At 53.3% G+C, this 115,343-nt stretch carries 86 protein-coding genes and 2 pseudogenes (1 of these 88 running past the window's edge); 34 read left to right on the top strand and 54 right to left on the bottom strand.

The window, feature by feature from the left end:
- Both ABV298_RS27095 and ABV298_RS27090 read right to left on the bottom strand, forming a co-directional pair.
- Positions 1–709 carry the 5' portion of a RagB/SusD family nutrient uptake outer membrane protein gene (locus ABV298_RS27095; RefSeq protein WP_353719265.1) on the bottom strand. 962 nt of this gene lie to the left of the window's left edge, so 709 of the gene's 1,671 nt are visible here — the first part of the coding sequence; it begins with the start codon at positions 707–709; the stop codon falls past the left edge of the window.
- 24 nt (positions 710–733) lie between these two features.
- Entirely contained in the window at positions 734–3,793 is a 3,060-nt protein-coding gene (locus ABV298_RS27090; protein WP_353719264.1) for a TonB-dependent receptor, read from the bottom strand.
- A gap of 183 nt (positions 3,794–3,976) precedes the next feature.
- On the opposite strand from ABV298_RS27090, the gene ABV298_RS27085 reads away from it, so the two are divergent.
- On the top strand, positions 3,977–5,314 hold the full coding sequence (locus ABV298_RS27085; RefSeq protein WP_353719263.1) for a hypothetical protein: 1,338 nt from the start codon (positions 3,977–3,979) through the stop codon (positions 5,312–5,314).
- Here the strand turns inward: ABV298_RS27085 and ABV298_RS27080 are convergent.
- On the bottom strand, positions 5,311–6,150 hold the full coding sequence (locus ABV298_RS27080; RefSeq protein ID WP_353719262.1) for a hypothetical protein: 840 nt from the start codon (positions 6,148–6,150) through the stop codon (positions 5,311–5,313). The genes ABV298_RS27085 and ABV298_RS27080 overlap by 4 nt on opposite strands.
- On the bottom strand, positions 6,147–6,518 hold the full coding sequence (locus tag ABV298_RS27075) for a DUF4349 domain-containing protein (protein ID WP_353719261.1): 372 nt from the start codon (positions 6,516–6,518) through the stop codon (positions 6,147–6,149). Before ABV298_RS27075 ends, ABV298_RS27080 begins: the two co-directional genes overlap by 4 nt.
- 277 nt (positions 6,519–6,795) lie before the next feature.
- On the opposite strand from ABV298_RS27075, the gene rsgA reads away from it, so the two are divergent.
- Positions 6,796–7,860 (top strand): ribosome small subunit-dependent GTPase A, encoded by a 1,065-nt coding sequence (rsgA, locus tag ABV298_RS27070; protein WP_353719260.1) that lies wholly within the window; start codon positions 6,796–6,798, stop codon positions 7,858–7,860.
- A gap of 244 nt (positions 7,861–8,104) precedes the next feature.
- Here rsgA and ABV298_RS27065 read toward each other — a convergent pair whose 3' ends face one another.
- From ABV298_RS27065 to ABV298_RS27050, 4 genes are all read right to left on the bottom strand, one after another.
- Positions 8,105–9,889: a RagB/SusD family nutrient uptake outer membrane protein gene (locus ABV298_RS27065; protein ID WP_353719259.1), complete on the bottom strand. Its 1,785-nt coding sequence runs from the start codon at positions 9,887–9,889 to the stop codon at positions 8,105–8,107.
- 14 nt (positions 9,890–9,903) lie between these two features.
- The gene (locus tag ABV298_RS27060; RefSeq protein WP_353719258.1) at positions 9,904–13,386 is read right to left on the bottom strand and encodes a TonB-dependent receptor; all 3,483 of its coding nucleotides are present in this window, start codon (positions 13,384–13,386) and stop codon (positions 9,904–9,906) included.
- A 372-nt stretch (positions 13,387–13,758) separates the two neighbouring features.
- Positions 13,759–14,637 (bottom strand): FecR domain-containing protein, encoded by an 879-nt coding sequence (locus ABV298_RS27055; RefSeq protein ID WP_353719257.1) that lies wholly within the window; start codon positions 14,635–14,637, stop codon positions 13,759–13,761.
- Between the two features lie 209 nt (positions 14,638–14,846).
- On the bottom strand, positions 14,847–15,455 hold the full coding sequence (locus ABV298_RS27050; protein WP_353719256.1) for a sigma-70 family RNA polymerase sigma factor: 609 nt from the start codon (positions 15,453–15,455) through the stop codon (positions 14,847–14,849).
- Positions 15,456–15,649: 194 nt separating this feature from the next.
- On the opposite strand from ABV298_RS27050, the gene ABV298_RS27045 reads away from it, so the two are divergent.
- Positions 15,650–16,171, top strand: coding sequence for a DinB family protein (locus ABV298_RS27045; RefSeq protein ID WP_353719255.1), 522 nt, complete (start codon positions 15,650–15,652; stop codon positions 16,169–16,171).
- Between the two features lie 87 nt (positions 16,172–16,258).
- On the opposite strand, the gene ABV298_RS27040 is transcribed toward ABV298_RS27045, so the two are convergent.
- From ABV298_RS27040 to ABV298_RS27020, 5 genes and pseudogenes are all read right to left on the bottom strand, one after another.
- Positions 16,259–17,182 (bottom strand): helix-turn-helix transcriptional regulator, encoded by a 924-nt coding sequence (locus tag ABV298_RS27040; RefSeq protein ID WP_353719254.1) that lies wholly within the window; start codon positions 17,180–17,182, stop codon positions 16,259–16,261.
- 74 nt (positions 17,183–17,256) lie between these two features.
- Positions 17,257–18,483, bottom strand: coding sequence for a DUF4374 domain-containing protein (locus ABV298_RS27035; protein ID WP_353719253.1), 1,227 nt, complete (start codon positions 18,481–18,483; stop codon positions 17,257–17,259).
- Between the two features lie 36 nt (positions 18,484–18,519).
- Positions 18,520–20,412 (bottom strand): annotated as a pseudogene (locus ABV298_RS27030) (TonB-dependent receptor); the annotation flags it as partial.
- Positions 20,327–20,896, bottom strand: coding sequence for a carboxypeptidase-like regulatory domain-containing protein (locus ABV298_RS27025; RefSeq protein ID WP_353719252.1), 570 nt, complete (start codon positions 20,894–20,896; stop codon positions 20,327–20,329). The pseudogene ABV298_RS27030 and the gene ABV298_RS27025, both read right to left, overlap by 86 nt.
- A 473-nt stretch (positions 20,897–21,369) precedes the next feature.
- Positions 21,370–22,224, bottom strand: a complete 855-nt coding sequence (locus tag ABV298_RS27020) for a sugar phosphate isomerase/epimerase (protein WP_353719251.1) — start codon at positions 22,222–22,224, stop codon at positions 21,370–21,372.
- 229 nt (positions 22,225–22,453) lie between these two features.
- Here ABV298_RS27020 and ABV298_RS27015 point away from each other — a divergent pair, with 229 nt between their 5' ends.
- Together ABV298_RS27015 and ABV298_RS27010 are read left to right on the top strand one after the other, a co-directional pair.
- Positions 22,454–22,945 (top strand): hypothetical protein, encoded by a 492-nt coding sequence (locus ABV298_RS27015; RefSeq protein ID WP_353719250.1) that lies wholly within the window; start codon positions 22,454–22,456, stop codon positions 22,943–22,945.
- A 171-nt stretch (positions 22,946–23,116) separates the two neighbouring features.
- Entirely contained in the window at positions 23,117–24,898 is a 1,782-nt protein-coding gene (locus tag ABV298_RS27010; protein WP_353719249.1) for a hypothetical protein, read from the top strand.
- An 86-nt stretch (positions 24,899–24,984) separates the two neighbouring features.
- Here ABV298_RS27010 and ABV298_RS27005 read toward each other — a convergent pair whose 3' ends face one another.
- The 6 genes from ABV298_RS27005 to ABV298_RS26980 all read right to left on the bottom strand — a co-directional run bounded on the left by ABV298_RS27005 (position 24,985) and on the right by ABV298_RS26980 (position 36,875).
- Entirely contained in the window at positions 24,985–27,222 is a 2,238-nt protein-coding gene (locus tag ABV298_RS27005) for a xanthine dehydrogenase family protein molybdopterin-binding subunit (protein ID WP_353719248.1), read from the bottom strand.
- 2 nt (positions 27,223–27,224) lie between these two features.
- Positions 27,225–28,232 (bottom strand): xanthine dehydrogenase family protein subunit M, encoded by a 1,008-nt coding sequence (locus ABV298_RS27000; protein ID WP_353719247.1) that lies wholly within the window; start codon positions 28,230–28,232, stop codon positions 27,225–27,227.
- Positions 28,229–28,858 carry a (2Fe-2S)-binding protein gene (locus ABV298_RS26995; RefSeq protein WP_353723257.1) on the bottom strand — a complete coding sequence of 210 codons (630 nt, stop codon included), beginning with the start codon at positions 28,856–28,858 and terminating at the stop codon, positions 28,229–28,231. The genes ABV298_RS27000 and ABV298_RS26995 overlap by 4 nt, the downstream gene beginning before the upstream one ends.
- Before the next feature lie 444 nt (positions 28,859–29,302).
- Positions 29,303–31,669 (bottom strand): glycoside hydrolase family 95 protein, encoded by a 2,367-nt coding sequence (locus ABV298_RS26990; protein WP_353719246.1) that lies wholly within the window; start codon positions 31,667–31,669, stop codon positions 29,303–29,305.
- A 113-nt stretch (positions 31,670–31,782) separates the two neighbouring features.
- Positions 31,783–33,576, bottom strand: a complete 1,794-nt coding sequence (locus ABV298_RS26985; protein WP_353719245.1) for a RagB/SusD family nutrient uptake outer membrane protein — start codon at positions 33,574–33,576, stop codon at positions 31,783–31,785.
- Positions 33,577–33,596: 20 nt separating this feature from the next.
- Complete coding sequence (locus ABV298_RS26980) at positions 33,597–36,875, bottom strand: TonB-dependent receptor (RefSeq protein WP_353719244.1); 3,279 nt, start codon at positions 36,873–36,875, stop codon at positions 33,597–33,599.
- Positions 36,876–37,095: 220 nt separating this feature from the next.
- Here ABV298_RS26980 and ABV298_RS26975 point away from each other — a divergent pair, with 220 nt between their 5' ends.
- A complete protein-coding gene (locus ABV298_RS26975) occupies positions 37,096–37,713 on the top strand; it encodes a TetR/AcrR family transcriptional regulator C-terminal domain-containing protein (protein WP_353719243.1) in 618 nt (205 codons plus the stop codon).
- Here ABV298_RS26975 and ABV298_RS26970 read toward each other — a convergent pair.
- The gene (locus ABV298_RS26970; RefSeq protein ID WP_353719242.1) at positions 37,696–37,959 is read right to left on the bottom strand and encodes a hypothetical protein; all 264 of its coding nucleotides are present in this window, start codon (positions 37,957–37,959) and stop codon (positions 37,696–37,698) included. The genes ABV298_RS26975 and ABV298_RS26970 overlap by 18 nt on opposite strands.
- A 323-nt stretch (positions 37,960–38,282) precedes the next feature.
- Between ABV298_RS26970 and ABV298_RS26965 the strand changes: the two genes are divergently transcribed.
- From ABV298_RS26965 to ABV298_RS26925, 9 genes are all read left to right on the top strand, one after another.
- Complete coding sequence (locus ABV298_RS26965) at positions 38,283–40,613, top strand: DPP IV N-terminal domain-containing protein (RefSeq protein ID WP_353719241.1); 2,331 nt, start codon at positions 38,283–38,285, stop codon at positions 40,611–40,613.
- A 187-nt stretch (positions 40,614–40,800) separates the two neighbouring features.
- The gene (locus ABV298_RS26960) at positions 40,801–43,722 is read left to right on the top strand and encodes a PVC-type heme-binding CxxCH protein (protein ID WP_353719240.1); all 2,922 of its coding nucleotides are present in this window, start codon (positions 40,801–40,803) and stop codon (positions 43,720–43,722) included.
- Positions 43,722–44,327, top strand: a complete 606-nt coding sequence (locus ABV298_RS26955; RefSeq protein WP_353719239.1) for a plastocyanin/azurin family copper-binding protein — start codon at positions 43,722–43,724, stop codon at positions 44,325–44,327. Before ABV298_RS26960 ends, ABV298_RS26955 begins: the two co-directional genes overlap by 1 nt.
- A gap of 38 nt (positions 44,328–44,365) precedes the next feature.
- Positions 44,366–47,365, top strand: coding sequence for a SusC/RagA family TonB-linked outer membrane protein (locus ABV298_RS26950; RefSeq protein ID WP_353719238.1), 3,000 nt, complete (start codon positions 44,366–44,368; stop codon positions 47,363–47,365).
- Positions 47,366–47,382: 17 nt separating this feature from the next.
- Positions 47,383–48,966: a RagB/SusD family nutrient uptake outer membrane protein gene (locus ABV298_RS26945; protein ID WP_353719237.1), complete on the top strand. Its 1,584-nt coding sequence runs from the start codon at positions 47,383–47,385 to the stop codon at positions 48,964–48,966.
- A gap of 107 nt (positions 48,967–49,073) precedes the next feature.
- Complete coding sequence (locus ABV298_RS26940) at positions 49,074–49,913, top strand: aminopeptidase P N-terminal domain-containing protein (protein ID WP_353719236.1); 840 nt, start codon at positions 49,074–49,076, stop codon at positions 49,911–49,913.
- Positions 49,906–50,469 carry a M24 family metallopeptidase gene (locus ABV298_RS26935; protein WP_353719235.1) on the top strand — a complete coding sequence of 188 codons (564 nt, stop codon included), beginning with the start codon at positions 49,906–49,908 and terminating at the stop codon, positions 50,467–50,469. Before ABV298_RS26940 ends, ABV298_RS26935 begins: the two co-directional genes overlap by 8 nt.
- Positions 50,470–50,504: 35 nt before the next feature.
- Positions 50,505–50,975 carry a hypothetical protein gene (locus ABV298_RS26930; protein ID WP_353719234.1) on the top strand — a complete coding sequence of 157 codons (471 nt, stop codon included), beginning with the start codon at positions 50,505–50,507 and terminating at the stop codon, positions 50,973–50,975.
- Complete coding sequence (locus tag ABV298_RS26925) at positions 50,962–51,249, top strand: hypothetical protein (protein WP_353719233.1); 288 nt, start codon at positions 50,962–50,964, stop codon at positions 51,247–51,249. The genes ABV298_RS26930 and ABV298_RS26925 overlap by 14 nt, the downstream gene beginning before the upstream one ends.
- On the opposite strand, the gene ABV298_RS26920 is transcribed toward ABV298_RS26925, so the two are convergent.
- The 3 genes from ABV298_RS26920 to ABV298_RS26910 all read right to left on the bottom strand — a co-directional run bounded on the left by ABV298_RS26920 (position 51,242) and on the right by ABV298_RS26910 (position 53,760).
- The gene (locus tag ABV298_RS26920; protein WP_353719232.1) at positions 51,242–52,111 is read right to left on the bottom strand and encodes a DUF885 family protein; all 870 of its coding nucleotides are present in this window, start codon (positions 52,109–52,111) and stop codon (positions 51,242–51,244) included. The two genes, ABV298_RS26925 and ABV298_RS26920, sit on opposite strands and share 8 nt — an antisense overlap.
- Positions 52,095–53,087 (bottom strand): hypothetical protein, encoded by a 993-nt coding sequence (locus ABV298_RS26915; protein WP_353719231.1) that lies wholly within the window; start codon positions 53,085–53,087, stop codon positions 52,095–52,097. Before ABV298_RS26915 ends, ABV298_RS26920 begins: the two co-directional genes overlap by 17 nt.
- Positions 53,088–53,172: 85 nt before the next feature.
- Positions 53,173–53,760 carry a hypothetical protein gene (locus ABV298_RS26910; protein ID WP_353719230.1) on the bottom strand — a complete coding sequence of 196 codons (588 nt, stop codon included), beginning with the start codon at positions 53,758–53,760 and terminating at the stop codon, positions 53,173–53,175.
- Between the two features lie 125 nt (positions 53,761–53,885).
- Between ABV298_RS26910 and ABV298_RS26905 the strand changes: the two genes are divergently transcribed.
- From ABV298_RS26905 to ABV298_RS26895, 3 genes are all read left to right on the top strand, one after another.
- On the top strand, positions 53,886–54,245 hold the full coding sequence (locus ABV298_RS26905) for a helix-turn-helix domain-containing protein (protein ID WP_353719229.1): 360 nt from the start codon (positions 53,886–53,888) through the stop codon (positions 54,243–54,245).
- 132 nt (positions 54,246–54,377) lie between these two features.
- On the top strand, positions 54,378–55,208 hold the full coding sequence (locus ABV298_RS26900; RefSeq protein WP_353719228.1) for an SDR family oxidoreductase: 831 nt from the start codon (positions 54,378–54,380) through the stop codon (positions 55,206–55,208).
- Positions 55,209–55,278: 70 nt separating this feature from the next.
- The gene (locus tag ABV298_RS26895; RefSeq protein WP_353719227.1) at positions 55,279–56,070 is read left to right on the top strand and encodes an AraC family transcriptional regulator; all 792 of its coding nucleotides are present in this window, start codon (positions 55,279–55,281) and stop codon (positions 56,068–56,070) included.
- A gap of 2 nt (positions 56,071–56,072) precedes the next feature.
- Here ABV298_RS26895 and ABV298_RS26890 read toward each other — a convergent pair whose 3' ends face one another.
- The 7 genes and pseudogenes from ABV298_RS26890 to ABV298_RS26860 all read right to left on the bottom strand — a co-directional run bounded on the left by ABV298_RS26890 (position 56,073) and on the right by ABV298_RS26860 (position 63,725).
- Positions 56,073–56,810 carry an AraC family transcriptional regulator gene (locus ABV298_RS26890; RefSeq protein WP_353719226.1) on the bottom strand — a complete coding sequence of 246 codons (738 nt, stop codon included), beginning with the start codon at positions 56,808–56,810 and terminating at the stop codon, positions 56,073–56,075.
- Between the two features lie 231 nt (positions 56,811–57,041).
- Positions 57,042–57,809 carry a LytTR family DNA-binding domain-containing protein gene (locus tag ABV298_RS26885; protein ID WP_353719225.1) on the bottom strand — a complete coding sequence of 256 codons (768 nt, stop codon included), beginning with the start codon at positions 57,807–57,809 and terminating at the stop codon, positions 57,042–57,044.
- A complete protein-coding gene (locus ABV298_RS26880) occupies positions 57,806–58,906 on the bottom strand; it encodes a histidine kinase (RefSeq protein WP_353719224.1) in 1,101 nt (366 codons plus the stop codon). The genes ABV298_RS26885 and ABV298_RS26880 overlap by 4 nt, the downstream gene beginning before the upstream one ends.
- 160 nt (positions 58,907–59,066) lie before the next feature.
- On the bottom strand, positions 59,067–59,489 hold the full coding sequence (locus ABV298_RS26875; protein WP_353719223.1) for an SRPBCC family protein: 423 nt from the start codon (positions 59,487–59,489) through the stop codon (positions 59,067–59,069).
- Between the two features lie 122 nt (positions 59,490–59,611).
- Complete coding sequence (locus tag ABV298_RS26870) at positions 59,612–60,649, bottom strand: LLM class flavin-dependent oxidoreductase (RefSeq protein ID WP_353719222.1); 1,038 nt, start codon at positions 60,647–60,649, stop codon at positions 59,612–59,614.
- Positions 60,650–60,774: 125 nt separating this feature from the next.
- The gene (locus ABV298_RS26865; RefSeq protein WP_353719221.1) at positions 60,775–63,384 is read right to left on the bottom strand and encodes an ABC transporter permease; all 2,610 of its coding nucleotides are present in this window, start codon (positions 63,382–63,384) and stop codon (positions 60,775–60,777) included.
- A 1-nt stretch (position 63,385) separates the two neighbouring features.
- Positions 63,386–63,725 (bottom strand): annotated as a pseudogene (locus tag ABV298_RS26860) (helix-turn-helix transcriptional regulator).
- Positions 63,726–63,928: 203 nt separating this feature from the next.
- On the opposite strand from ABV298_RS26860, the gene ABV298_RS26855 reads away from it, so the two are divergent.
- Both ABV298_RS26855 and ABV298_RS26850 read left to right on the top strand, forming a co-directional pair.
- The gene (locus ABV298_RS26855; protein ID WP_353719220.1) at positions 63,929–64,999 is read left to right on the top strand and encodes a helix-turn-helix domain-containing protein; all 1,071 of its coding nucleotides are present in this window, start codon (positions 63,929–63,931) and stop codon (positions 64,997–64,999) included.
- A 100-nt stretch (positions 65,000–65,099) separates the two neighbouring features.
- Entirely contained in the window at positions 65,100–67,481 is a 2,382-nt protein-coding gene (locus ABV298_RS26850; RefSeq protein WP_353719219.1) for an outer membrane beta-barrel family protein, read from the top strand.
- A 157-nt stretch (positions 67,482–67,638) separates the two neighbouring features.
- Here the strand turns inward: ABV298_RS26850 and ABV298_RS26845 are convergent, their stop codons facing one another.
- From ABV298_RS26845 to ABV298_RS26835, 3 genes are all read right to left on the bottom strand, one after another.
- Positions 67,639–68,544 carry a TIM barrel protein gene (locus ABV298_RS26845; protein WP_353719218.1) on the bottom strand — a complete coding sequence of 302 codons (906 nt, stop codon included), beginning with the start codon at positions 68,542–68,544 and terminating at the stop codon, positions 67,639–67,641.
- Between the two features lie 224 nt (positions 68,545–68,768).
- Positions 68,769–69,239 (bottom strand): hypothetical protein, encoded by a 471-nt coding sequence (locus tag ABV298_RS26840; protein ID WP_353719217.1) that lies wholly within the window; start codon positions 69,237–69,239, stop codon positions 68,769–68,771.
- A gap of 38 nt (positions 69,240–69,277) precedes the next feature.
- A complete protein-coding gene (locus tag ABV298_RS26835) occupies positions 69,278–71,791 on the bottom strand; it encodes a phosphocholine-specific phospholipase C (protein WP_353719216.1) in 2,514 nt (837 codons plus the stop codon).
- Positions 71,792–72,099: 308 nt separating this feature from the next.
- Here ABV298_RS26835 and ABV298_RS26830 point away from each other — a divergent pair, with 308 nt between their 5' ends.
- On the top strand, positions 72,100–74,319 hold the full coding sequence (locus ABV298_RS26830; protein ID WP_353719215.1) for a S41 family peptidase: 2,220 nt from the start codon (positions 72,100–72,102) through the stop codon (positions 74,317–74,319).
- 3 nt (positions 74,320–74,322) lie between these two features.
- On the opposite strand, the gene ABV298_RS26825 is transcribed toward ABV298_RS26830, so the two are convergent.
- The 3 genes from ABV298_RS26825 to ABV298_RS26815 all read right to left on the bottom strand — a co-directional run bounded on the left by ABV298_RS26825 (position 74,323) and on the right by ABV298_RS26815 (position 78,359).
- Positions 74,323–76,776: a TonB-dependent receptor gene (locus tag ABV298_RS26825; protein ID WP_353719214.1), complete on the bottom strand. Its 2,454-nt coding sequence runs from the start codon at positions 76,774–76,776 to the stop codon at positions 74,323–74,325.
- Between the two features lie 98 nt (positions 76,777–76,874).
- Positions 76,875–77,693: a helix-turn-helix transcriptional regulator gene (locus ABV298_RS26820; RefSeq protein ID WP_353719213.1), complete on the bottom strand. Its 819-nt coding sequence runs from the start codon at positions 77,691–77,693 to the stop codon at positions 76,875–76,877.
- A gap of 132 nt (positions 77,694–77,825) precedes the next feature.
- Positions 77,826–78,359 carry a YceI family protein gene (locus ABV298_RS26815; RefSeq protein WP_353719212.1) on the bottom strand — a complete coding sequence of 178 codons (534 nt, stop codon included), beginning with the start codon at positions 78,357–78,359 and terminating at the stop codon, positions 77,826–77,828.
- A gap of 526 nt (positions 78,360–78,885) precedes the next feature.
- Between ABV298_RS26815 and ABV298_RS26810 the strand changes: the two genes are divergently transcribed.
- Positions 78,886–83,031, top strand: a complete 4,146-nt coding sequence (locus tag ABV298_RS26810) for a T9SS type A sorting domain-containing protein (RefSeq protein WP_353719211.1) — start codon at positions 78,886–78,888, stop codon at positions 83,029–83,031.
- Between the two features lie 166 nt (positions 83,032–83,197).
- Here ABV298_RS26810 and ABV298_RS26805 read toward each other — a convergent pair whose 3' ends face one another.
- The 13 genes from ABV298_RS26805 to ABV298_RS26745 form a co-directional block, all read right to left on the bottom strand.
- The gene (locus ABV298_RS26805; protein ID WP_353719210.1) at positions 83,198–84,718 is read right to left on the bottom strand and encodes an FG-GAP-like repeat-containing protein; all 1,521 of its coding nucleotides are present in this window, start codon (positions 84,716–84,718) and stop codon (positions 83,198–83,200) included.
- Between the two features lie 92 nt (positions 84,719–84,810).
- The gene (locus tag ABV298_RS26800) at positions 84,811–86,589 is read right to left on the bottom strand and encodes a RagB/SusD family nutrient uptake outer membrane protein (protein ID WP_353719209.1); all 1,779 of its coding nucleotides are present in this window, start codon (positions 86,587–86,589) and stop codon (positions 84,811–84,813) included.
- A gap of 26 nt (positions 86,590–86,615) precedes the next feature.
- A complete protein-coding gene (locus ABV298_RS26795; protein WP_353719208.1) occupies positions 86,616–90,185 on the bottom strand; it encodes a TonB-dependent receptor in 3,570 nt (1,189 codons plus the stop codon).
- 212 nt (positions 90,186–90,397) lie between these two features.
- On the bottom strand, positions 90,398–91,498 hold the full coding sequence (locus ABV298_RS26790; RefSeq protein ID WP_353719207.1) for a FecR family protein: 1,101 nt from the start codon (positions 91,496–91,498) through the stop codon (positions 90,398–90,400).
- 85 nt (positions 91,499–91,583) lie between these two features.
- The gene (locus tag ABV298_RS26785; RefSeq protein WP_353719206.1) at positions 91,584–92,177 is read right to left on the bottom strand and encodes a sigma-70 family RNA polymerase sigma factor; all 594 of its coding nucleotides are present in this window, start codon (positions 92,175–92,177) and stop codon (positions 91,584–91,586) included.
- Between the two features lie 141 nt (positions 92,178–92,318).
- Positions 92,319–95,672 carry an ATP-binding protein gene (locus ABV298_RS26780; RefSeq protein WP_353719205.1) on the bottom strand — a complete coding sequence of 1,118 codons (3,354 nt, stop codon included), beginning with the start codon at positions 95,670–95,672 and terminating at the stop codon, positions 92,319–92,321.
- On the bottom strand, positions 95,669–96,073 hold the full coding sequence (locus tag ABV298_RS26775; protein WP_353719204.1) for a response regulator: 405 nt from the start codon (positions 96,071–96,073) through the stop codon (positions 95,669–95,671). The genes ABV298_RS26780 and ABV298_RS26775 overlap by 4 nt, the downstream gene beginning before the upstream one ends.
- 200 nt (positions 96,074–96,273) lie before the next feature.
- On the bottom strand, positions 96,274–96,399 hold the full coding sequence (locus ABV298_RS26770; RefSeq protein WP_353719203.1) for a T9SS type A sorting domain-containing protein: 126 nt from the start codon (positions 96,397–96,399) through the stop codon (positions 96,274–96,276).
- The gene (locus ABV298_RS26765) at positions 96,368–97,123 is read right to left on the bottom strand and encodes a hypothetical protein (protein WP_353719202.1); all 756 of its coding nucleotides are present in this window, start codon (positions 97,121–97,123) and stop codon (positions 96,368–96,370) included. The genes ABV298_RS26770 and ABV298_RS26765 overlap by 32 nt, the downstream gene beginning before the upstream one ends.
- Positions 97,124–97,197: 74 nt before the next feature.
- Complete coding sequence (locus tag ABV298_RS26760; RefSeq protein WP_353719201.1) at positions 97,198–98,175, bottom strand: hypothetical protein; 978 nt, start codon at positions 98,173–98,175, stop codon at positions 97,198–97,200.
- 28 nt (positions 98,176–98,203) lie between these two features.
- Positions 98,204–98,662, bottom strand: a complete 459-nt coding sequence (locus ABV298_RS26755; protein ID WP_353719200.1) for a T9SS type A sorting domain-containing protein — start codon at positions 98,660–98,662, stop codon at positions 98,204–98,206.
- Positions 98,663–98,687: 25 nt separating this feature from the next.
- The gene (locus tag ABV298_RS26750; protein ID WP_353719199.1) at positions 98,688–100,088 is read right to left on the bottom strand and encodes a hypothetical protein; all 1,401 of its coding nucleotides are present in this window, start codon (positions 100,086–100,088) and stop codon (positions 98,688–98,690) included.
- Positions 100,085–101,269, bottom strand: a complete 1,185-nt coding sequence (locus ABV298_RS26745) for a hypothetical protein (protein WP_353719198.1) — start codon at positions 101,267–101,269, stop codon at positions 100,085–100,087. Before ABV298_RS26745 ends, ABV298_RS26750 begins: the two co-directional genes overlap by 4 nt.
- Before the next feature lie 159 nt (positions 101,270–101,428).
- On the opposite strand from ABV298_RS26745, the gene ABV298_RS26740 reads away from it, so the two are divergent.
- From ABV298_RS26740 to ABV298_RS26715, 6 genes are all read left to right on the top strand, one after another.
- The gene (locus tag ABV298_RS26740) at positions 101,429–102,016 is read left to right on the top strand and encodes a hypothetical protein (RefSeq protein ID WP_353719197.1); all 588 of its coding nucleotides are present in this window, start codon (positions 101,429–101,431) and stop codon (positions 102,014–102,016) included.
- 84 nt (positions 102,017–102,100) lie between these two features.
- Entirely contained in the window at positions 102,101–102,325 is a 225-nt protein-coding gene (locus ABV298_RS26735) for a hypothetical protein (protein WP_353719196.1), read from the top strand.
- Between the two features lie 167 nt (positions 102,326–102,492).
- Positions 102,493–104,898, top strand: a complete 2,406-nt coding sequence (locus tag ABV298_RS26730; protein ID WP_353719195.1) for a TonB-dependent receptor — start codon at positions 102,493–102,495, stop codon at positions 104,896–104,898.
- A gap of 134 nt (positions 104,899–105,032) precedes the next feature.
- A complete protein-coding gene (locus ABV298_RS26725; protein ID WP_353719194.1) occupies positions 105,033–105,365 on the top strand; it encodes a metalloregulator ArsR/SmtB family transcription factor in 333 nt (110 codons plus the stop codon).
- A 26-nt stretch (positions 105,366–105,391) separates the two neighbouring features.
- Positions 105,392–105,922, top strand: coding sequence for an SRPBCC family protein (locus ABV298_RS26720; RefSeq protein WP_353719193.1), 531 nt, complete (start codon positions 105,392–105,394; stop codon positions 105,920–105,922).
- 32 nt (positions 105,923–105,954) lie between these two features.
- Complete coding sequence (locus ABV298_RS26715) at positions 105,955–106,386, top strand: SRPBCC domain-containing protein (RefSeq protein ID WP_353719192.1); 432 nt, start codon at positions 105,955–105,957, stop codon at positions 106,384–106,386.
- Here ABV298_RS26715 and ABV298_RS26710 read toward each other — a convergent pair.
- Genes ABV298_RS26710 through ABV298_RS26700 form a run of 3 tightly spaced genes read right to left on the bottom strand, consistent with a single transcriptional unit; the run spans position 106,383 to position 108,363 of the window.
- The gene (locus ABV298_RS26710) at positions 106,383–107,429 is read right to left on the bottom strand and encodes an SDR family oxidoreductase (RefSeq protein ID WP_353719191.1); all 1,047 of its coding nucleotides are present in this window, start codon (positions 107,427–107,429) and stop codon (positions 106,383–106,385) included. The two genes, ABV298_RS26715 and ABV298_RS26710, sit on opposite strands and share 4 nt — an antisense overlap.
- Position 107,430: 1 nt before the next feature.
- Positions 107,431–107,727: a putative quinol monooxygenase gene (locus ABV298_RS26705; RefSeq protein WP_353719190.1), complete on the bottom strand. Its 297-nt coding sequence runs from the start codon at positions 107,725–107,727 to the stop codon at positions 107,431–107,433.
- 12 nt (positions 107,728–107,739) lie between these two features.
- Positions 107,740–108,363: an NAD(P)H-dependent oxidoreductase gene (locus tag ABV298_RS26700; RefSeq protein WP_353719189.1), complete on the bottom strand. Its 624-nt coding sequence runs from the start codon at positions 108,361–108,363 to the stop codon at positions 107,740–107,742.
- Between the two features lie 98 nt (positions 108,364–108,461).
- Here ABV298_RS26700 and ABV298_RS26695 point away from each other — a divergent pair, with 98 nt between their 5' ends.
- Entirely contained in the window at positions 108,462–109,430 is a 969-nt protein-coding gene (locus ABV298_RS26695; protein ID WP_353719188.1) for a LysR family transcriptional regulator, read from the top strand.
- A 77-nt stretch (positions 109,431–109,507) separates the two neighbouring features.
- Here the strand turns inward: ABV298_RS26695 and ABV298_RS26690 are convergent, their stop codons facing one another.
- Positions 109,508–109,960 (bottom strand): organic hydroperoxide resistance protein, encoded by a 453-nt coding sequence (locus ABV298_RS26690; protein ID WP_353719187.1) that lies wholly within the window; start codon positions 109,958–109,960, stop codon positions 109,508–109,510.
- Between the two features lie 323 nt (positions 109,961–110,283).
- Between ABV298_RS26690 and ABV298_RS26685 the strand changes: the two genes are divergently transcribed.
- From ABV298_RS26685 to ABV298_RS26665, 5 genes are all read left to right on the top strand, one after another.
- Positions 110,284–111,228, top strand: coding sequence for a heme-binding domain-containing protein (locus ABV298_RS26685; RefSeq protein WP_353719186.1), 945 nt, complete (start codon positions 110,284–110,286; stop codon positions 111,226–111,228).
- A gap of 65 nt (positions 111,229–111,293) precedes the next feature.
- Positions 111,294–112,064 carry a DUF1223 domain-containing protein gene (locus ABV298_RS26680; RefSeq protein WP_353719185.1) on the top strand — a complete coding sequence of 257 codons (771 nt, stop codon included), beginning with the start codon at positions 111,294–111,296 and terminating at the stop codon, positions 112,062–112,064.
- Between the two features lie 8 nt (positions 112,065–112,072).
- The gene (locus ABV298_RS26675) at positions 112,073–112,528 is read left to right on the top strand and encodes a hypothetical protein (RefSeq protein WP_353719184.1); all 456 of its coding nucleotides are present in this window, start codon (positions 112,073–112,075) and stop codon (positions 112,526–112,528) included.
- A gap of 13 nt (positions 112,529–112,541) precedes the next feature.
- Positions 112,542–113,561: a histidine kinase gene (locus ABV298_RS26670; RefSeq protein WP_353719183.1), complete on the top strand. Its 1,020-nt coding sequence runs from the start codon at positions 112,542–112,544 to the stop codon at positions 113,559–113,561.
- Positions 113,542–114,309, top strand: coding sequence for a LytTR family DNA-binding domain-containing protein (locus ABV298_RS26665; protein WP_353719182.1), 768 nt, complete (start codon positions 113,542–113,544; stop codon positions 114,307–114,309). Before ABV298_RS26670 ends, ABV298_RS26665 begins: the two co-directional genes overlap by 20 nt.
- Before the next feature lie 161 nt (positions 114,310–114,470).
- Here the strand turns inward: ABV298_RS26665 and ABV298_RS26660 are convergent, their stop codons facing one another.
- Positions 114,471–115,151: a metal-dependent hydrolase gene (locus ABV298_RS26660; protein WP_353719181.1), complete on the bottom strand. Its 681-nt coding sequence runs from the start codon at positions 115,149–115,151 to the stop codon at positions 114,471–114,473.
- Positions 115,152–115,343 lie beyond the last annotated feature (192 nt).

Below are 115,343 nucleotides of genomic sequence, written 5' to 3'. Positions count from 1 at the left end.
GCTGGGAATAGCTGGAATGCAACGCATAGGTACCCGATTCCATGATGGCCGCGGAGGCATCGCGTGCGATTTCCCACTTGCCGGCGTACAATGCGGTGCGCCCCTTGATCGCCAGTGCGGCACCTCTCGTCAGCCTTCTTGTTTCGGAGGCGCCATAGGAAACCGGCAGGTTAGCCGCAGCGAAATCGAGCTCATCGAACACAAATTGCAGGATTTCACCCTGGTTCTTCCGCGCTATTCCGTAGGATTCTTCCAATGCGACCGGCTCGGTGAGTAGTGGAACATCGCCGAAATGCGTGATCAGCCGGGAGTACTGGTATGCCCTGATCAGCCGCATTTCCGCTTCGAGCCTGAGCATTACGGCTGCCGGCGTATTCGCGGCGGCGCGGTTTTTATTCGCCAGAAAGGAGTTGACCCGGGCGATGGCTTTGTAAGAATTAAGCCAGAAGGTCTGCACGCCGGCGTCGTCGGCATTCATGGTCCCTCCGATGACGGCGTTGGTCAGTTGCCCGCGATGCCATTCGTTATCACTGAACAACTCGTTATCGTTGCCCCAGAAAGCAAGGCGGTACAAGTCGTTGACGGCCAGCTCGAGCTCGGTCTGGTTGGAATAAAATGTGCCGGTAGATGCCTCCGAAAGCGGATTCAGGTCGAGGGTGTGGCAGCCCGTCGCACCGGCGAGGAGTATGACAAACAGGGTCTTTTTCATGTGTTACAAGTCAAAAAAGGGTTTCTAAAACCGGATGGTAGCGCCGGCCATGAATGTAGCCACGATCGGGTACGAGTAACTGCCGGATTCCGGGTCGAGGTATTTGGGGAATTTGCTGAGCGAGAAAACGTCGTTGGCCGACAGGTAAAACCGCAGCGACTGCACGCCCGTCTTTTTCAGTTGATCCTGTGTCAGGGTATATCCCAGGGTGATGTTTTTGAGGCGGAAATAAGCGCCGCTCATCAGCCAGTAATCGGAAAGCGCATAATTGGCGCCGCTGGAAGTCCGCGACAGCCTTGGGTAGGCCGCTTTCAGGTTTTGCTGAGGCGTATTATTATTACTCCAGAACTTCCCGACCATTTCCGCAGGCATATTGCCGAATGCCTCGGCAAAAGGCTGCGTTACTTCCGGGCTCAGGCGCGACAGCTTTTTTGCCACGCCCTGGAATGTCAGGCCGGCATCGAAGCCCTCGTAATCGGCGCGCAGGTTGCCGCCATACAGGTACCGCGGCAATGCGCCGCCCAAAAGCACCTTGTCGTCGGTCGTGATTTTGCCATCCTTATTCACATCCACGTACCGGACATCTCCGGGCTTTGTAGTGACATTCAGCACCGGTGCTCCCTTGATTTCGTCCACTGTTTGAAATAACCCGTTTGAAATATATCCGAACCATTCGTTGTACTGGCTCCCGTTGCGGACAATCTGGTCGCCGCGGAATTCGGTACCTTTCAAATCCCCGACAGTGGATTTGGCATCGGAAAGATTGGCGGAAACGGAATAACTCAGCTTGCTGATGCGGTCGCGCCAGCCGAGTTCGAGCTCCCAGCCCTTTACGTGAAGTGTCCCGGCATTCTGGTTAGGTTTGTCGTAGCCCAGGTAAAGCGGGATATCAAGTGGAAGAAGGATGTTAGTGGTGGTCTTTTTGTAATAGTCCGCCGCCAATGTAAGGCGGTCGTTCAGGAACGAGGCATCGACTCCGATATCGGCCGTCCGGCTGGTCTCCCAGCTGATGTTTTCAACCGCGTACACCTGCTGCGCGCCGCCTGTGAGCGGTACCACACCGCCATTCTGGTAAAACAACGCCGTAGAGAAGTCGATCGTGGCCATGTAGGGATAATAAGCCGGATTGCCATCCTTGTCGAGCAGGCGCTCGTTCCCTGCCTCGCCCCATGAGCCGCGGAGTTTCAGGAACGACAGCCATGGGCTGGTTTTGAGAAACTGCTCCTCCGAAATAGTCCACCCGGCTGAAACGGAGGGATAGAGGGCCCTTCGGTAGCGGGCCGCGAACCGCGACGACAAATCGGAACGCAGGTTCCCCTGAATGAAATACCTGCTTTTGAAATTATATTGCAACCGCCCGAAAAACGAATGCAGGCCCGATTCATTGGCGCTGCCGCTATTGTCGCGCAGTTCGGTGGAGCCCGAGTTGAGGTAAGGAAAGCCTGTCAGCGCAAACCCGCTGCGGGACGCCCCGAGCGATTCGAGCGAACGATAATTTTCCTCAAAACCCGCCAGGATATCGATCGAATGCACCGAATTGAATTCCTTCACATAATTAGCCAACAACTGGCCATTAATCGTCACGCCTTCCGACCGCCCCTCGTTCAAAACGGTGCGGGCCTGGTTTACAACCGTACCCACTGTACCGTCCGGATTCCTGAAACGGATTTGTTTCGAGAAATATTTAGTCTTGTCGAAATCGAATACCGGCGCCACCAACGCGGAAAGCGTAAGACCATTCACCGGCTTGTAGTTGAACTGCATCCGCCCGCCTAGCTGGTTGTACAATGCCTTCGAAAAGCCTCCTTCGCGAAGTTGCGCAAGCGGGTTACGGCCGTCCTTCCCTACTGCGAGTTTACCGTTTTCGTATACGTCGTCATAAATCGGCGGCATCACGCGCGCCTCATAAATGGGGTTGTAAGTACTATTGGGCAGTTCGTTGGCATTGCCTTTATTGGTAGTTCTCTTATAAAAAACGTCGAGATTAACGCTGATTTTGTCATTGACCTGCAAATCGTTATTGACGCGGAAAAGGTAGCGGTCGTAAGAACGGTTATCATAGAACGCACCCGAGCTAGCGTATCCCAGCGATGCCTTCGTCCTGATTTTTCCGGTACCCATCGTAAACACGACGTCGTGGCGCTGCCGCGGTGCGCTTTTGCGCGTCAGAATGGCTTTCTGCCAATCGGTATTCGGGAAGCGGTCGGGATTCACACGGTTGCTATCGAGGTAGGACGCGATGTATTGATCTGAAAAGGGCCCGGCGCTGGCGCCGTCGTTGACGGCCTGCTCGTTGAAATACCGCATATAGTCCTGTACGCCTACATATTCGGGTGTGGCGGTGGCACGCTGCACACCATATTCATAGGTGTATTCGAGGCTTCCCTGCCCGCTTTTAGCGCGTTTGGTGGTGACGAGTATGACGCCCGCCGCTCCCCGTGAGCCGTAAATCGCCGCAGAGGCCGCATCTTTCAGCACCGTGATGTTTTCGACGTCGCCGGGGTTCACATTATCGATACTCGCCACCGGCACGCCGTCGACAATTACGAGCGGGCTATTGGTGCCGATGGTGGTAATGCCGCGGATGAGAATGCTCGACCCCGAGCCCGGGGCCCCGCTGCTACGGGTTACCGAGACGCCCGCCACGCTGCCCTGCAGAGCGTCGGATACCTGCAGCGTCTGCCGTCCGCCAACGTCACGCGCGCCTATCGACGAGATCGCGCCGGTAAGGTCTTTCTTTCTTTGGGTGCCGTAGCCTACCACCACCACTTCGGAAAGCGCATTGTCGCTTTGTTTGAGGGTGACGTTCAGTTGGGTTTGCGCACCGGGAACAACGTCCTGGCTTTGGTAACCTACAAACGAGAATGTGAGGGTAACGGCCTCGCCATCGGGCAATGCAAGCGTATAGTCGCCGCTGGCGTCCGTAACTGTACCGCGCTGGGTACCCTTGATGACGATGCTCACGCCGGGCAGGTCTTTTGCGGCCTCGTCGGTCACCTTGCCTGTTAGCTGCCGTACTTGCGCCAGCAGCGGTCCCATGGAGACAAACAGGAAAGCGCAGCCAAGTAGAATTTTTTGTCGCATATTTTTTTCCAATATTTAGGGTTTCATGCCGCCGGAGCGCCCCGGCGGCGCAAGTCAGAAATTTGAGTGAGCAAATATAAAATTGGACAATCCGGTGATTTCAAAATGCGCTTAGCCAGTTCGCTATCCAAAATTATGGACAACCTAAGAAGCTGACATACAGAAGTTTATTGTATGAGTATTATGGAGAATGGACAAGATAAGGCGAGCACTTTAGACCTCCTCGACCACTGTTGCCAGCTCGTGGCCAACACCTACGGCAAGCCTGATAGTACCGGATGGACGAACAGCGATTTTATCAGGCTCAGCCATATCCTTTACAAGAAGACGCAGGTGCAGATCAGCCCGAATACTTTAAAAAGGATTTTCGGAAAAATTAAGACCGACGCGCGCTATTATCCGCAAAAGGCGACGCGCGACGCTTTGGCGCAATATGTCGGGTTTGCGGATTGGGACAGGTTCTCGGATGCGCAGTCAAGGCAGACCGCGAGTGTGCCTCCAAGGCTTGATATTCAACTAGCAACCACATCCCGGCCGGAAGTGCCGTCAATTATTGGCCAGGCACCCAACCGAAAATCGTTGGGGCGAGCGGCATTGCTTGCTTCCTTTACATTGACTCTACTGAGCTTCACTATCTGGCGAGGCTTGGTGCTCTGGCGCAAACAGCAGACGGACGTAACCCTGTTTTGTAAAAATCCCGAGGGAGAAAACCCGCATTCGGCCGTTTTTGTACTGCGAAATTTCAGCCAGATTTCTGAGCTCACCAGCGAGTATACCATTGAATATGGCGACAGCAAAAAAACGCATCTGAACGGGAAGGACAGTGTTTACTCGCATTACTACGAAGTGCCGGGCCGCTACTTTGCGGTATTAAAAAGGGCCGGCGTTCCAATGGATACCGTGCCCGTTTTCCTCCGCACCAGCGGCTGGACGGCCACCGCGAACATGATGTACGACACCACGCGCGTGTACCCCATCGAGACGCCCGGGCTGTTCACCAACGGATATAACAGCATCAGCGCCAAAGAAATAGCCCGCGCGGGCGTTGATACCAACCGGACATTTTTTGTGAATTTCGTCAATACACACCTTACCGGTATCGACGGCGACAATTTCGAACTGTTGGTGGATGTAAAAGCCTCACCTCCTCGCCCCGGCGTGCGCTGCTCGCAGGTACGCCTGACCGTATACGGGGATTCGTCCAATCACATGGTCGATATTATGAAACCGGGTTGTGTGCATTGGAGCAAACTGCAATTTTCGGAACTGCGCAAAGACGGCCGCAACGACGGCCCCGATTTTCTGGGTGCCGACCTTACGGCCGGCGGAACCATCGGTGTGAAAGTCGTGAACCTCCGGGCTACATTGCTCGTCAACGGCAGGGAAGTTTACAAGAACACCTACAAAAAAGCCCTGAGACACATTTACGGGCTGGATATCATGTTCGCCGGCATTGGCACCGTGCGATCTGTGCAGTTGAGGGATTTAAAGACGGGCAAGCGGTTTGCCGGGAATTTTTAGCGCAAATACGCGCTGAATGTGCCATATTGCTCCCCTGTTACCTGCTCCATGAAATTGCTGTTATACAAGCCGATCCCGAGCTGTTTTTTGGATTGCTCGAAATGCTTTTTGCAAATTTCGGACACTTGTTTGAAACTGCCATCCCAGCTGAAAAGCAGGTTGATGGAATAGCCGTCCGGCTCCCAGAACGACTTCGCCAGGTGCGTCTGGCTGTTTTCAGGAAGGTGTCGATAAGGATGCAAGGGAACCGTCGCCGGTTTGAGTCCGGTTTTCGTTAAATCGTCGATTAATGCTTTCGCAAACAGCTCATTCTCTTTGCCGTAATAGCGGATCGAGCCGTAAACAATGTTTTTGGGGATCGCGTAAACGAATGGTATGCTGTTTGTGAAATAAGGGTTAACCGGGACTTTCAATTCGTACTGGTTCTGTCCTACGATCAGATCGGACGTTACCACATTATCACCCGTTTGCAGCCTGAACTGGTATGTTCCCTTCGAAAGCTCATTTTCACGAATGTAAATATCTCCCCGCGATTGACATTCATCTCCCTGCGGCATCGGATATACCGGACATTTCCCTTTGTCGATTTTTTCGACCAGCCGCACATCGATCACCTGTCCCTGAATGTTGTATTCAAACTTATATTCTGCCCTGTTTGTAGAGCGGTGGCTGTTGGTAAAGCTCATGAGCAGGTACCTCCCTCTATCGACATCGGCTACATGGTGCCAGTAGAGATTGAGCCCCTCTTTGTCCAGAATATTCAGCTCGTCATGGTTTTTGCAATGGGTACAAAAGGCTATTAATACGATCAGCAGGATGTGATAAAGTCGTTTCATAGTTCAAGAAATTGAGTCCTGTCATCGGGAGACAGTGCAACGTCCCAATTGGTTGCATTCAGAAATTCGATCTTAAGATAACTCAACCGCTTCCTGTTCCGCCCGCCTTTTCTTTTCTTTTTCCACCGACGAAGCGCCACCGCCACTCCGATAACGAGCAACCCGAACGGCCAAACCGCCACCAGCACCACCGCAAATGCACGCAGATTCCCTACTCCACCTTTGAATGCATCGGCGGGTTCGGTGAGAAATGGGTTGGATGTGTCAATGGGTTTGAAGAAGACAATATGCAGCGTTGAATATTTGATGTCGCCGTTCAGCTGCCGAAACTGTGCCTCTGTCGCCTCGATGGCCGTTCGGGTTTCCACTATACTTCGCACCTTGGCCCCGACTGGACTCTATTTCTATAAACAGGGGGCCGCGCTGCGGCTAACCGTTCTCAGGAATAAATCCCTTACCTTTGCACTCAATTATGTCAAGGTCTGAAACTACATATCGCCCCTCTGCCGACATTGCAGCCTGACGCCGGTCCTCCGAATCTACTTCTCTTCGGGACCCGCGACACTCCCCTGCTTTGATCCGTTTTTTTCCACGCTATGCGCGCGGACAGGCGATGTGCTGCCCATAGCTCAGACTTTTATAACCATGATATCTTTGACTTCATACGGGTGGAATACCCATTTCGAACAACATTTCCATACTTACCAAACACAAGGCCTCGAAGCGGCGCGCGTTGCTGCCATTGAAGGATTCAGACATAAACTGTTGACGGCCAGCGGGCATGTCGATGCGACGCTTTCGGGGGCACTAATGAATAGCGCCGAGAACCGGGACCTGCCCAAAGTAGGCGACTGGGTGGCATTCAAAGCCTATGACAATGAAGGTATCGTCATTGCCGTGTTGCCGCGAATCAACGAGCTCAGCCGCAAAATGCCCGGCCGTAGCACAGAAAAACAGGTAATTGCCGTCAATATCGATACCGCATTCATCGTGCAGGGCCTCGACCGTGACTTTAATCCCATGCGCTTGCAGCGCTACATCGTGCAGATCATGCAATGCGGCATCACGCCCGTCGTGCTCCTGAATAAGCAGGACCTCGTGGCCGACCCGGAAAGTTACCGGCGGCAAGTGATGGCGTTGGGATACGATTGCCCGGTGCTGCTGCTGAGCGCCACGGGTCGTGAAGGACTCGAAAAATGGGTAGCAGAACACCTGTTGCACGAGAAAACGTATGTCCTCATCGGCTCCTCAGGTGTGGGTAAAAGCACGCTCGTGAATGCATTGCTGGGTTACCGGTTGCAGGAAGAAGGCACGGTGAGCAGTTTAAATCATAAAGGAAAGCATACGACGGTATCGCGGAACCTGGTAATGCTGCCCTCCGGCGCAATGCTCATCGACTCGCCGGGGATGCGGGAGTTTGGGGTAACGCTCGACGCGGACGAGCAGGGAATGCATTACCACCCCTTGCTGACAGCGCTGGCCGACGAATGCCGGTTCCACGATTGCACGCACCGGCACGAACCCGGGTGTGCCGTGACAGCCGCAGTGCAGACCGGCGATCTCCCGCGCGAGGTTTATGACAGTTATCTCAAAATCAGCAAGGAGCAGGCGCATTACCAGGGTGATTCGGTGGAAAAGAGGCGCGTTGAACGGCAATTCGGGAAGATAGCCAAACAGGTGGCCCGGTACCGGAAACAGCGTAAATACTAATGCAGACGGGGCGTTCCGGCACGGGACGCTCCTTCTTTTTAATCTACCCAAAGAAAAAGAGGAACATACCGCCCCTCTCTTTACCCAAACTACAATGAAATCATGTCCGGAGACTCCACTAAAAGGTTTCCGACGTGGTTCTCTAATGACTTTTGTCCCGATCACCGATTAAACGGTATGCACAAAAAACCGTGCAAACAGTAAAAACCCCGGCACCGGAAAGCGTCGGGGTTGAACTGCCGGTTTAATAACCGGGATTTTGAATGATCTTTTTATTCTGATCCACAACCGGTTGCGGTACGGGGTTCATGTACATCTTTTTGTGAAATACGTGCGGGTGGTTCAGTCCGATGACCTCGTACACCCATTTACCTTTATTATCGTCCGGCGAGGTGTTGGTGATTTTCATACCGTGAAAATCCTTGTTCATCACGTCTTCGGCGATTACCCAGCGGATAATGTCGTAAAACCGCTTTGCTTCGAAACAAAGCTCTACCCGTCGCTCGCGGCGGATCGCCTGGCGCATGGTTTCTTTCGTCAGGCCGGCCGGAAGTTCAGGCAGATTGGAGCGTTTGCGGATCGCGTTGACAGCCGAATACACCGATGCATCGGGACCCGCCGCTTCGTTCTGCGCCTCGGCGTAGTTTAGCAAAACTTCCGCATAGCGGTAATACACATAGTTTTGCCCACTGGCGGCGCCCCCGCGCGGCTTCAACGGGTTGATCTTCTTTTTGAAATAATAACCCGTATTACCGACATCGTCCGTACCGAAATCGATCTGGTTTTTCGAAGGTCTTACTTTATCGATGCGGGTATAAATTGTGTCGGTTTTGGCCATCCAGTCCTGTTTGTAAGGGGCGCCGTCGTAAACGATGAAGTCATAGAAGCGCTTCTCCCGGTTAACATACGGGTTTTGCGGATCGTAACCCGAGGTCGGATCGGTGATTACCTTGCCGTTCGCCATCGCAAACTGGTCGACCAGCTCCTGTGTCGGGCAGTAGTTCCCCCAGGTATAATACACGCCATCGATCCACACCGGCCCGCCATATTGCTCGTAGTTCGAGCCCATGATCACAGCTACCACCTGCCGGTCCCAGATAACCTCCGAATTGTACTCGTTTTTCTCCCACCAGAATGCATTGATGTCCGGAAACAGCGCATAGGTGCCGCCATAGGTGTCGATAAACTGCTTGTTTGTGGCGGCGGCCGTAGCCCAGCGTTTGGGGTCGTAGTTGCCGAAGCCCACCAGCTTGTTCGGGTCGGGACCGGCGGCAGGAGTTGCCGCGTTGAATGCCGGGCTTGCCACGTACAGTTCCAGCCAGCCTTTCAGCGCCAGCGCCGCACCCAACGTAGCCCGACCGGCGTCGGCATCGCCATTGTTGTATTTAACGGGCAGCGCCTTGTTGGCTACGATTTCACCCAATTCTTTGGTAATGAAGTCAAATGTCTCTTCAAATGTCGCGCGCGGGCGGTATAGCTCCTCCTCGCCCATCGTGTTGCGATCGAGCACTTCGGTGATGATCGGCAGCCCGCCCAGGTGCATGAACATTTCGCTGTAATAGTAAGCGCGCAAAAATCTGACTTCGTCGATACGCTTTTTACGGTAGGCCTCCGAGAAGTTCGCCGCATTTTCGGTCACTTTCTGGATAAACAGATTGCATTTACGGATTTTCAGAAACCCTGCCGCCCACGACGCATAGTCGGTCGCATTGCCGTTGGCGTGGTCCATGGGCGTGCCGTTATTCACCGCCGGGTCCACGATCCCCTGCCGCCACGAATACGACTTCCAGTAGAAGCCCGCGTCGTTGTCGTCGGTGAAGTTGTCGAGATTGTCGGGCGAGTTCCATTTGTTGGATAATGCGGCGTAAATGTCGTTCAGAAAAAGGTCCGCATTGCCTTCCGAGGCCCATTGCATATCGTCGGTCAAACGGCTCTTGATATCGTTTTCAAGAAAATCCTCATTGCAGGAAGTCGCGCACAGGGTCAGGGCCAGCAATGCGAGCGAAATGGTATATTTTATTCTTTTCATTAGTTTAAATGTTTTCAGAATGTCACATTAAGCCCAAACACATACACTTTCTGGTTCGGATAGGCGGTTTCGCGGTCGGTGTAGCCTACTTCCGGGTCCATGAATTTCAGCTTGCTGAATGTCAGCAGGTTCTGGCCCGATGCGTAAACCCTGATGTTCTGAATGCCAATAGATCGCGTAAGGCTTTTCGGAAGCGTATAGCCGATGATCGCGTTTTTGAGGCGCAAATGGGCGGTGCTGGTCATCCAGAAATCCGAAAGTTGCGTGTTGTTCGCGTAAGGCGCCTGTGTGGCGCGCGGGTAACGGGCGTCCTGCGTCCGGGGCGTCCAGCGGTTGTCGTAGTACTCGTAACTCGAATTGCTGTTATTGTTATTGAACGGGATAGTCTGGAACTGGCGGATATCCAGACTTGCAAGCGACGATCCCTGGAAGAACAGGTTGAGGTCGAAGCCTTTCCAGTCGGCTGTGGCATTCAATCCGTAAGTCAGCAACGGGTACACCGGCTTGCCGATCACCACTTCGTCGTTCGAATCGATTTTTCCGTCGGGTACGCCCTGCGGACCACTGACGTCCACATAGCGGATATCCCCCGGGCGCAACGCCCCGAACTGGGCTACATTATAACCGTCCGCCGAATTGATCAGGCCGTCGTCGTTCTTGTCGTCGTCGGTCGTAAAAAGGCCGTCCGTCTTATAGCCGAATTGTGTGCCCAACGCACGACCTGTGCGGCTTCGGTTCGGGTTGTTGCGTGTTGCCGCGGTTTCGAACACCTTGATCATCTTATTTTTGGCATAACTCACATTGCCGTTAATGCCCAGCCGGAGGTCGTTCTGGAACCGGTAGTTGGTACCTAGGCTCAACTCGACGCCATTGTTTTCCATAATCCCGCCATTCTCATCGGCCAATGCGAGGCCATACTCCACCGGCACGCTTACAGCCGGCGGCAAAAGCATCCCGGTGCGCTTTTCGTGGAAATAGTCAGCTTCGATCGTCAGCAAGCCACGCCATAGCGACGCTTCCAGCCCGATGTCCGTTTTGGTGGAAATCTCCCAGGTAATGTTTTTATTGGGTTCGTTGGGTACCACCGCGCCCTGCACCATCGAACCCGGGCCGAACGCGTATGCATTGCCATTGAGGTTATAGCCTGTCATATATTGGAAAGCCGTACCAGCCAGGTTCCCCGATTTGCCCCACGAGCCACGGATTTTCAGGTTATCGACCCAGTTGAAGCCATTTTTAAGAAAATTTTCCTCCGAAATCACCCAGCCGGCCGAAAATGCCGGGAAATACCCCCAGCGCTTGCCCGGCGCGAAGTAATAATGCCCGTCGTAGCGTCCCGACGCTTCGAGCAGGTACTTGCCCGCGTACGCGTAGCCCACGCGGTACACATAGCCGATCTGGCTCCCGGTCGACGAGGTGCCGCCGTTGTCGAAGTCGTTTTTATTGGAACTGCCCATATTCAGCTCGTCCACATCCACCGCGAAATTGTTGCGGCGTGCCGAAAACAGCTCATAGGTGTTGTTCCGTGCTTCCGCCACGATCAGGCCGGTAAAATCATGCTTTCCGAATGTATTGTGGTAATTGAGGTAACCCTGGTAAGTAAATGTCTGCGTTTTGATAAACTGCTGCGCGAGCCAGGAGAATGCGGCGGCACCGCCTTCCGCCGTGGAGATTTCGCGTTTGTAGGTATAGGGTGTGGTCGTCAGGTCCTGGGTGTAATAGTAGAACGGTTTGTGATAACCTTTCTTCGTCCGCTGGCTCGGGTCGTAGCTGAATGTGCCTTTAATACTTAACCCTTTGATGAACGGCAATTTTTGTTCGATGGCGATCGTGGTCAGCAGCGTGTTATTGGAGTTTTTGGTATAACCCGCTTTCAATACGCCGACCGGCGAGTTACCCGCAAATTCTCCCCATAAACCATTGCTGTAATACAATGCGCGTATCGGAATGTATTTGAAGCCGTTACGAAACAAATTCCCCGCCGAAACCGCCGTATCGACCGACGAGATCCGTTCCACCGAACCGATCAGCGAAAGCGAGACCGTCGTGGTTTTGGTGGCTTCGGCCGTCAGGTTCATGTTATAGCTGTAACGCATATATTTCACCGGGTCGAACATGCCGTTTTGTTTCAGGAAGCCGAAGCCGGTCTGGTATTTGATCCTTTCCGATCCGCCGCTCAGTTGCAAGGTATAATTCTGCATAGGGGCATGCATGTTTACCAGGTCCTTTGTGTCGCTGATCGGGTATTTGTCCGGGTCTTCACGGTTCAGGTTCACATAGTTCTCGACCAGATCGGTGGCGAAGGGCAGCTGGGTGCCGGTCGGGTTTTCGTTCAGGTACGCTTCGTTTTTCAGGCGCATATAATCCTGCGCGTCGAGCAGTTTGGGATAGTAGGTCGGGGTCTGCGAACCATAGTAAGCACTGAACGACAATGTCGGCGCGCCGCTCGCTCCTTTTTTGGTGGTAATGAGCAAAACGCCGTTTGCGCCGCCCAGGCCGTAGGGCGCAACGGCCGCAGCATCTTTCAGAACCGTGACGGTTTCAATCGAACTGGGGTCGATCTGGTTGATATTGTCGCGGATTACGCCGTCGACCACCACAAGCGGCTTATTGTTGCCGGTGGTACCAATACCGCGAATGTGGATTTCCGGCGAGTCGCTGCCCGGCTGGCCGCCATTCGGGCGCATGCTCACCCCCGCCACCCGGCCCGCGATGGAATTTGAAATGTTGGGAACCGGATTTTCAGCGATCTCGCTACCTTTTACGGCAGCAATGGAGCCCGTCAATGTCGATTTTTTCTGCGTACCGTAACCCACCACCACAATCTCGTCCAGCGCCTTGGTGTCCAGCTGCAGTGCAATGCTCAGGTCGGTGCGGTTACCCACCACCACTTCCTGCGAAAGATAGCCCACGAACGAGAATATCAGCGTCGCGTTCTCGTCGGGCACATCGAGCTGGAATTTCCCCGCTGCGTCGGTAGTCGTGCCGCGCTGCGTACCTTTCAGAATAATGCTCACTCCTGGCAATGGCTCGCTGGTTTCCGGCGCGGTCACTGTTCCTTTAATCGTCCGGTCGGCGGTGGTGCCCAGGTGTTCGGCCGGTATCGTCGCGGGCGCTTCGCTGGTTTTCCTGGGCGCCCTCGAGAGGAGTATCTGGTTGTTCCTTACGCGGTAATTGATGTCCAATGGCAGTAGCAGGCGATCGAGTACCGAGAAAAGCTTTTCCCGGCGCGCGTCGATGCTGACGGTCTTTTGCAAATTCACCAGACCGCTGCTGTATGCGAATTTCACCTTTGTGCCCTGCTCGAGGCGGTTAAGCGCTTCGTTCAGCGTGACATTTTTCAGGTCCAGCGTCACGTCGCGGTTCAGCAGCTCCTGGGCCGGCGAATGGTTCGCCGCAGCCACCACCGAGCATAGGCTGATCAATAGTAACTGGTAAAAAGTCAGGCGCATGATATTGAGTAGCAATCTATGCCATGGATGAAAAGGTTTTTTCATAATTTTACATTTGACTGGGTTAAAATTCAGACAATAGTTATCCTGCCAAGCTTGCCTTCGGGCGAGCCTGTGAACCGCACGTTCCGGGATATTTTAGCCGGTTGCCATCAGGGGTGTCGCAACCACTCCTGATTTTTTTATGGGCTAAAATGGCTGGTTGGGGACGGGTTATGTTTTCATGATTTTGTTGGGGATTGTTTTTTAATTATCGATCAAAATTCCGGGTCGTTACAATTATTGCATTCATAATTCCGGCGGTGTCTACAAGTATTGCGGTGCGCTGCACCTTGGCGTCGCGCTGATTTAGCATTCATTCTAAATATCTCGGTGCCCCGCACCTCGGTGTGATTGGTGCAGCGCACTGCAACAAAACTATCGGCACCCTTGCCCTTTCAGCGTGATGCTATCGCCTTCGATCCGGTAGGTGCTTCCGAGCAGCGTGTCGATCATATCGAGGATCTCGGGCAGGCGCTGGTCGGTGAAATCCACTTTCAGGCGGCAATCGGCCAGGCCGTCGTTTGCGAAACCGATTTTTACGTGGAATGTCTGCATAAGCCGGTGGGCTACTTCGGTCATGGGCGTTTCGTCGAATACGAGCGACGCCGACTGCCATATTTCCTTGTCAGACGCTTTTTCCCGTACGGCTTGTACTTCCAAATGCTTGCTTTTCGGCTCAAAAACGGCTTCCTGTTCCGGTTTCAGCACTACACGCTCTCGCTTTTTCAGGTCGCTGACCTCCACCCTGCCCGTAGCCACCGATACTTTGAATACAGCTTCGCCGGGAATAGCCCGCACATTGAAGCTCGTGCCAAGAACTTTCGTCTGCAAATCGCCGGTATATATTATGAATGGCCGCGACGGGTCGGGCTTCACATCAAAAAAACCTTCGCCCGAGAACGTCACTTTACGGTTCAGGAATGGTTGTGCGTGGGACACTTGCGCACCCGGATGCAGCCAGAGTACCGTGCTATCCGGCAGCATATAGGGCACGATCTTCTGCTTTTTGTTGGTAAATGTAATCAAGTCGCCGTCCGGCCGGGGCTGCTGTGCGGCACCTCCCGGGCGCTGGTAAAGAAAATAGAGCAACCCGAAGCCGATCAGGAACACAGCGGCAATGCGGCCGAGGAAATTCCACAAGGCCAGTTTCCGCCCGGCCGGCGCTTCGCTTTTGCGCAGTTCCGACAGGTAGGATTCGATCCGGTTGTACAGCCTGTCTTCGTCGGCGCTGCCAAATGGTTCATTGGCCGGCAAATCCAGTTGTTGGTACCATTCATTCACCAAACGACGCTCCTCGTCGGTGCATTCGTTGGACAGGTATTTTTTCAGGGTTTCAGGAGATAACGGGGGGCGTCTTCATTAGGTGTAGTTTTTACACTTATTAATCAACTAACCATACAGTCCCGGAAAACCGGGTCCAACCCTTACTCCGATAGAAATTTTTTTTCAAAAAATTGGATGTCTCAAATAACGGGCAGCATCAGGATCGCCATGACGATGTAATCCTTCATTTCCACGCGCAGGATTTTTAATGCCTTACTGATGTGTGCTTCCACCGTTTTCTCCGAAATATCCATTTGTAGGGCTATTTCTTTCAGGCTGTACCCTTTGCGGCTGAGCGTGAATACCTCGCGGCATTTCTCGGGAAGTTTGAGCAGCGATTGTTCGTAGAATTCATTGAGGGTATTGAAATCCAGGTTCTCGGCCGTTACGTTATCGGGTAGAAAGTCCTCCTCGCCGAGCGTCGAAACCGGCTGCTTTTGCTCCTGGTGGTAGTAATTGATAATGCAGTGGCGCAATGTGCCGTTGAGGTAGGCCTGGATATTTTTCCGGATGTCGAACTTATGCCGTCCCAGCCAGAATTTCACGAAAGTTTCCTGTACCAGGTCTTCGGCGATCGCCTTCACGCCCGTTTTCCGGATTGCCGTGTGCACCAGCAACCGCACGTGGCGGCGATACAATTCCCTGAAAGCCAGTTCCTCGTCCTGCTCACAGACAAGCGCCATCAGGGCTTGTTCGGAATAATTGCTGTATGGGTGATTCACGGGAATATGGCTAATAACTGTTGACAAAAAATCCGGAATTATGGCAAAAGCGGAAGAACTTTACAATTTAATGATATAAATCATAATAATTGTCCATTCTCCAAAACCGCCACACCATTTTTGTTGCCTGTCTTTTATTCCCTATTTTTAGCCGTTCCCATTCATTCGGTCCTTCCCTGGCGATCGGAAATCCAAACCACGCCATCAACCGCCAACATCTTATGAACACCGTCGAACTGCTCATTTACCAGAATGCCAATGCCTACGAGTGGACCAATAAGCTCGTCGAAAATATTCCGTTCGAAAAGTGGGAAATCATCCCGGATACCATCGAATCCAGCATCAGCTGGCAGGTCGGGCACCTGATCGTCAGCCATTATTTTCACTCCGTCATGGTTATCCGCGGGCATCAGATGGATATTCTTCGGCAATTGCCCGTCAGGGAGTACAGCGATTATTTCACCATTGCCAGGGCTGAACAGTCCGTCGGCAAATTCACACCGGAAAAGCTGCTCGCGGATTTGAAAATCATGCAGCAAAAATCCCTCGAAATCCTTGCGACCGTGACAATGGAAGAACTCGAAAACCCGTTGGAGCCCACTCCTACCCCGCACCCGGTAGCGACCAACAAGTTCGAGGCAATCGACTGGAATATGAAGCACACGATGTACCACTGCGGACAGATCGGCGTTTTGCGGCGGGTCGTGAGCGAGCGGTTTGATTTCGGGTTGCGGGTGAGGTAGATCGATTCGAAGCACGAGGAAAGGGCTAATGAGAGAATGAGCGAATAGATTTTTAAAATTCACTCATTGACTCATTGACTCATTGACTCATTCCTGATCATACATCGCCGCGATCCTCCTCCTGAAATCCTCCGGCGCATATCCTGTCTGTTTCCCGAAAAATCGTGTAAAGTAGGATGGTTCGGAAAAGCCGAGTTCGTAACTGATTTCTTTGATGGGTTTGCGGAAGTAGCCTATCTCGCGTTTCGCTTCCAGAATGAGCCGTTCGCTGATCATCTGGCTGATGGTCTTCCCAAATGAACGGCGAGTGAGTTCGTTGAGTCTTTTTGCACTGATCGACAACTCGTTGGCATAAAAATCCGCCTTGCGTTGCCTTCGATAATTGTGCTCGATGGATTCCAGGAGCATTTGCAACCGCGGATCGGCGGAGGAAGGATCGCCCGCTTCTTTTTGAAGTTCGATGCAATGCAGAAACCAGCTCCGCAGGTAGGATTCCAGTATCGCCGGACGTTTTTCCCTGTCATACTCGATGCGGATCAAATCCATCAGGGTGTTCAGAACGCTAAGCCGGGTGCCGGAAATGGTGACCGAGAAGTTGGTGGAATACCTGAAAAGCCGGAAAATATCGTTTCCGATGAGCCGTTCGAAGAAGTCTTTTGAAATAGCCATCAGAAACCCGCATTTGCCGCGCTGCTCCATGCTGTGGACCTGATCGGGCAGCAACAGAAAAACCTGATTGGGCTCAATAAGGTATTTATTAAAATCGATGTAATGTACCTGCTGCGGCTTTACGTCGGTGAACCAGAGCACTTCATAAAAATCATGGCGGTGGATACCATTGAAAAAGTGCTCATCGCCACCTTCGATAGTCGCCATCTCAAAAAAGGCATCCCCCATGTCGTGCAGCGGGAATTCGCCGCGCCGCTGCTCGTGAAGCTGCTCCTCCAAGACCCTGCCGCCTGTGTAATCCATATCGCTTTCCTTATTCCTGCTCCGCATTCGTTGCAGCAAATATCGGCTTTTCAACACAAATCCCCGCTGGCGACGAGCGCCCGGCGGGGGTTGTAGTGCTTCTAAAACCCAAATTATTTGACCTTGACAATGGCTGTAATAGCGCCGCCTTCCACTTTGAGGCCTTGCCTGGCCGTTGCGCTGGCGATATCCACAGTGTACACCCAGCTGCCGGCATCGGTGTTGATGCCCACGAATACGCTCTTTTTGTCGTCGCTTACGGTATTGTTGTTATAGGAGGCCGACGACGACGCGATTACGTCGGGCACGCCGGTTACCCATGTAAAGGTCTGATTGTAGGCGTCAGCGATAGCGAGCTTCTTCGCGCCGGAAGCCTTGCCCAGGTCTCCGAACATATAAAGCAGGAATTTGCCGCTGCCCAGGTAGGTCTGGTTGGCAATTTTGTAGCCGCCCGATTTCTCCTGTACATTGAAGAAGTAGGTCTGGTCGAACTCGGTTGTCCCTTTTTTGATACGGACAAATGCCGAAGGCCTGGTGGAGGTAGCCACGCCGCTGTTGGTCGCCGACGCCGGAGAAAACCCGTATACATCGCCATGCTCGTCCACCGACAGGCCGTTGTTGAAATACGAACCGATGAAGCTCGTGCGGTTGTCTTTAATGACTTTTTCCAATGTCATGGCCGGGTAGGAAAACACGGCGATCCAGCTGCTATCCGGGTTGGCGGTTCCGAAAACATCCGGAGCAGCGCCTTTGATGCTCATATAAGGCGCGAAAATTTTATCACCTACCTGTGTTGCCCAGGTGAAATGCGCACGCTCGCCGTTGCCCGCGAGTTTCACGATATTCACCTGCCCTTCGCCTACGATTTTCGACTGGTCGGCATTAATCCGAAACCACGACGCGCTCTCGTTACCGCTCCTCGGCACTTTGATGGTAAGGATATCGTCGCCGGCCGGAGCGAACACCTGTACCGTTTCACTCTGAAAATCGGAAGTTTTCACCAGGCCACCTGTCTCGTCCAATGCATAGGTGGTAACGGCACCCGGGTTACCCTGGCCGTACAAGAGGCTGAAAAACTTGCCTTTGTGCGTCAGGTAATAGCGGTAGGAACCATCCTGCTCGATCCCTTGCCCTACCGTACTGATCGTTCCCTGCGACAAATCGCTGGTAGTGAGGAGGTAATCTGCAACACCCTGAGAGCCGACGGGAGCGGATGCAACCACGTAGCGCGAACCCGTGCCCGGATCAGGCGCGGGGGTAGTGTTGTCATCATCGCTGCACGCGCCGAGGGACACGCCCATTCCTGCTGCGAAAAACCATTTCAAATATGACTTTTTCATTTTCTTACTTTGATTGGATTATGGAATTGTTAGAGATTATTTACTGATGAAATAGCGTAATTTGACATAGAAACCGCGGCTTGGCTTCTGCAAGCTGAAATTGTCGTACAGCCTGGCATCCAGCATATTTTTGCATTCCAGCGAGACATTGTATTTGCCGTTCGCCATTGCGTACACCACATTCACGTCGTGGCTCAGTTGCTGCGGAATATCGAGTTTATCGGCGCCCAGGCTCGGCCAGTAGAGGTAATAAGCGTGTACATAAAGCAGATTGTAGCCCAATGTGAGCGTGTTGCCCTTTTTTCCGAGGTCCCTGATAAAAACGGCGGCATCCGTATTGCCAAAAAGGAATGGCATGTTGGGGATACGGTCGCGGTAGAGCGGGCTTTCGGTGGTGTACCCTTCCTCGAAACGGGTATTGTTACGCAGGTTCTGGTAAGTCAGGTTGATGCCGGCGGTGAAGATCTGGCGGTACGAATAGCGTACTTCCCCGTCGATACCGAAATTGGTCACGTCGGCGAGGTTATCCATCACCTGTTTGGTCTGGTTGGCGTTCAGGCGCGGACGGATAAAGCCCTGGGCGTCGCGGTAAAGCACATTCGCATCTATACTGAACCGGTGCACGCGGCTGATAGCGCCATTGTAGCTGAAACCCAGGTTATAGTTGTAGCTTGTCTCGGGATCGAGATCGATGTTGCCTTCCAGGTTCAGCAGGTCCCCAAAAAGCTCGTCGGTTTCCGGCAGACGGTAACTTTTTTCGAATGAGCCTTTTAACTGAAAATTCCTGAAAAGAAAATAGGTAGAAGCAATGCCATAGCCAAGTTTGTTAAAACTGTTTCTCTGAATTAAGAACGCCTCGTCGCCCCAGTTGCCGGTCGGGTTATAGGAGACGGAGAATTTATTGCGCTGGGAAAAATGCTTGGCGAACACGGACGTATTCCAGCGTTCGGAATAATCAAATTTATACCCTAGTCCCAGCACATTCTTCCGGTTAATGCGCGGCTGCTCGTACTTTGCCGACTCAGGGAAAAGCTCGTCTTCGCCCTTACGGTTGAAAGTGTTGAATACATTATTGACCGTAACGGAATGCCGCGGGTCGATCTGGTAAGTTATATTGGCAGTGGCCAGTCCGTTGTTGTTCCTGAATTTGTACAGCGACCTTTCGCGCTCGCTCCCCTTCCCTTCGTATTGCTTGAATTGCCGGAACCAGTTATAGCGGCGGTATACGGTATCCACATTCTGCTCCTGGCCCAGGTTGTAATTGGCTGAGATATTGACATTCAACCCCTTAACAAACAGATCTTTTTTCTGGTACTTCAAGCTGGGCATCACAATGTTACCCTTGCGGTGCCATTGCCCGAATACGCTCACCATGCGGGCGCCGGTCTGGATTTCAGCTTTGTTTTTACCCAAAGTAATGCCCAGTAAAAGCCTGTCGGCGAACCTCTTACCTACCACGCCCACATTGGCGATGACGGTTTCGTTATGGTACGTGTCGTGGAACCTGCGCAGGCGCTGGTTGCGGAAATATTCGCCCGTATTCACATCGGCGACATCCACGGTGATCCAGTAGTTATTATCCGAATAGTTCTGAAATGCATTTAGTTGCGCTGTAAAGCCGTTTTTTCCCGTGTAACCCGCGTTGATCGTCGTACGGTGGGTGTTGAACGACCCGTAGGAATAGGAAGCATCCAGGTAGCTGTTCCGGCGGGTGTTCGTTACGATGTTCACCGCTCCGCCGAGCGCGTCGGAACCGAGCCAGATGGGTACTACGCCTTTGTATACTTCCACGCGTTCGGCGAGGTTGATGGGAATGTTATTCAGCTGAAACGAAGATCCGAAGTTATCCATCGGCACGCCATCGAGGAAGAACTTCACCTGGCGGCCGGTGAAACCATTCAGTGAGAAATTCATATTCGACCCCACGCCCCCGCTTTCCCTTACACGTACGCCCGAGACACGGTCGAGCGCATGGGAAAGATCGAGCGTCGAGTTCTGGAAGCTTCCTGGCGTCGATGGCCGTCACATTATAAGCCTGGCGGTTGATTTCCTTTGTCTCAGTCCGGCCGATCACCGAAACCGATTCCAGCTCCCGGGCTTCCGGAACCAGTCGGGCATTGTGCCTGAAATGTTCGCCGGCTTTAAGGGTAATGTCCCTGGCCTGCGTTCGATAGCCCATAAAGGAAACCAGCAGCCGGTAATTTCCGGGACGGACATGTTCGAGGGTGTACTTTCCGTCGGCGCCGGTAAAAGTGCCATGCGAAGTCCCTTTCAGGCTCACGGAAGCACCTGGGAGCGCCTCGCCGTCCTCCGACCTGACGTGCCCCGACAGGCTGACACCGTCCTGTTGGGCAAGGGCGACAAACGACAAGGCACAAAGGAGCCCCGTATGCAGAATTTTCCTAATTTGCATTGCTTTAAATGTTTCAGCGTTTATAAGTAATGCGCCTCGGCGCAGCAAACCGGGTGGGTACCAGCCACCCGGTTTTATCAATAAGTAGACTTATTCTAAATAGTGCCACAAAAGTAGCCGCCCGGCGACAGTTTCGCTTATACAATTTGCCGGTTTAGCTGGACAATTTGCACATTTGCTGCCGATATCGCATGCAATGCTGACTCGATCCCGAGCATAGCGGCTTCGCGGAGCACTTCGGGATGGAGACGCAAAGTCGATGCGGATCGCCTGTACTTTGTGCACGCAGCGAGGGCCGGTTCAGAAATGAGGCGCTTTGGATTTTGGGGCCGGTATGCTTGTCATAGCCATGATCACGGAGGCGTTCACCGGGCGTTTTTCCGATTTAACCCCGGGGCCGGTTAGCCTGTGAAGGTCTGTGACAGCCGTTTGCCGACGGAAAGACGACTGTCACAGATAATATTCCCTGTAAATCAGTATTTCAAACTTTTCAGATAGGCGATCGACTGCGGCACCTGCGTGGCGTAGCTCGGACTCTCGTCCTCGATATAATAGTGCCTGACGCCCGCCTTTCTGGCCGCTTTCAGCACAGCCGGAATATCGATCTGCCCTGTCCCCAGTGCTACGTCGTTTTCTACCGGTGTGTTACCCGACATATTGCCGACCACTCCCTTCTTCAGGTCCTTCATGTGCATCAGTTTGAAGCGATCGGGATACCGGGCGATTAAGGCGGCGGGGTCCTGACCCGGGAAGAACGTCCAGAGCATATCCAGTTCGAAACTCACGTACTGCGGATCGGTATTCTGGATAATATAGTCCATGAGTGTTCCCTCGCCATACTTTTCGAATTCATAACCGTGGTTGTGGTAGCAGAACGTCAGACCGAACTCGTCTTTGAGCTGCTTACCGATCTTGTTGAAATCGGCTACGGTCTTTTGTGCCATTTCGAGCGTAAAAGGCTCCTTATGCGGTACCCATGCCACGCGCACATAGCTTGCCCCCAATGTTTTGGCGTTATTGCCCACCTCCTGCGTTTTGTTCAGGGCATCGTCATAACCGACGCCGAAAGACGAGCATTTGATCCCCCGCTCGTCGAGCAACTTGCGTAACTCCGCCGCCGTTTTACCAAACAAGCTCGAAAACTCCATGTCGGTAATTTTCAGCGCCTTGATCGTATCCAGCGTCGCCGCCGCATCTTTGGAAAGGCTCGAACGAAACGTGTAGGAAACCATCCCGGGCTGGTCAGGGAATAGCGGCTTTCCCTTTTGGGCGGAAGCGGTATATCCGCAAGCCAGTGCGGCGAGAAGCGTTAAGTGTCTGATTTTCATATTCGCAATGGTCAGGTTTTTGAAGTTTGAAAAAACGTAGTGAATAAAATATTTTGAATCCGGGAATTAACGCATTTGACGAAGATTTACATCAATCACCCTGTGCTACCCGCTACCGGGACTCATTTCTGAAAAGTCGGTAAACGATTTCTCCATTCCTTGCAGGCGGCCCGCTATTTCCGGCAGAGAAATTGAACTTTTCCATTGCTCAAAACCACATGCCTGCCTTTTGCTTCATTTTTTTAATTTGCAGCCTCAAAACTACGACGCAATGCGCAAAAGCATCATCAACACCCGGCCTTACCTCGTCCTCCTTCTTACTTGCCCCGTCATTGCCCTCATCGCGTGGCTGCGGCGCGACTACTCAGCCGATTTACAGCTTTATGACACCTGGATCGCGATGAAAATCCCCTTCCTGGCCGGAGTTCTGATTGCATCAATACTGCTGTCTGGTCTGGCTTACTGGCTAACCAAACGGCGGGCCGGCTTTCCGCAATTAGCGGCAATGCACGTGCTCGGAACGATAGGGATAGCGCTTTACCTGGTCAGTGCAACGGGAATGCCTCCCCAAGCGGCGGAATACATCCCAACGCCCATGTCGGTGAATCGGTACCAGGCGTGGCAGGACCTTACATTACGTTTTGCGATAGGGCTGGTTACATTCACAGCAATTCAAATGATCCTGATCGCAAATCTGGTGGTGAAATGGGTAAAAGGCTAGCGTAAAACCGGCTGGCGAGAACATTCGGACCTACGGCGTTGCGGTGTGACGGCCAAGGGTGCCGAAACAGCGGCCAAAACCGCCTGATAACCTGGACAGGCCCGAGGATCGTTCGTTGACGATAGGACAAAAGAAAGCGAATAGCTTGGCGGGGATTCAACCCGTCAACTAATGAGCCTACTTGTCTTCGTCACGTTGTCTGTCTTCGTCGGCAGTGTTTCTCTGCTTGCAGCCTACCTGCAGGCCGCCAATCGCGGAAAGTCCGGTTACCCCGTTTTGGGGTCCGCCATATTTCGCGATGTGCTCTTCTTTTTGGCATGCATCACACCAGTGGCGATATTCTTCTCGGTTTGGACAGTCACCACCGTCAATATCCCCTTCCAGGACGATATCGACGCGATCCTGGAGTCCACTGCGGCGATAGCGGACGGCCCGTTTTCATTTCGCGAATTCTGGCGGGCGCTGTCGCGGCAGGATGACGAGCGTCGCATTGTCGTTGTCAGGCTGGTAGCTTACCTGGTGTACCTGGTAAACGGCGTGGTTGATTTTCGCGTCGTCGCATTGGTCGGAATTTGCTCTTATCTCGTTTTTTTCAAACTGGTCCTCACCTGGTTCAGATCTGAGCGAAATCTTCCATTAGCTTTATTGCTACCGATCCCCTATGTGCTTTTCTCGAATTTCAATTACGCGGCGCTCTATCAGGCAATGGTTCCGTTGCAACATATAGGCGTATACGTTTGGGGATTTGCGAGCATCTGGTTCGTCAGCCAGTGCACGCGTGCTGGCCTGCTTTTCGGCTCTGTTTTTGGGGTCTTATCCATTTATTCGGATGTAACGGGCATATTTGTCGGGCCGGTAGCCGTATTCATACTCCTGGCCCGGCGGAAGTGGCTCGCCGCAACGTTCTGGGTGCTGCTGTTCGGCGTCGTTACGGCCATTTATCTCAGCGGACTGGCAATCCCGGATTTTCGCCCGACCTTTTCACAGAATTTATCGTCGTGGCAGAATATGCTGCTGATAGCTGTTGCCATGCCGGGCATGATGGCCGACGTGTTTTTGGAACAAAGCGACACTTCGAGGTTAATCTGTTCCCTTGTCGCCGGCGTGGCAAGTTTATCGCTTGTCGGAAGCTGTGCATTCCGGTTTGGTCAAAAGCTGCTGCGCCATAGAAATGCCATTACACCGACCCAATGGTGGCTGGCGGGCTGTGTTCTGTTTTTGCTGGTTACCTTTCTTGCCTTCGCGTTCGGACGTGCCGCTTACGGCGCAAATTGTATTTTGTTGAGCAGATATAAACATATGTTCACCTTTTGGGCGATTTACAACTACCTGCTATTGCTACAATGGCGGGCACCCCGACGACTGCTCAACCGGCACCTGTTCCTGCTGCAAGCCGGCGCGTTAGTTTATTTCGGAGGCAGTTATTTTCAAACGTGGGGCGATATGATCTATTTACGGAAAACCATCCAGGCGGATGCTTATGGCTGGACCCAAAACCGGGAATTCCCTTCTGCCCCCATTTACATCACCGTAAAAAAGGCGGTAGATTCGATTTTTGAGAACGCATTGAAAGCCAGGGTTTACCAGTTCCCCCAACTTCCTTTTGAGGCCCTGCGGCAGGCAGAAGTGCGCGGATCATCGGATGTAATCGTCCGGGTTGCCGATTTCATTGTAGCCGGTACCGAGGCGCCGGAGTGTCGGACTTCGCCCGATGACGGCCTGTTTCTCCTTATTCATGCCGGTAATGAAATACATGTATTACCCATGCGGAGGCGCAGAAGCTCATTTCTCCGTTTCATGCGCACCGGGCGCTATTATAGCGGCTACTGCGAGTCGATGGCTATGCCAAGGCAGTATCTGGATAAAAACAAGAAGTATAAGCTGATGCTCGGCGTCATCAACGGCCATGAGCGCTATTTGCTGGCAACGGACAAAGAGATTACCGGTAGCTAAGTTGTGCAGCCCCGGCCCGGATTTTTTCCGTGGCTCTCTTTGATGCTATCGTATTCGAAAGCCGGCGAAATTTCAATACCGGCTTTTCAAATCAGCTTGTCGGGAGTGATCGGCAGTTCCCTGATCCGCTTGCCGGTGGCGTTGAAAACCGCATTGGCAATAGCCCCGGCGACGCCAACAATCGCGATTTCGCCCAGCCCCTTGGAACCGATAGGGTTTACGTGCGGGTCGGGTTTATCGATGTAGTACACTTCAATCGGCGGGACGTCCGCATGCACGGGAATGTGGTAACCGGCCAGATCGGAAGTAACATACCGTCCAAAACGGTGGTCCATGACGGAATGCTCCATCAACGCCATCCCGATGCCACCTGCCACTCCGCCCACGGACTGGCTGCGGGCCGTTTTATAGTTGATGATCGTGCCTACATCCGCACAGGTAACCACCCGGGTAACGCGTACTTCGCCGGTAAGCGGATTTACCTCTACTTCCACAAAATGGCAGCCGAAGGAATACATCGAATACCGGTCGCGTTCGGTACCCGGTTTCGACTCTTCTGTCGCTTCCAGTTCATTTAAATGATGGTATTTCAAAATATCCGTAAAACTGATACCCTCGTCGCCTGCCGACATGCCGAACACCCTCCCATCCTTCACCGCCACCTGGCCTTCCGGTTTCTTCGCTTCCGGCATCTGCCGGGCCAATCCGATGAGTTTACTTTTCAACGCTTCGCAGGCCACATGTACCGCCGAACCTACGCTGGGAATCGTGGAAGATCCGTTTTGGCCCGGGGCGTCGGGCAGCCGGGAATGCCCGAGTTCGAAGTGCACTTTGCCGGCGTTCACTCCCAGGACCTTCGCTGCAATGCGCGTCATGGCCGTACCCGTTCCGGGACCGATATCCATCGTTGCGCTTTCGACGGTCACCGAGCCGTCCGCATGCATCACTGCACGTGCCTTCGACGGGTGCCGGTGAAACCCGTACAGGCTGGACGCCATTCCGTACCCTACGAGCATCCCGTTACGGCGAACCGAAGCGGGCTCCATCTGGCGGTTTTCCCAGCGAAACTTTGCAGCACCCAGCTCATAGCATTCCCGCAACGCTTTCGCCGACCAGGGTAAATTCCGTTCGGGATCGGACTCCGCGTAATTTTTCAACCGCAGTTCCAGCGGGTCCATTTTCAGTGCAAATGCCAGCTCGTCCATCGCCGACTCCAGTGCGAACATCCCCGTGGCGTCGCCGGGGCCCCGCATCCAAGTGGGTGTATTCACGTCGAGCGGCAGCAGGCGGTAGCGTGTGGACACATTCGGACAAGCGTACAAGGCACGCGTGGCGAGAACCGTTCGCTCCAGATGCTCCTCGTACATGGACGTCTGCCCGATTCCTTCGTGCACCATGGCGTGCAACCGGCCGTCTTTCGATGCGCCTATGCTTAATTTCTGCCTGGTGTAGGGTCGATATCCTACGGACGTAAACATCTGCTCCCTCCCCAGCACCAGCTTCACCGGCCGCTTCAACTGTTTCGCCGCCATGACGGCCGCCATCGTATGGGGCCATACACGAATCCCCGATCCGAACGCCCCTCCAATGTATTTTGCCACGACCTGCACGTTTTCCCGTGGCAGCTTAAATGCCTGAGCCAGTTGTCCCTGCGCCGATTTTACGCCCTGGTTTTTGTCATATACCGTAAGCCTCTCGTCCGTTTCCCAAACGGCGATGATCGCGTGCGGTTCGAGCGGCTGGTGGTGCTGGGTCGGAATGGTATACCCGGCGTCGATCCGGACCTCGGCCTGCTCCCACGCCCTCGTATCGCCGCGCTCGTAATCCTGGAACGGCGAGCTTTGGGCGCGCTGGACATTCGTCGGAATGCCGGCCTTACCGGTATTTTTTTCAAAATGTGTTTGATGGGCTTCCTGCTGGTACGCCACACGCACAAGCGCGGCCGCCTGCATTGCCTGCTCCCGCGTCCCCGCGACGACCATAGCCACGGGTTGCCCGTCGAAATAGATCAACGGATCGTAAAATACACGGAAGGTCGTACCCACCGGCGCACGTTCGGCCGGTTGCTTTCTTTCAGGCCAGCCCGGCACGGTAATCGCGTTGATGTGGCTGATCACCGCCAGCACGCCCGGTACGGCCTCCGCCTCGCGCGAGTCGATGGCCGTGATGCTGCCTTTGGCAATGGTGCTTGTCACCAGCACGGCATGTACCAGCCCGGGCACGGCATATTCGGCCGAATAGGTGGCTGCGCCGGTTACTTTTGCGGTTCCATCGACGCGGCTGAGCGAATTATCCGCGGGGTTATCCAACGATTGTATTTTCATAGTCAGGAAATGCCTGCCGCGGTTTTCAATGCCGCGACGATCGCATTGGACGTGAGTTTAATCTTGAATGCATTCTGTTCCGTGGCCCTTGCGCTCTGCATTTCGTGCTCGGCTACCTCCCTGAACAGCTTCTCCGAAGGTGCGTGCCCTCTGAGCATCAGGTCGATGGCCCAATAGCGCCATGGCTTATGCGCCACGCCGCCGAGTGCCATCCGCGCATCCCAGATACGGCCGCCGTCCATCTGCAGGGCGGCCGCTACCGACACCAATGCAAACGCGTACGAAGCACGGTCGCGCACTTTCAGATAATGGCTATGCCGGGCAAAAGCATTGTCCAGTACCTCGATGGCCGTCACCAGTTCACCGGGACCGAGATTACTGTCCAGCTCGGGCTGTTGGGTCGAAAGACGCAGGAAATCCTTCATCTGGACCCTCCGCTCACCGTTCGGGCCGTTGACCACAATGACGGTATCCACGGCGGTAAGCGCCACGCACATATCGCTCGGATGTACGGCGATGCAGGACGGCCTTTCGATTCCTCCAAAGGCGTTTCCTGCAAAAAATATGGCGTGTGTTCGGCTAATGCCCCCTTCCGCGCCGCAGCCGGAGCCGGGTTTGCGCTTGTTACAGGGCAATACCAGGTCATAGAAGTAGCTGCAACGCGTTCGCTGCAAAAGGTTTCCGCCCACGGTAGCCATATTGCGCAGCTGCCCCGAGGCGCCCGCCAGCAATGCCTGGGCAAGCAGCGGCTGGCGGCTTACCACACCTTTGTGCCGCGCTACATCGCTGTTCAGCGCCAGGGCGCCGATGCGCAGGCGGTCATAGCGGTGCTCTATTTTCTTTAATGGTAAATGATTGATATCGATCAGCTTGGCAGGCGAAGCAATGCCGCGCTTCATAAGCTCTACCAGGTTTGTACCGCCCGCAATGTACTGCGCTCCGGGATTGTCGGCGGCCATCGTAATAGCTTCCGCGACGGTTTTAGGACGCAGGTATTGAAATGGTCTCATACTTTCAGTCCTTCTTTTTTCACTTCCAGAATGGCATCCACGATATTCGGGTAAGCGCCGCAGCGGCACAAATTGCCGCTCATATATTCCCGCACTTCCTCCGCCGACCCCGCACACCCTTCCCGTATACACATAACGCCCGACATCACCTGTCCCGGCGTGCAATACCCGCATTGAAAGCCGTCGTGTTTGATGAACGCTTCCTGCAACGGATGTAAATGCTCCCCATCGGAAAGCCCTTCGATGGTCGTGATCTTCGAACCATGCTGCATGACGGCGAAAGTGAGACAGGACAGTGCCCGCCGGCCGTCGATATGCACCGTACAAGCCCCGCATTGCCCGAAATCGCAGCCCTTTTTGGTGCCTGTCAGCCCCATATTTTCGCGAAGCAGATCAAGTAATGTCATGCGGGGATCAATGGACAAACGCCTGCGCTTCCCATTGACCGTGAGCGATATTCTGACCTTCACTGCATTGCCGACAGGGCCGTCCTCCAATGCGGAAGCCGCTTGCAGGAAATCGGCCGGCACCATCGAAAATCCGGCGAAAAACACGGATTGTTTCAGAAAAAGGCGTCGGTCTTCGTCAGGCATGTCGGGCGGAGTAGCGTCGTGGTCGATGTCCATGGTTGTTGGGTTCGGCGAATATGTTTGCAAAAGGGAAAATGGTTCGGGATTTACCGGTGCGGCGGGATGGCCAGGGAGCTGTCAGGTGTTGTCAGGCATAGTCAGGGGTTGTCAAGGGTGGTCAGGTGTTGTCGGGGATGGTCAGGTGGTGTCGGGGGTGGTTGGGGATGGTAACGGTGGCGGGAGGAGATCGATTTCGTTTGAAGCGGGGAAATGGGTGAAGCAGGTATGACAATTGAAAAAATGCGAAAGGTTTATTAAAAATCCCGTCAGGCATGCGATATTGATGGAAAATGGGCGCACCCCGGATTGTAAAATGCCGTGAGGCATGTAACAGCAGAGCATTGTCGTTACATGCCTCACGGCATTTCAAGGTATATTTTATGCAGCACGGGGCTGCCGATACATCGCTACGCGATTTTTGCGCGGCATTCGATTGTTATATTATTCAAAATCGCCGGCATTCCATGTTTTTGCCTTTCCGGCAGCCAGCTCTGCATCGATCGTTTTATTTCCGTATTTCAATGTACGTCTCTGCGCATTAGGTGAAAACAGTGTCACGGATTTTAACTTACCATTTTCCCAAACCTCATCCACAGTCACGTTACCACGCGCTTTGAGGCCTTTGACCGAACCGTTTGCCCAGGCATCGGGCAACGCCGGCAGGAGTTCGATCATGCCGGTTTGGGATTGGAGAAGCATTTCGGCTACACCGGCGGTAGAGCCCATGTTGCCGTCGAGCTGAAATGGCGGGTGAGCGCAGAGTAGGTTAGCGTAGGAACCGCCGCCACCAGCCATATTGGTACCCTGGTCGGCGACGGGCCGGAGTACGCTCTTCAGCAGCTTGTATGCACGGTTACCGTCCTGCAAACGCGCCCAGAAATTTACTTTCCAGGCCAGCGACCAGCCGGTACCATCGTCGCCACGGGCGTTGAGGCTTACACGCGCGGCCTCGGCTTCGGTTGGGGTTTTGGTAATGGAAATCTGCTTGCCGGGATGCAATGCATACAAGTGCGAAACATGGCGATGGTGGTTGGTAGAATCGTCCACATCCTCGCGCCACTCCTGCAACTGTTTCCAGCGACCTATCTGCAAAGGCAGTATCTTGTCACGGGTTACGCGCGCCTTTTGCGCGAAATCGGCGTCTATACCCAGCACGGCTGCCGCTTCGGCGGTGTTGTTGAGCACATCCCACGCCATTTCGTGGTCCATAGTGGCGCCGGTAGAGATGCCCCCGTGTTCGGGTGAGTACGACGGCGACGAAACAAGGTGGCCTTTGCCATCGTCCGTCAGGTAATCCATCCAAAATTCCGAAGCCTCCTTCATCACCGGGTAAGCCGTATTTTTCAGGAATACTTTGTCGTTGGTAAACGCATAATGTTCCCACAGATGCTGACAAAGCCAGGCCGCACCGCCGGGAAAAAAGCCCCAGGGAAAATCCCAGCCCGGCGAAGTGTAACCATAGGCGTTCAGCATGGTGTTCACGATCCAGCCCCTGGCATTGAAAAACTCTTTCGCAGCCAGCCTTCCCGGCTCCACAATGGACCGGGTGAAATCCATCAAAGGCAAATGGCACTCCGAAAGGTTGGTCGCCTCGGCGGGCCAGTAAAGCATTTGTATATTGATATTCGTGTGGTAATCATTCGCCCAGGGCGGGTTGGTGCTGTCGTTCCATTTGCCTTGCAGGCTCATAGGCATCGTGCCCGGGCGCGTCGAAGAGATCATCAGGTAACGGCCATACTGGAAATACAGCGTTTCGAGGTTATGGTCCGGCTGCCCTTTAAAATAGGCCCGCTGGCGTTCGTCGGTAGGGACATTGGGCGGTGCGGCTGTGCCGAGTTTCAGTGCCACGCGGTCAAAAAGGTTGTGGTAATCCTTTTGTTGTTCGGCGAGCAGTGCGGCGTAATGCTTTCCGGCCACTTTGGCCATGGTTGCGGCATTGGCCTTCTTGTAATCATTACCCTTGTAATCCGGAAACTTCATGACGTAGTCCGTCGCTACGGTGTGCACCAGCACGACGGATTTGGCGTCCGTAACCGTAAGCACTCCGTTACTGAATGCCGTTTTGCCGTCGGTGTCGATACGGTAAACGGTTTCAAACTCCTGATGGTTATCTTTCAGGTGCCCGCCGAAGGTATATTGGTTTTTCGCGAACCGTTCATAATCCTTCGCATGCGGCGTTTCGAAGCGAATAGAATAGGTTTCGGGCGTCGAGGAAGTGAACTGGTATACCATCACTTTGGAAGGGTAATTACCGAAATAGGTCCTTTCAAAATGACTTCCGCCCACGTCGTAACTCACTTTACCTAATGCATTGGAAATATTCAGCTCACGGCGATAGTTCTGTACGGGACCTTTGGAAGGCACTTTCACGAAAATATCACCTACCGTTTGCTGCGCGCCGAAATCGGAAGAAGGGATGTTTTCCTTTTTTTCGTGGATAACACCCGTCAATTCCTTATTCGCCAGCGCATGCGCCTCCTTCATTTTCCCGGCGGCAAGCAGCTCGCGCACCTTCGGCAAGTGTTTATAGGCTTCTTTTTTCAAGCCAAAATGATACGCTGCGTTGGCCCCCTGGCCGCCCGCCCACAAACTCCCTTCCGAGAATTGAAGCCGCTCCTCCTCCGTTCCGCCGAAAAACATCGCGCCCACATAGCCATTACCGATCGGCAATGCCTGGGTCATCCATTCTTTCGCCGGCTGGTCGTACCATAGCGACAGAGGTGCGGGTTGTGGTTTTGGGTCCGGCTGCGCATGCAGCGGGGTTAATGCGGTGACAGAACAAAGGAGCAGGCCCAGAAAAGTTTTCATCATAAAGGTTTTGGCAAATAATAGTAAAATTAGAGGCCGTTTTTGAATAAAAAAATGGAGACCTGCTATTCAGGCCTCCATCACACGGTCAATCTACCGGAACTAACGGGCAATCAATTCCAACCGAAAACCTGCTTCAATTTGGGATTCAGCAGCATTTCTTTTTGCGGGATGGGCCGGTAATAATATTTCGGGTCTTCGAATTTGCGCGCGGCGGTTTCGGTAACCATGGTACCGCCCGCATTGCCGTTTTTGAGATATACCGTCACGTCCTCTCCGATGGCTCCCGCACGATAGTATACGAGCGGCACGCCCAACTTATTCTTTTCCTTGTCCTTTTCGTCGGGAATCGTTTTGGATTTATCGATCAGGATAATGTCCTCCACGCCGTCGCCGGTCAGGTCATATTTGCCGAGGCCCTGGAAATACAGGCCTTCCGGGATCACCGTCAGCAATTTACCTGCCTGCCAGCGCATTACGTCATTAAACCGCTGGTTTTCAAATGCAAACTCCACCCTTCTCTCCCGACGGATCTCGAAAATCACCCCACGGTTGGCACCGGTCACGTTCGGATATTTCTGCGCCATAACGGGGTCGGGGCTGCCATTTGCGGCCGCCAGTTTCAGATCCGGCATCCCGACCCTCCTGCGGAGCAGATTCACCGTTTTGTCGAGGTCGTCCTGCGTGAGCGTCCCCAGTTCGGCTTTGGCTTCGGCATTGACCAAAAGCACCTCGGCGTACCGGTACACCGGCACATCCACGCTGTTCAGGACCGCATTGTCAGTGGAGTTCACGTAACCCTTCAGTTGATGATACCCTGTAAAGTTCTTGTTCAGGCGAAGAATGTAAGGCACAGGATCGCCTGCGCGCACCCAGCCCGGATACACGAGGGTCTGCGCGAGGCGTGGGTCCCGGCTCTGGAATTCCTTGACAAAACCGAACTGCTGATAACCCTGAATATCCGTGAAACGGGAACCGTCTTTCATCAGGTAAGTCTGCACGAGGTCGCGCGAAGGTGCCTGCTCGTAATCGCCAAATACGGCGCTATTCACATTCTGGCCACGATCCTTCGTTTGGTCGAATGCATTGAACAGGATCATTTCGGGGTTGTTGGTCAGGTCCTGGCTGCCGAACAACGCAAAGTAGTCGGCGTCCGGTTTGCCGGTAGTGTAGATCGAAAACTTCTTCGATGCCATAATCTCCGCGGAAACAGCGGCTGCCGTTTCGAGGAATTTGTTGGCCGTCGCTTGAAGATTCAGCTCGGGATGATATTTCCGGAAAGTTCCTTCATACAACGCCGTACGGGCATACTGGGTCATTACCGCCCATTTGCCCGGTGTACCCGCCGGCACCGGTTCCCTCACGTTAGCGGCCGCAAAAGCCAGGTCGGCCATGACACTATCCATCACGGTCGCGCGCGGGTCCTGTGTTTTATAGAGTTCTTTGTCCCCCGGGTTTATCGTCTTGGAAAACCATGGGACGTCGGAGTAGCGGCTTATTTTTTCGAGGTAAAATTGCGCACGGTAATAGCGGGCAATGCCTGCATAATGCGCCTTCACGTCGGGGGTAGCAGTGGCTTTGTTATAATTGTCCAGAAAGTAGTTGATATTCCGTAAACGGCTCCAGTCCCAGCCGCCGGTAATGGTCTGCGAGCTTGGCGAGCCGGTCATAACCACCTTCATTTCCACCGCCCCGGTCGTAGCGGCATTGTCGGTGCTCTGGTCGTTGAGATAGGTATCGTACATATCCGGCATGCTCAGGAGGCCGTTGACGTACAACGCAAGGTCCCCTTCGGTATTAAAGAATGCTTCTGGCGAGATCGAAGTTTGCGGAAGCTTTTCGAGGAAATCGTCGTTGCACGCCGTCACGCCGGTTAGCAACGCCAGTAATAATATGTGCTTTTTCATTTCAGGCTGATGGGGTTAAATCAAAATTCGACATTGACACCGAACGCAAATTTGCGCTGGAACGGGTATGAGAAGCCGTTCGAGGTATTGAAGGTGCTGCTACTGCTGATCACCTCGGGATCGAAGTATTTTTTGAGTTGTGAGAATTCGAAAAGGTTTTCCCCGCTCGCAAATATGCGTACCCGCCCGATTTTGTGCTTTTGCAAAACCGATGACGGCAGCGAATAGCCGATCGTCACGTTCTTGATCCGCAGATAAGCGGCGCTCAGCAAGTATTTCGTCTGGGCGATGTCGAGGCCCGAGCCGTAATTGTTGTCGGCCAGCCACGATTGCAGCACCGGGAAATTCGCATCGGTATTGGCATCGGCAAGACCGGCCGCGATGTACGATTGCGAATGCTTCGCGCGCTGCTGGTCGGAATCGGCCTGGCCGCGGTAGTAATCGAGGTTCCAGGGGTATACATTGGCATATGGTTGCTGGTATGGCCCCCAATACAGGTAATGGCGCGGGTAATAGTCGCCTTTCAGCACACCTTGAAGCACGGCCGAGAAATCGAAACCATTCCAGTCGGCATTGAGGTTGAAACCGATGCGGTAGCGCGGGGTGGTATTCCCGATAATGGAAAGGTCTTTCGGGTCTTTTTGGGTGAGTCCCTGCGTAATGCGGCCATCGCCGTCGAGGTCCTTGTATTTGGGCCACCCGGGAACAATCGACAGCGCTCCCCAGGGAACGATGTCGCTCTCGTCGAGTTTGGCGATCTCGTCGGCATTCTTGAAAAGGCCGTCGTTCGTAAGGCCCCATATCTCCCCTATTTCCTGCCCTTTCCGGTATTTGGTGAAAAGCTCCTGGTCGTTTTTAAAACGGGTTATTTTGGAACGTGAGTCGGAGAGGATCAGTTTCGCGCCGAGCGAAAGTGGTTTGCCGCCCACGTTGTATGAATCGTTATAGCCGATGGTCAATTCCAGACCCTTCGTACGCAGGTCGGCCACGTTCTGGTAAGGGACCGTCGTGCCCAGCACGCCGGGTAACTCCTCACCCTCCGTCAGCATACCTTTGGTATCGCGGATATAATAGTCGAAACCAAACGTCAGCCGGTCTTTCAGCACCCCGAGGTCCGCGCCGAAGTTCAGCGTAGAAACCCGTTCCCAGGTGTAGTTGGCCGGATCGACATACAGTGACGGCGACCCGGCGATCACCGTTTGCTTGTTGCCGTCGATCAGGTAGCTGGACAGGCCGGTCGGTAAAGCTTGCCGAAAACTGTAATATCCCACGTTCTGGTTACCCAGGTCTCCGTACGAAGCGCGGAGTTTAAGTGTGGGGATAAAAGGTAACGCCTCCTTCACGAACGACTCCGAGCTCGCGATCCATGCCGCCGATACCGACGGAAAGAATCCCCACCTGTTCGCTTTCGGGAAACGGGAAGAGCCGTCATAACGGCCATTCGCTTCGATGATATAACGTTCGTTGAGCGTATAATTAATCCGGCCAAAGACACTACGGGTAGCGTAGCTGGTGTCTGCGCCAAATGCCTGGGCGATACCGCTGGTCAGGTTAAGGTAGGGCAAGGAAGGCGAGATCAGGACCGTCTTCTGCGCCTTGGTGGTGGTGAAACTATAACTTTCCTGGTTATACCCCGCAACCAGGTTAATACGGTGAATACCCAACGTTTTGGTATAATTGGCAAACAAATCGAGTACATTGTTGGCCAGCGTGGCATTGGTTTCATACACACCGCCGGTTCCGCCCTCGGTACGGATGTCGTTCGGGCCGTACCCGATGCGGTAGTTGCTCACATCCTGCTTGGTGTTCCATTGCTCGCGCTTGAAGCTCGCCGAACCGGTTACCTGCAAATCGCCGTTCAGGGTCGTCACGATGCCACGGAGAATATCCTGGAACCCGAACATGTCCTGCTTCTTGTTGCCACCATCGTTCAGTCTCGCCGCAAGGCGGCCCGCCGCCGTGTTGGCCCAGGTTCCGTCGGGATTCGAGGCGACTTGTGTCGGTTGCAGGTAGTAAATATCGGTGATGTCGGCAGTCGGTACGGCGCGCTCGGTGCGGTAAACAGACAGATTATTATCGAGTTTCAGCCATTTCAAAGGCGTGAAATCCAGCCTGGCCCGGGACGAATAGCGGTTCCAGTAGTCGTCGGTCAGTTTGTTCAGCCCTCCTTCGCGGTTGTAGTCGGCAGAGATATAATAACCTACTATTCGGTCGTTGGCAGTTTTGGCGCTGCCGGTAAATGCCAGACTGTGGTTTTGTGAGAAACTCCTTTTGTTGAAAAAGTAATCGTACCAGTTGTTGCTGCCCATATAGGCCCATTTCGTAGGGTCGGAGGGGTCTATACGCGTATCGGGCGTGGCCGGGTTGTCCGAACGTTCCTTGGCCCAGGCATAGTACTCATCGGAATAGTTGACATAGTCCCACGGCGTATTGTCGGTGGACGTTTCCAGTACGCGCGAAAAAATGTAGGGATCGGTCACCGGCTTGGGCAGCACCGTCGGCTGGCCCCAGGAGAAAAAGTTGTTGTAGGTAATGGACTGCTTACCTCTTCCACCCTGCTTGGTGGTGATCAGTACTACGCCAAATGCCGCCCTGGCGCCGTAAATAGCTGCCGAAGCCGCATCGCGCAGTACCGAGAAGCTGGCGATATCGGAGGGGTTCAGGCGAAGCAGGTCGCTGCTGTTGGCGGCGGCGATGCCGTCGATCACAAACAGCGGCTCACCGCCGTTGATGGAGGTAAAACCGCGGATGTTGAAGTTCGGAACGGTTCCGGGGGTACCGCTCTGGTAAGTAATGTTCAATCCCGGGCTCACTCCTTGCAAGCCTTGCATGACATTCGCCACCGGCCGCGCCTCGAACTGCTTACCCGAAATCTGGTCCACCGCCCCGGTGATATTCACCTTTTTTTCCGTTCCGTAGCCGATCACGACCACTTCTTCGAGATTACCGGGGTCGGCCTGCATCGTTACGAAAATCTCGTTCCGGCCTTTTACGAGCTCTTCCTGGGTTTTGTAACCAATGTAGGAGAACACCAGAACGTCGGTGGGGGAAACACCATCGAGGTAATACTGTCCTTTCTGGTCGGTAATTGTCCCTGTCCGGGTTCCTTTGATCACCACATTTACACCCGGCAGCAGGTCCTTTCCGTCCGTCACGCTTCCGGATACTTTGCCGTCGCCGCCGACATTGAGCGTCGTTTGCGCGAAAGCCGGTGCCACGCAGCAAAGCGCAAAAATCACAACCATCTGCAGGCTTCGCGGCAGCCTTGCGTTGTAAGGTCTGGGTACACTTTTCATCATAAGCAAAAGTTAAAGGTTAGCCACTTTCGGGGCATTTCTGGAATGCAAATGTCCTAATCGATTGCAAATGTCCTAATCAAAAGTTACGCTAATATTAAAAAATAGTTACCTGATTATGATTATAAATTGAATGAATGTTCAATTAATTTTCAAACGATTGGCTAACTTCCGGTTTCCGTAAAAATCCTTATATTGCCAGTCCGTTACATCCGAACCGCCGATGGGAAGAAAGAGCTTGAAAGAAGCCCGCAAGAAGGAAATCATTAAAGTGTTTTACAGCTTGGCCAGGAAAAACGGCCTGGAAAATACCTCCATCGCCAAAATCGCCGCGAAGATGGAGATCAATCCCAGCCTCATTATCCATTATTTCCAGACGCGCGAGGACCTGGTATACGGGCTGGTGGATTACATTCTCGACAAATACAAGCTCATTTATAAGGTAAGCGCGACCAATGCGAAAGATTCCAGAAAAGCATTGCTGGAAATCCTCGGCAATATTTTTTCCAAAAAATGGAATACCCTGTTCGACGACGGGCTCTTCTACGGCTGCTACGCCATGGCCTTCCGCGACCCGAAGGTTCGGGACCTCTATAAAAAACTGCTGGATTCGCTCCGGGAAATGCTGATCGGCCACATCGAGCAATGCCGTGCCGACGGCGTGCTGGATATAGACGATGTGGAAACCGCTGCCGACAATATCTTCGTGCTTATAGACGGCGCCTATTTTTACCTCAGCCTGATAACCGACAAGGAAGCCTACGAACAACGCCTCGCAAAATACCGGCAGCAGGCATTGTCGATCCTGCATTTGACGGAGGCGTCAGAAGTTGCGGGATGATTTCCGGACAAACCGGCGCACCACCGCCCCCACGCCGATCAGCAGCCAGATCACATTCACGGCCACATTCGGCTTGTCGCCGTATTCAAGGGAATAAACAATGAGGCTGGCCGCACCTATCATATTAAGAATGTGGAACAGGTAACCATCCGGCCTTAGCATGCCGATGGTCAGAAGAAGATATGCCAGCACGTACGAGACCACGCCCAGCCAGCCCGTTGTTTCCAGTAATAGTGCGGTGTTCATCGATACGAATATTTGCTGCACAATAATAATCCCGCATTCGGTTCCGGCCAAATTGCCGCCAAAACAGCAAACAAGCCATTATTCGCCGTTTTTAATGAATGACCAAATAAAATCGCCCAAATTCACAGTTTTGCGGAATTTCGGGAAGAAATAAGTTAATATCGGTAAAAAAGCCGCTAATTCACATCAAGTTTTTGGTTTTCCGACCTGCTAATTTTACAAATAGATAATTTTCAAAAAGCGCCGCGAAAGCGGCATATCAAGCCAACTACCTGTACAACAGGCGGCTACTATTTTATTGCCTTTATATTCGCCAATGCAGTATGAAAATCCTTAACCTGGGCCTCAGAAAAAGTATTTATACGCACACAATCAGCGCATTGTGCCTGACTACGCCGCTATGGGCGCAGAAACCGCTACCGGCCTACAAGCCCGATCCCAGCGAGCTTTCCGCATCCTATAAGAGGATGACGTTGATGGATTCGCTCACCAAAGGAAGCGTGCTCAAAGCGCAGGTACAGCCCAACTGGCTCGCCGACGGACAGTCGTTCTGGTACAGGAATGTGTTAAAGGACAGCCTCACCGAGTATTGGGTCGTAAAGCCGGGCGAAGGTAAAAGGATGCCGGCTTTCGGGAACGCAAAAGTGGCCGCAGCGCTTTCGAAAGCGTATGACTCCACGTTCTCGGCCACGAAGCTGTGGGTCAGCGATATTCATTTCGATCAGGAAAAGCATCGTATCCTTCTGCAAAGCAAAGGCAAATGGTTCGCCTACCACACTGAATCGGGTACGGCACTGAAAATAGAAAAACCCGATCTGCCCAAGCCTCGCGAAGCAGGCTGGACAAAGCAACCGAGCCGCTGGGCGCGTTTCCGTGCCGATAGCGTCGCGCCCGACAGGCAAACCAAGGCGTTTGTCCGCAATGGGAACATCTATCTGGGTAGAAAAGACGGCAAAGAGAGCCGGCAACTCACCTACGACGGCAACCCGCTGAAACCCTACGGAGAGCTCAGCTGGTCGCCCGACGGCCAGTACCTGGTATGCTACCGCATCGACCCGCGCGAAGAGCGGCAGGTAAGCATTATCTTCTCCTCTCTGCCCAATACCACCCGCGGAGAGGTCAGGACACGCGGTTATGCGCAGCCGGGCGACGAGTTTACCAGCTACGAAATGCATGTGATCGACGTGCAAACCGGCAAGGGCGTAAAAGTACAATCGGAAGTGATCGACTTCTTCAATGCGCCGGTGATCCGCTGGCGGAAGGGCGATGCCACGCATTTTACCTACGAAAAAGTAGATCGCGGGCACCAGCGGTTCCGGGTGATCGAGGTCGACGCGACCAACGGCGCTACGCGGAACATTATCGACGAAAAAACGGAAACGTTCATTTACCAGAACATGATTTACACACATTACCAGCCTGAAAATCATGAAATTATCTGGGTTTCGGAGAAAGACGGCTGGCGGCACATTTACCTCGTCGACGAGCAGACCGGCCAAATCAAAAACCAGGTTACCAAAGGCGAATGGGTCGTGCGCGACATTGACAGCATCGATACGCAAAAGCGCGAGGTGTGGTTCAGAGCCAGCGGTATGAATGCGGATGAAGACCCGTACCATATCCATTATTACCGCATCAAATTCGATGGAACAGGTCTCGTAAAACTCACCGAACATGCAAAAGCGACGCACCAGCTTACATTTTCGCCCGACAGGGTATATTATGTCGACACCTACTCGACCATGACCACCGCGCCGGTTTCGGAACTCCGCAGGACGGCCGACGGCTCGCTGGTGATGAAACTGGAAGCCGCGGATATTTCGCAATATCTGACATTGGGTTTCAAATTGCCTGAAATCTTCAAAGCCAAAGGCCGCGACGGCAAAACCGACATCTGGGGCATCGTATACCGGCCGAGTAATTTCGATCCGAAAAAGAAGTACCCGATCGTCGAAAATATTTACGCCGGCCCGCAGGATTCGTTTGTTCCCAAAGCGTTCCGTCATTACGGCGAAATGCAGAGCATGGCCGAACTGGGTTTTATAGTGGTACAAATGGATGGAATGGGCACCTACAACCGTTCGAAAGCATTCCACGACGTGTGCTGGAAAAACCTGGCCGACGCCGGTTTCCCCGACCGCATTGCGTGGATGAAGGCACTGGCCGCAAAATATCCCCAGGTCGATACCACGCGCGTTGGTGTGTACGGGACCTCCGCCGGCGGGCAAAACTCGCTGGGTGCGTTGCTCTTCCACCCGGGCTTTTACGACGCGGCGGTTTCGGCGTGCGGCTGCCACGACAACCGCGTCGATAAGCAATGGTGGAACGAGCAATGGATGGGTTATCCGGTGGGCAAACATTACGACGAACAGTCGAATGTAACGAATGCGGCCAAATTGCAGGGCGATTTGCTTCTGATTGTGGGTGAGGTAGATACCAACGTGCCGCCTGAAAGCACCTACCGCGTAGCCGACGCGCTGATCAAGGCCAACAAAGAATTCGACCTGCTGGTAATCCCCGGCATGGGCCACAGCGACGGCGGCCCGTACGGACGCCGCAAGAAGAGGGACTTTTTTGTACAAAAATTGCTGGGTGTAGATCCCCCGAACAGAAACAAGCAAATTGCTTCCCAGCCAGCAACTCTGGGACGGTAGGGATAAGCCGTAAGCTGTAAGCAATAGGCTATAAGCGACAGGTTGTATGCTTGCAGCTTTTACATCGATAAGGCGATTAACCGCCTTCAAGGTTTGTTGCTGAAAAAGTGAATTGAATGTATCAAACTACCCGACAAATAATCCAGCTTAAAACATATAGCTTATAGCTTATAGCACATAGCCTTTTATGAAAAAAGCATTACTACTGATTTTCGCGATCATGCTGATGCACGGGTGCGCACAGAAGCGAGGCCCTGCGCAACGCCCTGCCGCCTCCGTCGAAAGCGGCGGCCGCCCCGGCGACGGTAGGCGCATCGAGCTGCTGTTCCTCGGCCACGACAGCCGCCACCACTTTTCGGAAAAGTATTTCCCGATGCTCTCGTTGCCGCTGTTCCGGAAAGGCATTAACCTGACCTACACGTCGGACCCGAATGCGCTGAATACCGAAAATCTAGCACATTACGACGGCGTGGTAATCTACGCCAACCATAACACCATTACCCCGGCGCAGGAAAATGCATTGAAAACGTTTGTCGAGGGTGGGAAGGCATTGATCCCGCTCCATGCGGCTTCGTTTTGTTTCCAGAATTCGGATTGGTATATCAAGGCGGTAGGCGGGCAGTTCAGCTCGCATAAATACGGGACATTTACCGCGCCCGTCGTGAAGGCCGACCACCCGGTAATGCAAGGCTGGAAGACGTTCGAGACCTGGGACGAGACTTACGTGCATTCCAAACTCAATCCGGACATTATCGTACTTCAGGAGCGTATCGAGGGCGACCATCATGAACCCTGGACCTGGGTAAGAACGCAGGGCAAAGGCCATGTCTTCTACACTGCTTACGGCCACGACGAGCGTACATGGAAGCAACCCGCATTTCATGAACTGGTGGCAAACGGCATTATGTGGGCTGTTAACGACGAGGCAAAAGCACAATTAGCGAAGCTCCGTTTGCCTGAACTCGCATTTACCGATGCCAACGTGCCCAACTACGAAAAACGCGACCCGGCGCCCAAGTTCCAGCAGCCGTTATCGCCTGCCGAATCGCAAAAACTGATTCAGGTGCCGGTCGATTTCGAACTAAAACTCTTCGCCTCCGAGCCAGATATCGTGAAACCCATTGCCATGGCCTGGGACGAGCGCGGACGGCTGTTTGTAGCCGAAACACAGGATTACCCCAACGAAGTGCGCGAGCAGGACGGCGTGGGCAGGGACCGCATCAAAATTTGCGAGGACACCGACGGCGATGGCAACGCCGACAAATTCACGGTTTTCGCCGATAACCTCAATATCCCTACCAGCCTCGTGTTTGCCAACGGCGGGCTCATCGTGGCCCAGGCCCCGCATTTCATTTTTCTGAAAGACACCAATGGCGACGATAAAGCTGATATCCGCGAGAATATCATCACCGGCTGGGGTAAAAGCGATACCCACGCGGGACCTTCGAACCTGAAATACGGCCTCGACAACAAAATCTGGGGCGTGCTCGGTTACGCCGGATTTCGGGGGACCAATAGCGGCAGGCACCTCAATTTCAGTCAGGGTATTTACCGGTTCGACAGCGACGGCAAGAACCTCGAATACATCGGCCGCACTTCCAACAATACATGGGGTTTGGGTTTTTCGGAAGAGTTCGAAGTGTTTATTTCAACCGCCAACGGCAATTACAGCGGGCATTTCGCCATGCCGCTCGAATACGTCAAGCGTTCCGTAGCGGATGGTTCGGGCAATACCGTTTACAAACTCGATTCGCATTACGAAATGAACTACCTGACGCCGGCATTGCGCCAGGTAGATTTTCACGGCGGGTTTACCGCGGCGGCAGGACATAACCTTTACACCGCCCGCAACTTTCCGAAATCGTACTGGAATGCAACCGCATTCGTTTGCGAACCGACTGGCCGGTTGCTCTACCAGGCATTGCTGAAACCGAAAGGCGCAGGCTACAAGGAAAAAAATGGTTTCAACCTGCTCGCCGGTTCCGACGAATGGTTCTCGCCCGTACACGCGGAGGTAGGCCCGGACGGCGCGGTATGGGTAGCCGACTGGTACAGTTTCATCATCCAGCATAACCCTACCCCACGCGGCTTCGAGAATGGGAAGGGCAATGCCTATGTTAACCCTTTGCGCGACAATCGGCACGGACGTATATACAGGGTCGTTTGGAAGAATGCGAAGAATGCACCTTACCCTAAACTCGACCAGAACGACGCGGCCAGCCTGGTGGCGGGTTTGAAAAACGACAATATGTTCTGGCGCACCACGGCGCAGCGGCTGATCGTGGAATCGAAAAACACATCGGTGGTCCCGGAGCTGATAAAAATCGTGAACGATCAATCGGTGGATGAGGTCGGCTTGAATAGCCCGGCGGTTCACGCTTTGTGGACGCTCGACGGCCTGGGCGCATTCGATGGCGCCAACGAAGAGGCGTACCACACGCTCGTACGCGCCATGCGACATCCGGCGGCAGGCGTACGCAAGACGGCCGTGAAGCTCCTGCCGCGTAACGACAAGACGCTTTCGGCATTGAAATGGACCAATTCATTAAACGATCCCGACCTCAAAGTGAGGCTGGCGGCGATACATGCATTGACCGACTTGCCCGTCTCCGAAGAAATAGGCAGAATGCTTTACATAGCCGGTCAGGACTCGCAGAATGCCGCCGACGAATACCTCGCACAAGCCATTTTCTCGGGTGTGGTCAAGCATGAAAACGGTTTCAAAGCGGCGGCCGCCAAGCTCAAAGATTCTACTTTAACGGCACGCATCGAGCGCGGGTTGATTGAGGAAACTTATATGCTCAACCTCTGGTCGCCACCTATTTACCCGCCGGACATAAGCCATAAAGAATTGAAAATAAAGGCAATCATTACCAAGGCACAGGAAGACCTTTCGGGCGTGGTTGTATCGCAGGGCAACCGGCAGAACGGGTACAGCCTCTATATGCAGGATGGTAAATTGCATTGGTTGATAAGGCAAAACGGCCGATCCTATCAGATTACTTCTACCAGAAAACTGCCTGACGAACGCTTCAATGCCTATGCGACGCTTTCGGAAGGAGGCAAAATGACGCTCGCCATAGAGGACGAAACCCCCCGTAACGGGTAATGCCCCCCGGCCTTTTTCATCAGCGATTCACACCCGACGACATCCGCCTCGGCCGCGACTTGCGCGAGGGAAACCAGGTAGGCGAATACCCGGATAATGCGCGTTTACGCGGTTGGCTCGACATTAAGAGCACATTACAGCTGAACCAGGTTGTTCATGACAAGGAAGAAAGGGAAATTTCGCACACCAGTCCCGAAGCACCGGTTGAAATACTGAAAGGAAAAGGAACGCCGGTAACGGTCAGGCTGAAAGTGATCGAGCATGAAATGAAGTTCGACCGGAAGACATTCACCGTAAAGCCCGGCCAGAAAGTGACGATCCAGTTCACAAACCCCGATTTCATGCAGCACAATTTGCTCATTATCAAGCCCGGAACATTGGAAAAAGTAGGCAATGCGGCCGATTTGCTGGCGCGGGAAGCGAATGCGCTCGCGCTCAACTATGTACCCAGAATGCCCGAGATATTGTACGCGACCGAGCTAGTAAGTCCGGAAGGCAATGCGACGCTGGTATTCATCGCGCCCGAAAAGCCCGGCGACTACCCGTTCCTGTGCACGGTACCCGGCCATTGGCGGATCATGAACGGTATTATGAAAGTACAATAACCACCCTCAAATAAGTTTAACCATCTAACTCCAATTGTATGAAAAAACCATTATCCCGCCTGATCCGGGAGCTGCACCGCCTTTGCCTCGTCGTGGCGGCGGTAGCCTGTTTCCTAACCGAGAATGCCCTGGCGCTCGCCGCCGACCGACAGATTTCCGGCAAAGTGGTGTCCGCCGAAGACAAAAACCCGCTGCCCGGAGTGACCATCATCGTGAAGGGAAAGAACACCGTGGGCACCGCCACCGACACGGAGGGAAAATTCAAGCTCGAAGTGCCCGAGGGCTCCACGCTCATCCTGAGCTACATAGGCTATGTAACCCAGGAAGTGGCCGTGGGGAACCAGAGCGAGTTCAATGTGGAGCTGGCGCCCGACCAGAAGCAATTGCAGGAAGTGGTGGTGATAGGATACGGTACCCAGAAAAAGGGGGATATTACCAGCTCGGTGGCGAGTGTCAAGCGTGAGGACTTCGTGCAGGGAACCGTGCGCGACGCGGCCCAGCTCGTACAGGGCAAAGTAGCGGGATTACGCATTACCACCCCCAGCGGCTCCCCCACCTCCAACACGCAGATCAACCTGCGGGGTATCAACTCCATTGAGGGTACGGCCAATCCGTTGATCCTGATCGATGGTATCCCCGGCGGCCTGAACACCGTTGCCCCGGAAGACATCGAGTCCGTAGATGTTTTGAAAGACGGCTCCGCAGCGGCAATTTATGGTACACGCGCCACCGGCGGTGTGATCCTGATTACCACGCGCAAAAACCGCGGCACATCGCGCTCCACGATCGAATATTCCAACTACGTCAACATCCAGACCATCGCCCGCCGCCCCGAACTGCTGACCGGCGATGATTACCGTCAGAAAATCAGGGAAGGCATCGACTACACCGATTACGGCGGCAATACCGACTGGCTTTCGGAGATCATGCAAAAGCCTGTCAGCCACAACCATAACCTTACCTTTTTCGGCGGGAACAGCACGACCAATCTTACCGGCTCGATCAACTACCGGAATTGGGAAGGAATATTTTTGAGGTCGGGACAAAACCGTTTCACCGGCCGCGCCGACCTTAATCATTCCATGTTCAACAACAAACTGAAAACCAATCTGCAAATTATCAACCGCATCACCCGGTCGAACGGCGCCGTAAGTCCGGCAAACGACGACGCGGCATATGGATACGCCTACCGCCAGGCCATTATCCGCAACCCTACCGACCGCGTCCGTACTGAGGACGGCAAATGGCAGGAGCGCGACGGCTATTTTTACGAAAACCCGGTTTCCCTTTTGCACGAATCCAATTTCCAGAGCTCTTTCAAGGAAATGCGGATGGCCGGTAGCCTCGACTACGCCCCCATCGACGACCTGAATTTCAAGCTGCTTGTTTCAAATGTTCAGAACAGCAACCTGGAAGGCGGTTCCACTACATTTAACCACACCAGCACCCGCCTCGGCAACCAGAATGCCACCGCTTTCCGCAATACTTACGCCAACAACGAAAACCTGCTGGAATTCACGGGAAATTATTCCAAAGCAATCGGCAAGCATCGCTTTTCGGTATTGGGTGGTTATAGCTGGCAGGATGCTACCTACGAAGCATTTGCCGCGAACAACTGGGATTTCCCGACCGACGCTTACGATTGGAACAACCTGGGCGCGGGTGGGGCTTTGCAAAAAGGCCAGGCCGGCATGAGCAGCACGAAAAACAAATGGCAACTGGCCGGCTTCTTTGGTCGGGTTACATACAGCCTGAACGAAAAATACCTTTTCATGGCCAGCGTGCGCCGTGAAGGCTCTTCCCGGTTCGGCGTAAACCACCGGTGGGGCACATTCCCGGCGGCGTCGATAGGCTGGCGCATCAGCAAGGAGCGCTTTATGGGCGGCCTGGGCGCAGCTTCGGACATCAAGCTCCGCGCGGGTATAGGCGTTACGGGTACGATCGCGAACAACCCGTACATGTCGCAAATCAGCTACAATTTCGACCGCGAACAAGGCGCATTCATCAACGGCAAATGGGTACCGGGGTTCGTGCCGGCGCGTAACTTCAACCCCGACCTGCGCTGGGAGAAAAAAGAGGAATACAACGCAGGGGTGGATTTCGGCTTCCTGAAAAACCGCATCAGCGGATCGATCGACTTTTACAGCCGCAAGGTGAAGGATCTACTCTACAACTTCCCCGTGCCGGTGCCGCCCTACCTGACGGGCAGCATGTTCATCAACGCGGGGGTAATGCAGAACAAAGGCGTCGAAGTGCTGTTGAATATCGTCCCGGTCCAGGCCGGCGACTTCCAGTGGAACACAGGACTTACCTACTCCACCAACCGCAACAAGCTCGTCAGCCTTTCCAACGAGCAATTTCAGGCGGCCAACGACTTTTTCGACGCGGGCTACACGGGCGAGCCTATCCAGATGAGCACCCACCGCGTGAAAGTCGGCGAACCCATCGGCCGGTTCTTCGTATGGAAAAGCGTAGGCGTCGACGACAAAGGCGCGTGGCTCATCGAAAACAAGGACGGAGAGGTGATCCCTATCGCCGACGCGACGCCGGAAGACCGCCAGTATTATGGCAATGGTATTCCCAAACACATCGTGGGCTGGAACAACAATATCCGTTACAAGCAGTTCGATCTGGCTGTGAATATGCGGGGCTCATTCGGCTTCAATATCCTGAATTTCCAGAACATGTTCTACGGCAATCCACGCAACAAGGCCTATAACATGCTGAAAACCGCGTATGACCCGATCGACGGCAAGGTCCTCAATACCGACCTCGTGTATGTGTCGCATTATATCGAAAAAGGCGATTACTGGAAAATCGACAATGTGACGCTGGGATACACCCTCCCAGCCAACACAATCAAGGGCATTAAAAATGCGCGCATTTTCGTGTCGGGCCTTAACCTGGCGACTATCACCGGCTACACCGGCATCGATCCCGAGGGCGTTAGCTACACCGGCTTCGCGCCCGGCAGCGACTACCGCGACAAGTACCCGACCACCCGGACATTCACCGCCGGCCTGAGCGTAACATTCTGATCTCAAATCTTCAAATTATGAAAAACAAGAATATAAGATACGCGGTCCTCGCCGCATTGCTTGCCGGGGTACCCCTCTACTCCTGCACCGACCTCGACGAAGAAGTGTATTCCGAAGTGCTTGGCAGCAGCTATCAACCTACCGAAAAAGACCTGCCGGCCATCGTGGCGCCGGTTTATTCATCGCTGCGCTCGCTGATGCTGGGCTGGCAGGGATATTTCGATTTGCAGGAAGAAGCGGCGGATGCCATTATTACGCCCGTCCGCCCGAATGGCTGGGACGATGGCGGTACTTATCGCCGGATGCACCAGCATACCTGGACGGCGCTGCAATGGCAGCCAGAGAATGCCTGGCAGCAAGCATTTGCGAGCATTACCACTGCGAACCGCGTGCTTTCGCAGATCGAGGACGGCGACCTGCCCATTACCAATGGCAAAGAAACCACTATCGCCGAGCTCCGGGCCGTTCGCGCGTTCGCGTATTACCTTTTACTGGACAACCACGGCAATGTGCCCATTGTAACCAATTTCAAGGATGTCACACTTCCGAAACAAAGCACCCGTAAGGAGGTTTATGATTTCGTGGTGAAGGAATTGACGGAATCGCTTCCGAACCTGAGCGAGAATGCGCAAACTACCTACGGCCAGATGAACAAATGGGGTGCGAAGACCCTTCTTGCCAAAATTTACCTCAACGCGCAGGTCTATACCGGCACCGCCGAATGGGCAAAGGCGATCCGGGAGGCCGACGATGTGATCAAAAGCGGCAAATACGTGCTGGACGCCAACTATTCGGATGTTTTCACCTGGACGAACTTTAACTCGAAGGAAATCATCTTTGCCATTCCCTACGACGAGATCTACGGGACCGGCAATCAAATCCACATGAAAACGCTCGACCCGCTAAGCCGCTCGGTGTACCCGCTCAATGCCGGTCCGTGGGGCGGCAACTGCGCCGTGCCGCAATTCATCGACACCTATGACGCCGACGACAGCCGCCTGGCCGACACCTGGATTATGGGACCTCAGAAAAGCGCCGCCACCGGCGCCGTGGTGATTACTTACAACAAGGCCGTGCCCGGCATGGAAAAAACATCGTCCTCGGATGGTTTCCGCATTGGCAAATACAAAATCAAACCCAACGCGACGGGCAGTCTGGACAACGACTTTCCATTCCTGCGCTATGCCGATGTACTGATGATCAAAGCCGAAGCATTGTTGCGCACGGGCAAAGCAGCCGAAGCGGCCGAACTCGTGACACAGGTAAGGCAGCGCGCATTCAAGGGCTCGCCTGCCAAAGCGACGGTAACGGCGGCCGATCTGGTGAAGGGAAGCCGCTACAATTACGGATACCAGGCAGTCGACGGGACTATAAGCGAGCGCCAGGGTGGTGACGACATCCAGTTCGGCCGGTTCCTCGACGAGCTGGGCTGGGAATTCGCCGCAGAGGCGCACCGCCGCCAGGACCTGATACGGTTTGGCGTATATGAAACCAAAAAGTGGTTTAACCACCGCCCCCAATCGGCCCAGCGCGCGCTCTTCCCCATCCCGCAAAACGAACTCGACAAAAACCCCAATCTGAAACAGAACCCGGGTTATTGATCCCGATATTTTAATTTGGGTTAGGTAGTTCCTTTTTGCTCACCCGACAAAGTATATTTGTTCCGGTGGGCAAATTTTTTTGTTGTATTCCAAAACCGTTTTTATCCATGTTTTCCCAATCAACATACTCGAACCGCAGACAAACGTTAAAATCCAAAATAGGCAGCGGCCTCATCCTCTTTCTGGGAAACGAGGAAAGCGGTATGAATTACCGTGACAACGTATATCCATTCCGTCAGGACAGCACATTCCTTTATTATTTCGGCATAGACCATGCTTCGCTGACGGCCGTGATCGACATCGATAACGACCGCGAGATCATTTTCGGGGATGAGCTCACCATCGACGACATCGTGTGGACGGGCCCGAAAGAAGCCATCAACGAAAAGGCCGCGCGGGTTGGCGTCAGGGAGGTCAAACCGGCCCAGGCGATCGCGGGATTCCTGAAAGACGCACTGTCGCGCCGGCAAACAATCCATTTCCTCCCTCCTTACCGCGGCGAGCATTACCTCAAATTGCAGGAATGGCTGCAAATCAACCCGGCGGAAGCAACACAAAAAGCATCGGTAAACTTCATTAAGGCGGTGGTTTCGATGCGTTCGTACAAGGCCGAAGAAGAGGTTGCCGAAATCGAGAAGGCTGTCAATACATCGATCGACATGCACCTGGCATTCATGCGGGAAACGCGGGCGGGTATGACCGAGAAGGAGATTGCCGGCAAATTGCAAAGCATCGCCATCGGCCAGGGCGGCGACATTTCCTACCCGATCATTCTGACCGTCAACGGGGAAATCCTGCATACCCACGCGCGTGACCTCGCGATCCGCGACGGTCAAATGGCACTCTGCGATGCCGGCGCGGAAACCGCCATGCATTACGCCGGCGACCTGACCCGCACCATCCCCGTCGGCAGGTCGTTCTCGACGATCCAGGGGGGAAATGTATGAAATCGTCCTTAATGCGCAGGAATCGGCCATTGCTGCGTGCAAACCAGGTGTTTTGTTTAAGGATGTACACAAACTGGCGGCGACGAAGCTCGTCGAAGGCATGAAGCAAATGGGCGTTGTGAAAGGAGACGTCGCCGAAGCGGTAGAGCACGACGTCCACACGCTGTTTTTCCAATGCGGCCTGGGGCATATGATGGGCCTCGATGTTCATGACATGGAAAACCTGGGTGAGCAATACGTCGGCTACACGGAAGATCTTAAAAAAGGCACCGCATTCGGGTGGAAATCGCTCCGCCTCGGCCGCGCGCTCGAACCGGGCTTCGTTATTACCGTCGAACCCGGCCTCTACCTCATCCCGACGCTTATCGACCGTTGGAAAGCCGAAAACAAACTGGCGCAGTTCATCGACTACGACAAGCTGGAAATGTTCCGCCATTTCACCGGGATTCGTATCGAAGATAACCTTTTGATAACCGAGAACGGCAACCGGGTACTCGGAAAGGGGCTGGCGAAAGGTGTGAAGGAAGTGGAGGCGTTGAGGGGGGTGAATGTTTAATATGTTTGCGGGCAACACTCATCAACCCGCAAACATTGAAACAGCCGAAATATCGTTACACAACCGGGACAAATAGCTATGTTTATAAGTTTATAAGTGTTGGGCCCAAAGGTAAAATCAAGAAAATCGTAATCTACTCAAAGACAAGCTCCAAGGATGTCTACAATCTTGCATTCGGCGATTATGTTGAATGCGACGACGACCTGGATGATTTGTCTGTCAGCAACAATCGCGACACTCAAAAAGTCCTGGCAACCGTTGCCTCAACATTGTTCTACTTTCTGAGAAAGCATCCGGCCGCATGGGTTTTTGCCAAAGGCAGCAGTGAGGCAAGAACACGCCTGTATCGTATGGGCATCTCTGCCAACATAAAGAAAGTCTCGGTAGAATTTACTATCTTGGGTTATCACGAAACGGAGGGCTGGGAAAATTTTGTTTCCGGCAGAGCGTACGAAAGTTTCATGATAACAAAAAAGTTAAAACCCGTATACAATGAAAAATCGTAACAAACCTGCAATTTCACGAGTGACGATAGACAAAAGTCTGGATTGTTTTGAGGGAAAAAACCTTTTCCCGGATCAATTGAAAAGGGCCAACGAATTTATCGCCAAACACGGGCTGCCCAGGGAGTATTACATAAGCCAAGGCATTACTCCCCCCCGACTCCAACTCCTGAATATCTCCCGCTGCAAAGCATCCGGTGACTTCATTTTCATGATTTCAAATTTCCCGTGGGCTTGTCTGTGGATGTTCAATATCCAATCCGGCGTAACTATTTGAACTGATAGAATTTCCACTGGGTTTTGAAATCCGGCTTCAACGACTGGTTGGTCAATGTAGCGCGTACCATTTCGATCGGCATATTGTTCTCCTTCATAACGGCATCATGGAATTGCCTGAAAGTCATTTTGCCGCTGTCGACCAGCTCCTTTTTCAAACTGAACAACTGCAAGCCGCCGATAAGGTAGGCTACCTGGTACAAGGGGCTGTAATTCCCTTCAAACGACCGCCTCACCTCACCTTCCGCGTTGGCGCGCTCATGCCCGACGCGGTCAACCAGGAAATCGATGCATTCCCGGGGCGTCCATTTGCCTAAATGGTAATTAAGCGAGAAAATAATGCGCGCGCAGCGATGCATGCGCCAGAAAAGCATTCCGATGCGTTCTTCGGGTGTTTTGGCAAAACCTTTATCGTATAGCAACAGCTCCCAATATAGGGCCCATCCCTCTGTCCAGAACGGCGTTCGGAAATCGCTCCGGTAGGATTTGTAGCGGCTGCTCATATAATATTGCAAGTGATGGCCCGGAACGAGCTCGTGGTGCACTGTCGAGCGGGAGAAATACGGGTTGTTCCCGCGCATGCTCATGAGCTTGTCCTCGTGCGCCATGGTGTTGGTCGGGTACGAAATGATAATGTCGCGGCCGCCGAGGAAGAACGGGTTAATCAGCTGCCTTTCGGGGGTCATCATTTGCATTCCCCAGGTTTCGTCGGCAATTTCCGGATAGTCGATGAGGTCATTTTTGAGGATAAACTCCTTTGCATCGTTATAGAGTTTAAGGATCAGTTCGGGTTGGGTACCGGCGGGCACATAGCTGTTTTTTACTTTTTCCTGCGCTTTTTTCCAATCATTGCCAAAACCCATTTCCCCTGGAAGCTTTCAGCAACTCCCTGTCGCACCAGGCGAATTCCCGGTTCGCCAGGTCAATGAGCTCCTCGGGCGTGTAGCTGATCATCTCGGCACGCAACTGGCGGATCAGCTCATCCCGGCCAATCGGCACACCTTTAATACCGCTTGCATCTTCCTTTTGCGTAGTATTCAGCTTTCCTTTGCTCCTGACCAGTTTCGCGAAAGCGTTCAATGTACTGTCGAGCGTTTTGTAAGGTTTCGGTACCCACCAGGTGAACATCGGATCGTAGCCGTTGTAAAACTCGAATGTACTCTTCAATCGCGCTTCGAGGCCGTTCAAGGCTTCCACGCCCATGCGGGAGAGCGGCATGTCGATCGATTCCAGTTTCCTGAACGATTCCTCCGCTTTACTCACTTCCTTCTGTAAGTCGTTCAGCTTACCGGCAACCGCCTGCCCGTCGACAGTGGCACCTCTCCGGCGGGCCTTTTCCAACTCGTAGATTCCGGTGGCAAACGGAATATACTTCTCGATCTGCGCATATTCTTTTTCCTCCTGGTCCAGCGTGAGCAGATGGTCGTCGATATTCCGTTTCAACAACAGATAATCCACTTTCCCATAAATGCTCATCGCATTGAAATCCACTTTTGCGAGCTGGTTCAGATAACCGTGGTCTACCTCGCGCAGCCGCTTCCGCTGTTCCGGCGAATTCAGCACCTGCCCGCCCCCTTGTGCCGAGCGGCCCTGGACGGGCATCGGGCCATAAAAGTACTTTACCGCACGAATGTCCTGTGCATACCGGATCACCAGCCCCGCCACTTCGCTGGTTTGTTCATATAGGTTAAATTGGGATTTGGAAGATTGCGCCACCGCGCCGAAGGTCGTCAGCCACGACAACAGGAAAACAACCCAACGCAAGCGCGTTACGTACATATGCGTCATAGGATTCAGGATATTGAAAATGGATTTTACCAAAATTACCCCAAAATCCACGCCGAAACGTACCGGGTTTTAATCATTTCTTGACTGATTTTAACTAAATGAGCGCAACGCTCACGACGTCGGCTACGGCCCGCCGTTACACCGGATCTTCCAGCGACTTCCGGATAGCTACGGCTCTGGCCTGGTCTTCGGACGTTTCGCGGGCGTCTATTTTTCTCAACGCCAGATCCAGCACTTTGGCGGCCGCGGGGTAATCTTCTTTAAAGTCGCGCAGTCGCAATGCCAGCGAAATGGCCTTTTGGAGAGGTGTCAATGTGGCCGGATCGGCATCCTCGTATTCCACCTGGTCTTTTTCCCCTATTTGAATCACAATCACCGAGTTTCCCGAAACATCGGTGATCGTGAAGCGGCTTTGTCCCGGCCTCATTCTCGAAATCCTGGGCACGCCGGTTACCGGTACACGTCCGAGTTTTGCTTTCAATGCCTTGCTAAACGCATCATACACTCGGGCAACGTCGGCTACCATCATCAGGCAGCCGGTATATCCTGCCGTTTTGACGCGTGCAAAGTGTAGCTGATGTCCGTTTCGCTCGATAACGCCATACTGATAAGGCCGGTCCTGCCGGTAAGTCACCGTAAAACCAAGGTTTTCCCAAAATTCGAGTGTTTCGGCAATGGAATTACAAGGCAGAACGGGTACGGTAGTCCAATTTTCCAGTTCCATAAATCAGGCTTTTGTTCAGGTCGGCAAACCTAATGCATCCGGTTTTAAATTTCCCTTTATATACTTTTTTGACGATAAAGGAAGATCCTCCGCGCGGACCTGGACAAATTCCGTTAATTTGGATTATGCAAGACTTCATCCACGATAAAAGGGTTTATTACAGCCCGGTCGAATTCGCGATGGCGTACATAGGCGGTACCTGGAAAATGCCGGTCATCCGGGCGCTCGCGAACGGCCCGTTGCGCTATGGCGACCTCAAAAATGCGATTCCGCATATCACCGATAAGATGCTCCAGACACAGCTCCGCGACCTGGAAAAGAAACGGATGGTGACCCGCACCATTTTCCGTGAAAAGCCACCCAGGGTCGAATATGCGCTGACGGAAAGAGCCCGGCGGTCGCTCCCGACGATTGAGGCGCTGGAAGCCTTTGGAAAAAGTTTAATGGCCGAAGAGGCTGACCGGATTACCATGACGCACAACTGAGGCCCGAAAGGCATCCGATCGCATTTTCTTGCCGGTGCTTTCCCCTACCAACAAAGCAATTCCGACTTCACAACAAAGTTGACGGACGGGACAAGGACGAAATTTGCAATCGGTAAACGTCAACAATCCATTATGAGCAAAACAATTTTAATTACAGGCGCTTCGTCCGGAATCGGCAAAGCCGCCGCATTGCATTTCGCAAGGAACGGCTGGAACGTCGTCGCTACCATGCGCAGTCCGCAAACCGCGCCGGAAGGCTTCGACAATATATTCGTTACCAGACTGGACGTACAATTGCCCGGGACCATCGATGAAGCCATTGCTGCCGGAATCGCCCGATTTGGCCGCATCGATGCAGTCGTTAACAATGCCGGATATGGTCAGTACGGAATTTTCGAAGCCGTTACGCCCGAACAGGTGCAGGCACAATTCGATGTCAATGTGTTCGGGGTTATGAACACGATCAGAGCTATTCTGCCACATTTTCGTGAGCAAAAAAGTGGGTTGATCATCAATATCAGCTCCGGCGCCGGGCGGTTCACCCTTCCTCTTATTTCCCTTTATAATGCGTCAAAATTCGCTTTGGAAGGTTTTTCGGAATCGCTTTCGTTTGAACTGGCCGCATTGAATATTACCGTAAAGATCGTCGAGCCCGGCGGCACGTCCACCAATTTCATCAAAACCAGCGAAGAGAAATATTCCGCCAAACCGCTTCCCGAGTACGACAGATTCTTGAACGCGGCGTTCAGAATGTTCGATAACCTTAAAGGGATGCAGCTGGCAACAGCCGAAGAAGTCGCCGAAACGATTTACGAAGCCGCCACGGATGGCACCAATACGCTTCGCTACCTGATTGGCAACGAGGATTTCCAACGACGTGTCCAGAACCGCCTCACCCTGCCCGACCAGGCCTATATCGAGTCGGTAAGAGAGGCATACATGCCGTTTATGACGGAGGCCTGACAGGCGGCCGTCGGCGGACCAGTCGCCGACGGCCCTGGCCAATAGTCCGGCAAATCCCTATATTAGTTTTATGGAAATTTATCCTTGCCATTACGAACCTACAATCTCAAACGAGCAATTCATTCCCGATCACATTTTCATATACCTCGAAACCGGCTTCATGAATGTCTTCTACGGGAACAAGGTGTATGAGATGCGGGCGGGCGACTACTGCTTTGTAAAGCGCAACCATCTGGCCCGGTACCGCAAAGGCGAGCTTTCCGGGCGGCCGTTCAAATCTGTTGCGGTATTCCTCACGCAGGAGTTTCTGCGGCTTTTCAGGGAGGAATACACCATCGAAGCGGTCGAATGCCCGGGCGGGACCGACGCCATTCTTCACTTGGACCGTCATCCGATGCTCGAAAGCTTTGTGCATTCCATGCGGCCTTACATGCAGTTGGAAGGACGGGAGAGAAATGATTTCATGAATCTCAAAACCAGAGAACTGACGCTTGTACTTCTTAAAACCAACCCTGCCCTGGGGCCTGTTCTCTTCGATTTCAGCGATCCGGGCAAAATCGACCTCGAAGATTTCATGAACCGTAATTTCCGGTTCAATGTCAGTCTGCAACGGTTCAGCTACCTGTCCGGGCGCAGTCTGACGGTTTTCAAGGAAGATTTCAAGAAAGTGTTCCATACCTCGCCGGGTAAATGGTTAATAGAAAAACGGTTGACAGAAGCCCGGTTTCAGATCGAAACATTAGGCCGCAGGCCCTCGGAAGTATACCTGGAAGTCGGGTTTGAGGATTTGTCCCACTTCTCCTTTGCCTTCAAAAAAAAGTTCGGCGCCTCGCCAAACCGGCTTTTGAAGGCTGGGGTATGACGTCAGATTTGCAAATCCAGCTGCCTAGCTTTCGAGAGCTCGGAGCGGTATCTCGAAATAATCGTCTTCAAGGTCTCCCCGGTACCTTTAATGACCATTTTATTCAGGTTGTATTGGGATGTGTTCAGCGCCGATGCAATTTCCTGGATGGTCATATGCTCGTTTTTCCGCAACATTTTCCGGACGTCGTTCAAAACACGGTCGGTTTCCTCGCTGTAATACGCCGCCGGATCGATACGCTGCACCTCGGAAAAATTCCGCTTCACCAGATTCACGAGCAATGCCACCGAGCTGACCAGCAGTTCGCGGCTGCCGTCCTGCAAATGTCCCAGTTCGGCTTCCACCAGGCGCAACAGTTGGGTAACGGCCAGCCGGTCGGTTTCGCTTTTGAACTCTTTATGCCGCGGGAAACCCGGTGCGGAAAATAAATCGCGCACGGCGCGGAATATGCCTGTGAAGCCGTTGAAAGGATCCGCCGCCCCGGCGATGCGGAACGGATCGAAGAAAATGGTAAGCAAATTGGTCCTGTAAAAGGACTTGAACTGAAAGGAATGGCCGGGGGAAAGGAGAAAGATCGCCTGCTCTTCGTAGTGCCACGAATCGTCGTCGCAGGATAAAACACCCTCCCCCTCTGTGACAAAGGCAATACCAAACAATCCGCCGTAACGGGATGACTGTTCAAGCTCGCGGGCTTCGCAGCTAACCAGGTTCAGGGTTTGATCGATATTAAATTCTTTCATCACATTGAAGAAGGGTTTAGGAATAGTCACCCTGGTCCCTCAAAGAGCCCCCTAACGGCACCTGGGAAATCAGGGTTTAGGTTTATGGTCAACTTGCTGTTGGTTTTCGCAAAAACACAGTCAGCAACCAAAGATGTATACCGATGGTTAAAAAGGAAAATCAAAGGTGCCCAATGCCGGATTTAGGCCGACGAATGCCCGGTTTAAGAGGAAGAAGGAAATGGAGCAAAGCTATTTACCGAGCCATTGCTTGAAATCGGCCATGCGGTCGCCGCTTACGAAAACCTCCTGCGAGGTTGCCGGCGTCAGTTCGAGTTTTAACCTGCCAGCCGAAACGGTGTAAATCGAGCGGATACTGTTCAATGCGATGATGAGCGAACGGTTGATACGGAAAAACTCCCTGGGGTCGAGCATCTGGGCCAGCCTATCGAGGCTGTAATCCATGGCCAGATGCTGCCCGTCGTACGTGCGCAGAAAAGTGGCTTTTTGCTCGATGGTAAAATAGGCGATCTCGGTGGTGCGGATGCTGAAAAGCTTCGGGCCGGCCGAGGCGAGGAAGCGCTCTTTATAACCGTCGTCGTTGCCGGCCTGGTACATGGCCATCAACGCCGCAAAATCAGGCACCGGAGTGTCCTTTTTATGCAATGCGACGAATTTGTCGATCGCCGCCGTCAGTTCGGACTTATCGATCGGTTTCAGCAAATAATCTATACTGTTGGCTTTGAATGCTTTGAGGGTATATTCGCTGTATGCGGTTGTAAAAATAATGGGAATGGTCAGTTTCAGTTCCTCGATGATCTTGAATGCGAGGTCGTCTTCCAGGTGCAGGTCCATGAAAATCAGGTCAGGCCGGGGATTGGCATTGTCGCCCAGCCACTGGATGCTTTCCCGGACCGACGACAGTTTTCCCAGCACACGGATTTTCGGATCATACCTGTTCACCAGGCTTTCCAGCCGGTTGGCGCTTAGCGACTCGTCTTCTATAATAAGTACATTCATGAAAGCAACGGCACTTTTACGGTAAAACAGCCATTGGTTTTATCTACCATCACTGGCTTGTCGATCAGCAGCTTGTAGCGGTTGACAATATTTTGTAAACCGAGCCGCGTCGACGATTCGGGCAACTCGCGCACCTGCATCGGGTTGCTGACCACCAGGTAATCGCCATCTACCCCGATGGTGATAAGCAGCGGGTTACTGGCCGACATCCGGTTATGTTTCACCGCATTCTCGACAAGCAATTGCAACGTCAGCGGCACAATCGAGTATTTTTCCTTTTCCTGGCAGGTAATGCGAATATCCAGGTTCAGTTTGCTTTCGAACCGGATCATGAGCAGGAACATGTAAGTTTCCAGGAACTCCACTTCCGTCGCCAGTTTGATGGAATCGTACACCGATTTTTCCAGAATATAGCGGTAAGCCTTCGAAAGCTGGTTAATGAATTTCACCGAAAGCTCCTGGTTGGTCTCGACCAGGGTGGTCAGCACACTGAAATTGTTGAACAGAAAATGGGGGCTTACCTGGTTTTTCAATGCATTGAAATTGGCGGTCGCGTTCTCTTTCTGCAAGCGTTCTTCGTTGATCACCACGCGTTGCAGGCGCTCGTACACCCGCTTGTTGGCGGCGAGGTAATACTCGGCCATCAACGCCATTACGGTAATGCTCGTGTTGGCACGCTGTTTCAGTACCGGCGAGTTGTTCAGAACGATAGGAAGTACGTCGAAGCTCTTTTTGTCGAAAACAGCTTCCATCCAGTGCCAGAGGTAGCGGTACCAGTGGTTGAACACCATCGCGAGCGCGATCGCGACGAATAGCATAAATGCCTGATTAACAACCCTGAACCGCTCGGGAAAATCCTCTCCCAGGAAGCGGGAGGTCAGGTATTGCATACCCTCGATCACATTGATCCATAATATGAAGAAGGCAATGCTGAACAGCAATTCCATCGTCCATAGCGGCAGCCGATGCCAGAAAATCGGCATGTCGATCTGCAAAACGTTCATATAAATGCGTATCGGCACGTATATGACCGCAAGGCCCAGACCAAGTTCCCATTTTTGGCGGCTCGTAAGACGGGATGAAATTGGGGATTGCATTTACTTTCGAATTCAGAACATCAAAAGTAAACAAAGTCGCATTAACTGTGATCTACTATTTTGATTCCGGCCCCACACCGGATGCCTGGCAAAAAAAGCGGCCCGATTCCAATAACCGGGCCGCTACGGAAATTTCGCTGATTTACCGCTGATTTACCGCTTATTTCCCTTCCGCATATTTCTTGAAATTGTCAAGAATCGCCTGCCATCCGGCTTGCTGGAACTCGACCGGGTGGGTATTTTCCGGATCGAACGTCTCAACCACTTTCGTAGCATCGCCATCTTTTTCGAACAGTACAGTAACCTTGCGGCCGTCGCCCAGCGTATATGCCAGGTAGCGGTTTTCTTCCACTTCGGTGTAAGTACCGCCAAAATCGAAGCTGAAACTGCCGTCTTTGGCGGCCATGGTGGTTTTGATGCTGCCGCCTACGCGCACATCGTTTTCAGAATAAGGCGCGTGCCAGTCGTCGGAGGCGAAACACCATTGCGTAATATGCTCGGGGGCATTGAATTTGTTCCATACTTCCTCGATCGGTGCATTTACAATCGCTTGAATCGTTACAGGTTGTGTTGTCGCTTCCATTTGTTCCTTGTGTTTTTTAGTGATTGATTGATGTTACAAATTTGGCGGGTTTCCCCTTAACGGAGCGATGCCTGTTGCGACAAAAAGCGGGTGCGTTTGCGTCGCCCGCCTCAAAAGCGCCATTAACTAACTGCAAGAGCCTTTTTAACCGCCGGCGCGACGTGCGTTCCGAGCAGTTCGATCGATTTCATAAGGTCCTTATGCGCAGGCGCACCCACGTCCGTATGCATCAGAAAGCGTGTAAGGCCGAACATCTCCTGATGGTAAAGGATCTTATCCACTACCGCGTTAGGCTCCCCGACGAACAATGCGCCTTCGCGCCCCTGCCCTCCTTCGAACTGCGCACGTGTGTAAGGCGCCCACCCCCGGCTGCGGCCTATCCGGTCCATTTGCGCGGCATAGGAAGGGAAATACAGGTCGCTCAATGCCTTTCCGTCCAGTCCGATAAGCCCGTGCGAATGGGTCGCGAGCCGCATGTTAGCCGGGTCGTGGCCGGCTTCGATGTATTCTGTTTTATATAATTCGAAAAACGGTTTGAACTGCGAAGGCATTCCGCCGATGATGGCGATAATCAACGGAAGGCCCAACCGCGCGGCGCGCACCACCGATTGCGGAGTTCCTCCAACCGCCACCCAGATATCCAGGTGGTTATTTACGGCTCTGGGCAATACCTCCTGCCGGTCGAGCGTAGCGCGAAATTTGCCCTTCCAGGTAATGACGTCGTTTTCGTTGATCTCTTTCAGCAATTGGAGCTTTTCGGCGAACAGCGCATTGTAATCATTCAGATCATAACCAAAAAGCGGGAACGACTCGATAAAGCTGCCGCGCCCGACGGTAATCTCCGCGCGGCCGCCGGAAATAAGGTCCACCGTCGAAAAGTTCTGGTAAACGCGCACAGGGTCCGCGGAGCTCAATACCGTTACCGAACTGGTCAATTTGATGTTTTTGGTGACCGAGGCCGCTGCCGCGAGAATGATCTCCGGTGCCGACACCGCGAAATCCGGCCGGTGGTGCTCGCCTATTCCGAACACATCCAGCCCCACCTCGTCGGCCAGCTTGATTTCCTCCAACATATCCTGCAAGCGCTCCTGCGGCGATTGAAAAGAACGGGTGGCATTATTAAAAGCCAGGTCCCCGAACATACTGATTCCTATTTCCATTTCTATCTGATTTTCGTCTCTGTTATCATATGCCTTTCATGGCATCGAAAACAAAACCAGCAACATGGCATATAGATTCCGGAATCAGCCCGGCAACCCGGTATCCAAAAGTATACTGCCCCACCCTATTCGCTCCGCAGGCTTCGTACCGGGTTCGCCGTAGCAGCTTTGATCGACTGGAAGCTGATCGTAAACACGGCAATCAATACTGCGATAACCCCGGCCAGGGCGAACATCCACCATTCTATGTCGATCTGATAGGCAAAACCCTGCAACCATTGCTTCATAATATACCACGCAACCGGCGAGGCCAGTACGATAGCCATCACCACGAGTTTCAGGAAATCTCTTGAAAGCAGCGCCACAATACCCGCTACGGACGCCCCCAATACCTTGCGGACGCCGATTTCCTTCGTGCGCTGCTCGGCTGTAAATGCGGCCAGGCCGAAGAGACCGAGACAAGATATGAATATGGCCAGAAAGGCAAAGTAACCCGCCAGTTTCCCCACGATCTGCTCGCTCTGATATTGGCGCGCATATTCCTGGTCGGTAAACGCATAGGTAAAAGGTACGTTGGGATTCAGTTTTCTGGTTACTTTCCCGATTGTCACGAGCGTCTCCGGCGTTTTACCGGCTTCGATTCGGATCACGACGTTTCCGGACGGCTGGCGCGCACCAAGGTAGGCGATCAGCGGACGGATCGCGGTATGCAGCGACTGGAAGTGGAAATCTTTCAGCACGCCCACAATATGTACCTTCGATTTCCCCCATTTGATCTCCCGGCCGACCGGCTCTTTAAGTCCCATGACCTTCACTGCGGTTTCATTGACGATCACACCGGAGGAATCGGTTGGAAAATCCCTGGAAAAATCACGGCCCAGGGCCATCTTCAGATCCATCGTTTTGATAAAATCATAACCCACCCCAACCGGCGTAAACCTGACCTGGTCGTTCGGATCGCTGCCCGGCCATGTAATCCCATCGGTGCCATTACCGTTGGATGCCGGCGTGGCAGTCATGTGCGACACGTGCTTCACACCCGGAATCCGCGATAATTCGGTTTTGAGAATGTCGAATTTGTTAAACAATTCACCCTCTATCGGGAAATAAACCAGATTTTCACGATCGAAACCGAGGTTTTTATTCTGAACGAAACCGACTTGCCTGTAAATGATGATCATTCCGACTATCAGGATCACCGACAGGCCAAATTGAAACACCACCAATCCCTGGCGTACCCAACCAGAGCTTGAATCGGACTTCAAGGCCCCTTTGAGAATTCGGACCGGGTTGAGCGACGACAGGAACATCGCAGGGTAACTCCCCGCCACCAGGCTCGTCACAATCAGTAAACCTGCGATAATGCCCCAGAACGACGGTTCCGATACGGGCAACACCATTTGCTTGCCGGTGAGGCTGTTGAATGACGGCAGCAGCAAGGCCACCAGCAACACCGCCAGCCCGGCCGACAATAACGTAATGAGCAACGCCTCGCCCATGAATTGTCCCGCCAGCATCGACCGCATCGCGCCTACCACTTTCCGGACTCCCACTTCTTTGGCACGTCGCGTCGAACGCGCCGTGGCCAGATTCATAAAATTGATGCAGGCGATCAGCAGGATAAACACCGCTACGAAAGTGAACAGCCGCACGTACTCGATGCGCCCGCCGTCCATTTTGGCGTCCTTGATATTGCTGTTGAGATAATACTCGTGAAAAGGCTGCATGGCGAGCTGCGTTTTATAGGGCTTGCCCGCGTCGCGGTTGGTCTTGTCGAGCAGGTGCCGCATTTTCGCCTCCACTTTCGCAGGATCGGCGTCTTTCCTGAGCTTAAAGAACGTTAGTGGGTCAGTGTTTCCCCAGTCCTTCGCCCAGCCGTTATCGTCGATATAGGCGTCCCAGGTCATCAGGCAATCGAACTGCAAGGTGCTGTTGGTGCCAATGTTCTCAAAAACCGCGGTTACCGTCATTTCCTTACGGTTATCGTAGCGGATGGCTTTGCCGATGGCCTGCTCCGGACTGCCGAAAAACACTTCGGCCATATTGCGCGAGATCGCAATGCTGCCGGGATCGCGCAGGGCTCCGTCGGGTGTGCCTTGCAGGAGTTTGAAGCTGAACATCTTAAAAAAATCTCCGCTCGCCCAGTTCGTCGCCTGTTTATGGGTTTTAGTACCTACGGAAAAAGTTTGCGGGACCGTCCATGAAAACGGCGTGGTCATTTCAATCTCAGGTACCGATTTTTTCAGTTCCTCCGCCAGCGGACCGGGCGTCCAGATCACGCCCTGTACCTTTCCGCTGAAATACTCCCTCATATAAATGCGGTAGAGCTGGTCCTTATTGGCGTGGAATGCGTCCACACCGCGTTCGTCGCGAATCCAGAGCAGGATCGCCAGGCTGCAAGCCATTCCAAGGGCGAGGCCCATGATATTGACAGCCGAAAATGTTTTACTTTTAAGCAGGTTACGGAATGCGATTTTAAAATAATTCTGGATCATGGCCGGACTGAATGAATAGGTTTCGGGATAATCGGCGGTTCGTCTCCGGCGGGCGAATGGCCGCAGCAGCCGGATTACCACCAGGCAATATTTTCGGTCGGCTGCGGGCTTTCCGCGCCTTTGCAACCAATAGGCATACATTTCAAGCATATCGCCCTGCAGTTCTTCCCGGGCGTCGGGGTGCGACCAGCGCGTGAGCAGCCAGGTGGCCCAGCGCGGCGGTTTCGTGTGTGCATTCATATCAATTGCCCATCAGTTGAAGCGTTTGCGGCGACATTGCCCCCCCACAATGCTTCGCGGGCCTCCTTAGCCTCCCGCAACGCTTTCCGGCCAAAGGCGGTTACGCGGAAAAACCGCTTCCGCCGTCCTCCGCGTTCGGCTGTCGCCCCGCCCATTTCCGACGACAAATAGCCTTTTTCTTCCAGCCGCTGCAAGGTGGTATGCACCGTGCTGAACCCCACCGAGCGACCGGTTTTCCGGTCGAGCTCCTGCGTCACGGTTACGGCGTAGGCGTCTTCCTCCAACACCGCCACAGTCAGGAGCACTACCTCTTCCAATTCCCCTAAAAACGTTCTTTTCATAGCTTAGCGCATTTATTCCGATAATGTCGCGCAAATGCCATGCCAGACTCCCTGAAACCATGTTTCTGCCACCTGGAAGGCGTTTTTACCATCCGATGTTGTCCGATTCCGAACATTCACGATTTCAAACCGGACAACGCTTAAAAGTTACTTGAAAAGCGGGCAACAATCAGTTACATTTGGGTTACAATCGGTTCTGTTTTATGAATATAGGCAAAGAGATCCTGTTCTTTTTCAGCGCGCTAGGCGCGTTCAACGGGTTGCTTCTCGGGATATTCCTGCTGTTTTTTACACAAAAGAAATATCTCGCCAACAATTTTCTCGGTGCGATGCTGCTCGCATCCAGCGTTCGCATTGCAAAGTCGGTTTGCCTGTATTTCGATGGAAAACTGCCCAAAATCTATTTGCAGATCGGACTTTCGGCCTGTTTTTTCATTGGTCCGTTTTTGTACTATTTCGTGCGCTCCGCCGTCACACCGCTCGAAACGGTGCCTAAACGCTGGGCCTGGACGCTGGTGCTCCTGGTGGCGCTTACGCTGGGCGTTGGCATCGCCGTGCCCTACCCGGAATATCCGGTTCTGTGGAATAAAGTGATTGCGAGGGTAATATATCTGGAATGGTTTGGATTCCTGCTCGCGTCGGGCATTCTTATCCGCGGTTTGTTGCGGAAATTATTCAGCCGTTCCTACACGATGAAACCGGCCGAGACCTGGATTTCCATGATTTTCCTGGGCAATGTGCTGATATTCCTTTTGTATTTTTCCTCGCTGGTGAATGCACCATTCGCCTCCTACATCAGCGGCTCCATTGCTTTTTCGCTGATCCTTTACCTGATGATTACGCTGGTGATTTATAAGAAAAAGACCGACGAGCTGTTCCTGCTGCTACCCGAAAAGCCAGCCGTGAAAAAACTCAGTGAAAGCGATGCGGAATTATGGCTGAGCAAGCTCGAAAAAGCAATGACCGAAAAGGCTGTTTATAAAAATCCGGACTTGAAGCTCCATGACCTTTCGCGGGAAATCCAGGTTTCGGGCCACCAGCTTTCCGCATTGCTCAACGAACGCCTTGGCAAGAATTTCACGACGTACGTGAATGAATGGCGCATTGCCGAAGCATGCAAAATGATCGCCACCGAGCAACACCTGACCCTGGAAGCCATCGGTTACGAGGTAGGTTTCAATTCCAAATCGACATTTTTTGCAGCATTCAAGAAGATCAGAGGCACTACACCATCTTCATTTCAACAAACTGCTAATCAACCTATTACTAATTAATCAAAGTACGGATTTATAGATCAGTACTCCTGATTCGCCATTTACATACCTCCGAAAAAGCCCGGCTTTGGATTTTTGCCTCAAACCAGATCCATCAGCCATGAAGTTCCCGGGCATCATTATTCTTGTTTTTCTTACCCACACCGTCTTTTCCCAAGTCCGCTATTCGGTTTCCGGAAAAGCAATGAATGCCAGCCAACAACCGCTGGCCGTTTATGGCAGGCTGATATCCCTGCCCGACTCCTCGGTTTTACAGGGCGCGCCATTCGAAGACGGCCTTGTTACCTTCCGCAACATCGAGCGCGCACAGGTAGCATTGCGGCTCAGCGGCATCGGCCTGGCCGACACGCTGATCGTCCTCCCCCGCCGGGACAATGCGCATATCGACCTGGGGAATATCGTTATGCGCGAGCAGGTACAGGCGCTCGCAGGCGTAACTGTACGCGGACAGGCTCCCCTGGTGACACACGGCAGCAACGGAACCACCGAAATACAGGTTACCGGCAGCATTCTGGCCGGCAGCACATCGGCCATGGAGCTCCTCGAAAGGTCGCCGGGGATAATTTTTACGGAAGGGCGCGCAGGTGTGGCCGGGCGCGGCGAAGCATTGATTTTTCTCAACGGCCAGGCCATTACTTATGAACAAATGGCGGCCATTCCCGTCAGCCGGATCGTGCGCGTGGAGGTGATCCCCAACCCATCGGCGCGCTACGACGCGGAGGGAAAAGCGGTGATCAATATTATCACGAAACAGGTCGTCGAAGGCGGCACGACAGGCTCGGTAACCCAGCAATATGCCTACACACGGTTTGCCGGAAGCGAACTCAATACCCTGGCCGATCTTCAATACAGGCACAATAAAGTGTCGTTTCAAGCCAATTACGCCCTCGAAACCGGCAACGACCGGGAGGTGCTCTACACTACCCGCACCCGTCCGGCCGCCTCGGACTACCTCCATTCGGAGCTCACGACAGACTGGCAACGTAAAATGCGCAATTATTCCAACCTTGGTGCAGGCGCTCAGCTGAACCTGAAAGAAAACAGTTATTTGTCATTGACTTACAAAGGCAACCTGAACAGCCTCGGCGGCAGTCAGAACAGCAGCAATGCCCTTACCGACGTTTTGGGTACAAGCCACTACCGGAGTCGCGTCGCTAAGGACGAAAAACGATGGAACCATGCCATAACCCTCAATTTCCAGCACGCGCTGGATACCCTTGGCTCCACATTGTTCTTTGGCAGCCAGTATGCCCGTTTCAGAACCGACCAACACGACCGAATCGCCGAAACCAGCCTCTCCGGCGACAGTACCGGATACCGTAACCTGCTGAATGACGTGCTCGTCCGCATCAGTATTTCCAGCACCCAGTTCGACTACACCAAAACGTTCCGCAACGGTCATAAGCTCGAAACCGGTGCAAAGTTCAGCTATGCGGAAAATGGTTCGGGCACCGATTTCATGGTTTCTGCCAAGGACGGCCCGTTCGTGCCCGATCCGGGGCTGAGCAGCAACTTCCGTTACCGTGAAAAAGTCCCGGCCGCCTATTTGAACTATCAGGGAAGCGCAGGGAGCAACATGCGGTTCGGCCTCGGTGTACGGGGCGAGTTCACAAGCTATACGCTCAACACCACCGCCCGCGGCGGACAGGTAATCGGGGATAGTTATTTCAATGCTTTTCCCAATCTTTTTATCAGTAAAAGCTTCGCCAACGGTCTGCAAAGCCGCATTTCGTACATTTCCAGGATTACCCGGCCCCGCTACCAGGCATTGAACCCGTTCGTTATTTACCAGGACCCATTCACAACCATCGAAGGCAATCCCAATCTGCAACCTGAAAAGATCCATACTTTTGAAGCGGGGTTACAATACAAGCAGATCGATATCCGTGCGGGCTATACGTACACGAAAGACAAGCTCAGCGGCGCGGCCCTGCGCGGAAACGCTCCTAACAGTTATGTGCTCAAAGGGATCAACCTGGCCGAGGAGCATTTGATTTTTCTTACGGCGTCCGCCACGTTCAACCTGGGTTGGTGGAGCACCACGAACACGCTCACCGTTAGTCGAAACAACCTTGTCGATAATGAATACGGGTTTGCCATTCTGAAACCCAGGCCACAGTTATACGGGTACACCAACAATACGTTCGATATCAATCGTTTATTCAAAATACAAATAATGGCGTGGTACCTTAGCGAAAGGTCGCAGGGGCTTTACAACGATTTCAGCCGGTCGACGGTTACGGTCGGATTAGAGAAAGATTTCCTGAAAAACGCATTGAAAATCAGGTTGACGGCCAACGACGTCTTCCATAAGAGCCATGTTCATGGCAAATACAGCGTCGGGGCGACCCATATTTACTATCACCGCACCTATTCCACCGCTTCCTTCGGCATAAGCGCCGCTTATCGTTTCGGGCGTTCGGGAAAAATTACATTTAACAGTAAATCCACCGGCGAAACAGAGCAAAACCGGGCGCGGTGACGGCACATTAAATAGTCAAAACCTGAACGAAGCCACCACCATTGGCGCAAGCTGCCCGATTTATGAATTCGAAGGCTACGCCGAAGTAAGGGAAATGCAGCAATAACGCGCTTCCCTTACTTCCTTATCCTTCCTCCCTTCTCCTTCCCCCTTCCAGCTACCGATACGTTTTCAACGCACCGCTATCACCCTGCTCCTTTAAAATTTTCTTCAGGCCATCGACATTCATCATAAGCCCGACCTCGGCGTCGGGTGCTGTCTCTTCATTGATAATGCCGACAGGGCCGTGGTAGTCGCTATCGCGGATGATGCGGATCATTTCGGCTTCCGCATCGCCTTGGCCGATCGGCACTACTTTCACGGGATTGCCTTTTTTCAGGCCCATCAGGTTGACAGCCATCAAATGCGGCAGGATTTTTGGAAAAAAAGCCGGAAATCGTTCGATGTCCCCTTCGGCATGGTGCAGGTTGTACACGATGCCGATGTTCGGCCGTTTAAGGTAGTCTATTACTTGCAGCTGATTTTCCGGCATTCCATACCAGCCGCCGTGGTTGTAAAGCCCTACGGTACAGCCGATTTCCGCTGCCTTATCGGCAATGTAGGCAACCGGCCGGGCGACGGCTTCGACTTTTTGCTGCTGGGTCATTTTATCCATATCCTTAATCCCGCCGATCATGCACCAAATCTCCGTCCTGAGGTTGTGCCTTTTCAGCAGATCGAGGATAACGGGCAGGTACTTGTCGTTTTCGGGGTTAGGGCCGGAATAGAACCAGAACGCCTGTAATCTGATATGGTGCTTTTTCAACGCCTCAAGTTCCGCGTCGAATTCGGGAACGTGCTTTTCGCGCCAGTCGTACGCGAGCATCGTAAAGCCGAGCTTGTTCAGCATTTCGGCCCGCTGCACAGGGTCCCGTTCCTCCGAATCGAACGGCACAATACACCAGGCGATAAGGTTTTCCCGCGCATAAATATTGTCCGTACCCGTATTTTTTTGAGCGCAAACCAGCTTCGGACACACTGTAACAACCAGGAAAAAACAAACAGAAACAAGTTTTCTAAACATCGCCGGATCAGTCTTTTACCAATAAGACAAAATCCGGCGATTTCTCTGCATTATCCCCTAAATTTCGTCTCCTATTCCCCATTCCACAACGGCCCGCCCATTCACTCATTCACCCGTTCCCAGCGGCTCATTCACGACGGCTCCGCCACCCCCACAAATATCACCACGCCGTCCCCGCCGGGATTATCTTTAGACGTCCACGTAAACGGACGGTTTCCAGTTGTTCATCGCCCATACATTGCCTGCGCCGTCGAAGTAAGGCGCATCAATGGTCCATAGCAGGGCCTGAATGTGCGCCCCAAAGGCCCTTGCTGGCTGCCGTACAGCGGCTGTCCGTTGGCGAGCGTCACACTGGCTCCTCCGGTCGGCAGCGTCATCATTTGTGAGGTACTTTCGTCTTCGTTATAAATGACCGTGACCCCGAACGGGCCCTGCATGTCAAAGCTGTCGACAGCACTGTTGCGGCCTTTTTCCTGGGCGAAATTGGCGATGTAAAGTACTCCGGCCTTGTCCATCCGCACACCCCAGGCTGCGTGCACATTTTTTGTGAATACTTTCAGAACATTTTTCAGGTCGGGGTCCAGCTTTACCACCCGGCTGCTCGTCACGCCGCCCACGAAAATCTCGTTCTGCGCATTCACTGTTACCTGGCGGAACTGCTCGTAGCCGACCGACGCGGGATCACGGGGGTTCACATAGTCGCTGACCCAGTAAACTTCCGGCAGCCAGACGGTTACCGAGCCATAAAAGGGTCGGTGATACTTTCCTTACCTGTTTCCACATGCCCCGCAAAGCGCATAACAGCCTTATCGGCACCGCCATGCACGCTGAAATCATACCATTGACCGCTTTGGGACGCCCGAATGACCGTTTTTACCGTTCCCTCAATAGGTAGTTTCAGTTCTATATTTTTTTGTCCATACGCATTGTCGGTTATTTTCAGCGCCACAGGCTTTTTATCCTTGTTGATCGCGACAAGTTCCACGTCGCCGGTCGGCTTTCCTTTTTTATCCAGCACATAACCGCAGCGCACCGCCACGTCCGGTACGAGCGCATTGCCTGCGAACTCCCGGAAATAGCCGTTCGGACCGTAAACCCGCAGATGATACTGCCCGTCCCCGAAACCGGCCAGCCTGAAACTTTCCGTCAGGGTATCGCCCGCCCTTACCGCGTAGTTCCAGACCCGCAACACCTCGCCTTCATAGGGATTCATCGCGTAAATGATAAACGGCGCACCGGCCGACCTGGGACCAAAAACCTTATTGGCCGCATGCAACCGGATTTCGAACGAAGTTTTATCCGGTGAGAGCGCGCCATCGGCGTACAGTTCATACGGAATGGCGCACGACGGCCTTGTGCCCGGCTCCTGTCTGGGCAGGAAAGGCGATTCTGCCGGGTTCGCATTGATTTTACCGATCTCCACGGCGGTTAATGCCTTGAAATTCGCAGGCAGGTCCCTGAACTGGGCTTTGTGAATGGTGGTAAGAATCTCCTCCCGGTTCACCGGCTGCGGTTTCCTGTACGCCGATGCGTCGAAAGGTTGGAACACCGAGCTGATATTGCCGCAGACCGTCCGCCGCCATTCGGTTATGTTCGTTTCCCTGACCGTCTTCTTGGCTTTGTGGCTCGTGAATTCTTCCAGGAACTGAATAATGGAAGTATGGTCGAACACCTGCGAGCACACCTTCCCGCCCCGCGACCACGGCGACGCGATCACCAGTGGCACCCGGAAGCCCAGGCCGATCGCCCCGCCCCGCGCATTCGCCTTCGGCACCTGGCTTTCGTCCTGTTCGAGCGGTACGTATTCGGCTTTGATATCGATTCCCTCCGACACCTTTCCCGAACCTGGTTTGAGCGGGTCAGGGATCGAAAAAGGCGGAATATGGTCATAATACCCGTCGTTTTCGTCATAGCAAAGAATGAATATCGTTTTCTTCCATACTTCCGGATTCCGGGTCAGGATATCGAGCGTTTCGGAAATGTACCATGCCCCGTACCACGGTGCCGACGGATGATCGGAAAAGTTCTGAGGCGCGGCCAGGTATGAAACCGCCGGAAGCTTCCCTTCGTTTACATCCTTGCGGAACTGGTAGAAAATGTCGCTTTTAGGCATGTCGAGCTTCCGGGTCCGGTCACCCTCCGTGTACGTCAGGGAAGTCAGCTCGAGGTATTCCGGATCGTTGCGGTTGGTCACGAACGCATTGCGGTGGAGTTCCTGTTCGAACACCGGCAATTTTTTAAAATTCTCCCCGCTATACTCCGCTAGGTCGGTTTCCAGTCGTTCGAGCAAAGCATGCCGCTGCTCGCGGCTCTTGATCAGTTTGTCTTTTTCCGCACCTGTGGCAGCCTGGATTTTGTCGTCCAGGGCAGGCAAATCCTTTTTAATCCTCGCGACTTCCGCTTGCGCGTAACGGGTAAAATCCGGCGAGAACTTCACCCTGTACTGCGCGTACCGCTCCAGCGGGTTGCAACCGAAATTGCTGAGCCACGAGCCCTTCCCCGGATGGAATTGCATTACGGCACCGATTTCGTTCTGGTAAAACTTCCAGCTGATGCCGGCCTCCTGCATACGCTCGGGGAATGTCTTCCATTTTACCGGCTTATTGATGGAAAAATAGCTGTTTCGTACCACCGCCAGCGAATCCATATCCGGCTTCTCGCGGATCGTCCCCGACCACAGGTAATAGCGGTTCGGATGCGTGGGTGTCATGGATGAGCAGAAGTTCTGGTCACAAATGGTGAATGCATCAGCCAATGCATAGTAGAACGGGATGTCCTCGCGGTCGTAGTAGCCGAGCGTGAGCGGCATTTCGGCATACTCCTTGTGCCCCGATCGCTTGGAAGTCAGCCATTTGTCATATTTCCCCCCATTATAAGCGTCCACCTGCGATTCGCGCGAATGCGGGAGATCGTGCATCCACGTCGCTTTGGTGTTTTTGATATCCAGCCTGAACGGGGCGTAAGTATTACCTTTCAGGTCGGTTTGAAGCCATACTTTGTTTTTATTGGGCAAATCGATGGCGCGGGGGTCGTTGAAGCCGCGGACACCCCGCAACTTGCCGTAACTGTGATCGAACGACCGGTTTTCCTGCATCAGGATCACCACATGCTCGGCGTCGAGGTAAGTGGTGCCCGGGTCGGGAGTGATCGCCATTGCCCGTTGCACCGATTCCGGGAACAGGCTGGCGACGCCCGCCCCGCCGGCCACCATCGCCGCCTTTTTAATAAAATCTCTTCTTGAATCCATGGGTTTAGGGTTGGGTGGTTGGTAATGTACAAGTATATCCGGCGGCAAAAATACTGGTATGCCGGCCGGCCGGTGGTTATGGAAGTGTTAAGAAATCCCGCGAGAAACGCCCCATAAGCCGGTTACCTCATGCTGATTTTTTTCGATTGCCTGCAAAACCTTCCAAAACCGTATTGAATGCATTTATGGTGCATTGGCTTGTGAACCGGCGCACCGCGGTTTTATTTCATCGTCAGGTAACATTATTTTATTATTCGGTTACAGTATTACCATTAGTAACCCTTCTCTTACAAACAAAAAAACTACTCATGCGATACCTGCCGTTAACACTCCTCTGCCTGCTTTGCATGTCGGCCTCCATTGCACAACGATCCGCCGGGTTTAACCTCGATTTCGAGCAAACACCTGTGACGCCGGGGCTACCGCGTCCCTGGGCCGAATGGGGAAAAGGCTATGTTCTCACAACCGACACGACGGAAAAATACACTGGCAGAGCCGCGTTGCGTATCCAATCTCCGTCCTCGATGGACAATATCCAGTTTGGCTGCGCGGCCAATACGATTCCGGCAGATTACAGCGGTAAGCAAATCGAACTGAAAGGATATATGAAGTTCGCCAACGTCGAAAAAGGCTGGGTGGGCCTTATGTTGCGGATCGACGGAAAATCGGGCACGCTGCAGTTCAGCAATATGCAATCCGAAAAACTGCACGGGACCCGGGACTGGGCGCAATACAGCATCAAGCTTCCCTATCCGGCCAGCGCGGAAAACATCCACATCGGCGCATTGCTCGTTGGTCAGGGAACCCTCTGGGCCGACCAGTTCGAACTGCTGATAGACGGAAAGCCCTTCATGGAGGCGCCGCCCAGAAGAGAATTTCCCGCCGCGCTCGACAAAGCGTTCGATGGCGGTTCGAAGCTCGCGATCGGCCCGGGTTATCCGCTTTCCACGGAGCAGTGCGAAAATGTCGCGAAACTCGGCAGGATATGGGGATTTGTCAAATACCATCACCCGGCCGTAGCGGAGGGTAATTTCAATATGGATTATGAATTGTTCCGCGTGGCCGCGCCCTATATGGCCGCACAAAACGACACCGAACGGCAGCGCGTGCTGATCAAATGGATGGACAAGTTCGGGGCGATCAAAGCGCTTTCCGCCGAACCGGTTCCAGCCAATGCGGTTATAAAGCCGAATCTGGCGTGGATCGGTACTTCGGGCAAAGGATTATCAGTGCGACTGGATTCGATACGCCGGGCCGAGCGTACGGACGACCAATATTACATCGCCTCGTATGCCAATGTCGGCAATCCCGATTTTAAAAATGAAAATCCATATAAGGAAATGGCCTACCCCGACGCCGGTTTCAGGCTGCTTTCGTTGTTTCGATACTGGAATATGATCGAGTATTTCTTTCCGTACAAACCGCTCATTCGGGAAGACTGGTACGCTGTATTGAAGGAATTTGTACCCAAATTCGTCATGGCGGCCGACGAAACGGAATACAAGCTTGCCGCTCTCGCGCTTATCGCGCGCGTGAAAGACACCCATGCGAACCTTTACGGCAATCATGACGCGCTGGACAGGCATTTCGGCAAAAATTACGCGCCGGTCGAACTGAGGTTCGTTGAAAATAAACCGGTGGTAGTCGATTATTACAACGCACAGCTGGGTGAACAAACCGGTTTGAAACCAGGAGACGTGATTGAAACAATTAACGGCAGGCCGGTCGCGCAGGTGGTCGCCGAACAGAAGCCTTACACACCCGCTTCGAATGCCGTTGTGCAATTGAAAACCATGGCCCCGAACTTGCTTCGTAGTAACGACCCGGCCGTGGCGGTCACTTTCAGCAGGGATGGAAAAATACAAAAGGCCAACATTCCACTTTACTCTCGCGATAAAGTCAATATTTATGCCAATTACAACAAGAAGGACACTTGCTTTAAAATGATCCGTCCTGACATCGCCTATGTTTTCCCGGGAAAATTCAAAAATAGTTATCTACCTGCCCTGACGCCGAAGATACTTGAAAGTAAGGGTGTGGTAGTGGATATGCGATGCTACCCGTCCGATTTCATGGTGTTTTCGTTCTGCCCGATGCTGCTGCCCGAAGCTAGACCGTTCGTCAAATTCACCATTGGCAAACCCAAAACACCCGGAATATTCACCTGGTCGCCCGAGCTGAAACTGGGCAAAACCAATGCAGACTACTACAAAGGCAAAGTGATCGTGATTGTGAACGAAAACACGCTGAGCCAATCGGAATACACGACGATGGCATTTTCTGCCGCACCGAATGTGACGGTGATCGGCAGCACTACCGCCGGTGCCGACGGCAATGTTTCGCCCATAGTACTTCCCGGCGGCCTTCGCACAGGCATTAGCGGCATCGGTATTTATTACCCCGACGGCCGCGAAACCCAGCAGGTAGGAATCGTACCGCAAATCGAGGTCAGGCCGACGATTAAGGGCATTGCCGACGGACGTGACGAGCCGCTAGAGAAAGCCGTGCAACTGATCAGCGGAATGTAATTTTTAAAACTCCCGTTCGCCGAATTCGCTGGACGGGAGTTTGGCTTTCCGGGTGAGCTGGTTTAGATTATAACTCAGGTTAATCAGGAAAATATCGGTTTCCTGGATGTAATTGGTGGTTGTATAAAAATCTTTGCCCCAGGTGGTAATGCGCTGCCGGTTGGCGCCCACGATGCCCAGGTCCATGTTCTGCCATTGCAACGTCGCGGCCAGCTTACCTTTCAGGAATGTCCTTTTGACGGACAACGACGGGTTCACAAACCGCGAGTCCTCACCCTGCGCCGTCACCCTTTTCGACAGGTAACTGATCGCCCACTGCACCTGCAAAGCCGGGGCGATTTTGAAGGTCGTATTGGCATTCAGGGAATACACCACGCTGGACGTATTCACCACCACAGTATTTCGGAAAAGCCCTCCCTCGATCGCATACCGGTACAGGTTCGCGCCCGCGTAAAGCTGCCACCATTTGGTCAGGTTCGCATTCCCGCCGACTTCCACCCCCCAGGAGGTAGCCAGGCCGGCATTGGTGTAAATGCGGTTAACGATCGTATCATTGTATACGCTGTTGACCCGGTTGACCACGTTTTTGATACGCTGATTATAGAACGTCAGAAAAGCACTCCCCTTTGCAAACTCCCGCACGACGCCCGCTTCGGCCTGCCCGATAAATTCAGGCAGAATGTCCGGATCCCCTGATTCGAGCGTTTCGGAATGCTCGCGCTCGGGAAATGGGTTCAGCTCGTTATTGGTCGTGCGCTGCACCCGGCGCGTGTAGCCGGCCTTCCCGCGCCAGCCCTTGGCAAACTGGTATTGCAATTGTGCCGAAGGAAAGAAATTGGACAAATCGAGGTTGCGCGTGCCGGTACCTTCGGCGGTAAACCGGCGGGTCGCATATTCATAACGCAATCCACCCGAATATTCCAGCTTCCCCGATTTTCCGCTATACTGGCCGTACATCGAGTGGATGTGGTTGATCAGGCGTGTCCGGCTTGAAAACTGCGGCACCAGCACAAATTCGCCGGTTTCGAGATTCTGGTCAAGATATTGAAATGTACCTTTCTGTGCCTGGTTCCGGTATTGGTAACCGGTTTCCAGTTTCCCTTTGCCAATCGGAACAACGTAGTCGGCTTGTAACCGGTATGCGTTCAGCGGGTTCCCGCTCGGGTTACGTGTATTTTGCAGCGCGCGGGTTCTGCCCGGCTCCGACAGGTTGACATTTGTCGTGAGCCCGTCCAGCTCCGCCGATTCGGTCAGCCCCGAAAGCGTCAGCTCCGATTTGTTTGCGAAGCGGTGCAGGTAATCCAGGTTACCCGACATTACATCGGCCGTTTTCTGCGCGATATTGGAATTGAAATAGGTAATCCTGCCCACGTTCTGCCCTGTTTCGAGATCTGTTTTGGTATTATTGTACACCAAATCGGCCCGCCTCGACTGGAAACGGTATCCTTTATAAAAACCTGCCGAAATCACGTTCGATGGGTCGGCTGCGAAGCTGACCGAAGCCCGCGCCGTGTAGTTGTACCGCTTGAAGCTCCGCTCGCCGTCGGATGGAAAGGACGTAAAAACGTCTTCGATCATCGTATTCACATCCCCCACCCTCCGGCCGGTAAGGTCGTTGCGGAGGTAATTGCCGCTCAGGTTCACTTCCCATTTACCTGCCTTCATGCCCCAGGCCGCGTCGCCGCCGAAACGCCGGGGATTTTTCAGATTATGGTAGGTATGGACAGAAGGCAATCCGGCCTGCATATTCACGATCAGGCTCTGGCTGTTTTTATCGGCGGTTTTGGTGGTAATGTTAATAATACCCGATTTCCCGTCCGGGTCGAAACGTGCCGAGGGACTGGTTATGATCTCCACATTTTCAATAGTATTCGCCGGAATCTGGTTTAATATAATCGAAGGGTCGGTCTGCACGGGCTTGCCGTTCACGAGCACGAGGAAGCCGGTCGAGCCGCGCAGCGTAATGTCGCCCTCACTATTGACCGTCACCGAAGGGGTGTTTTTCAGCACGTCCACAGCCGTCCCTCCCTGGCTTCCCAGGAACTGCCCGGCGCGGTACACCTGCCTGTCGATGCGATTTTCCATAACTTCCCGGTTGCCTGTCACTTCCACAGCATTCAGCACCCGGCCGTCGGGTTGCATGGCAACGGGCGGCAGCTCCGTCGTCGCACCGGCAAGTGCGGGCAGCGACACCCGCGCACGCCGGTAACCGATGTATTGCACTTCCAGGTAATAGGCACCGGCTTCGAGTTTTTCGAAGCGGAAACCACCCTTTTCATCCGTCAAAACGCCGCTCAACAGTGTGGAATCGGCGGAACGGGACAATGCGACCGACGCGTAAGGCAACGCCTGCCCCGACTGCCGATCGATAACTTTGCCGATGACCGCCGGCTGGCCCTGAGCTATGGCCGATGCCAACCAGCAAAAGAAAAATGCAAGAGATAAAAAGGGTTTCATAGGGCTAACGCGCCGCATTCATGGTGTTGAGCGATGTCGCAAAAATAACCCTACAAGATCAGTAGACTTTTGTACTTTCCGTCCGAAAACTGGTATATTCAGGAAATGCCTTTCCGGTAAACGCTCGGCAATACGCCTGTTTGCCTTTTGAAAAACTTATTGAAATGCGAGGGATCGGTAAAACCCAGCTCATAGGCGATTTCGCCCAGATTGGCCTGCGAGTACAGCAGCAACCGCTTGCTTTCGGCCGACAGCTTCTCGCCGATCACCGCACCGGCCGTCTTGTACAGAAACTTGCGGCAGTGGGTATTCAGCGTCTTGGTGGTCACATTCAATTGGCTGGCATACCAGCCCACTTCGTGTACGGTTCTGTAATGTGTTCCAACCATGGCAAAAAACGATCTGAGCAATGGCGGCTCCGGCTGAGCGTCGGTGCTACTGCGCATTTCCCGCTTCAAAAGATTGAAAAGCAACAAAAGATAAGTCTGGATAACAGCCTCGTAGTTCGGCTGCCGCCCGGCGTGTTCATTTTCGATGCTTTCGAAAATGCCCTGTACCGTTGCGCCGGTCTGTTCGAGGTGGTAGCCGCTGTGGAAGGTCAGCGGGAAGCTCTGGAAAAGGGCATCGTACAGCGGATGTCCAAGCAGAAAATCCTTCTGCACCATGATCACAAACCCCTTTGGAATGGAGGTAAGCTCCCAATTGTGGATCTGGCCGGGCATCACCAGGTATAAACTGTTGCCGCGCACCTGAAAACGGTGGTGGTCGATTTGATGAAGTCCTTCGCCCTGTGTGAGATAGATGATTTCGAGGTATTCCTTATGGCCGTGCGGCCGGGTGGTCTTGATCACCTCCTTCATTCTTTTGATCCGGAATAACTCATTGTCATTCAGTTTATTCTTAATCTCAATTTGCATATAAACGGGCCGGGAAATATTCTAGTAATTTAATAGGGTATGCAAATTAAATCAAAAACCATTTACCAGGAAAAAGAGGGTATCCCGAACCGGGACACCCTCTCGCACGTCAGCTACTCTAAATAATGGCTGTTATGCCTGTTTCGCGAGCTGGATATTGGCCAGTATCTTGATATTTTCCCCCAATGCGAGGCCGCCGGTTTCAGTCAGCGAGTTGAATGTCACCCCGAAATCCTTACGATCGATTGTGCCTGTCACTTCAAACCCGGCCTTGGTGTTGCCCCAGGGATCGCGCTCGGTGCCGCCGTATTCGGCAGTGAATTCCACCTCTTTGGTAATGCCTTTGATGGTCAGGTCACCCACGAGCTTGTACACATCGCCTTTGTCCTTTTTGAGGGAGGTCGAAACAAAACGGAACTCGGGATATTTTTCGGCTTCGAAAAAATCGGCATTGCGTAAATGCTCGTCGCGCCCCGGCTGGCCGGTATCGACGCTGTTGACGTCGATCGTAAAATTGACGTCGGCATTTTCAAAACTGTCGCCGTCCGTCAACGCCGTGCCGCTGAAATTGCGAAAAAAGCCGGTTACGGTTGAAATAACGAGGTGTTTTACTTTAAACTGAACTTCCGAATGCGCTACATCTACATTCCACGTTGTCTTTGACATGATTTCATTGTGTTTGGTGGTATGAATACATCACACCCGGCCCTCACCGAAGCTGCTCCGACAGCCAAGCCCCCGAGCCGGGCGGTGATACAAAAATAGGCACCTACGGCACGCGAGATCGACTGCTTACCCCGAGGTTACCACTATACCTGTGTATAGCGCGGGTTTTTATCTGTTCCGGTTCGGGATTCTTCGGCCCGCTTAAGGCTGCGCGTTTAGCTGTTTTTCGGGAAGCACATCCGCCCCTGCCTTTTTGGAAATCCCGGCTTTTACCCTCTTCCATATCTAAAATCGCTTAGATTTCCAATAGGATTTTGTAGAAACGATTCTACAATTCAAATCGTGTTTCATTTCTATTTAGTTCGATATTTGCCTACGGCTTCAATAGTCGGATCATCCTCCTGTAAAAGGAAAAGACACCCATCGTCAATAACACTGGCGCTGCCGCCGGGCTCGCCTGACACACCATGGATATCGAGTCAACAAATCCCTTTTTCTTTTTTTCACCTAATTCAAACGCTTGCTTATGAACAAAAATCTATGGATCAGAGCACTGTTCCTGCTCATCGGGGTGCTGTGCTATGGAGCAGCTGCGGCGGTCAACATCTCGGGGACCGCCTGGATCGATGCCGACAACGACGGGATCGTCGATGCCGGGGAGACCGGCACCAATTTTGGCGGCACGATGTACGTCAACGTCGTGAATGCGTCCGGCGCCGTTATCGCCTCCACGCAGGTGGGCCCTGCCGGTGGCTATTCGTTCACGGGCCTGCCCAACAACCTGACGGGCCACAAACTCGTACTTACCAATACGCCCACCAATCCGAAAGGCAACCGCATTCCGGGCACCTATTATGTTGCCGAAGACGTGGTGGGCGCCAGCAACACGGCCAATCAGGCGAATGCACCGCTGCTGGGTGAAATTGCTCTCACCAACCAGACGGGCAACATGCAGAACCAGAATTTCCGGATGGGCCAGCAAACTTCATTCGGCTGCCTCGACGGCATCGCCTACCAGATAGCGATCGCATCGGGCCAGACGGAATCTTCGCTGTACAGCTACAATGTGAGCTCTGGCACCCGTACCCAGATCGGGGGTATTACTCCCTATAACCTGAATTCGTTGATTTACAGTACCGCAGCCGACAACTTTCTCTGGGCGACCGTTACCAATTCGAATGACATCGCCCGTATCGGAGCCGGAGCCGGAACGGTTGTCTATGACATTCAGAACCTGCCATCGGTAAGCTACAACGTGGGTGTGGAGCTACCCAATGCCTATATGCTCGTGTACACCAGCAACGCCACGGAATTTTATGTCATCGACGTCGACCCGTCCCGTCCCACATTCCTTGAACTCGTGGATCCGGCCAACGGCTATGCCGCGAAAACCGGAGCTCCTTACGGCACATCTGTCTCCGCCGGCTTTAACTCGTCGGATATAGCCTACCTGGCTTCGACCGGTCTGGGTTATGGTATCACGCCCAGCAGCAACATTACTACGCTTAACCCCGTTACAGGCGTCGTTACCACCAACGCAACGCCGGTAGCAGGCCTGCCAAATGCCGCGTATGGCGGTATGTTCAGCGATAAAGCCGGCAAACTGTACGCATTCAACAACGCCACCGGCGGCTTTTACCGCATCGATCCCGTTGCCAATACGGCTACTTTGCTCTCGACCAGCCCGCCATCGGGCGGAAACGACGCCGCGAGCTGCCCCAACGCATTCGTGGAATGCGATACCGACATTCCGGTTGTCCCGGCCGACGTAACCCTTTGCCCTGGCAACTCCACGACATTCACTGTTGCCCCCGAAGGTAACGGGCCATTTACCTACCAGTGGCAGCAAAGCACCAATGGCGGCGGCAGCTGGGCCAATTTGCAGACAACGCCATTTACAGGTCCTAACGGAACCTACTCCGGTGGCGGCACCGCTACGCTTACCGTAACACCCACCACAACCGCCTGGAACAATTACCGCTATCGCTGTGTGATAACCAGCAACCTGTGTACGACCAACTCTTCGTCCGCTACGATGAACGTGTTCGCGATTCCCGGCTCGCCTGCGCTTGTCGCCAGCACCGACGCACCGATCTGTCCTGCAACGACCTATGACCTCAACCGACTGGTAGCTGGTCCTGCGCCGACCGGTAGCACACTGCGTTTCTACACCTCGGCGACGCCTTCGGCCGCAACGCTCGTGGCCGATCCCACACAGGCGCCCGCAGGCACGTACTATGCGCGTTACGAAAATGACGGCTGTTCTGGGCCTGTGAGCCAACCTATTACGATTACGGGCTGTCTGACGCCGTTTACCTGCGAAGATGGGGTAGCGTACCAGGTTGCGGCAGCGAATGGAGAACCTGTTTCAACGCTGTATGCCTATAATGTGGTCACCGGCACGAGAACACAGATCGCGCCGCTTAACACAACCGTAAATTCGCTTATTTACAGCGAGATAGACAATACGCTTTGGGCTACCAAAAACGGCACGAACTCGATTGTCCGCATCGCAGCCGACGGCACATTGCTGGAATACCCGATCGCCAACCTTCCCACCAACTTCAATGTGGGCACCGGGCTTCCGGGAGGTTATATGCTGGTTTACAGCAGCAATCAGCCGCGCTACTATGTAATCGATATCAACCCGGCGCGGTCCACTTATCTGCGCCTGGTTGATCCCGCCAACAGTTATGCGCTGCAAACCGGCCCTACTTACGGCAATGCACTGAGCGCGGCTATCAACGTGGCCGACCTTGTGTATGAACCTGTAACCGGGCTTGTTTACGGCGTGGAAACAACGACTGCGAGATTGGTGACGCTCAACCATGTTACCGGTGCGACGACCGTGGGAGCTGTCGTAGCGGGCTTGCCCACCAATACCACTTTCGGTGCGGTGTTCGCTGACCCCAGCGGGAAGCTTTACGCATTCGCCAACGATCCGGGCACATTCCACCGCATCAACCCTACCGCAGCCACCTCCACCCTGCTTTCGACAAGTATCACCTCGAACAGCAACGACGGTGCCAGCTGCCCGAACTCCATTCTGGAAAACCTGCCTTTCGATTGTGCCGATGGCATTACCTACCAGGTAGCGGCCGCTGACGGAGAACCTGTTTCAACACTTTACGCATACAATGTGAGCACTGGCGCCCGTACCGAAATCGCCCCGCTCCCGATGACCGTAAACTCGCTGATCTACAACTCCGCCGACAATATGCTGTGGGCGACCAAAAACGGAACCAATAGCATTGTACAGATCGACCGCGAAGGTGGTACCGTGGAATACCCGATCGCCAACCTGCCCGCGGCCGGTGGCTTCAACGTCGGCGTGGAATTGCCCAACGGCTATATGATGGTTTATCAGACAAATCAGCCCAGTTTCTATGTGATCGATGTTGATCCGAACCGTCCTTCAACTTACCTGAAACTGGTCGACCCGACCAACGGCTTCGCAGTCCAGGCCGGGCCGACCTACGGAGTTCCGGTAAGCGCACCATTTGGCGCATTCGATTTCGCTTACCTGCCGTCTACACAGCTCATGTATGGCTTTAACGCGGACGGTCGTATCACTACGCTCAATCCACTCACGGGCGAAGTGGCCGTGGGTGAGGTAATCGCCGGATTACCTGCCAATAATGGCGGTTTTGGAGCTGTTTTCGCCGATGCGACCGGCAAGCTCTACGCATTCCATAACAATACGGGACGGTTCTACAAAATAGATCCGGTCAACAATTCGGCCAGCTTTATGTCCACATCGGTCCCATCCAACAGCAACGACGGAGCCAACTGCGTGACAGCCACACTCTGCGATATTGAGCTTACACAGCCTGATCCGCAAATGCAGACAACCCAGGTAGGTATCTCCGCTTCGTTCACGGTAGACGCTACCGGTACCGGTACGCTGAGCTACCAGTGGCAGGTTAGCGCCGACGGCGGAACAACCTGGACCAATCTTGCGCCGGGTGGCGCAACCGATGCCAACGGAACCTATTCCGGTGCTGCCACCGATTCACTGTCTCTTACACCATTCACTACGGCGTGGGACGGATACCAGTACCGTGTCATTGTCGACAGCGATAGCGACATTTGTACCCTTACCTCGGCAGTGGGTACGCTGTTCGTCAAACCTCTGCCTGTCACGCTGGTTTCGTTCCGCGTCAAAAAGGAAGGAAATGGTGCGAAGGGTATTGCCCTGCTGAACTGGGCAACCACCGAAGAGACCAACAGCGATCGCTTCGAAATCGAGCGCAGCACGGACGCACGTCACTGGACGACTATCGGTATAAAAGCGTCGCACGGAGAGAGCAATACGCTGAAACAGTATGACTTCGTCGATAATGCACCAGCCGAAGGCATCAACTATTATCGCCTGAAAATGGTGGATAAAGACGCAACATTCGCTTACAGCAGCATTCAGGATACGAAGTTCGAGGCTTCCGGACTATTGGCGGCCTATCCGAACCCCGCAACCGACCGGTTGAAATTCAAGAATTTCACGAATGTGAAATCAGTGGTACTGCACAATGCGGCGGGCGTAAAAGTACTCGACCGCAAGTCGGTAACCTCGGAAGGGCTCGATATCAGCAAACTCGCTCCGGGTGTGTACTCGGTCAAACTGATCTTGACCGACGGCAGCGAAAGCGTCCAAAAGATCGTCATAGTTAGGTAATAGTACTTGGTAAAGCGAAAAGCACAGGCCGGCTGGTCTGTGCTTTTTTTGTGTTGCGGGATTTGGTTTGGGGGGGGTCAGGTGTTGTTAGGGGTGGTCAGGGATGGTCAGGTATAGTCAAATGTAGTCAGGTATGGTTTGAGCAAATGGGGTTCTGGTCGGATGTTCAATGCGGTTTGTGGTCGTTGCTCAGGACTATAAATGGCAAATACACATTCCAGTCCGCTTTTACCTCCTCCTGGTTTAAAAATCCTTTGGAATAGTTACCCAAAACAATATCCGGGTCGCCGTCTCCGTCCCAGTCGTTTACATCCATACAAATCCAGCGACCGTAGCGGGCAATAGGCGGTGAAACACACTGAAACTTCAAACCGGCGTTTGACGACTCGTTGTTGAAATACAAAAACTTTTCACCGGGATTATCGGCGAGGTCGGCGAAGAATGCGATGGAAGCGATATCCGGGTCGCCGTCCCCATCAAAATCGGCGGCCATAGCTTTGGTTGCGCCATTTACTGGAAAAAACCAGCTTTGCCCGAACTGAAAATTTCCTTTGTTCAAAAAAATGTAAATACCGTGATAAGGTTTCAGAATGCGCGAATAATCGCTGTTGTCGCCCGCGGTATAGAGCAGGTCGGGCTGGCCGTCGCGGTTAAAATCGGCGAGCTGGAAACTGGACGAGCCGTAAACCGGCGGAAACCGTAGCAACGGCTTTTCTGAGAAACCACCTTTCCGGTCATTGATAAAAAGCCAGATACCCTCCTGCGCATGTGCGAAGAGGGCAATGATATCTGTCCAGCCGTCGCCATTGAAATCGCCGGTAACCGACTGCGTAGCTCCCGCCGCTTCGCGTACAGGCAGTTTCTCAAAGTCCCCCGCCTCCCTTTGCCTGTACACGTACAAGCCGCCCTGGTTGTGACCGAATTCGGACACCACGTAATCGGTCCTGCCGTCGCGGTTGAAATCGCCTTCTGAGGTATGCAGCGGCCTGCGGAGGCCGGTCGCAAACGGTGAAGCTTCCGCGTTGCCGGAAGTCCCCAACCGGTACAACCCACCTTTCGAAACATCATAAGCACGCATTTCGCCCACCGCAGTTACCACCGGCTGGCCGGCAAACAGCATATGCATAGCAGGGGAAGTTAACGGCAATGCCGTTCTCCTGTCAAACGCCCGGCCCCAGCGAAGCAATGCGGGCACTTCGGAGCTGCTTGTATAAATAGCATCGGCGGCCGAATCAATGGCCACCATCGTCGTGGTAGCCAGCCGTGTTGTGTCGTTTGCTGGTTTCTTAATACTGAAACCAGCCCAATCCCCTTGCACGGGCGGGCGCGCAGCGGGCAAATGCGCGGGCGCGAGGGAATCGTAGTAAGCCACTATTTTCATCCATTCGGTAATGGGCATCGCAGAACCTTCGTTGGCGAAATACTGGTTCCTTTGCCACACTTCTATCCCGAAATAGGGCGCCATCACCGGCAACACGCGGTTCTTCCAGGTGTCCTTATCGAGCAATGCGGGCTCTACCGGTAAATGGCAGGTGCCGCAGTGTTTTCTTGCGGCGTCCTTTCCTTCTGCCAGTTCGCCGGTAAGCTCCGCCTCGCGCGACCGCCCCGCCGGCCCGCATGCCTGCACACACACCGCCGCCAGAAAGACAGCCGGCGACAGCCCCCGAAGCCATTTCGAAAATTTCATATTTGAAACAATAATCCTCTATTATAAACAAAAAGAGGCAGTTAATATCTGCCTCTCTAGGCGAAGATCGCCACCATTTGGTATTAGCTTGTTTACTGGTAACCAGGATTCTGTTTCAGTGAGGACACCCCGTTTTTGGTACTAAGGTCGATCTGCCGCTGTGGAATCGGGTAATACTCATTCACATTTTTCTGGAACTTCCCTCCACGTACATCGGGCGTGATTTTGCCTTCGAACGCGATGTAGGCGTTCAGGGTCTGTTCGGCAATGCCCCAGCGCGAAAGGTCGAAGAAGCGGTGGCCTTCCATAGCAAGTTCCAGCTTGCGTTCGAAATAAATAGCAGCCAACGCGCCTTCCTTACCTTTCGCCGCAAAAGCACCGGCAGGGTATTGCGCGATTTTATAGTTCGCGGCAGGTGTTTTGGTAAAACCGCCCATTGGCTTGTCAGGGTCTATATAGGTATACACCCAGCTCTCGGGCTTCGCAGCACGTGCGCGAACGCGATTCACATATTCCTGTGCCTTAGCGAGGTTGTTGAGCTGTGCCTCCGCTTCGGCCGCCATGAGTAGCACATCGGCAAAACGGATCACCTGCACGTTGATAGCCGTTCCCGGCGCCCAGGAATGCTGGTCCGAATATTTGTCCTGGGTAGCTTGCCAGTAAATGTTCTTTTTGGGCGAATATGGCCCGGCGTAGCTCTGATCGCGGATCCAGGTCTGGCCCGGGTGGTTACCCCAGTCAAGGAACGGGATACCCCGGCGACCCACTGTCCAGTCGATGCGGGGATCGAGTGGCGTGATGGCATCCGGCGTAAATGCGGCCTCGGATTTGATACCCATGTCGTTTTTCAGGGTCGTCACATTGTAGTTGTCTACCTTGGGCAAACCGTTGGCATCGGTCTGGAACGAATTTGCCAGGTCGATACTGGGCTGGTAGAATCCGCAGCAACGGAACGGCGAGTTGTATGGGAAGTTGAGCATACCGCCGGTGTTGGCATTGTCGATCGTGTTGGTCCCGTCGTTGGCTGCCATCTGGATCGCAAACACCGATTCGGCCAGGTTCTTTTGCGCAGCATCGAAGTTGTCCTGGTATTTGGGCAACAAATCATATTTCAGACCATTGCTGGTCACACCCGACGCGATCACCTGGTCGAAGGTCGTTTTGGCCTCGTTGTACTTCTTTTCATACAAAAATGTTTTGGCCAGGTAAGCCGCAGCCGCCCATTTGTTCACACGGCCCACCTCCGGCTGCGTGGCCGGCAGATTATCCATTGCAAACTTGAAATCAGCCTCGATATTCGGCCAGATATCGACATCGTTCTTTACAGCGGCCGGGTCGGGCGTATTTTCATCCACCCACGGCACCATGTTGAACATTTTTTTCAACTCAAAATAGTAATGCCCGCGCAGGAAACGGGCCTGGGCGGCGTAGTCGGTCTTCTCTGCGTCGGTAATGCCGGTCGTCACGAGCGGAATGAATTTCAGTACAGTATTGGCACGGTTGATACCCTCATAGGCAGCCCGCCATTTGCTGTTGAAAAACCCATTGCTGGGGCCTGCGCTGTAAATCATAATGGAGTTGATACCCGGCTGGTCGGCACCGTCGCTGCCTTTTTTGGCGTCACCGCCGGCAATGCTGCCGTAAATCCAGTTATCGGCAGCCGCGTCCCAGGCGTTGGCAGCCCCTACCCCGTTTCCGTCCAGGGCCGCATATGCCCCTATAAGCAAGCTTTGTACACCGGCTTTGGTGCTCAATTGGGCGTCGCTCAGGGAGCCCAATGCAGGCTTGTCCAGAAAGCTATCCTTACAGGAATAGGAAATCAACCCGAAAATCGCAACCAGCGCTATTTTTGAAAATCTCAATGTCTTCATCTCTTTCTGTTTTTATATACAGTGAATTAGAATGTCAGATTTAAACCAACCAGGAACTGGCGGGTGTTCGGATAAACCCCTTCGTCCAACCCGAATGCCGTGGAACCGGCCACCTGGCTCTGACCTACCTCCGGATCAGGGCCGGAATATTTGGTGATCGTGAACAGGTTAGCGGTTTGCACATACACACGCAGGCGATCGATTTTAAGGGCCTGGGTCAGGCTCTTCGGCAAAGTGTAGCCGATCTGAGCGTTTTTGGCGCGCAGATACGAGCCGTTTTCGACGTAATACGAGTTGGGCACGTTGGTGGTACTGAACGAACCGGTGTTCTCCTGGATGGGTGCCGTCGCATTCATGTGATCGGGCCTCCATGAGTCGTACAATGCGGTGTTGCTCTTCGCCCCCTGGAAGTTCGTGTAGAAGTCGTGCCACCATTTCAGGTTGTTCCAGATCTGGTTGCCTTGCACACCGTAAAGGAATATGCCGAAATCGAAGTTTTTATAGGTAGCACCAATATTCAGACCATAGCTGAATTTGGGGCTCGGATTGCCCAGGAAAGTACGGTCGTCGGCAGTGACAATGCCGTCGCCATTCACATCCTGGTAGCGGAACCGGCCTACTTTCACTTCATTCTGATACACCGCCGCCGGGTTGCCGGTACGTTCAGCCGCCTGCGCGTTCGCCTGGTCTATCTCGGCCTGTGAATTCCAGAAACCAACGATATTGTATCCAAAGAACTGACCGATGGAATGGTTTACCGCATTACGCACAATGGTGCTGCCATTGAAACGGCGGCCTTCCTGGTCGAAATAATCCACACCGTCGGTAATCTTCACGATCTTGTTATTGTAGGTTGTAAGCGTCAGGGTAGCATTCAGTTTCAGGTCCTTGGCTACGGTTTTCTCGCCATAGATAGACATATCGATACCATTGTTTTTCATTTTACCGATATTCACCGCAGGTGCGGTACCTTGTCCGACCGTTCCGGCGAGTTCGGGCGAGAACAAAAGGTCGTCGATGTTTTTCTGATAGTAATCGATCGTGAAATCGATCGCCCCGTTAAACAGCGACGCGTCGATACCGATGTTGGAGTTGATATTTCCTTCCCATTTCGCATTCGGGTTACCCACGCGGGTACGCTGAAAACCGAGCACAGTGCTGTTGCCTGTACCTTTGATATCGTAGAACGAATGGCTGCGGTTCTGGCCATACGTCGTAAATGCATTGGCGGGATCCACGTTGAACTGGTTACCCATGATACCCCACCCACCACGGATTTTCAGGTCGGTGAGCCAGGTAGCTGCTTTCATAAACTCCTCCTCCTTGATCCGCCAGCCCGCGCTTACAGCCGGGAACCAGCCGTATTGCGACGTAAACCGTGAGGAACCGTCGCGACGCAACGTTCCGCTTAACAGGTACTTATCATTGAAATTGTAGTCGATTCTGCCAATATAGGAGAACAATGCGTCCGCCGAGCGGTTAGAAAAGTTGGTAGGCGTTCCTGAACCCGTAGAAAGACTGGTGTAATTCGGGTCAAAGGAGAAATAACTCTGTGTCGAACCGCCTACTTCGCGGTAAATGCTGTTATAAGCCTCGGTACCCAGAAGCACTTTTACATTGTGCTTGTCATTGAAAGAATGCTCGTAGGTAACAGTATTGGTCCAGGTCCAGTTATAACCCGAGTTTACGCGCTCTGAATACGAGTTGGTCGTTACGTTTTCGGAGTTCTCCCATTCCGGATAGGAAAAAGTGTTCTCGGTATAGCTGAACATGCTGCCACCGAAACTCGTCCTGAAATTGAAACCCTTGAGAAAGTCCACTTCCGCAAACATGTTACCGAACAGCGAGTTGGTCAGTCCCTTGTTGTTGCGCGCGCGGTCGCGGATCGCGACGGGGTTTTTCGCATTTCCTAAACCGCTACCGAACGAGCCGGCATAGTTGCCCTGCACATCGTACACAGGAATGATCGGCTGCATCCGGAAAGCCATACCGATACCGCCGCCCTCTTCAAGAATGCCGGTACGCGGGTTGTTGACCAGCGTCAAGGCGATGTTTTCCCCCACGCGGATGTTTTTGGTTACATTATACTGGCTGTTGGCGCGAAGCGTATAGCGTTTCAGGTATGTGTTCATCAAATTCCCCTGCTGGTTGAAATGGTTGAAGGAGAACAGGTAATTGCCCTGCTCGCTGCCGCCGCTCACTGAAAGGTTGTGGCTTTGTATCGGCGCATTCTTGAACACTTCATGGAACCAGTCGGTACCCTGCTTATTAGCCTTCACAATGCGGTAGAACGAGTCCATGTCCGCTTTATCGGTATAATTGGGGTTAACGTAATATTTGGAAAGATCAACCTCCCCTTCTTTCGCGCCGGTAGGTACGATATAGTCGGGCAAAACCGGTGTTTCGCCGCTACCGTATTGCGGATCGTTGATCGCCGCCCCTGAGTTTCTAAGTGCCAGGAATTTCAGGTCGGCCATACCTTGCGGCGACAAAATATCGTACACATTGCCTTTGGGGACGGTCTGCGTTCCGTAGAACATGTCGTAGCTCACCTTCACCTTTCCCTGGCCGCGCTTGGTCGTGATAATCACCACTCCGTTGGAAGCCCGCGAACCGTAAATAGAAGCTGAGCCGGCATCCTTTAATACCTGCATGGAGGCCACGTCGTTCGGATTCAGGTTGTTGATATCCTGGGTCGGCACGCCGTCCACCACAAACAACGGCGTATTGTTGCCAAACGAGTTGATACCACGGATACGGATCTGCGGGGCCTGGCCAGGCTGACCGGAAGTAAGGACGGTCACGCCCGAGGCGCGGCCTTGCAGCTGGTTGCTCAGGTTGGAGTTGGGCTGCTCGGTCAGTTCGGAAACTTTCACAATGGATACGGCGCCGGTCAGATCCTTGCGGCTGGCGGTACCATAACCTACCACGACTACCTCGTTCAGCAGTTTTTCGTCCTGCGTCAAAGTAACGTCGAGGGTGCTCTGGCCTGCGGCTACCTCCACGTCCTTCGAAGTAAAACCCACAAAACTGAACGTCAGTGTCACATTGCCATCCGGGGCGTCGATCTTGTAAACACCCTCCGCATCGGTACCGGTGCCGCGGGAGGTTCCCTTCACGACCACCGAAACACCCGGCAGCTTAGACCCACTGGCGTCGGTTACCACACCGGAAATAGTGCGGTCGACGGCTACCGATTTGTAGCTTTGCGGGTTGAGCCTTTCGATCGGCAACTTTACCCGTTTGAGGATGATTTGTTTGCCCGAAACCTCGAAATCAAGGTCCAATGGCGTCAGAATCGTTTTCAATGCAGTACCAAGCTGTTCCTGCTGGATGTTCACGCTTACCTTCCTTTCGGCCTTGATCAGATTGGAACTGTAAAGGAATTTTATTTTAACCTGGTCTTCAATCGCTGACAATACTTTACGGACGTCCTGATTCTGCATCTGGATGGTAACACGGTTATTCAGGACCTCCTGCGCTTCGGTAACACCAGCCAAGGCCACGGTCGTCAGGAGTGCAGCAATGATGAGTTGCGTACAACTGAATCTCATAAGGATCTGCCAATAAGCATAGTTAGGATACAATTTTTTCATAACTTTACTAAGTTTTGTAACATGGAAAATGGGCAAAACGAGTCCTCCATCCGCTGGTAACGGATGTATTCGAATTGGGGATGAACTTCGGGTTGGTGATGGTGCAACATCATCAACCTTTCTTTTTTAGGGAGTTTGGTTAAATCATAGAAGCAGTTAAGGTTAAGGGTTATCAGTTAGGTTTGTTATACATTTGATAAAATCTTTGGTTATCAATTACATCCGCGACCGGACACTACGATCTTCCCGTCCACTACCTCAAAACTCGCTTCAATGCCCTTGCAGATGAGCTCCATTTTCTCGTAGAGATTTTCGTTGGTGAACGAGGCCGTCAAAAGGCACTCTCCGAACGAACGGTGATCATATACGATATCTATTCCGTAAGTCGCCTCAATGTTATCGAACAGGTTCGACACCGGCATGTCCTGGAATTTCAACAGTGGTGCCGGCAGCACGGCCGACGCAAGGAGCTCCGGGGCTTCCACCAGCTCTTTGCGGATTTGTATCTGCTCTCTCGAGAAGAGTACTTTCTGATTGGGCGTAATGATAGTCCCCGCCAATTCGGGTTTTTCGATCCCCTCGCATACTTCCGTATCCGTGCGCGGGAATACGGAAACCTTGCCGGTTTTCACACACACTTCCACCTGTTTCGCATCTTCGAACGCCTTTACCATAAAACTCGTACCCAACACCTTCGTAACCAACTCGTTGGAGTACACAACAAACGGCCGCTGCCGGTTTTTGGTCACTGTAAAAAACGCCTGGCCCGACAGATAAACTTCCCGCAATGCGTTCGCCATGAAATCCTTACGGTAACTCACGCTGCTTTTGGGTTGCAAAAGGATCGTGCTTCGATCGGGCAGCGTAAGTAAAATCGGCGTATTCGTCGTGTTCTTCTGCTCCACCAGCGGCTCTTCCACCGCCGAAACGAGCTCCGTGTAACTCACGTGGGCGTCGTGCCTGTCGGGCTTGCGCATCCAGCCTACGACCAGCGTTACGACGGCGGCGGCCGTGAGCGATGCCCCGAGCCGAAGCCAGAGCCCGCGCATTGTCCGACGGCCCGCGCGATCTTTCCGGCTGTGGATCCCATCCAGCATCGAGGCTACCTGCGCGCCTGTGGGGAAATCTTCCTCGGCCTCGGCCTTAATGCCCGCCAGGATCGTTCTCGCGCTAAACACGGCCTCCGCCTTTTCGGGATGCCGGATCAGAAAATTGTTCCAGAAATCGTCACAGTCCGGAGTTGGTCTGTACACCCACGATTTGAAATACGGATCTTCCAGAAAATCAGTTACTTCATAATGACAGTAACTCATCAGTATGATTATTTGATGAAAAATTAGAAACGGTGCTCAATAGGAAAGAGCACGAATACGGGTGGTTTAACTCACCTTTTGCGAATTATTTCAGAAGAAATAGCAATAATCCCGAAACAACCAGGGAAACGGTAAGCTGCCGGAGCTTGCAGACAGCCCTTTGCACCAGGTTTCGGACCGATTGCTCGTTGATCGTCAGCATTTGTGAAATCTGGGAGTAGCTGAAATCGTGGTAGAAGCGGAGCATCATTACTTCGTATTGCCGGCCGGGCAGGCTTTTGAGCCAGCTATCCAGCTCGTTTTTCTGCTTCTGAAAATGTTCCGATTCGATGATCTCGCTTTCTTTGGGCAAAGTTACAGGGTGGAAATCCTCGTCGATTTGCTCCCAGCGCTCGTTGAAATGCCCGTTGCCGGCCCGGTGAATGCGGCGCCTCAGCGACCGGAAAAGATAAAAACGCGGAGATTCGGCGTCGGCCAGGCGCGTACGGCTCTGCCAAAGATCGATAAATAAATCCTGCACGAGGTCTTCTACCACCGCCGCCTCGGGAATCAGCTTTTTCCCATAACTATAAAGAACCCTTACGTACCGCTGATACAGTAAGGTAAACGCTTCTTCGTCGCCCTGCCGGAAGCGCTGCCAGAGGATTCTATCGTCGGTATCGGTCAGTGTTGAAGCCAAGCAGTCAGGTTTTTTGCTTTAACCAAAAGTACTAAAAAATGTTCAAATAGAACTATTCTACCACACATTACCGTCGAATATTAGCATTTTCCTGTTCGGTATCGACATGCTGATCAGCGTAAAATGCTGGTTACATAGCGTTTACGCGGGCAACCAGATATGAAAAGTCGCGCCCTGACCGGGATGCGACTCGGCGGAAACGAATCCTTCATGTTGCTCCACGATTTTCTTCACGATGCTCAAACCGATCCCTGTTCCCGCGTATTCATGTTTACGGTGTAACCGCTGGAAAAGCGTGAATATCTTTTGGCTGAACTCCGGCTCGAAACCGATGCCGTTGTCCTGCACCCGGATGTGATGGTAATTCCGGGCGGCCAGTTCGGCTGGCGCCGCCGGTATGTCGCGACCGCTTTCGATACTGCCCGTAACCCTGATCTCGGGCCTTTCGGTTGTGAATTTAAGCGAGTTACCGATCAGGTTCGAAAACAACTGGTTCATTTGCAGCGCATACGCATTCACTACCGGCAGGTTCGCGTGCGTAAGTATGGCCTGTTTCTCCTGGATCGTCAGTTCAAAATCGACGGCGATGTCGTCGATGACCTTTTTCAGATCCACGCGCTGCAATGCCTCTCCGTTTCCCGAAAGCCGGCTGTACGACAACACCGACTGGATGAGTTCACCCATCCGCTGTGCCGAAAGGTATATTTTTTGGAAATAACCTTTGGACAGATCGCTATTGAAATCATTGCGTTCGATGAGGTGAATGAACGTCTGTATCTTCCGCAGCGGTTCCTGGAGGTCGTGGCTCGCCACATAGCTGAACGATTCGAGCTCTTTGTTGGCATGCACAAGGTCCTGCGTCCGCTGTTCCACCTTTTTTTCAAGCTCTTCGGTGAAAACGCGCTGATCGTGAATATCCGAAAATGCCCCGATCCAGTTGACGATTTTGCCGGATTCGTCGCGGATCGGCTCGCCGACACCGGCAAACCAGCGATAGTCGCCGGTTTTGCTTCTGAACCGTACCTCCGTGCGATGGCGTTCGCCGGTACGCAGCGCGTCGGCCCAGCTTTTATTGATGCTTTCGAGGTCGTCCGGATGCACAATTTGCTGCCAGGAGCGCTCGCCGTCGGGTAAAATACCCGTGTACTCGATCCAGCGGCGCGACACGAAAAGCTGTTTGCCGTTTTCGTCGGTCATCCAGATCAGCTGGGGCAATGTCTCGGTGAGGATTCTGAACTGCCTTTCGCTTGCTTCGATTTTGTTGCGCGCATTCGCTATCCTGATCTGCGCCTGCGCCCGTACGATCAGCTCTTTACCGGAGAACGGCTTGACGATGTAGTCGTCCGCCCCGATCTCGATCCCTTCGATCCGCGACTCCTCGCCCGCCCGTGCCGTGATCAGGATAACGGGCGTGTGTGAAATTTCCGGGTCTGTTTTTACGGCTTTCAGCAGGGAAATACCATCCATTTCAGGCATCATGACATCGCTCAGTACCAACGCCGGCCGGTACTTTCGGATCATCCGTAGCGCTTCCGCGCCGTTGGAGGCGGTAAGGGTATGATACGCATTGCCCAGCAGCGATCGGATGTGTTGCCGCATATCGGCATTGTCGTCGGCAATCAGCACACAATCCCCGCTTCCGCTGTGGCCGTTCGGCACCGACTCGACCCGATCCCGGGAGTCCAGCAGCGTTTCCGCTTCCTGCACATAAAAATCCAGGCTCATCCCGCCAGCATCGGCAGTTTCGTCGTACACCTGTCCGGCGTCGAGGTGTGCCCGTCCCTGGGGAATCATGACGGTAAAGCGGCTCCCCACGCCCTCGGTACTCTCCACGCCGATTGTCCCTCCGTGCAAGGTCACCAGTTCCCTGATCAGCGATAGCCCGATACCCGTCCCTTCATAGGTGCGGCCGCCGGCATTCTGCACCCGGTGGAAGCGCTCGAACATGTGCGGGAGTTCGTGCGCGGGAATGCCCACACCCGTGTCGGTCACCGACAGCCGGATATGCCCGTCCTTCACACCGATTTCCAGGGAGATCTTTCCTTGAAGCGTATATTTAAATGCATTGGAAAGCAGGTTGAATACCACCTTTTCCCACATCTGCCGGTCGACGTAGGCATTGCATATATCCCCGTTTGTTTTTACTTCGAATTCCATCCCCGCCTTTTCGATCACCGGACGGAAGTTGGAAGCCAGGTTCCGGGTGTAGGATGCCAGTTCGGTCAGCATAAACCGCGCTTCGCTGCGGCCACCCTCCATTCTGCTGAAATCCAGTAATGTGTTCACCAGTTTGAGCAGCCGTAATGCATTGCGGTGCGCTACGTCCACTTTGGCTTTTTCCGCTTCCGACCACCGCGGAGACTCGTAGTTCAACAGTTCTTCCAGCGGGCCGAGCATCAGCATCAGCGGCGTCCGGAACTCATGGCTGATATTGGTAAAAAACAACGTTTTCGCTTTATCGAGCTCTTCCAGCATACGCAACCGCCGCTGCTCTTCCTCATAGGCCATTACATTTCCAAGGCCCAGCGCAATGCGGTCGGCGATCTGCTGAAGAAAATTACGGTAAACTTCATCGAACTTCCGGTAGGGATTCAATCCTACGGCCAGCAATGCGAGAGGGTGTTTCCTGGTGGCCGACTGAATGGGCAGGTATACCACATATTTAGGCGCCACGTCCCATCCGCCTTTGGCCAGATGTTTCCAATGTCCGCGGTTGATGGCCTCCTTCATCCGGTTCTGGTGAACCGCGGATACCAGCTGCGCATAACGCACGCCCGGTTCCGACAGCCTGATATGCGCGTCTAGGCGCGCGTCGGCAGCGTCCACGCCGGACGTGGCGACCATCCCGGCCTGTTCCCCGTCCTCCGAAATCTTGTAAAGGACTGCAAAGGGAAAGTCGAGCGGGTTAGCCGACAAAGCCCTTCCAACTTGCGCAAAAACCTCGTCCTCCCGCTTTTTTTCACCCAGCGAATCGAGCTGTTGCATTGTTTTGAGCGCCCGTTCGCTGAGAATACGTTCGGTATCGGCCGTGTTGTAGCAAATCATCCCCGCAGGCCGGCCATCGTCGCCGAGTACCGGCGTGTAGGAAAAAGTATAATAGGTTTCTTCGGGAAAACCGCTTCGCTCCATGATCAGCAGGCGTGACTCGACATAGGTACCTTCGTCGCGCTGCATAGCCCTGGAAAGCATCGGTTCGATGTCCTTCCAGATATCCTTCCAGACAACCGACGCCGGCTGGCCCAGCGCCTGCGGGTGCTTGCCGCGCACTATATCGATGTAGGCATCATTGTAAAACTTCAAAAGACCGGGTCCCCATCCGATCCAGATCGGCTGTTTGGAGCTGAGCATGATCCGGATACAGGTTTTCAGGCTTTGCGGCCACATCTGCGGATCGCCCAGCCCGGCTGCCGCCCAATCGAATTCCCGTATCCTCCGCCCCATTTCGCCCCCACCTGCCAGAAATTCCAGCGTGGTATGTTGCACAGGGTCGGTCATAAAGCGCCACGATTGTCTATTACCTGGGTAAATTCCCTCCGCAGCTCCTCGATATCGGGGCTTTTCTTCATAAAACCCGACGCGCCCAGCTCCATGCACCTCGTGACAATCTCTTTCTGATCGGAAGTCGAATACATATAGATCGGCGTCTGTCGCAGGCGAGGATTCTGCTTCAATTCAGCCAGGAGTTCGATACCATTCATTTTAGGCATATTTATATCGATAAAGATCAGGTGCGGCTCATATGCAGTTTCGCTCAGTTTCTGTAATGCCTGGATGCCGTCGCAGGCAAATTCGCATTCCACGTCGTTGCCGCTGTTCTGCATGGTGAGAAGGAAAATCTCCTGGTCATCGATGTCATCGTCGACCAAAAGAATAGAAATATTACCAGGTGTCTTCATTTTTCGACTAATTCATAGCATCCCGGACCTCTCATGGCCTTCGATCCGCCGTTAACACTGCTGTGGCTGAAATACAAAAGTTATTCCATGCATTTTTAAAAAGCGGGCGGGCCATTCGCGACGAAAGTTGGCGGTGCATGCCGGGCGCATTGCCCCAATTACCCCTCACCCGGCCGCCGCAATGGGAAAAAATCGCACGGTCATTCGCGCCATATCTTCAATGCCCGCACGCCCCGCGCCGACTCTACATGCAGGATATACATGCCGGGTTGCAGGGGAGTCATGTCCACTGTTTCATCGGCCGAATTGGTTTTTTGCCGCAGCATCAGTGTGCCGTTTGAATCGTAGAGACGCAGGGTCCGTACCCGGCGGAAGGAGCGTTTTCAATGGCGACACCTGTCCCTCCGGCACCAGCTCCTTCATCAGTTTGCCATTCCCGTCGATAAGTTGTATCCCAAAGCGGTTACCGCTGGAAAAACTGCCGGTGACAGTAAAATGCACGATGAGGGAATCTTCCTCACACAAACTCCCCTGCCCCCGGCCCGATACAGACGTAATTTTAACAGTCCGGGCGGCCGGCGCATTCACGGTAATGGTAGCGCTGCCGGAGAAAGCGACTGCCCCACATGCGCTGGACGCACTTACAATGCGGTAGGTCGTCGTAGCCGTGGGTTTCACCACAAACGGATACGACTGCATCTGGAAGTGCTGGATTTCTCTCTTACCGCCGTCGGAAAGGTTAAAAGTGACAGGCAGGTTCCCCTCGCCTTTTGGGATAACTTCGATAGCTACCTGGTCGCCGGCGTTAATCGTGGCATTACCTGCCAGTTCGATAGCGAAAGCCCTGACAATTTGAACCGGCTGACTGGACGAAACCGATGTTCCCCCTATTCTGCATACCAGCGAGTTCATACCCAGCGGCCAGTCGGCCGGTATCGATAACGCGATCCGGCCCGCTTTTACACGGGTAGCGGCGAGTTGTGATTTTTTCCCGTTGACCTGCACCAGTTCAAACAGCAGGTCCTGCCCGGCCGGAATTTCTCCCAGCATCTCATAGGTTACATTTAACTTATCGCCTGCACACGCGGGTGCCGCCTCCGCATCCAGCTTGCTAACGAGGGGTTTTACTTTAAGTGCCAGACTTCCGGAAGCCTCGCCGTAACCACACCGGTTGCTGACGGAAGCGACCTGAAAAACGGTATCTTTCGTCGGAGCATATATCGCGGTAAAACTGCCCGATTCCACGATCTCCTCACCGAAACCCGTCGCGGTAAGCCGCCAGGGGCCGACTCTACAACCGCCGGCACCTCGAACGTGCGCGTCCGCAGTTCGGGTTCGAAATAGGTTTGTTGAAACCGCAGCCTGTATCTGGCCGAGGCGGGAACCGTGCCTCCTGTGACAGCATAGGTCAGGTGCACGCGGTTGCCTCCACAAAGTGCCGCGTCCAGGAATTTGAACGAAACGATCGTCAGCGGGTTCACTTTGAATACCCGGCTGCCCGAAAAAGGCACCGGTACACCACAGCTATTAACCGCACTGACGATGAAAAGCTCACCGGAACTCATTACCGGGACATTGACCGTGGCAGTTCCGGGGCCCGCTTCAAGCTGCGCATTGTTGTTCAGCGTGAGTAATACAGGGTTATTGGCTGTATTGGCAACCAAAACAGATATTCCGGCACCGGCATTCACGGTATCGCTAGCGGTAAGCGGAGCGGAGAATTTTACGGAACCACGGGAAAGAAAACCCTGGAACTGAACCTGATTGCTCGTTACCGCCGGGTTTGTCGAGACCACCCGCACCACAGGATGGTTCTCACCTGCCAAAGTGTCGGCGTTGATCACAGCCTGCACCCGACCTCCGCTGTACGTAGCGGGAAACCGGGCAATCACCTTGTTTGTCCAGGATTCGGTGAATTCGACAAAAAGCCGGTTATCGGCATTGAATGTCCCGGTAAATATGGCGGGAATGGACATTTCCCGGAAACTGCAAAGCCGTTCGTTGCTACCCAACTGAATGTAAATGCCCCGATCGGAAGTCTGGGCGTAAATTTTTTGGCAAAAAAGCACCGATATCAATAAAAGCAGGGTTCTGGAAAACATAGACATTTGCCGGTAAATGGTTCAGGGGTTAGTTTTTTAAGATACGGTAAGAGGCCGTTCCTTTTTTGCCTTTGATTTCGAGCAGGTAAATACCGGCCGGCTGTTCTGTCAGCCGGATCGAGGCACGGTCCGAGCGTGTACGGACGTTCCAGAGCGCGACACCACTTGCATTGTATACCGTAAGTTGCCGGTCCGACGGGCTCTGAAACCGCAGCTCCACCATGCCGTTGGTCGGGTTTGGCCCAAAAACAACCTGCTCCTCAGCCGGCAGTGGATCGGTAGCTGTAATAAGCTCGATGCGGAATGTCGAAGGCTCTTGCAGCTTTCCCGTCCCGCAGCTATTCCTTACTTCCAGCAATTTGTACTCGGCGACGTCGCTGACGGGGCGTATCAGCAGCGAGTCGATGCTTTTGCCCGGATAACGCTGGAAACTTTCGTTACCTGCGCCGTAGCGGTAATTGAATGGGGATGATCCTTCCAGCTTCACTACCAGATAGGCGTTCTCCCCGGGTTTATAGAAGATCTCGGGGGGTCACTACCCGGGCAGTGGCGTACTCTCCTATTCCAAACAGCTTTTCCATCGTCGCTGTTTGCAACGCGGGATCATCGGATGTCATCCGGATGCGGTATGATGTCCCGGCCTTTGTATCCGCAGGGACAACCGCGCGTACCGGCGGGAAGCCGTTGAGCGTAGTAAGCGCTTTGAAATTCTCTCCCAGCGAATCAGATAACCATACGGTATATAATGTGCCGGTAGGGTCGCCGTCGCGGGTGAAGTTCACGGTGACCGTGTCGGAATTACAGGTCGTCTGTTTACCGGCTGTCTCCACCGACCAGATCGTCAGCGATTTTTCTTTTCGCGGCTCTACCGTGATCGTGGCCGAACCGGTCACTTTGCCGGTCCCACATGCGCTTTGCGGTGCTTTCAACGTATAGGTGGTCGTCGCTGCCGGTTTCTTTTCGATTTCCATAATCGCCCCTTCCGAAGGACTTGCGAAGACATACGCCGAGCCGTCCGATAGTTCGAATGCGGTATTCGGGGTAAAGGTGTTATTGGCACGGACAAACAATTTTACCGCCTGCCCTGGCCAAATGGTATTGCTACCAAACAAAGTCATTTCCGGCACCTGGTAAGAATAGAAAGGAATCCTTTGTTCCAAATCAAGGGACTCGACGGTGGCAAAAATGGTTAGGACGTCTTTGGCGTAAGCCAGGGTAAACACATTTCCCGCATCGAATTTGCCATTGAAAAAAGCTTCTACTTCCAGGCTATCGCCCATGCAGTAGTCCCCGCTGTCGAACGCCAGAAAAACACTGGGGGTCTGGTCCGCAGGTTTTTCGACTTTTAAGGGAAAGGCTGGCAGGTCTGTCGTACGGAAGCAGTAATTGGACAATGCCGCCGCTTTGAATATCGTATCCTTTTTGATAAACTGGTAGTGCCAGAAATTCGGATAATCTCCTTTCCAACGCGAACCATTTATAAACTCCAGTTCGTAGGGCCCGCCTCCCTGCAACAGGTAGTCCATCCGGATCGCCGACGGAAAGGGAACACTTCTGGCAGAATTCTCCGCCCACACCATAAATGGTTCGTCCTGCACCCTGAAATAGGTATTCGGCGACCGCATGACCGGGTTCGTTGAAACGAGGCGGAAGCTGGTAATCATTCCGTAATTCCTTTTCGGATCGCGGCTGCCGTCACGGAGAATGCTGATATCGATACTGTCGCCTACCGCATGCGCCTGGAAAATGTATTTCTGGTTGTCGGCGGTAAACGCTTCAACGGTGTAGGTGGTCTGAGGTGTCACCCCGTTGGCTATAAACGGAAGCCGGATAGTCTGCCCGGCACAAAACGGCTTTTGGGTCGCCGGGTAAAGAGGTCCGAGAAAGAGGCTCTGTTTTACGGTTACATTCAACGGCTGATGCGCCGGGTTTTCGATGACTCCGCAGCCCGATTCAAATGTTTTGACCTGGTATCGGGTACTCGCGCGTGGATAGACGAAGTTGAAGAAGTAATTTTCAGTCCGTTCGTAAAAGTAAGCGTGTAGGAATACATTCCCGTAAAGGCCACGTCAATCTGCACCGGCTCACCTACTGCTACCGCAGGATTCCGGGTTGTCAATGCAAAACCTGGTTTCGGACTTACCCATATCTTCAGCGCATCGTTCCGGGAAACGGACGCGGGGTTCGCCGCCAAGATCCCGATACGGAACTGTTCCGAAAAATTCTGCACTTTGAAATGCTCCGGAAAACGGGCCGTCAGTTCGTTTTTCCCGGTGAGCTCCGCCGGCACGTCGGCGAACTCCGGCCTGGCAATGTATTCGTCGCCCCGGTACAAACGTATCCGAAATTGCGTTCCAGCCGCAAATTCCTGCCCGTTTGTGCCAAAAACCACTTTGAACTCGCCTCCCTCACAAACAGTATGCGGATATACGGAAGTCGGGAAAAAGTCGATGGCATTTAGTTTAACAGCCACCTCGCCGCTCACTTGCATGGCACCGCATATATTAACCGCTTCTTTTACCGAATAGGTCCCCTCTTTGGCCACGGGCAACCGTATGTTCGTCGTGTAGGATTCTCCGCCGTAAATGGGGTTGATCAACTCGAATTTTTCACCGGTGTTGAGAGTCACCTGCCCGGAGCTCGGCGGCGAAACCGTCAGCGCGAGCTCGACGGGATCCACGGAATTGACGGTATCAGCGGCCAACCCTGCCTTTGTCGCAAACTGTAACCGGCTTTTTGAAGTCACCCTGAACGGCACGTTCTCCGTTTCCGTCTTGGGATTGGATGATACCAGTTTCAAAACCACCCGCTCATATTTGGCAAGGCCCGGGTCTTTCAGGTTGGCTACAATCCGGTTTCCGGTCAATTCGGCAGGATACGTCCACACTTCCGCCGAACTGTCCCAATCGCGGTGGACGACAACCGAAAACTTGTTATCTGGCGGAAACGTGCCCGAAATGGTCACGTCGATCGCCAGGTCGGTGCCGGTGCAATAGTTCTCCGCATTAACCTTTACAATACGGACGGACGGGCTTTGGGAGAAGCCGAAAGAAGGAATCCAGGAAAGAAGCAGGGCCAATAAAAGTCTGAACATGTGATAGAGAGGGATACGGTTACAATATTGCCAATAATCAGCTTCCCGATCAAGCGCAACATTTGTAGTATTTTTATAAAAATAAATACTACAAACAGTAGAATTATTTAAGATTTCAGTATACTTGCGGCACAAACAATTCTAGCCAGCACTATTCGTATGAAGAAAAATCTCTTTCAATTGTGGCTGTTCGCTTTCATGACGGCCATATCATTCGCTTGTAACGACGACGACGACAAAACCCCTGAAACGATTAAACTCGAAGACTCCTGGAAAGAAGGCTGGACTTCGCAAAAAGTACTCGACTTACCCAAAGGCCAGCGCCCGGCCCCTTCCGTATACCTCGACCAGAAGTATATCGATTTTCACCTGGCTAAATTCACCGACGGGGCAACCTACCTGGTCACCAAAAAAGCCCTCGACGACTACGGCCGCGATACGCTGGGTTATCCCGACAATACGCAGTTTGTCATGACCAAGGCCGAAATGGATGCGATGCTGACCAAAACCAACAAGGATATCAGCAAAATAGAGAAAGAACTGGGCATTCCGGCTGATAGCTGGAAAGGAAAGGAAATGGTACGCATATCGATCCCAGACCCCAGAGCACTGAACGTGCGAATGCCGTCGGGCAACGAAATGGGGGCCAATAATCTCTGGTTACCGGGCGGGCAACTTCCCACAGGCTATTCGGAAGCGGTAGTCGACCGCATTCCGAAAGGAAAATACACTGAAACACCACTATAACCGATGAAACAGGCCAATGCGTTGGGCAACGCGTTGGCCTTCTTTTTTTAACGTATATTTAGCCCCGCATAACGCTATTTCCAAATGAAAGAAATTGCCAAGGAAGCCTGGAATTACACATTTTCCGAACAAGCCCCTGGAGACTATATGCTCTCGGTCGTGTGCGGAGGCGTAGGCATGTACGAATTTGTGATACGACTCACGCCCGCACAAATTGCGGATTATGAACGGGAAGGAATTCCCTATATCAAGCGGCTGGCGGAACAGGTCCGCCACGACCAGGCGCCGTTCGCCGCACAAAAGGTCTGACGGCGCCACGATCGCCCCCGTTTTTCACATAGCTGACTAGCAACACAATACAGGCCCGCAATGGGCCTTTTTTTGTGCTTTATGCAACGTTCGGGAAACTCGTTCGTCATTGCAATGCCCGGAGCCCGGGAACCTGACAAAATCGCGGACGCATTAATTAGCCATGTATGAAAACACCCCTACTCACCCTGGCCTTCTGGGCCCTCGCCATTCATTTTCTCTCCGCACAACACGTCCGCATTTCGGGCCTGCTGATGGACTCGACCGCCAGTAAACCCATCGAATTTGCGACGGTGGCGCTCATGAAGGACGGAAAGATTACGGAAGGCGTTACCGCCGACGCCAAAGGACGGTTCGTATTTCCAAAAGTCGCACCGGGCGTCTATATCGTTCAGGCTTCGCTGATGGGCTATACCACCAAGACCTTCGGTCCGGTGTACGCCGACAGGGACGACGTCGAGATCGGTGTCATCAAACTCGCGCCGGCGGCACAGAACCTGAAAGAAGTGACGGTGAACGAGCAGAAAGCCTTGTTTGAAGAGCGCTCCGACAGGATGGTGTACAATGCCGAAAAGGATATCAGCATCAAGGGCGGCGATGCCACCGACGTCCTTAAAAAGATCCCGTCCGTGGCGGTGGATATCGAAGGAAACGTACAGCTCCGTGGAAGCGCCAATATCAAGGTGCTTATCAACAACAAACCATCGAATGTCGTGGCGCGGAGCGTTTCCGAGGCCTTGAAACAGATTCCGGCGGACATTATCAAGCAGGTGGAGGTGATCACCTCCCCTTCCGCAAAGTACGATGCAGAGGGCACGGCGGGCATTATCAATATCATCACCAAAAAGAATACGCTGAAAGGTACCAATGGCTCCGTCAGCCCCAATTTCGGCCAATGGAACAACTGGCCGAATGCAAGTATCAGCCACCGCAACAAAGGCCTGACGCTCTCGGCCAATGGTGGTTTCAGCAACTGGAAGAACAAACGCTACATGCAACAGCTGCGCTCTTTCACCAACGGCGACACGCTTACCAGCCAGGACCAGGACCAGTGGGTCCGCGGCCGGGGCAAAAACTTTTACGGCACGGTCAATGCCGACTGGGACATCGATTCACTGAACCGCGTCGGGGCGGGTTTCAACTACTACAACGGCATCAATACCAACTGGTTCGATATCAGTTTCGAGGAAAGCACCCTGGGCATTCCGGGCCAGTACTTCCGGCGCGATATGAGCCGTACGTACGACTGGCAGGGCTCGACGCTCAACCTCGATTATACCCGGCTTTTCAAAAAACCAAAAAAAGAGCTCACGTTGCTTATGATGTATTCGTTCGAAGGCGAGGACAGCAACTACGATTCCGACCTGCTCAACCGCGCCAATGCCATTTATTACCGCGAGAAAAGCTACAATATCAGCAATAATAAGGAAGGCACCGTGCAGCTGGATTTCACCAATCCGCTCGACAGCGTCAGCACCCTCGAAATGGGTACCAAAACCATTTTCCGCAAGATCCTGAGCGATTACCGCATTTCGAGCGCCATCGACGGTTCCGACGATTTTCACGACATGCCCGAGCAGGCCAATGTATTCGACTACGCGCAGCAGGTTACGTCCGCATACCTGGTATACAACCGCACGCCGAAAAAGAACTGGGGCATTAACCTGGGCGCACGTTACGAGCACACGTTCATACAGGCGAATTTCCTGAATGGCACCGCCCCTTTCTCGAACAATTATGGCAACATTATCCCGAGCGTAAGCCTCTCCCGCAGTCTCAAAAAGAACCAGCAAATCCGGATGAGCTACACCCAGCGGATTCAGCGCCCGCAGTTCTTTTACCTCAACCCCTATGTCAACCAGGCCGACTCTAAGAACCAGTATGGCGGCAATCCTTACCTGAAACCCGAGCTGACGCACTCGGTGGAAGCCAATTACAGCGTGTCGATCAAACAGACGAGTATTAATGCATCCTTTTTCCTGCGCAAAACCAACAATGCGATCGAAAGCATCAGCAATGTCGACAGCAGCGGCGTCATGAGGCAGATTTTCCAGAATGTAGCCCAAAATTCGGCTTATGGCCTTAACCTGAGCGCCAATACCAAGCTCATGAAACAATGGACCCTTAACGGCTCGCTCAACGTATTCTATAACGTCCTCGAAAGCGCAGAGCTCAAAACTCGCAATGCCGACTGGATGTACCGCATTAACCTGAACTCCACGATCGATTTCGGCAAGGGTATCAAGGCGCAGTTGTTCGGGTTCTACAATTCGCCGCGCGTCAACATCCAGGGCAGTTACGGCGGCTTCGGATTCTATAATATTGTATTACAAAAAGAAGTGCTGAAAAAGAAAGGGACGATCGGTTTCGGCTTCGACAACCCTTTCAACCGTACTATCAAATGGCGAAACGATTTTGTCGGGCCGAATTTCGTGCAGACACAGGATGTGGCCATGTACCGGCGCGGCTGGCGATTGAACCTGAAATACGAATTCGGACAGATGTCGGGCAACCAGCGCCAGAAAAAACGGATCAGCAACGACGACAAAAAGTCGGGCGAAGGCAATAATTAAGAAACAACTGAATCGGACGGCACCGGCCCGGGTTTTTCCAAAAAAATCCGGGCATTTTTTTGGAAACCATATGGTTTCATTATATTTGGAAACCAAACGGTTTCCATTTCTTTTTTTAAGGCCGTACAAAACCGATGAACCAAACCCGACGCGATGTTTTTCAGGCTATTTCGGATCCTACCCGGCGCGAGATCATTCATCTGCTCGCACGCCGGACGCTCAATCTGAACAATGTGGCCGACCATTTTACGATCAGCCGCCCGGCCGTCGCCAAGCATATCCGCATACTTACCGAATGCGGGCTGGTAACCGTGCAGACACGCGGCCGGGAAACATTCTGCCAGGCCGACCTGAAAGGGCTTAAAGAAGTATCCGACTGGGCCAATACGTATCGGAAGTTCTGGAGTGATAAGCTGGATGCCCTCGAACGCTTTCTGGACGAGGAACATCCGGATGAAAATACATAAACGGACATTCTTAAAATGAAAAGGTTATGACAAAGACCACACAGCATGGCCGGCTGGGAAAAGACGAGCTCGGTTATCATATTGTTTTTGAGAGACTGCTGAAACATTCCGCGGCCAAAGTGTGGGACGCGTTGATCAACCCCGAAAAACTGGCGGTCTGGTTTATGAAAACCGAACTCGACCCTGTTCCGGGCGGGCGTATGACCATGCATTTCGGTGACGCCGAGAACACCCTTTCCTATGGCCGGATCGTGAGGATCGAACCGGAGAAGTACCTGGAATACGTTTGGGAGAACGAAGACGGCCCCGACGAGCTTGCGGTTTGGGAGCTGTTTCCCGGCGGCGGGGAGCAAACCCTGCTCCGGTTTACATATAGCCGGGTTTCCGAAACCTACGCCGTCAGTGTTTCCGCCGGCTGGCACCAGATGCTCGATCTGCTGGCAGATATTTTGGATGAAAAGGTAGAACCGGCCGTGCAGCTTCACGACGGCGTACAGTCGGAAGCCGGGAAAACGCTTGAAAAGCATTACAAAGCGGCATTCGACGCACTTTCTTGAAACGAATACCTCAACTTTAACCCATCAGAACCATGGCTTTTGAACCTTTTGTGCTGGAAAAAGTACTGAATGCGCCGCCCGCGCGGGTGTGGAGCGCCTTGACCGACGTCGAGCAGATGCGAAAATGGTATTTCGACCTCCCCGCATTCAAAGCAGAAACCGGCTTTGAATTTGAATTCACCGCGGGCAGCGAAGAACGGCAGTACCGCCACCTTTGCAAAGTCACCGAGGTAGAACAGAACCGTAAACTCGCCTACTCCTGGCGTTATGCGGATTATCCCGGCGACTCCGAAGTGACCTTCGAATTGATTCCGGAAGGCGGTAAAACCCGTCTCCGCCTCACCCACAAGGGCCTTCACACCTTCCCGAAAGAGTATCCCGATTTCGCGCCGGAAAGCTTCGCTTCGGGCTGGAACCATATTATCGGAAAAAGCCTGGCCGGATTTGTGGAAACGGAAAGCTAGGGAATTACCTTCCCGGCACGCAACTGGTCAAAAATCCGGTAAAACATCTCTTCCGTGTCCACAAATTCATGAAAACCCAACCGCCTGGCCTTCGAGCCGTCTGCAAGGAAGTCGTAATCCCACGAAAAGACGAAATCCCCGAACGGCCAGGCGGACAATGCTTCATAACCGTACAGGAGTCCGTGGCGCCCCCGCAGCGTTTCCCAAACGGCCGCCTTGTCGCGCATTACTTCCGCGAGCGGAAGCTGTACCGGCGGAGCGGTTTCAAGCCCGAAGTACCGGCCCAGCCTAGGCCACAAATCTTCCCAGCGGAACAAGTCGCCATTGTTGATATTGAATGCCTGATTGGCGCACGCGGGCGTTGTGGCGGCCCAAACGGTGGCTTTCGCCAGCAGACCGGCATCCGTCATTTCGATCAGCGAACGGTATGCGCCGGGCTTGCCGGGGAATCGGAACGGGATATTCAATTCCTTGCATAAGGTGGCGTAAACGGCGATCAACGATACGAGATTAAGGGGATTAGCCGGCGCAAACCCGCCTACAACCGACGGCCGGATAGCCGACCAGCTCCACGACTTGCCTTGCTGCGCCGCCGTAATGTACCGCTGCTGTTCGGTCATAAACTCTGGCGGCATAATGGGTGGATCATCCTCCCTTGCCGGCGTCCTGAACGGCCCCAGATGTGCGCCGTAAACCTTGTAGCCCTGCATAAAGCTGATGTGTTCCAGCATCGGCGACACTTTTTCGATTGTTTCCACCACATTCCGGAACATGGTGATATTGGGTGGCACGAGCCCGGCCCAGGTCGGCTTGTCCTGATATGCGGTGTAAAAGACGTGGGTCACGGTATCGAGGCCGGCAAATCGGGCGGTCACGTCGGTCACATCGAGCAAATCCACCGTGACCGTATCGACACTCCCCGGAAGCGCATTCCGCGATGTGCCAATTACCCTCCATCCGGGAAGCGATTGCAGATGGGCGACGAGATTCCGGCCTATTACGCCGCTTGCTCCTACTACCAAAGCTGTTTTTAACTGTCCCATGTTACCTGGCGATATCGAGTGGCTGCATAAGATAAATCTCCGGATCGGTTTGCAACTTTTCCAGCGGCGCCCCGAATGCCCGGATGTACGGTTGCTCGTTATGGGCGTCGAGCCCCTCCCGGCTTTCCCAGATTTCCCGGAAGACGAACACGTCCGGATCGCTACTATCCTGGAACAGATCGTATTGTATACAGGCGGGTTCTTTCCTGGATTCGGTTACCATATTCAACAGCGTTTCCCGGACCTCGTCACGGTACGCTGTTTGACTTTTAATGACGGCTGTGAGATAAACAGGCATATTAATCGGCGGTCAGGCTGCACATTCGGCTTCAATGTTACCGAAAACTCCCGCAAGGTGCGCGAGATACTGATTTTTATAAGCCCCGATCCTTTCGGGCGTCGCATTTTTTTCCAGGTCATGGAAATGCATGCCTTGCAGCGGCTGCATGCCGGTAAATGCGTTCATCCGGTGAAAACCGAACATAACGCCGTCGTCGACGGAGTGTTCCTGAAAAAACTCCCCGGGCAGCGTAAATGCCGTTTCAGGAGCGTTCCAGGTGGTGGTGAGCATGTACCTGCGCCCGTGAAGCATGCCGCCGGTACCGTAATTGATGGCCGGATTTTCGGTTTTGCGGCCGTCGCTGCGGTAAATGCCCTTGCGGTGACCGGCCGTGAAGACGATATCGATGTATTCTTTCAGTTTGTAAGGCATGGAAAACCACCAGACCGGCGTGTGGTATATGACCACATCCGCCCATACGAACTTCGTGACCTCCTCTTCCGGGTCGTAGGGCTGGTTAATGTCCGTTACTTGAAGCTGAAAGCCGTTTTCTTCGGTAAAAAACGACTGGTCCAGGCCCGTCAGCGTGTGATTGAATTTCCCGCCCGAATGCGCGAAATGCTGGCCGCCGTTGATGACAAATATCTTTTTCATAGTTCGTTTTGATTTTGACACCACAAATTTCCGACGGTCTAATTCATTATCAAAATAACTTAAATTGTATATTTGTATTATAAAAATTATAGATAACTATGCAACTCAATCTCGAATGGCTCCGGACTTTCAAGGCGATCTATGAAACCGGGACGCTGTCGGCGGCGGCGCAGGAGCTTTTTATATCCCAACCGGGCGTCAGCCTGCACCTGAACTCGCTGGAAGCCTACACCGGCCATAAGCTGTTCGACCGCTCACCCCGGAAAATGGTGCCCACCGAAAGGGGAAAAGTATTGTACAATTTCGTACTCGACCCGCTGCGCAAGCTCGAAGCGGTGGAGCAACATTTTCACAAAAGCTCCAAGGAGGAGCGGCCCACGCTCAGCCTCGGCATGTGTTTTGAAACATTTCAGTATACGCTTGAAGAGCACATCGCATCGCTGCCGTTTAACCTCATCATCAAATTCGGGGAATATCCGCAAATGCAGCAGGACCTCGATAATGGCCTGCTCGACCTCATCGTGACCCCGCAGCAAGGGCAGCAGCAGAACCTGCATTACAAACCGTTTTCCAAAGAAAGGATCGTGCTTGTCGCCGGCAGCCGGACCGACACGGAACCGCTCCGCGACCTGCTGCGGCAGTCGCCACTGCGGCAGTCGTCACTGCGGCAGTCGTCACTGCGGCAGTCGCACAAGGCCGAAGCCGCCGACTGGCTCAAACAGCAGATCTGGTACAGCACGGCCGCCGATATGGAGCATTTGAAAAACTTCTGGCTCAAAAACTTCGATTCGCACCCGGATTTCAGGCCCAATTACATCGTTCCAAACATCTGCTCTATCATCCGCTGCCTCAGCGATGGCGAAGGCTTTTCGATCGTTCCGCATTTCCTCTGCGTGGAAGCGTTGGAGGCCGGCCAGATCGAACTGGTATGGGAAGGCAGTACGCCGATGGAAAACACGCTGTATTTCGGGACCAGAAAAAAGACGATTTACCAGAAGGAGATCGAGCAGTTGCAGGAATTGTTTATCAGCAAATGGAAAGAGCCGGCAGTTATGGCGTTAACCTGATATCCTCCGTAACAAAACAAAAATCCCCGCCCGGAACTAACCGGGCGGGGCGCTGATGAAGTGCTTTCCATGGTTCGTCAGATCGTCACGCTGATCGTGACGCTGATGTTGCCGCGCGTCGCTTTCGAGTACGGGCAGGTCCGATGTGCCGATTCGACGATAATGCGGGCGGTTTCTTCGTCAAGGCCCGGCAGGCTCACGTTCAGGCGGGCTTGCAGGAAATATTCGGCTTTGGCCAGGCCGAGATCCACTTCCGCATCCACTGCCGTGGCCTCGGGAAGCGCTATTTTTTCCTTCGCCGCCGCAATGCCCATTGCGCCGATAAAACATGCAGACCAGCCGGCAGCAAAAAGCTGTTCGGGATTCGTACCGACGCCATTCGAACCGGGCGACGATAATTGAATGTCGAGATTTCCGTCCGAGCTGCGCGATGCGCCGTCGCGCCCGCCCGAGGTGTGGGTTTTGCCTGTATAAAGCACTTTATCGATGGTGGTTGTACCTGCCGCTCTGGTGATTTCGATCGTTTCCATGATGTTGGTTCTGAATTAAAGTTCTAAATAGTTGAAACTGTGGAGAACCGGCATTTCCGCCGCGATTTCCGATACAAATAGAATACATCCGGCTCTTCCCGGACAATGCAAAATAGCCGGAATGGGCAAACAGACACGCGAAGTGGGCAAAGGCGCTGCCCATTCCGGCGGAGCCCGGCTTAATCGCATTCGACGGCTCCGCGGGCCCCGTTGCCGGCCTCGCCCCGCACCTGTCCGGTTCGGGGGCGAATGTGTCCGGTTCGGTCCGTTTCCCGTTCCCGGCGGCGGCTTCCCATTCTACTTTTGGGAAAAAACAAACCGCTATGAATGCTCTGAAACGCAACCGATACCGCAACGCCGCCGCGCTCCTGGCGGGCATTATTTTTACCAGCTTTGTCGTTTTGCAGGTCAAAAGTCCGACTGTCGAAAATCCGCCGGTGACATCGGAGTTCCATGGACCGGAGAATGTTACCCGCATTCTCAGACGTTCGTGTTATGACTGCCATTCGAACGAGACCAACCTGCGCTGGTACGACAAGATCGCGCCGTTTTCCTACAAGGTGGCGGCCGACGTGGAGGAGGCCCGAAAACGTTTCAATTTTTCCGAGTGGGACAGCATTCCCAAAGCCGAGCAGGAGGGCAAGCTGTGGTATATCGTAAATATGATCGATGCTGGCCGGATGCCCCTGCCCGGGTACGCAGCCGCACATCCGGGCGCGAAGGTGACATCCGCGGAGCTCGATATTCTGAAAAAATATGTTACCAAGCTTTCCCGCGGGCATTACGCAACCGGCGACACGGCCCGCATCATCGAAAAACCGAAAGTTGCTAATGTCCCGACTTCGCCCAACGGCATCCAGTATCTCGACGACTACAAAAACTGGAAGGTGATCAGCACCACCGGCCGCCCCGACAACGGCACGATGCGCATTATCTATGGAAACGATATTGCCGTGAAAGCGCTGGAAGAAGACCGGATCCGTCCATGGCCCGACGGCGCGGTGATCGCGAAGGTGGTCTGGAACAGCCAGGCGCCGGATGCGGACGGCAATGTAAAACCCGGCAATTTCAGCAATGTGCAGCTTATGGTCCGCGATGCAAAAAAATTCGCCGAAACCGAAGGCTGGGGTTTCGCCCGGTTCAACGGGCTCGATTTGAAGCCCTACGGAAAGACGGCGGCATTCGCGACGAGCTGTATCAATTGCCACCAGCTTGCCAGAGAAACGGGGTTTGTGTTCGATATTCCGACGCGGCCCACAGGGAAGTGACTGTCCGCCGCCCGCACGAATTCCAGGCAAAACCTTTTTACAAACAACAATTACCTTTTGAAATCATGAAAACCAACATCATCGCCTCGCTTTTTTTCTTCATTTGCTCCGCATTATCCGCTATGGCTTCCGATTTGAATATCAACCCGAAAACGTCCGCCACCATCGATAACAACGGCTTCGCAGTCGTCGAGCTTTTCACTTCCGAAGGCTGTTCGAGCTGTCCGCCGGCCGATAAATTACTGGCAAAAATCCGGGAAGAGAATGCGGGCAAGCCGGTTTACCTCCTGGCATTCCACGTCGATTACTGGAACCACCAGGGCTGGCGGGACGTGTTCAGCAACCGCGATTTCACCAAACGGCAATACCAATATGCCAATTGGTTGAAACTGGAAACCGTTTATACGCCACAGGTGGTCGTGAACGGCAGACATGAACTCATCGGCTCGCAGGAAGAAACGCTGAAACGCGCCCTGAACGCGGAATTGCATTCCCCGGCCCCTGCTCAGCTGCATGCGGGGGCGCAAATCGAGGGTAGCAAGCTAAAACTGACTTACCAGACGACCCACGCCGCCGGGTCGGTTTTGCAAGTCGCGTTGGTTCAAAAGGTTGCGCATACGATGGTGAAGCGCGGCGAGAATGCCGGCCGGTTGCTGCCACATGTGCAGATCGTGCGTCAGATCCAGGGATTTACGGCGGCAGCCGATGGAAATGTGGCCGTAAACCTGCCCGAGGGATTCAACGTCGCCGACTGGGAAGTGGTTACCTTCCTTCAAGACACCCGAACCGGCGCCATTGTCGCGGCCACCCGTCCCGATTTCAAACAAAACAGCTGATTATTACCATGAAAAAGCACATTCTTTTCTTTCTTTTAGCCGGATTGGCATTCCCGGCCTGCCAGCAATCGCGCGGGCTGGCACCGGCTCCCGAAACTATCTTCGATGACCGCGGCCTGCATGTGATCACATCCTTCCACAACGAGCGCAGCGGAACCATCTCTGTGCTGTACGGCAACGACGGCGCGCTGGCGAACGCAGGTAAGGAAGCCCGGGCGCACATGGCGGGCGAGGTTTTCAAGCTCGTCACCTGGACACTGAAGGGGAACCCGCTGTGGTTCGGCGGGAACATCAACGGCTCGCTGGTTTCGGAAGAAACCGTAGCCGTACAGCCCGGCGGGCAAGGTGTGCCGGGCATTGCGTATACACTGGAACAGCATAACGGGACAGCCAAAAATGCCCCTGCAAGCGAAGCGGAGCGGATTAGTTTTATATTTGCCCAACGGGCGTCGGTTTTCCCGTAATCCACCCACAATAATGGTACAAAAGACATTCAGGGTTTCGGCGGTGATCGTCTGGCTCAGCTCCATGTCGCTGGGCGTGCTCACCACCGTACCCAAGATCGCCGAGAAGCATCCGAATGGTTTCGAAGCGGTTACCAGCGCGCTGATTACCACCTCGTTCACACTATTTGTGTGGTATTTCAATATTTATTCGTTGCCCAAATTCACCAGGGAACATTCCCCGGCGGGTTTTTCGTATCCGCTGCTGTTCCGGAGCATTGCCATCGGGATCGTGCTCATGTTCGTAATGGTAGGCGCTCAGAAGCTGGCCATCCCTTCGCTGGATTTCGGGCCGGTGGTGCTGATGTTCGAAGTAAGGGGCATTATGATCAACCTGATCTTCTACATGCTGCTGCACCTCCTCTATCAGACCCACCGTAACCAGCAGGTGATCCTCGAACTGGAACGGAGCAAGGCCGACAACCTTGGCGCACAGTACGAGCTTCTGAAACAGCAGGTTAACCCGCATTTCCTGTTCAACAGCCTCAGCACGCTCAAATCCATGGTAGAGCTCGAAGACCCGAACAGCGTGGATTTCATCCTGAAACTGTCCGACTTCTACCGGTTCACACTTGAGAACAGAAAGCTTGACCTGATTACGCTCGCGGAAGAAATCGAAATCCTGGATGCTTATATGTACCTGCTGAAAGCGCGGTTCGAGGCGGGTATCGAGCTGGAATACAGCATTCCCGAAGACGCGTACCGGACCTGGATACCGCCGTTTACACTGCAATTGCTCGTCGAAAATTGTATCAAGCACAATGTCGTGTCGCTCGATTACCCTTTGCATATCAGGGTGTATGTGCAAAACGACCGGCTGGTCGTCGAGAACCCGCTGCAACCCAAAAAGAACCCCGAACCGTCCACGGAAGTTGGGCTCGAAAACATCCGGCGACGGTATTTCCACCTGCTGGAACAAAATATAGACATCCAAAACGACCAGGAGCATTTCCGGGTCAAGCTGCCCCTTATTTATGAAAATCGTAATCATTGAAGACGAAATCAAAACAGCCCGCTCGCTGGCTCAGCTGATCACGGCCCTGCGCCCGGAAGCGGAAGTCGTGGCGACGATCCAGAGCGTGGAACGGGCCATCGCCTACCTCACCGAAATGCCCCAGCCCGACCTGATATTCATGGATATCCAGCTTTCGGACGGTCTTTGTTTCGAGATTTTCGAATCGGTGAAAGTGGTGCCGCCCGTTATTTTCTGCACAGCTTATGACCATTACGCCATCGAGGCGTTCAAGGCGAACGGGATCGACTACCTGCTCAAACCGTTTAAAAAAGAACATATCGAAGGCGCGCTCGACAAACTGAGTCAACTGAAAAGTTATTTCTCCCACGAAAAACCGCTCGCGCCGGAGCTGGAAACGCTTTTGAAAAAACTGGGCGGGCCGGAGGGGAAAAAGAGTTTCCTGGTTTTCAAACAGAACAAATACATTACGATCAAAACGGAAACGATCGCTTTCTTTTACATTCACAACGAAACTACCTGGCTGCGTACTTTCGATAACCAGGATTATACAATATCGCAACCGCTGGAAGAAGTGCAAAGTGCGGTGCCGCCGTCGCAGTTCTATCGCCTGAACCGCCAGTATCTTGTAAACTTTGAAGCAATCAAGGAAGTGGAGCACTATTTTTCGAGAAAGCTTTTCATCAAACTCACCATCGCGACACCCGAAAAACTGCTGATAGGCAAGGAAAAAGTAAGCCATTTTCTCGGCTGGCTCGAAAACCGCTGAACTGTAAAAAATAAAATCCATTGAACAAAATGAACAATGGATTTTAATTACATAACTCAATAGCAATAACCGTACTTTGGGTACTTGTTATCGTGTTCGAATATATCGTTAAGATGAAGGCCGCGCGATTAAAATTGAATTAAAATTACCCTTCGTGTTAACTAAATTTCAACCGACTCCCCTATTTCGGGCAAATGGAGCGTCAAACCGGCGCTACGGAATGCTTCGATTGCCTCCGCCTTGTCGATGCGGATGAACCCGAAAGTATCGTAATGCAAACCCAGCACTCGGGTTACGCCCAGCAATTTCGCCGCTTCGACAGCGTCCTCGATGCCCATCGTAAGCACATCGCCGATTGGTAAGGCCGCGAAACGAAGCTTCGCCCATTTGGGAACGAGGGTCATATCGAGCGTCAGTGCTGTGTCGCCGCTGTAATAGAAGTTACCGTCCTCGGTTTTGAATGCGAACCCCTCGGCCACGCCGGCGTAGCTGCCGTCGCGGAAGCTGCTCGAATGCACGGCGGCCGTTCCTTTGGCAGTGCCGAAATCAAAGACCCATTTGCCTCCCGGGTTGAGCGGGTGCACGTTTTTCACGCCCTGTGCGCCAAAATGCGTGTACAGCTCCCAGCTGCCTACCACCATCGCGTCGTTATTGTTGGCGATCTTCACGACGTCGTGCGAGTGGTCGAAGTGGCCGTGCGAGACGAAAATATAATCGACCCTGATGTCGTCCGGATTGATACCGCTGGCGAGCTCGTTGCCCGAGATGAACGGATCGAACAAAATCGTTTTGCCACCCGCAACTACCGAAAAGCACGAATGGCCATAATATGTTACTTTCATTGGATTTAGTTTTTGACGTAATATTACAGCCCTTCGCCCGGCCGTCAAAATCCTGGCGCTGCAAAACCGGAATACCCTGCTTAATCGTCCATTTCAGCGGTTTCCTGCCCGCATGGACAAATGCGCTCTGACCCAATACCGCTGGCGGCTTCTTTGATTTTGAAAGCCAGTCACCACAGTGATGTACACTAT

This window comes from Dyadobacter sp. 676 (genome assembly GCF_040448675.1).
GTDB lineage: Bacteria > Bacteroidota > Bacteroidia > Cytophagales > Spirosomataceae > Dyadobacter.
This window is presented reverse-complemented; position numbering and strand designations above follow the sequence as displayed.

Excerpts from the sequence above, each read along its gene's own strand:
- ABV298_RS27090 (WP_353719264.1), bottom strand. The coding sequence starts at position 3,793 with ATGCGACAAAAAATTCTACTTGGCTGCGCTTTCCTGTTTGTCTCCATG.
- ABV298_RS27085 (WP_353719263.1), top strand. The coding sequence starts at position 3,977 with ATGGAGAATGGACAAGATAAGGCGAGCACTTTAGACCTCCTCGACCAC.
- ABV298_RS27080 (WP_353719262.1), bottom strand. The coding sequence starts at position 6,150 with ATGAAACGACTTTATCACATCCTGCTGATCGTATTAATAGCCTTTTGT.
- rsgA (WP_353719260.1), top strand. The coding sequence starts at position 6,796 with ATGATATCTTTGACTTCATACGGGTGGAATACCCATTTCGAACAACAT.
- ABV298_RS27065 (WP_353719259.1), bottom strand. The coding sequence starts at position 9,889 with ATGAAAAGAATAAAATATACCATTTCGCTCGCATTGCTGGCCCTGACC.
- ABV298_RS27060 (WP_353719258.1), bottom strand. The coding sequence starts at position 13,386 with ATGAAAAAACCTTTTCATCCATGGCATAGATTGCTACTCAATATCATG.
- ABV298_RS27045 (WP_353719255.1), top strand. The coding sequence starts at position 15,650 with ATGAACACCGTCGAACTGCTCATTTACCAGAATGCCAATGCCTACGAG.
- ABV298_RS27035 (WP_353719253.1), bottom strand. The coding sequence starts at position 18,483 with ATGAAAAAGTCATATTTGAAATGGTTTTTCGCAGCAGGAATGGGCGTG.
- ABV298_RS27025 (WP_353719252.1), bottom strand. The coding sequence starts at position 20,896 with ATGCAAATTAGGAAAATTCTGCATACGGGGCTCCTTTGTGCCTTGTCG.
- ABV298_RS27020 (WP_353719251.1), bottom strand. The coding sequence starts at position 22,224 with ATGAAAATCAGACACTTAACGCTTCTCGCCGCACTGGCTTGCGGATAT.
- ABV298_RS27010 (WP_353719249.1), top strand. The coding sequence starts at position 23,117 with ATGAGCCTACTTGTCTTCGTCACGTTGTCTGTCTTCGTCGGCAGTGTT.
- ABV298_RS27005 (WP_353719248.1), bottom strand. The coding sequence starts at position 27,222 with ATGAAAATACAATCGTTGGATAACCCCGCGGATAATTCGCTCAGCCGC.
- ABV298_RS27000 (WP_353719247.1), bottom strand. The coding sequence starts at position 28,232 with ATGAGACCATTTCAATACCTGCGTCCTAAAACCGTCGCGGAAGCTATT.
- ABV298_RS26995 (WP_353723257.1), bottom strand. The coding sequence starts at position 28,858 with ATGGACATCGACCACGACGCTACTCCGCCCGACATGCCTGACGAAGAC.
- ABV298_RS26990 (WP_353719246.1), bottom strand. The coding sequence starts at position 31,669 with ATGAAAACTTTTCTGGGCCTGCTCCTTTGTTCTGTCACCGCATTAACC.
- ABV298_RS26985 (WP_353719245.1), bottom strand. The coding sequence starts at position 33,576 with ATGAAAAAGCACATATTATTACTGGCGTTGCTAACCGGCGTGACGGCG.
- ABV298_RS26980 (WP_353719244.1), bottom strand. The coding sequence starts at position 36,875 with ATGATGAAAAGTGTACCCAGACCTTACAACGCAAGGCTGCCGCGAAGC.
- ABV298_RS26975 (WP_353719243.1), top strand. The coding sequence starts at position 37,096 with ATGGGAAGAAAGAGCTTGAAAGAAGCCCGCAAGAAGGAAATCATTAAA.
- ABV298_RS26970 (WP_353719242.1), bottom strand. The coding sequence starts at position 37,959 with ATGAACACCGCACTATTACTGGAAACAACGGGCTGGCTGGGCGTGGTC.
- ABV298_RS26965 (WP_353719241.1), top strand. The coding sequence starts at position 38,283 with ATGAAAATCCTTAACCTGGGCCTCAGAAAAAGTATTTATACGCACACA.
- ABV298_RS26960 (WP_353719240.1), top strand. The coding sequence starts at position 40,801 with ATGAAAAAAGCATTACTACTGATTTTCGCGATCATGCTGATGCACGGG.
- ABV298_RS26955 (WP_353719239.1), top strand. The coding sequence starts at position 43,722 with ATGCCCCCCGGCCTTTTTCATCAGCGATTCACACCCGACGACATCCGC.
- ABV298_RS26950 (WP_353719238.1), top strand. The coding sequence starts at position 44,366 with ATGAAAAAACCATTATCCCGCCTGATCCGGGAGCTGCACCGCCTTTGC.
- ABV298_RS26945 (WP_353719237.1), top strand. The coding sequence starts at position 47,383 with ATGAAAAACAAGAATATAAGATACGCGGTCCTCGCCGCATTGCTTGCC.
- ABV298_RS26940 (WP_353719236.1), top strand. The coding sequence starts at position 49,074 with ATGTTTTCCCAATCAACATACTCGAACCGCAGACAAACGTTAAAATCC.
- ABV298_RS26935 (WP_353719235.1), top strand. The coding sequence starts at position 49,906 with ATGTATGAAATCGTCCTTAATGCGCAGGAATCGGCCATTGCTGCGTGC.
- ABV298_RS26925 (WP_353719233.1), top strand. The coding sequence starts at position 50,962 with ATGAAAAATCGTAACAAACCTGCAATTTCACGAGTGACGATAGACAAA.
- ABV298_RS26920 (WP_353719232.1), bottom strand. The coding sequence starts at position 52,111 with ATGGGTTTTGGCAATGATTGGAAAAAAGCGCAGGAAAAAGTAAAAAAC.
- ABV298_RS26910 (WP_353719230.1), bottom strand. The coding sequence starts at position 53,760 with ATGGAACTGGAAAATTGGACTACCGTACCCGTTCTGCCTTGTAATTCC.
- ABV298_RS26905 (WP_353719229.1), top strand. The coding sequence starts at position 53,886 with ATGCAAGACTTCATCCACGATAAAAGGGTTTATTACAGCCCGGTCGAA.
- ABV298_RS26900 (WP_353719228.1), top strand. The coding sequence starts at position 54,378 with ATGAGCAAAACAATTTTAATTACAGGCGCTTCGTCCGGAATCGGCAAA.
- ABV298_RS26895 (WP_353719227.1), top strand. The coding sequence starts at position 55,279 with ATGGAAATTTATCCTTGCCATTACGAACCTACAATCTCAAACGAGCAA.
- ABV298_RS26890 (WP_353719226.1), bottom strand. The coding sequence starts at position 56,810 with ATGAAAGAATTTAATATCGATCAAACCCTGAACCTGGTTAGCTGCGAA.
- ABV298_RS26885 (WP_353719225.1), bottom strand. The coding sequence starts at position 57,809 with ATGAATGTACTTATTATAGAAGACGAGTCGCTAAGCGCCAACCGGCTG.
- ABV298_RS26880 (WP_353719224.1), bottom strand. The coding sequence starts at position 58,906 with ATGCAATCCCCAATTTCATCCCGTCTTACGAGCCGCCAAAAATGGGAA.
- ABV298_RS26875 (WP_353719223.1), bottom strand. The coding sequence starts at position 59,489 with ATGGAAGCGACAACACAACCTGTAACGATTCAAGCGATTGTAAATGCA.
- ABV298_RS26870 (WP_353719222.1), bottom strand. The coding sequence starts at position 60,649 with ATGGAAATAGGAATCAGTATGTTCGGGGACCTGGCTTTTAATAATGCC.
- ABV298_RS26865 (WP_353719221.1), bottom strand. The coding sequence starts at position 63,384 with ATGAATGCACACACGAAACCGCCGCGCTGGGCCACCTGGCTGCTCACG.
- ABV298_RS26855 (WP_353719220.1), top strand. The coding sequence starts at position 63,929 with ATGAATATAGGCAAAGAGATCCTGTTCTTTTTCAGCGCGCTAGGCGCG.
- ABV298_RS26850 (WP_353719219.1), top strand. The coding sequence starts at position 65,100 with ATGAAGTTCCCGGGCATCATTATTCTTGTTTTTCTTACCCACACCGTC.
- ABV298_RS26845 (WP_353719218.1), bottom strand. The coding sequence starts at position 68,544 with ATGTTTAGAAAACTTGTTTCTGTTTGTTTTTTCCTGGTTGTTACAGTG.
- ABV298_RS26835 (WP_353719216.1), bottom strand. The coding sequence starts at position 71,791 with ATGGATTCAAGAAGAGATTTTATTAAAAAGGCGGCGATGGTGGCCGGC.
- ABV298_RS26830 (WP_353719215.1), top strand. The coding sequence starts at position 72,100 with ATGCGATACCTGCCGTTAACACTCCTCTGCCTGCTTTGCATGTCGGCC.
- ABV298_RS26825 (WP_353719214.1), bottom strand. The coding sequence starts at position 76,776 with ATGAAACCCTTTTTATCTCTTGCATTTTTCTTTTGCTGGTTGGCATCG.
- ABV298_RS26820 (WP_353719213.1), bottom strand. The coding sequence starts at position 77,693 with ATGCAAATTGAGATTAAGAATAAACTGAATGACAATGAGTTATTCCGG.
- ABV298_RS26815 (WP_353719212.1), bottom strand. The coding sequence starts at position 78,359 with ATGTCAAAGACAACGTGGAATGTAGATGTAGCGCATTCGGAAGTTCAG.
- ABV298_RS26810 (WP_353719211.1), top strand. The coding sequence starts at position 78,886 with ATGAACAAAAATCTATGGATCAGAGCACTGTTCCTGCTCATCGGGGTG.
- ABV298_RS26805 (WP_353719210.1), bottom strand. The coding sequence starts at position 84,718 with ATGAAATTTTCGAAATGGCTTCGGGGGCTGTCGCCGGCTGTCTTTCTG.
- ABV298_RS26800 (WP_353719209.1), bottom strand. The coding sequence starts at position 86,589 with ATGAAGACATTGAGATTTTCAAAAATAGCGCTGGTTGCGATTTTCGGG.
- ABV298_RS26795 (WP_353719208.1), bottom strand. The coding sequence starts at position 90,185 with ATGAAAAAATTGTATCCTAACTATGCTTATTGGCAGATCCTTATGAGA.
- ABV298_RS26790 (WP_353719207.1), bottom strand. The coding sequence starts at position 91,498 with ATGAGTTACTGTCATTATGAAGTAACTGATTTTCTGGAAGATCCGTAT.
- ABV298_RS26780 (WP_353719205.1), bottom strand. The coding sequence starts at position 95,672 with ATGACCGACCCTGTGCAACATACCACGCTGGAATTTCTGGCAGGTGGG.
- ABV298_RS26775 (WP_353719204.1), bottom strand. The coding sequence starts at position 96,073 with ATGAAGACACCTGGTAATATTTCTATTCTTTTGGTCGACGATGACATC.
- ABV298_RS26770 (WP_353719203.1), bottom strand. The coding sequence starts at position 96,399 with ATGCTGCGGCAAAAAACCAATTCGGCCGATGAAACAGTGGACATGACT.
- ABV298_RS26765 (WP_353719202.1), bottom strand. The coding sequence starts at position 97,123 with ATGCTGGGAGAAATTCCGGCCGGGCAGGACCTGCTGTTTGAACTGGTG.
- ABV298_RS26760 (WP_353719201.1), bottom strand. The coding sequence starts at position 98,175 with ATGTTTTCCAGAACCCTGCTTTTATTGATATCGGTGCTTTTTTGCCAA.
- ABV298_RS26745 (WP_353719198.1), bottom strand. The coding sequence starts at position 101,269 with ATGTTCAGACTTTTATTGGCCCTGCTTCTTTCCTGGATTCCTTCTTTC.
- ABV298_RS26740 (WP_353719197.1), top strand. The coding sequence starts at position 101,429 with ATGAAGAAAAATCTCTTTCAATTGTGGCTGTTCGCTTTCATGACGGCC.
- ABV298_RS26735 (WP_353719196.1), top strand. The coding sequence starts at position 102,101 with ATGAAAGAAATTGCCAAGGAAGCCTGGAATTACACATTTTCCGAACAA.
- ABV298_RS26730 (WP_353719195.1), top strand. The coding sequence starts at position 102,493 with ATGAAAACACCCCTACTCACCCTGGCCTTCTGGGCCCTCGCCATTCAT.
- ABV298_RS26725 (WP_353719194.1), top strand. The coding sequence starts at position 105,033 with ATGAACCAAACCCGACGCGATGTTTTTCAGGCTATTTCGGATCCTACC.
- ABV298_RS26720 (WP_353719193.1), top strand. The coding sequence starts at position 105,392 with ATGACAAAGACCACACAGCATGGCCGGCTGGGAAAAGACGAGCTCGGT.
- ABV298_RS26715 (WP_353719192.1), top strand. The coding sequence starts at position 105,955 with ATGGCTTTTGAACCTTTTGTGCTGGAAAAAGTACTGAATGCGCCGCCC.
- ABV298_RS26710 (WP_353719191.1), bottom strand. The coding sequence starts at position 107,429 with ATGGGACAGTTAAAAACAGCTTTGGTAGTAGGAGCAAGCGGCGTAATA.
- ABV298_RS26705 (WP_353719190.1), bottom strand. The coding sequence starts at position 107,727 with ATGCCTGTTTATCTCACAGCCGTCATTAAAAGTCAAACAGCGTACCGT.
- ABV298_RS26700 (WP_353719189.1), bottom strand. The coding sequence starts at position 108,363 with ATGAAAAAGATATTTGTCATCAACGGCGGCCAGCATTTCGCGCATTCG.
- ABV298_RS26695 (WP_353719188.1), top strand. The coding sequence starts at position 108,462 with ATGCAACTCAATCTCGAATGGCTCCGGACTTTCAAGGCGATCTATGAA.
- ABV298_RS26690 (WP_353719187.1), bottom strand. The coding sequence starts at position 109,960 with ATGGAAACGATCGAAATCACCAGAGCGGCAGGTACAACCACCATCGAT.
- ABV298_RS26685 (WP_353719186.1), top strand. The coding sequence starts at position 110,284 with ATGAATGCTCTGAAACGCAACCGATACCGCAACGCCGCCGCGCTCCTG.
- ABV298_RS26680 (WP_353719185.1), top strand. The coding sequence starts at position 111,294 with ATGAAAACCAACATCATCGCCTCGCTTTTTTTCTTCATTTGCTCCGCA.
- ABV298_RS26675 (WP_353719184.1), top strand. The coding sequence starts at position 112,073 with ATGAAAAAGCACATTCTTTTCTTTCTTTTAGCCGGATTGGCATTCCCG.
- ABV298_RS26670 (WP_353719183.1), top strand. The coding sequence starts at position 112,542 with ATGGTACAAAAGACATTCAGGGTTTCGGCGGTGATCGTCTGGCTCAGC.
- ABV298_RS26665 (WP_353719182.1), top strand. The coding sequence starts at position 113,542 with ATGAAAATCGTAATCATTGAAGACGAAATCAAAACAGCCCGCTCGCTG.
- ABV298_RS26660 (WP_353719181.1), bottom strand. The coding sequence starts at position 115,151 with ATGAAAGTAACATATTATGGCCATTCGTGCTTTTCGGTAGTTGCGGGT.